95 protein-coding genes and 1 other annotated feature are annotated in these 110607 nt (G+C 56.9%); of the genes, 34 read left to right on the forward strand and 61 right to left on the reverse strand.

Annotated elements, in window-relative coordinates:
- The 6 genes from C6A40_RS18190 to C6A40_RS18215 all read right to left on the reverse strand — a co-directional run.
- Positions 1 to 13856: hemagglutinin repeat-containing protein (locus C6A40_RS18190; RefSeq protein ID WP_114191325.1), on the reverse strand; the 13856-nt coding region annotated here is incomplete at its 3' end.
- Positions 13857 to 13870: 14 nt separating this feature from the next.
- Positions 13871 to 15568, reverse strand: a complete 1698-nt coding sequence (locus C6A40_RS18195; RefSeq protein ID WP_239991057.1) for a ShlB/FhaC/HecB family hemolysin secretion/activation protein — start codon at positions 15566 to 15568, stop codon at positions 13871 to 13873.
- 182 nt (positions 15569 to 15750) lie between these two features.
- The gene (locus tag C6A40_RS18200) at positions 15751 to 16704 is read right to left on the reverse strand and encodes a GlxA family transcriptional regulator (RefSeq protein ID WP_045336480.1); all 954 of its coding nucleotides are present in this window, start codon (positions 16702 to 16704) and stop codon (positions 15751 to 15753) included.
- Positions 16705 to 16730: 26 nt separating this feature from the next.
- On the reverse strand, positions 16731 to 17510 hold the full coding sequence (locus tag C6A40_RS18205; RefSeq protein WP_045336479.1) for an MBL fold metallo-hydrolase: 780 nt from the start codon (positions 17508 to 17510) through the stop codon (positions 16731 to 16733).
- Positions 17511 to 17632: 122 nt separating this feature from the next.
- Entirely contained in the window at positions 17633 to 18433 is an 801-nt protein-coding gene (gene nlpA / locus C6A40_RS18210) for a lipoprotein NlpA (RefSeq protein WP_045336477.1), read from the reverse strand.
- A gap of 147 nt (positions 18434 to 18580) precedes the next feature.
- Positions 18581 to 19000, reverse strand: a complete 420-nt coding sequence (locus C6A40_RS18215) for a GNAT family N-acetyltransferase (RefSeq protein WP_008500129.1) — start codon at positions 18998 to 19000, stop codon at positions 18581 to 18583.
- A 141-nt stretch (positions 19001 to 19141) separates the two neighbouring features.
- Here C6A40_RS18215 and C6A40_RS18220 point away from each other — a divergent pair, with 141 nt between their 5' ends.
- Positions 19142 to 19438, forward strand: a complete 297-nt coding sequence (locus C6A40_RS18220) for a YicS family protein (protein ID WP_023326396.1) — start codon at positions 19142 to 19144, stop codon at positions 19436 to 19438.
- A 61-nt stretch (positions 19439 to 19499) separates the two neighbouring features.
- Here C6A40_RS18220 and C6A40_RS18225 read toward each other — a convergent pair whose 3' ends face one another.
- Positions 19500 to 20450 (reverse strand): LacI family DNA-binding transcriptional regulator, encoded by a 951-nt coding sequence (locus tag C6A40_RS18225; protein WP_023293714.1) that lies wholly within the window; start codon positions 20448 to 20450, stop codon positions 19500 to 19502.
- Positions 20451 to 20743: 293 nt separating this feature from the next.
- Here C6A40_RS18225 and C6A40_RS18230 point away from each other — a divergent pair, with 293 nt between their 5' ends.
- The 6 genes from C6A40_RS18230 (at position 20744) to C6A40_RS18255 (ending at position 26655) form a co-directional block, all read left to right on the forward strand.
- Positions 20744 to 21058, forward strand: a complete 315-nt coding sequence (locus tag C6A40_RS18230) for a PTS sugar transporter subunit IIB (RefSeq protein ID WP_008500132.1) — start codon at positions 20744 to 20746, stop codon at positions 21056 to 21058.
- Between the two features lie 11 nt (positions 21059 to 21069).
- A complete protein-coding gene (locus C6A40_RS18235; protein WP_045336474.1) occupies positions 21070 to 22395 on the forward strand; it encodes a PTS sugar transporter subunit IIC in 1326 nt (441 codons plus the stop codon).
- Positions 22396 to 22412: 17 nt separating this feature from the next.
- Entirely contained in the window at positions 22413 to 23789 is a 1377-nt protein-coding gene (locus C6A40_RS18240) for a glycoside hydrolase family 1 protein (RefSeq protein ID WP_045336472.1), read from the forward strand.
- A 5-nt stretch (positions 23790 to 23794) separates the two neighbouring features.
- Positions 23795 to 24097: a PTS lactose/cellobiose transporter subunit IIA gene (locus tag C6A40_RS18245; RefSeq protein ID WP_008500136.1), complete on the forward strand. Its 303-nt coding sequence runs from the start codon at positions 23795 to 23797 to the stop codon at positions 24095 to 24097.
- A gap of 138 nt (positions 24098 to 24235) precedes the next feature.
- A complete protein-coding gene (locus C6A40_RS18250) occupies positions 24236 to 25615 on the forward strand; it encodes a carbohydrate porin (protein WP_114191326.1) in 1380 nt (459 codons plus the stop codon).
- A 134-nt stretch (positions 25616 to 25749) separates the two neighbouring features.
- Positions 25750 to 26655 (forward strand): EamA family transporter, encoded by a 906-nt coding sequence (locus tag C6A40_RS18255; protein WP_021242698.1) that lies wholly within the window; start codon positions 25750 to 25752, stop codon positions 26653 to 26655.
- Positions 26656 to 26703: 48 nt separating this feature from the next.
- Here the strand turns inward: C6A40_RS18255 and nepI are convergent, their stop codons facing one another.
- The 12 genes from nepI to C6A40_RS18315 all read right to left on the reverse strand — a co-directional run bounded on the left by nepI (position 26704) and on the right by C6A40_RS18315 (position 37319).
- Entirely contained in the window at positions 26704 to 27894 is a 1191-nt protein-coding gene (nepI, locus tag C6A40_RS18260; RefSeq protein WP_025910692.1) for a purine ribonucleoside efflux pump NepI, read from the reverse strand.
- 101 nt (positions 27895 to 27995) lie between these two features.
- Positions 27996 to 28448 carry a DUF1198 domain-containing protein gene (locus C6A40_RS18265; protein ID WP_008500140.1) on the reverse strand — a complete coding sequence of 151 codons (453 nt, stop codon included), beginning with the start codon at positions 28446 to 28448 and terminating at the stop codon, positions 27996 to 27998.
- A gap of 175 nt (positions 28449 to 28623) precedes the next feature.
- Positions 28624 to 30015 carry a hexose-6-phosphate:phosphate antiporter gene (gene uhpT, locus C6A40_RS18270; RefSeq protein ID WP_045336468.1) on the reverse strand — a complete coding sequence of 464 codons (1392 nt, stop codon included), beginning with the start codon at positions 30013 to 30015 and terminating at the stop codon, positions 28624 to 28626.
- A gap of 132 nt (positions 30016 to 30147) precedes the next feature.
- Positions 30148 to 31467, reverse strand: coding sequence for an MFS transporter (gene uhpC / locus C6A40_RS18275; protein ID WP_045336466.1), 1320 nt, complete (start codon positions 31465 to 31467; stop codon positions 30148 to 30150).
- Positions 31460 to 32965, reverse strand: coding sequence for a signal transduction histidine-protein kinase/phosphatase UhpB (uhpB, locus tag C6A40_RS18280; RefSeq protein ID WP_045336465.1), 1506 nt, complete (start codon positions 32963 to 32965; stop codon positions 31460 to 31462). The genes uhpC and uhpB overlap by 8 nt, the downstream gene beginning before the upstream one ends.
- Positions 32962 to 33555, reverse strand: a complete 594-nt coding sequence (uhpA, locus tag C6A40_RS18285; RefSeq protein ID WP_021242693.1) for a transcriptional regulator UhpA — start codon at positions 33553 to 33555, stop codon at positions 32962 to 32964. Before uhpA ends, uhpB begins: the two co-directional genes overlap by 4 nt.
- A gap of 82 nt (positions 33556 to 33637) precedes the next feature.
- Positions 33638 to 33925 carry an acetolactate synthase small subunit gene (ilvN, locus tag C6A40_RS18290; RefSeq protein ID WP_008500144.1) on the reverse strand — a complete coding sequence of 96 codons (288 nt, stop codon included), beginning with the start codon at positions 33923 to 33925 and terminating at the stop codon, positions 33638 to 33640.
- Positions 33926 to 33928: 3 nt separating this feature from the next.
- Positions 33929 to 35617, reverse strand: coding sequence for an acetolactate synthase large subunit (gene ilvB, locus C6A40_RS18295; protein WP_045336464.1), 1689 nt, complete (start codon positions 35615 to 35617; stop codon positions 33929 to 33931).
- Positions 35618 to 35723: 106 nt separating this feature from the next.
- A complete protein-coding gene (gene ivbL, locus C6A40_RS18300; protein ID WP_071789119.1) occupies positions 35724 to 35822 on the reverse strand; it encodes an ilvB operon leader peptide IvbL in 99 nt (32 codons plus the stop codon).
- A gap of 107 nt (positions 35823 to 35929) precedes the next feature.
- On the reverse strand, positions 35930 to 36409 hold the full coding sequence (locus C6A40_RS18305; protein WP_023326385.1) for an Hcp family type VI secretion system effector: 480 nt from the start codon (positions 36407 to 36409) through the stop codon (positions 35930 to 35932).
- Between the two features lie 21 nt (positions 36410 to 36430).
- A complete protein-coding gene (locus C6A40_RS18310; RefSeq protein ID WP_045336462.1) occupies positions 36431 to 36613 on the reverse strand; it encodes a hypothetical protein in 183 nt (60 codons plus the stop codon).
- A 1-nt stretch (position 36614) separates the two neighbouring features.
- The gene (locus C6A40_RS18315) at positions 36615 to 37319 is read right to left on the reverse strand and encodes a hypothetical protein (RefSeq protein WP_045336460.1); all 705 of its coding nucleotides are present in this window, start codon (positions 37317 to 37319) and stop codon (positions 36615 to 36617) included.
- A 648-nt stretch (positions 37320 to 37967) separates the two neighbouring features.
- Here C6A40_RS18315 and tisB point away from each other — a divergent pair.
- The 4 genes from tisB (at position 37968) to emrD (ending at position 40824) form a co-directional block, all read left to right on the forward strand.
- Complete coding sequence (tisB, locus tag C6A40_RS18320; protein WP_008500146.1) at positions 37968 to 38057, forward strand: type I toxin-antitoxin system toxin TisB; 90 nt, start codon at positions 37968 to 37970, stop codon at positions 38055 to 38057.
- A gap of 64 nt (positions 38058 to 38121) precedes the next feature.
- Entirely contained in the window at positions 38122 to 38568 is a 447-nt protein-coding gene (locus tag C6A40_RS18325; RefSeq protein ID WP_032654331.1) for a GNAT family N-acetyltransferase, read from the forward strand.
- Between the two features lie 62 nt (positions 38569 to 38630).
- Positions 38631 to 39464, forward strand: a complete 834-nt coding sequence (locus C6A40_RS18330) for an EamA family transporter (protein ID WP_025910714.1) — start codon at positions 38631 to 38633, stop codon at positions 39462 to 39464.
- Between the two features lie 175 nt (positions 39465 to 39639).
- A complete protein-coding gene (gene emrD / locus C6A40_RS18335) occupies positions 39640 to 40824 on the forward strand; it encodes a multidrug efflux MFS transporter EmrD (protein ID WP_023293703.1) in 1185 nt (394 codons plus the stop codon).
- Here the strand turns inward: emrD and C6A40_RS18340 are convergent.
- Together C6A40_RS18340 and dsdC are read right to left on the reverse strand one after the other, a co-directional pair.
- Positions 40727 to 41815 carry a cellulase family glycosylhydrolase gene (locus C6A40_RS18340; RefSeq protein WP_045336457.1) on the reverse strand — a complete coding sequence of 363 codons (1089 nt, stop codon included), beginning with the start codon at positions 41813 to 41815 and terminating at the stop codon, positions 40727 to 40729. The genes emrD and C6A40_RS18340 overlap by 98 nt on opposite strands.
- Before the next feature lie 84 nt (positions 41816 to 41899).
- Entirely contained in the window at positions 41900 to 42826 is a 927-nt protein-coding gene (gene dsdC, locus C6A40_RS18345) for a DNA-binding transcriptional regulator DsdC (protein WP_045336455.1), read from the reverse strand.
- Between the two features lie 204 nt (positions 42827 to 43030).
- Here dsdC and dsdX point away from each other — a divergent pair, with 204 nt between their 5' ends.
- Both dsdX and dsdA read left to right on the forward strand, forming a co-directional pair.
- Positions 43031 to 44368: a D-serine transporter DsdX gene (gene dsdX / locus C6A40_RS18350; protein ID WP_008500153.1), complete on the forward strand. Its 1338-nt coding sequence runs from the start codon at positions 43031 to 43033 to the stop codon at positions 44366 to 44368.
- Between the two features lie 17 nt (positions 44369 to 44385).
- Positions 44386 to 45672, forward strand: coding sequence for a D-serine ammonia-lyase (gene dsdA / locus C6A40_RS18355; protein WP_045336453.1), 1287 nt, complete (start codon positions 44386 to 44388; stop codon positions 45670 to 45672).
- 83 nt (positions 45673 to 45755) lie between these two features.
- On the opposite strand, the gene C6A40_RS18360 is transcribed toward dsdA, so the two are convergent.
- From C6A40_RS18360 to C6A40_RS18375, 4 genes are all read right to left on the reverse strand, one after another.
- Entirely contained in the window at positions 45756 to 46103 is a 348-nt protein-coding gene (locus C6A40_RS18360; RefSeq protein ID WP_021242685.1) for a DUF202 domain-containing protein, read from the reverse strand.
- On the reverse strand, positions 46093 to 46440 hold the full coding sequence (locus tag C6A40_RS18365) for a YidH family protein (protein ID WP_024907384.1): 348 nt from the start codon (positions 46438 to 46440) through the stop codon (positions 46093 to 46095). The genes C6A40_RS18360 and C6A40_RS18365 overlap by 11 nt, the downstream gene beginning before the upstream one ends.
- 92 nt (positions 46441 to 46532) lie before the next feature.
- The gene (locus C6A40_RS18370; protein WP_114191327.1) at positions 46533 to 47855 is read right to left on the reverse strand and encodes a 6-phospho-alpha-glucosidase; all 1323 of its coding nucleotides are present in this window, start codon (positions 47853 to 47855) and stop codon (positions 46533 to 46535) included.
- The gene (locus tag C6A40_RS18375) at positions 47852 to 49474 is read right to left on the reverse strand and encodes an alpha-glucoside-specific PTS transporter subunit IIBC (RefSeq protein ID WP_045336449.1); all 1623 of its coding nucleotides are present in this window, start codon (positions 49472 to 49474) and stop codon (positions 47852 to 47854) included. Before C6A40_RS18375 ends, C6A40_RS18370 begins: the two co-directional genes overlap by 4 nt.
- A 221-nt stretch (positions 49475 to 49695) precedes the next feature.
- On the opposite strand from C6A40_RS18375, the gene C6A40_RS18380 reads away from it, so the two are divergent.
- On the forward strand, positions 49696 to 50442 hold the full coding sequence (locus C6A40_RS18380; RefSeq protein WP_032654308.1) for a GntR family transcriptional regulator: 747 nt from the start codon (positions 49696 to 49698) through the stop codon (positions 50440 to 50442).
- On the opposite strand, the gene C6A40_RS18385 is transcribed toward C6A40_RS18380, so the two are convergent.
- The 3 genes from C6A40_RS18385 to ibpA all read right to left on the reverse strand — a co-directional run bounded on the left by C6A40_RS18385 (position 50410) and on the right by ibpA (position 53219).
- A complete protein-coding gene (locus tag C6A40_RS18385; RefSeq protein WP_045336447.1) occupies positions 50410 to 52071 on the reverse strand; it encodes a putative transporter in 1662 nt (553 codons plus the stop codon). The genes C6A40_RS18380 and C6A40_RS18385 overlap by 33 nt on opposite strands.
- 172 nt (positions 52072 to 52243) lie before the next feature.
- Entirely contained in the window at positions 52244 to 52672 is a 429-nt protein-coding gene (gene ibpB, locus C6A40_RS18390) for a small heat shock chaperone IbpB (protein ID WP_008500161.1), read from the reverse strand.
- A gap of 136 nt (positions 52673 to 52808) precedes the next feature.
- Positions 52809 to 53219, reverse strand: coding sequence for a small heat shock chaperone IbpA (ibpA, locus tag C6A40_RS18395; RefSeq protein ID WP_008500162.1), 411 nt, complete (start codon positions 53217 to 53219; stop codon positions 52809 to 52811).
- Positions 53213 to 53284, reverse strand: a sequence feature (ROSE (Repression Of Heat Shock gene Expression) occurs in the 5'-region of heat shock genes and acts as an RNA thermometer to modulate expression.). Its footprint overlaps the gene before it by 7 nt.
- Before the next feature lie 249 nt (positions 53285 to 53533).
- Here ibpA and C6A40_RS18400 point away from each other — a divergent pair.
- Positions 53534 to 53866, forward strand: a complete 333-nt coding sequence (locus C6A40_RS18400) for a YceK/YidQ family lipoprotein (protein ID WP_021242679.1) — start codon at positions 53534 to 53536, stop codon at positions 53864 to 53866.
- On the opposite strand, the gene C6A40_RS18405 is transcribed toward C6A40_RS18400, so the two are convergent.
- The 3 genes from C6A40_RS18405 to C6A40_RS18415 form a co-directional block, all read right to left on the reverse strand.
- Entirely contained in the window at positions 53863 to 55092 is a 1230-nt protein-coding gene (locus C6A40_RS18405; RefSeq protein WP_045336445.1) for a DUF3748 domain-containing protein, read from the reverse strand. The two genes, C6A40_RS18400 and C6A40_RS18405, sit on opposite strands and share 4 nt — an antisense overlap.
- A gap of 50 nt (positions 55093 to 55142) precedes the next feature.
- Positions 55143 to 55955: a sugar-phosphatase gene (gene yidA / locus C6A40_RS18410; RefSeq protein WP_008500165.1), complete on the reverse strand. Its 813-nt coding sequence runs from the start codon at positions 55953 to 55955 to the stop codon at positions 55143 to 55145.
- 114 nt (positions 55956 to 56069) lie between these two features.
- The gene (locus C6A40_RS18415; RefSeq protein ID WP_023326373.1) at positions 56070 to 57095 is read right to left on the reverse strand and encodes a zinc-dependent alcohol dehydrogenase family protein; all 1026 of its coding nucleotides are present in this window, start codon (positions 57093 to 57095) and stop codon (positions 56070 to 56072) included.
- Positions 57096 to 57204: 109 nt separating this feature from the next.
- On the opposite strand from C6A40_RS18415, the gene C6A40_RS18420 reads away from it, so the two are divergent.
- Positions 57205 to 58140 carry a LysR family transcriptional regulator gene (locus C6A40_RS18420; RefSeq protein ID WP_032654294.1) on the forward strand — a complete coding sequence of 312 codons (936 nt, stop codon included), beginning with the start codon at positions 57205 to 57207 and terminating at the stop codon, positions 58138 to 58140.
- Positions 58141 to 58174: 34 nt separating this feature from the next.
- On the opposite strand, the gene gyrB is transcribed toward C6A40_RS18420, so the two are convergent.
- The 4 genes from gyrB to dnaA are packed head-to-tail and all read right to left on the reverse strand — an operon-like array spanning position 58175 to position 64187.
- Positions 58175 to 60586, reverse strand: coding sequence for a DNA topoisomerase (ATP-hydrolyzing) subunit B (gyrB, locus tag C6A40_RS18425; protein ID WP_008500168.1), 2412 nt, complete (start codon positions 60584 to 60586; stop codon positions 58175 to 58177).
- 28 nt (positions 60587 to 60614) lie between these two features.
- Positions 60615 to 61688: a DNA replication/repair protein RecF gene (gene recF, locus C6A40_RS18430; RefSeq protein WP_008500169.1), complete on the reverse strand. Its 1074-nt coding sequence runs from the start codon at positions 61686 to 61688 to the stop codon at positions 60615 to 60617.
- Complete coding sequence (gene dnaN, locus C6A40_RS18435; RefSeq protein WP_008500170.1) at positions 61688 to 62788, reverse strand: DNA polymerase III subunit beta; 1101 nt, start codon at positions 62786 to 62788, stop codon at positions 61688 to 61690. The genes recF and dnaN overlap by 1 nt, the downstream gene beginning before the upstream one ends.
- 4 nt (positions 62789 to 62792) lie before the next feature.
- Complete coding sequence (gene dnaA / locus C6A40_RS18440; protein ID WP_010426558.1) at positions 62793 to 64187, reverse strand: chromosomal replication initiator protein DnaA; 1395 nt, start codon at positions 64185 to 64187, stop codon at positions 62793 to 62795.
- 599 nt (positions 64188 to 64786) lie between these two features.
- On the opposite strand from dnaA, the gene rpmH reads away from it, so the two are divergent.
- The 9 genes from rpmH to C6A40_RS18490 all read left to right on the forward strand — a co-directional run bounded on the left by rpmH (position 64787) and on the right by C6A40_RS18490 (position 72306).
- Entirely contained in the window at positions 64787 to 64927 is a 141-nt protein-coding gene (rpmH, locus tag C6A40_RS18450; RefSeq protein ID WP_000831330.1) for a 50S ribosomal protein L34, read from the forward strand.
- Between the two features lie 16 nt (positions 64928 to 64943).
- Complete coding sequence (gene rnpA, locus C6A40_RS18455; protein WP_021242673.1) at positions 64944 to 65303, forward strand: ribonuclease P protein component; 360 nt, start codon at positions 64944 to 64946, stop codon at positions 65301 to 65303.
- Positions 65267 to 65524 (forward strand): membrane protein insertion efficiency factor YidD, encoded by a 258-nt coding sequence (gene yidD, locus C6A40_RS18460; RefSeq protein ID WP_001307474.1) that lies wholly within the window; start codon positions 65267 to 65269, stop codon positions 65522 to 65524. Before rnpA ends, yidD begins: the two co-directional genes overlap by 37 nt.
- Before the next feature lie 2 nt (positions 65525 to 65526).
- Positions 65527 to 67170 (forward strand): membrane protein insertase YidC, encoded by a 1644-nt coding sequence (yidC, locus tag C6A40_RS18465; protein ID WP_008500173.1) that lies wholly within the window; start codon positions 65527 to 65529, stop codon positions 67168 to 67170.
- A 72-nt stretch (positions 67171 to 67242) separates the two neighbouring features.
- Entirely contained in the window at positions 67243 to 68607 is a 1365-nt protein-coding gene (mnmE, locus tag C6A40_RS18470) for a tRNA uridine-5-carboxymethylaminomethyl(34) synthesis GTPase MnmE (protein ID WP_045336443.1), read from the forward strand.
- A gap of 111 nt (positions 68608 to 68718) precedes the next feature.
- Positions 68719 to 69894 (forward strand): MFS transporter, encoded by a 1176-nt coding sequence (locus tag C6A40_RS18475; protein WP_045336441.1) that lies wholly within the window; start codon positions 68719 to 68721, stop codon positions 69892 to 69894.
- Positions 69863 to 70834: an HTH-type transcriptional regulator YidZ gene (gene yidZ, locus C6A40_RS18480; RefSeq protein WP_008500176.1), complete on the forward strand. Its 972-nt coding sequence runs from the start codon at positions 69863 to 69865 to the stop codon at positions 70832 to 70834. The genes C6A40_RS18475 and yidZ overlap by 32 nt, the downstream gene beginning before the upstream one ends.
- A gap of 122 nt (positions 70835 to 70956) precedes the next feature.
- A complete protein-coding gene (locus C6A40_RS18485) occupies positions 70957 to 71703 on the forward strand; it encodes a 4'-phosphopantetheinyl transferase family protein (protein WP_023293689.1) in 747 nt (248 codons plus the stop codon).
- A 36-nt stretch (positions 71704 to 71739) separates the two neighbouring features.
- Positions 71740 to 72306, forward strand: a complete 567-nt coding sequence (locus tag C6A40_RS18490) for an NADPH-dependent FMN reductase (protein ID WP_014833835.1) — start codon at positions 71740 to 71742, stop codon at positions 72304 to 72306.
- A 91-nt stretch (positions 72307 to 72397) separates the two neighbouring features.
- Here the strand turns inward: C6A40_RS18490 and adeP are convergent, their stop codons facing one another.
- Positions 72398 to 73735, reverse strand: a complete 1338-nt coding sequence (gene adeP / locus C6A40_RS18495; RefSeq protein ID WP_021242668.1) for an adenine permease AdeP — start codon at positions 73733 to 73735, stop codon at positions 72398 to 72400.
- 165 nt (positions 73736 to 73900) lie between these two features.
- Between adeP and yieH the strand changes: the two genes are divergently transcribed.
- Complete coding sequence (yieH, locus tag C6A40_RS18500; RefSeq protein WP_008500180.1) at positions 73901 to 74566, forward strand: 6-phosphogluconate phosphatase; 666 nt, start codon at positions 73901 to 73903, stop codon at positions 74564 to 74566.
- Between the two features lie 31 nt (positions 74567 to 74597).
- Here yieH and C6A40_RS18505 read toward each other — a convergent pair whose 3' ends face one another.
- From C6A40_RS18505 to asnC, 21 genes are all read right to left on the reverse strand, one after another.
- Positions 74598 to 75746: an esterase gene (locus C6A40_RS18505; protein ID WP_114191328.1), complete on the reverse strand. Its 1149-nt coding sequence runs from the start codon at positions 75744 to 75746 to the stop codon at positions 74598 to 74600.
- A gap of 160 nt (positions 75747 to 75906) precedes the next feature.
- Positions 75907 to 76632, reverse strand: a complete 726-nt coding sequence (gene phoU, locus C6A40_RS18510; protein WP_008500182.1) for a phosphate signaling complex protein PhoU — start codon at positions 76630 to 76632, stop codon at positions 75907 to 75909.
- Between the two features lie 26 nt (positions 76633 to 76658).
- Positions 76659 to 77432: a phosphate ABC transporter ATP-binding protein PstB gene (gene pstB, locus C6A40_RS18515; RefSeq protein WP_008500183.1), complete on the reverse strand. Its 774-nt coding sequence runs from the start codon at positions 77430 to 77432 to the stop codon at positions 76659 to 76661.
- A 47-nt stretch (positions 77433 to 77479) separates the two neighbouring features.
- Positions 77480 to 78370 carry a phosphate ABC transporter permease PstA gene (gene pstA / locus C6A40_RS18520; protein ID WP_023345146.1) on the reverse strand — a complete coding sequence of 297 codons (891 nt, stop codon included), beginning with the start codon at positions 78368 to 78370 and terminating at the stop codon, positions 77480 to 77482.
- A complete protein-coding gene (gene pstC / locus C6A40_RS18525) occupies positions 78370 to 79329 on the reverse strand; it encodes a phosphate ABC transporter permease PstC (protein ID WP_008500185.1) in 960 nt (319 codons plus the stop codon). The genes pstA and pstC overlap by 1 nt, the downstream gene beginning before the upstream one ends.
- Positions 79330 to 79457: 128 nt before the next feature.
- On the reverse strand, positions 79458 to 80498 hold the full coding sequence (gene pstS, locus C6A40_RS18530; RefSeq protein ID WP_008500186.1) for a phosphate ABC transporter substrate-binding protein PstS: 1041 nt from the start codon (positions 80496 to 80498) through the stop codon (positions 79458 to 79460).
- Positions 80499 to 80819: 321 nt separating this feature from the next.
- A complete protein-coding gene (glmS, locus tag C6A40_RS18535; RefSeq protein WP_008500188.1) occupies positions 80820 to 82649 on the reverse strand; it encodes a glutamine--fructose-6-phosphate transaminase (isomerizing) in 1830 nt (609 codons plus the stop codon).
- 225 nt (positions 82650 to 82874) lie between these two features.
- A complete protein-coding gene (glmU, locus tag C6A40_RS18540) occupies positions 82875 to 84245 on the reverse strand; it encodes a bifunctional UDP-N-acetylglucosamine diphosphorylase/glucosamine-1-phosphate N-acetyltransferase GlmU (protein WP_045336438.1) in 1371 nt (456 codons plus the stop codon).
- A gap of 137 nt (positions 84246 to 84382) precedes the next feature.
- On the reverse strand, positions 84383 to 84802 hold the full coding sequence (locus tag C6A40_RS18545; protein ID WP_006177560.1) for a F0F1 ATP synthase subunit epsilon: 420 nt from the start codon (positions 84800 to 84802) through the stop codon (positions 84383 to 84385).
- Positions 84803 to 84822: 20 nt separating this feature from the next.
- A complete protein-coding gene (gene atpD / locus C6A40_RS18550) occupies positions 84823 to 86205 on the reverse strand; it encodes a F0F1 ATP synthase subunit beta (RefSeq protein ID WP_003862362.1) in 1383 nt (460 codons plus the stop codon).
- Positions 86206 to 86236: 31 nt separating this feature from the next.
- Positions 86237 to 87100: a F0F1 ATP synthase subunit gamma gene (gene atpG / locus C6A40_RS18555; protein WP_008500191.1), complete on the reverse strand. Its 864-nt coding sequence runs from the start codon at positions 87098 to 87100 to the stop codon at positions 86237 to 86239.
- 51 nt (positions 87101 to 87151) lie between these two features.
- Entirely contained in the window at positions 87152 to 88693 is a 1542-nt protein-coding gene (atpA, locus tag C6A40_RS18560; RefSeq protein WP_003862367.1) for a F0F1 ATP synthase subunit alpha, read from the reverse strand.
- 12 nt (positions 88694 to 88705) lie between these two features.
- Positions 88706 to 89239, reverse strand: a complete 534-nt coding sequence (gene atpH, locus C6A40_RS18565) for a F0F1 ATP synthase subunit delta (protein ID WP_008500192.1) — start codon at positions 89237 to 89239, stop codon at positions 88706 to 88708.
- Positions 89240 to 89253: 14 nt separating this feature from the next.
- Complete coding sequence (atpF, locus tag C6A40_RS18570; protein ID WP_003862370.1) at positions 89254 to 89724, reverse strand: F0F1 ATP synthase subunit B; 471 nt, start codon at positions 89722 to 89724, stop codon at positions 89254 to 89256.
- 48 nt (positions 89725 to 89772) lie between these two features.
- Positions 89773 to 90012 carry a F0F1 ATP synthase subunit C gene (gene atpE / locus C6A40_RS18575; RefSeq protein ID WP_000429386.1) on the reverse strand — a complete coding sequence of 80 codons (240 nt, stop codon included), beginning with the start codon at positions 90010 to 90012 and terminating at the stop codon, positions 89773 to 89775.
- A 49-nt stretch (positions 90013 to 90061) separates the two neighbouring features.
- The gene (gene atpB / locus C6A40_RS18580) at positions 90062 to 90877 is read right to left on the reverse strand and encodes a F0F1 ATP synthase subunit A (protein WP_008500193.1); all 816 of its coding nucleotides are present in this window, start codon (positions 90875 to 90877) and stop codon (positions 90062 to 90064) included.
- A gap of 8 nt (positions 90878 to 90885) precedes the next feature.
- Positions 90886 to 91266 (reverse strand): F0F1 ATP synthase subunit I, encoded by a 381-nt coding sequence (gene atpI, locus C6A40_RS18585; RefSeq protein ID WP_008500194.1) that lies wholly within the window; start codon positions 91264 to 91266, stop codon positions 90886 to 90888.
- A 616-nt stretch (positions 91267 to 91882) separates the two neighbouring features.
- Positions 91883 to 92506 carry a 16S rRNA (guanine(527)-N(7))-methyltransferase RsmG gene (gene rsmG, locus C6A40_RS18590; RefSeq protein WP_008500195.1) on the reverse strand — a complete coding sequence of 208 codons (624 nt, stop codon included), beginning with the start codon at positions 92504 to 92506 and terminating at the stop codon, positions 91883 to 91885.
- A gap of 107 nt (positions 92507 to 92613) precedes the next feature.
- Entirely contained in the window at positions 92614 to 94503 is a 1890-nt protein-coding gene (gene mnmG / locus C6A40_RS18595; RefSeq protein ID WP_008500196.1) for a tRNA uridine-5-carboxymethylaminomethyl(34) synthesis enzyme MnmG, read from the reverse strand.
- A gap of 374 nt (positions 94504 to 94877) precedes the next feature.
- The gene (gene mioC, locus C6A40_RS18605) at positions 94878 to 95327 is read right to left on the reverse strand and encodes an FMN-binding protein MioC (protein ID WP_008500197.1); all 450 of its coding nucleotides are present in this window, start codon (positions 95325 to 95327) and stop codon (positions 94878 to 94880) included.
- A 90-nt stretch (positions 95328 to 95417) separates the two neighbouring features.
- A complete protein-coding gene (asnC, locus tag C6A40_RS18610) occupies positions 95418 to 95876 on the reverse strand; it encodes a transcriptional regulator AsnC (protein ID WP_008500198.1) in 459 nt (152 codons plus the stop codon).
- A 151-nt stretch (positions 95877 to 96027) separates the two neighbouring features.
- On the opposite strand from asnC, the gene asnA reads away from it, so the two are divergent.
- Positions 96028 to 97020 (forward strand): aspartate--ammonia ligase, encoded by a 993-nt coding sequence (gene asnA, locus C6A40_RS18615; protein WP_045336436.1) that lies wholly within the window; start codon positions 96028 to 96030, stop codon positions 97018 to 97020.
- Here asnA and viaA read toward each other — a convergent pair whose 3' ends face one another.
- Together viaA and ravA are read right to left on the reverse strand one after the other, a co-directional pair.
- Positions 97021 to 98472, reverse strand: coding sequence for an ATPase RavA stimulator ViaA (gene viaA / locus C6A40_RS18620; RefSeq protein WP_008500200.1), 1452 nt, complete (start codon positions 98470 to 98472; stop codon positions 97021 to 97023). It abuts the gene before it with no gap.
- A complete protein-coding gene (gene ravA / locus C6A40_RS18625) occupies positions 98466 to 99962 on the reverse strand; it encodes an ATPase RavA (RefSeq protein WP_045336434.1) in 1497 nt (498 codons plus the stop codon). The genes viaA and ravA overlap by 7 nt, the downstream gene beginning before the upstream one ends.
- 222 nt (positions 99963 to 100184) lie before the next feature.
- Between ravA and kup the strand changes: the two genes are divergently transcribed.
- The 7 genes from kup (at position 100185) to rbsR (ending at position 108122) form a co-directional block, all read left to right on the forward strand.
- On the forward strand, positions 100185 to 102053 hold the full coding sequence (gene kup, locus C6A40_RS18630; protein WP_021242659.1) for a low affinity potassium transporter Kup: 1869 nt from the start codon (positions 100185 to 100187) through the stop codon (positions 102051 to 102053).
- Between the two features lie 216 nt (positions 102054 to 102269).
- Entirely contained in the window at positions 102270 to 102689 is a 420-nt protein-coding gene (gene rbsD, locus C6A40_RS18635; protein ID WP_023345137.1) for a D-ribose pyranase, read from the forward strand.
- 7 nt (positions 102690 to 102696) lie between these two features.
- Positions 102697 to 104202 carry a ribose ABC transporter ATP-binding protein RbsA gene (gene rbsA, locus C6A40_RS18640; RefSeq protein ID WP_021242658.1) on the forward strand — a complete coding sequence of 502 codons (1506 nt, stop codon included), beginning with the start codon at positions 102697 to 102699 and terminating at the stop codon, positions 104200 to 104202.
- Between the two features lie 4 nt (positions 104203 to 104206).
- Positions 104207 to 105172: a ribose ABC transporter permease gene (rbsC, locus tag C6A40_RS18645; RefSeq protein ID WP_021242657.1), complete on the forward strand. Its 966-nt coding sequence runs from the start codon at positions 104207 to 104209 to the stop codon at positions 105170 to 105172.
- 27 nt (positions 105173 to 105199) lie between these two features.
- Positions 105200 to 106090: a ribose ABC transporter substrate-binding protein RbsB gene (gene rbsB / locus C6A40_RS18650; protein ID WP_008503498.1), complete on the forward strand. Its 891-nt coding sequence runs from the start codon at positions 105200 to 105202 to the stop codon at positions 106088 to 106090.
- Positions 106091 to 106196: 106 nt separating this feature from the next.
- Entirely contained in the window at positions 106197 to 107126 is a 930-nt protein-coding gene (gene rbsK, locus C6A40_RS18655) for a ribokinase (protein WP_023293678.1), read from the forward strand.
- Positions 107127 to 107129: 3 nt separating this feature from the next.
- The gene (gene rbsR, locus C6A40_RS18660) at positions 107130 to 108122 is read left to right on the forward strand and encodes a ribose operon transcriptional repressor RbsR (protein WP_021242654.1); all 993 of its coding nucleotides are present in this window, start codon (positions 107130 to 107132) and stop codon (positions 108120 to 108122) included.
- On the opposite strand, the gene mdtD is transcribed toward rbsR, so the two are convergent.
- Complete coding sequence (gene mdtD / locus C6A40_RS18665) at positions 108088 to 109521, reverse strand: multidrug transporter subunit MdtD (protein WP_045336433.1); 1434 nt, start codon at positions 109519 to 109521, stop codon at positions 108088 to 108090. The genes rbsR and mdtD overlap by 35 nt on opposite strands.
- Positions 109518 to 110225: a FadR/GntR family transcriptional regulator gene (locus C6A40_RS18670; RefSeq protein ID WP_045336431.1), complete on the reverse strand. Its 708-nt coding sequence runs from the start codon at positions 110223 to 110225 to the stop codon at positions 109518 to 109520. Before C6A40_RS18670 ends, mdtD begins: the two co-directional genes overlap by 4 nt.
- Positions 110226 to 110607 lie beyond the last annotated feature (382 nt).

The raw sequence follows: 110607 nt of genomic DNA on the forward strand, positions 1-110607 counted from the left end.
TCACGGCTGAGCGTGCTGACGTCCTGCTTCTGGTTAGCCTGGTCGCGAACAATGATAGCACCGTCGGCTACCGCTGATTGCGTGGTCCCTTCAGCATGGCCGCCACCGCCCATTCCTGCCAGCATTGTGCTGGCCATGTTGCTAACCAGATTACCCGCAACCCCGGCGCCGCTGCTGAAGCCGACACCCTGATGTTCAACCTTATACTCCGCCTTATTGTTGATGTCCGTAAAGCCCAGCGTACCGGTCTCAAGGCGGTTTTTGTCTGCATCAGCACGGCTGGCAATCACCGCACCGTCCAGCTGCGTATGGTTGCCAACGTTAATATCAAAGCCGCCTTTGCCAGCGAAGATCCCGGTCTGCTCCTGGACCGAGTCGTAGTTGCTCTTCATCTTGTCGCGGCTGATGCTAAAGCTGCCGCTACCGCTGCCCGCTCCCCAGGTGTAGCTTGCACCCGCATTCATACTCTGCTGTTTGCTGTTGTATTTGTCGCTATCCTGCAGGCTGCTGAGGGTCAGGTCGCGCCCGACATCCGCCGTGACCTTATCGCCGTTGACCTGCGCGCCTTTAAGTACCGTATCGCGGCCGCTGGTCAGGTTGACGTTCTGTCCGGCATCCAGCGTCGTTTCGTTCCAGGAGGTTCCATTGCCTTTTTCGCTGCCTCTGGCGGCGTTTACGCTGGCAGAGACGGTGATGCCCGCGCCATTCGGACCGGCGGTAATACCGATCCCGATTGAGCCACCCTTGCTGGAGTTACTGCCCGTCAGTTTGTTGGTGTCGGCTGCACTCGTCAGGTTGATATCCTGAGCCGCATTGAGCGTCAGATCCTTGCCAGCCTTCAGCTGGCTGCCCGCCACGGTAATATCACCGCTGTTGGCAGCGTTGCCCTGACCTGTCGCCGTGATGGCGAGGTTACCCCCGGCATTCAGCGTGCTGCCGGTCGTTTTGTCCTGCTCCGAGTGTGAGGTGGATTTAGAGGACTGTCCGCCAATGGAGGCCATCACGCCGAACGCGCCATTGTTGGTGGGATCGCTGCCGTTAGCCGCTTCAGCGAGACGGTTGGCCTGCACGGCCTGAACACCCGACAGTGCCGCTTTGGTCGCCTGAAGTGCGGCGAGACGGCCATCGCTCTGGTCTTTCACCGCCATTGCCGTGCTGGCCGCAGTGTTCACCGCGTCACCCACTGCGCCGGAGAGGGCAATCGTCAGGCCACTGCTTTTCTGCTTGAAGGTTTGATCGCTGGTGAGCCTGTCGTGGCCCGGCTCGATCGTCACGCTGTCTCCGGTGAGCGCCATATTTTTGCCAGCCACCAGATCCGCGCCGCCGACATGCAGCTGATTACCGGCGGCAATATCAACGCTCCCCCCCGTCGAGCCCACCGTACTGAAGCTCTGGCTCTGGGTGGTGCCCTTCTCACGGAGATCCTGGGTACTTTTGCTGCTGCCGATGGTGAAACCAATCCCACCCGAGCCCATCAGGCCGGATTTTTTCTCTTCCTTAAAGCGCCAGGAGGTGTCGGTGTTAGTGGCTGCAACGATATCAACGTTGTTGCCCGCCTTAAGCTGCACGTCGCCATCGCCCGCCACGGCGGAGCCTGACACCCGCAGGTTATTACCCGCCACCACCTGCACGTTATCGCCGCTCAGCAATGAGCCGGATTCACGCGTCGCGCTGTTCTCCTCGATGGTGTGGGTGGTTTTCTTGCTCAGGAAACCTTTCCTGGTTTTGGTCTGCTCTTTGTAGTGGTAATCGCTGTCGGTAGCGGTGGCGAGATTTATGTCCCGCCCTGCGCCCACGCCAATATCCCCGTGTGCTGTGACCTGCGCCGCCTGGGTATTAACATCACGGTTCGCAATGATTGTGGTGCTGCTGCCGCTGGCGATCTCCGTTCCCTGCTGGCGCACGGACTGGTTGATCTCGACTTTTTTCTTCGCGCTATATTTATCGCTGGTTGTGGACTCTGCCGCCAGCAGATCGATATCCCGTCCGGCCTGCAGCCCCACGCGATCCTGTGCGGCAAGCGCCGCGGCGTTACTGTGCAGATCGCGGCCTGCGGCCAACGTCAGATCGTCGCCAGCGCTAATGACCGTACGCGTATTATCCGTCTTCAGGGAGTCCGTTTTCGCGGTCTGGCTGTGGCGGCTATTCTGCGCCACATCCAGCACCAGATCGTTACCCGCCCAAAGCGCAGCGCTGCCTCCGGCCGTCAGATTACTGCCCGTAACGTTCAGATCGTGACCTGCCTGCAGGCCAAGGTTGCCTCCGCTGGTGACCGTACTGCCCTGGTTGGTGACGGTCTCATTGAGATTGCGGCCATAACGGTCGCGCGTCACCAGTTGATTCCCTGTAACAGAGATATCATCCAGCGCTTTTAGCAACATATCGCCGCCAGCACTGAGGTTAGCGCCGATATTGTTAATATCTTTCCCGGCGCTCAGGGTCAGGCTGTCCGTCGCTTTGATGGAAGCAAGTGCGCCCAGGTCGGTTTGCGTCAGCGAGACGGCCTGGCTGTTCCATCCGTTCGTAGCGCCCGAGATATTCCACTGGTTGGTCAGCGTCTGGTTAATAATGCTACCCCCCACGCTTTCAAGGCTAACCGTCTGCCCGCTGATGGTGGAACCCACGTTATTGATATTGCCCAGGGCGCTAAGCTGCAGGCTTCCGCTGGAACCGATCAGGCCACCATTGATGTTGTTGATTGTGCTCTGGCTGCTGGCAGCCAGCAGGCTTTTACCCTGCAGCGTACTGCCGTCATTCGTGATGCTGCCGGCATTAAGGATCACCTGGTTCCCGGCGATAATGCTCCCTTTGTTAAACGCCACGTCCTTCGCCGACAGGTACAGCCTTGGCACGAGGACATTTTGCCCCTCAATCACCGTGTTTTCCCACCACAGGATACTGGAATCCAGCGAGGCAACCTGCTCTTCCGACAGGCTGACGCCGAGCTGTAACCCCAGCTTGTCACGGGCCTGAGCGGCGCGATCGATCAGATACTGCATCTGCTCAAGGTCGGAGCCCACGCCGTTAACGTAGCGGCTACCGGTCTCGTTCAGGATCTGATTGCTGACGTAGCGGGTGTCGAAGGCCGCATCGCCCAGGAAACGGTAATCATATTCCGGACGCAGATTCAGACGCGCCAGGAAATAATCCGACCCCAGGAACTGCGTGGTATCGGTATAGGTTGTTCGGGTTTCCTGCGGCGCCGAAGGCGGCGTTGTCCCGGCCAGCTTGTACAAATCATTAAACAGGCTGCTATCCAGCTGCCCTAAACCCGCCAGTTTCGGGTTGGTAACAATGAGATACGGGCTTTTCGGATCGCGGTTTGCCACAAAATAGCCGTTATTGTTGGCCGGTAGCGGATAGTCGCTCAGCTTAATCGGTGAACCATTGCTGGTCAGCGCTGGGGCAACCGACGAGATATCGGTAAGCGAAACAGGACGGTAGTTATAACCCGGTGGCGGAGGCGTTTTCCCGCCGCTGGAAAGCGAAATGATCTGAGCCGTTACCGCAGCGATTTCACCGATCTTATCGCGGGAAGCCAGCGCGGACGTTCCGCTTGTTCCCGACTGCTTCTGCCCCGCCAGTGCTACGGCATCGCTGGCAATAGTCGTATGCTTGCCACCCGTGCTGCCGAGAACCACCAGGGCTGCACCGGTCCCGGTCAAATCAACCGGCGTACCGTTCGCACCGTTCTGGGAGGTTAAGCCTGCAGCCTGCAGGTGAACGTCAGCCAGCTTGCCGCCAGCCTGGCCAAAATCGCCGATGCTCTGGGGACGATTATCAATCGATGCCAGACCATTATTACCGGCATTGCGGCTGGTGAGCGCTTCCGCATTGCCTATGCCACTCCCACCGCCGGGCAGGTTAATGGTCGCCTGCGGTGCGGCAACGCTTTGGCTGCTTGCCGCGCCGAGCCCGGTGGCCTTAGCGCCAGACGCAACGGTCGGGCCGCCAGACAGGTTCAGCCCGGGGGCACTGAGGCCAGGCTTATAGCCCGGGGCGTTCGCCGTGGTGGAGGTATTGCTGATATTGTTGCTGAAGCTGGCGACTACCGCGCCGCCGGCCTGGATAACGGCGCGATAAACGTCTCCGCTGGCCCCTTCAGTGGTCACACTGTCAAGAACATAGCTAATCGACTTCGATACCAGCTTGTCATAGCTTCGCGTGGTCTCATCAGGTCTGCGGGCATATTTATCGCCTACCCCATAGCGATAAACGTTATAAACCGTCGACGTGCCGTTTAGCCATGACTGGTTATTTAAGGTACTTCCTGAAAGCTGAATATTTCTGTTCGCCAGAATCGACGACGCCATATTTTCAACGTTATCAGACCGGGCGATGATGTCTCGGCCGGACGCAATGCGGGACTGCTGCCCCTTCGCGCTCACGGATACCGAAACGGTTTTAACGGCAACTTTTTGAACATCCGCGTCTTCATAAGGCGCATAGTTGCCAAGCATTTCGCTCCAGTCGTCACCGTGGCCGTGATAACTCTGTCCTTCCGTCACATAAATACCGTACTTGCCGGTACCGGAAGAGGAAATCCAGTCCACAGGAATATCCGCCGTTCCACCCTTAACCCAGGACGGTGCGATATTCGTTTCGCTCTGGGCTGCATTGAGCCCATCCCGCTCGTTTACTAAATGCCCGGTCAGGATTGAAATGTCGCCACGCTGGGTTTCAATACTGCCTGAAGTATTCACGACCTCCGCGCTAGCGTTACCTGCGCTGTCGCGCTGCATCCACAGGCTGTTGCCGGCCAGAATATCGCCGCGCGCGTTACGGATGCTGTTCGCCAGCAGGCTCATATTATTGCCCGCGTACAGCAGAGCGCTATTCAGCAGCGTGCTTCCGGCGCTGGCGATCAGATCGCCTGCAGTTCCGACAAACCCTGCGTTATTAATACCGTTCAGGCTGCTCAGGCGCAGCGTACCGCCCGCCTCGACGCTGCCTGTACCATTCAGGTTTAGCTGCCCTGCGCTAAGCTGGCTTTCGCCATAGCCCGCCCGCAGCTGGCCGTTATTATTCAGCGTACCCGCAGCGGAAAGCTGTATCCCCTTGCCCTGCATCAGGCCATTGGTCGTGATATCGCCCTGGCTGGTGACGGACAGCGTATTCCCCGCGGCCAGCGTAGTCAGCTGATTATAGGAAGCCTTGCTCGCGAGGGTGAGGTCCCCCAGCGCCACAACCTGCCCCTGAAGGCCGGTATTAGTGGCGTTAATCGCCAGGTTACCCTGGCTAAGCATCCGGGCAGCAGCAGCGTTATTGACCTGCGAGGCGGCAATCCCAAGATTCTGGGTGGCGTATACCGTACCGTTATTATCGAGCTGGCCCGGATTAACCGTCAGGTTCGCGCCCTGCAACATGCCGTTGTTTACAATATAATTACCACCGAGCGTTCCCTGCTGCTGTGCCAGCACCGTACCGCTGTTGTTCAGCGAACCGGCGTTGAGCCACAGCGCAAAGCCCTGCACCCAGCCGCTGTTGGTCAGCCCCGGCGTATTCAGCGTTAGCGTTGCACCACTGAGTAACTGCCCCTGATTACTGCCGCGATCGCGCAGGTCAAGCTGCGTATTACCGTTCCCCTGTAGCGTACCGTCATTATTCAGCGTCTGTGCGCCCAGCTGGAAAGCGCCCTGGCTCAGCATCACGGCATTGCGTCCGTTATCGACGTTACCGCGCAGCGTGGCGTTGAGCGCGGTATTCGCCTCCATGCGGCCCTGGTTATTCAGGCTACCGGCATTCAGCGCCAGGGTGCTCCCCTGGATATGACCGAGGTTGGTCAGGATATTGGCGCCCATGCTGAGCAGGCCGTTGCTTAACAGCTTCGCACCCGCCTGCTGGTCAAGATCGCCGCTGAGCGTGACGCCAAGGCCATCGGCACCGCTGATGCTGCCGCTGTTACTGAGCGAACCGCCCGACAGCGACATCTTCTTCGCCAGCATTTGCCCCTGATTCTTCAGCGTTGGCGCCCCGAGCGTGGCCGTCCCGTTCGCCACCATTGAGCCCGTATTGACCAGGGAGGAGGTCAGCGCGAGATCCGTATTTCCCGCGCTTTGCAGCGTGCCGTTGTTCTGTAACTGCCGGGCGTTAACCTTCAGGTACTGCGACTGCCACAGACCATCATTCGTGATGCTCTGCCCACCCGCCAGCAGCGTTCCCTGCGTTTTCATTGATGCACCGGCCCGGTTGGTCAGCCCCTGAAGAGGTTGAAGCGTCAGGGCGTTCAGACCAATCACGGAACCGGCGTTATCGACCGTACCACTATTTACCGTCAGGGTACTGCCCTGAAGGCTGCCCCCGTTTGACAGGCTGCCGCCGTCCAGTATCAGGTCACCGTCAACCAGCAGAGAACCCTGGTTATTCAGCGCCCCCGCAGCAACGCGCGTACTCCCCTGGCCAAGCAGGCGACCCGTGTTGGTCAACTGGTTATCAATCTGAGCGGTCAGTCCGTCGGTACCGAGTACGCTGCCGCTGTTGTTCCAGCCACTCGCGTTCACGCCGAGCCGTTGCCCCTGCATTATCCCGCCATTCGCGAGCTGACCGGCCTTAAGCGTCAGCTGTCCGCCGGAAAGCAGTTTCCCGCCGGTCAGGTTGTTCAGCGTCGGGGCGGTAATCGACAGCCCGCCGTCGCCCTGAAGCACGCCGCGGTTATTCAGGATATTGACCGCCAGCGTGGCATTACTCGCCGCCAGCTGACCTGCGTTATCCAGCCTTGCGGCCGTCAGGTTCAGCCCCTGCTGAGCGAGCAGCCGTCCACTTTGTTGGTTCGTCAGCTGGTTGCCGATATTCAGGCCCAGATCGCGCGCCTGCACGATGCCCTGGTTGTCGAGATTATCGAGATTAAGCGTGAGCCCCTGCTGCGAAAGCAGCAGCCCCTGGTTGGTCAGCTGCGGCAGGGAAAGCGTCAGCGCCCCGCCGGTGATAATTTGCCCGCCGGTCTTATTGTTAAGTACCAGAGTTGATGGCGTCAGGGAGTTCAGCGCCAGCGCGCTGTTACCCTGCAGCAAGCCGACGTTGGTCAGCAGATTGGTGATGATATTCACCGAATCTCCCGCTAACGTGCCCTGGTTGTTAAGGCTGGCGGCGCTCAGGGTCAGATCTTTTTGTGCCACCAGGCGTGCATTGCCGCGGTTCACGACGTCGCCGGTGAAGCTTAGCCCCACACGGCTCCCTTGTAGCGTTCCCTGGTTATCCAGGGTGGCTCCAGAAAGGACCAGCGCCTCTTTTACAGACATCAGCCCCAGGTTGACCATCTGCGGGATGGAGAGATTCAGCGAGCTGCCGCTAACAATTTGCCCGTTCGTCAGATTGTTGAGCCGCGGCGTGTGCAGCGCCAGCGCGCTGTCTCCCTGCAGGATGCCGTTGTTGTCGATCTGGCCGCTGGTAAGCTCGACACTCATTGCGGCAAGCACACCGTTATTCGTCAGGCTGGCGCTCTGGCTGCTAAGTTGACGGGTCGCCAGCAGCTTGCCCCCGCTCTGGTTATTCAGCTGTTGCGCGACGTTAAGATTTAACGCTCCGGCAGACAATGTGCCCAGGTTGCCAAAGCTGCCGGTCGTCAGCGTCATATCCTGACTCGCCTGAACGAGCCCGCCGTTGGTAAACTGCGGCAGATCGAGATTAAGCGAGCCGCCGGACAGAATTTGTCCACCGGTAAGGTTATCCAGGGCCCGGGTATCGAACGTCAACGCAGCGCTACCCTGCAATAAACCGCTGTTGCTGATGCTGTCCGATTGCAGGTTAAGCGTACCCGCCGCCAACTGCCCGCGGTTATCTACAGCGCCTGCGCGAATATCAAACCCGGCCTCGCTGAGTAACGTTCCGCTGTTTGTTAGCGTGCTGCTGACGTTCAGGCTCGCGCCTTGCTGGCCAAGCAGCGTCCCCTCGTTATTCCAGCTTCCGGCCTTAACGTTCAGCGTCCGGCCCTGTAGCGTACCGGCGTTATCGCCCTTATCCCCGGCAATCGTCAAATCGCCGCCGCTTAACAGCTGTCCGACGATCAGGTTATTAATCACTTTGGCAGCAGGCGTCTGCGCGGCGTCAACACTTCTCAGGCCCGAGGTCTGTGCCGCTTGACCCTGGATCGCCAGCCCACTGTTACCCTGCACCAAGCCGCTATTGTTCAGGATCCCTAGAGCCAGGTGCGCATTATCTGCCGCCAGCGTGCCGCTGTTGGTTAACGTATTGCCGTCAAAAGCCAGCGCCTGGGTGGCAAGCACTTTGCCCGTGTCCCGGTTGGTCAGCGCGTTTTTTACCGCGAGGGTCAGCGTGTCGGCCTGAATCACACCGCTGTTAGTCAGCATTGCGCTCGTGAGATTTAGCGCCTGTTTGGCCAGAAGCGTACCAACGTTGCTGAACGCGTCTGCAACGAGATTCAAAGCACCATTGCTTTGCAGCGTCCCGGTATTGTTCAGCTCTCCGGTGCTCACGCTAACCGTGTTTGCTGCCAGAATACCGCTATTATCGAGCTGACTGGCGTCAAGCTGCAGCTTGCCCTGGCTCAGCATTTGCCCGCTGATGGTCGCGGTATTATCCACATTCAGCGTCAGATCGCCTTTACCTGTCAGCGAACCCGCATTAGTGAAATCCACGCCGTGCAGGAGAGCGTTCTGCCCCTGCATCAGGCCATTGTTGTTCAGCTGCTGGCCGGTAATATCGAGCAGCCCACCGCTTAATATCTTGCCTGCTTGATCGTTATCGAGGCCGGTAACGGCAAGTTTAAGACCAATATCCCCCTGCAGCAGGCCGCTATTTTGCCCATGGCCGGACGTAATAATGACGTTGTTGCCGATAAGCTGTCCGTCGTTACGCCAGCTTCCGGCGTTAAGCGTCAGCAGGTCGTCTGCAAACAGATGCCCCTCAGGCTGATTGTTTACCTGACCGGACAAATTCAGTTGCACATTCAGTGCTTCCAGACCACCGCGGTTATCAAGAGAAGTCCCGTCCAGGCGCAGGTTTTTCCCCGTCGACATCAGCCCGTCATTGATCAGCGCAGGTACCGTCAGCGCTATATCATCGCCTGCTACCAGCGAACCGCTCTTTTGATTGGACAATGAGGCGGCGGAGAAGCTGAGCTTGCCGTCGGCCTGAATTAATCCGCTGTTATTTGCCTGCCCCACTGCGCTGTCGATGTTAACGGTTGCAGCAGCAATTACCCCGGTATTAGAAAGCGCCCCGCTTTTCAGGCTGAGGGAATTCTGGCTGATAAGGCGCCCATCGTTGTTGAAGGCCCCGGCGAACAGAATATTCAGCGCCTCGCGGCCCAGCATTTGTCCGCGGTTAACGCCGCCAGACTGTCCACCTGCGAGCGTCAGGCTTTTCCCCTGCACCCGGCCAGCGTTATCCAGACGGTCAACATTAAGTCCCACATCACCATCGCTCAGCAATTGGCCGCTGGCGATGTTGTTCAACTGGCTGCCCTGCAGGCCGAGGGACTGGTTTCCCTGAATCAGCCCGCTATTTGTTAAGCTGCTAACCGCAAGACGCGCGTTACTGCTGATAAGCTTCCCGGCGTTATCACCGCTGGCGGCGTCAATCGAGAGGATATCGTCTGCCAGCAGTACGCCACTGGTCTGGTTATTCAGCGTCTGTACCGACGTTAACGCCAGATTGCCCGCTTCAATATTGCCGCCATTCGTTAGCGTCAGCGCGTCGATAGCCAGCCCCTGACTGACCGAAATCAGCCCGGCGTTGACCAGCCGATCAACATGTAAACTACCTCCGCTGCCGCTCATTTCTGCGCCTGCAGTATTATTCAATTCCCCGGCGGTGAGCGACAGACCGTTGATAGCAAGCACCTGGCCGCTGTTATCCAGCCGCCCCGCACCGATCTGAACCGTGTCCCCCTGCAGACGTCCGGCGTTCCCTCCCTGCACGGTATTCAGGGTGAGCGCACCGCCGCTCAGGAGTTGACCACCTGAAAGGTTATCCAGCGTCTGGCTGCTGACGGAAAGCCCCTGATTTCCCTGCAATAACCCCGCATTTGACAGAGTATTGGCGATTATCGTGCCTGAGCGGCTAATCAGCTGCCCCCGGTTGGTGAACTCAGGTGTCGACAGGTGAAGCGAATCATCTGCCAGCAGCACACCTTTCGCCTGGTTATTCAGCTGCTGGCGCAGCGTCAGCTGTAAATCCTTCGCCTCGATGTTCCCAGCGTTGTCCAGCGTCGCGGCCTCGATAGCCAGCCCCTGGGTGACCGAAATCAAACCGGCGTTAATCAGGTCGGGAATGGCAAGTCTTAGCCCGCTGCCGCTGATAATGCTGCCCTGCTTCTGGTTATGGAGTGAGGAGGCGGTAAAACCAAACAGCTGGTCACCCTGTAGCAAACCGCTATTGGTCATCTGCCGGGTGTTGATGTTCAGCTCGGGCGCCGCGATCTGCCCCTGGTTATCCAACTGCTCGCTCGTAAGGCCCAGTTTGCCTTTGCTGAGCAAATTACCGCTATTGGTGAGGCTTTCGGTTCCGCTCAGGCTAAGCGCAGATAATCCCAGCATCTGGCCATTGTTATCCGCCTTTCTGGTATTCAGTCCAATAGTCTCGCCCTGCACCTTACCGGCGTTGCTGAACCCTAGGGTCTCATTGAACGTCAGCGTACCGCCGCTGACGACTTCGCCTTCGGAGGCATTGTTAAACTGCTCACCGTCAGCGACAAGTGCCGCGCTCCCCTGCAGCAAACCCTTATTGACGAGCGTCTTCGCGTTCAGCGTCGCGCTTTCCGACATCAGACGTCCGTCGTTACTGAGCTGCGGCGTCGCGAGCTTCAGGCTGCGCTGGGCCAGGAGGATCCCCTCAGCCAGGTTATTCAGCTTTTCGCGCAGCTTTAGCTGCAGATCCTGAGCTTCAATCCGCCCGTTGTTATCCAGCGTTAACGCATCAATGGCAGCGCCTTGCTGAGCGGAGATCGCGCCAGCATTAACCAGCTGCTGTACGGTAACGGCCAGGCCGCTGCCTGCCTGAACAGTGCCGGAAAGCCCGTTTGCCAGCGCGCCGACATTCAGATCCAGCGCCCCGCCGCTTTGCAACCAGCCGTCGTTAGTCAGGCTGTTGCCGCTAATGCGCAGATTTTCTGCCGTGACGCCGCCGAAATTAGCAAACTTCCCGGCGTTCACGCGGCCAGTCTGCTGGCTGACAAGCCGCCCGTCGGCGAGGTTAGTAAACGTATCGCGGACATTGACCGACAGATCGTCCAGCCCCGAAGCCTGACCCCCGTTGCTCCACTCCCCGGCGTCAATCGTCAGCGTTTTGCCCTGAACGCTGCCCGCGTTATCAAACGCCGGGGTCGTAAGCGCCAGCGACGCTTCCGCCAGCAGTACGCCGCCTTGCTGATTACTTAATTTCTGACCCGCTTTCAGCGCCATCGACTGGGCTTCAAGATTGCCGCTGTTCGTCAGCATCAGGCTTTCAATGGTTAGCCCCTGCTTCACCGAAATCAGCCCGGCATTCACCAGTTGTGGGATATTCAGCGTCAGCCCGCTGCCGCTGATGATTTTTCCCCCGCTCTGGTTAGCCAGCCTTGTGGAAGCGAGCTGCAACGTTTGCCCGCCCTGCAGCAGGCCGCTATTGTCGAGGGTATTCGCGTTCAGGTTCAGAGCGGATGAGGCCACTCTCCCGGCGTTATTGAACACTGGAGCGGTCAGGTCGAGTGTATTTTCGGCGAGCACGCTTCCGGAGGCCGTGTTGGTAAAGGCGTTATTTAGCGTCAGCGCCAGCGCGCTGGCAGCCAGCTGGCCGTCGTTGGTGAAGGTATTTCCCGTCAGCGTGAGCCCGTTACGGGCCGTCATTTTGCCGCTCGCGTGGTTATCCGTATGCCCGGTAATGGCAAGCGTTAAGGCATCGCTATCCAGCGAACCACTGTTGGTCAACTGGCTGGTATTAAGCTGCAGCGTTTTCTGCGCCAGCAGCGCCCCTCCGGCCTGCTGAACAATGGTTTCGGCGCTCAACGCCATGGCATTATCCGCCTGCAGGGTGCCGCTGGTGTCAATCTGGTTAGCCTGCAGAGAAACGTTGCTGCCGCGGCTCGTACCGCGATGCGTTAAGCTGCCGGCAGCGAGCGTCAGGTTGCCTTTTGCAGCCTGGACACCGTCCAGCCCGGCGGCGTTATGCGCCTGCAACAGCATATCGCCCTGCGACTGAAGCTGTCCGCTCGCCAGCGTCGTAAGTCGGTCGCCGCTGAAGGACAGATCGCCCTGGGCCAGAACCTCCCCGGCGATCTGCGCATCACCCGCATTGAGCTGCAGGCTGCCCCCGCTGGTCAGCGTGCTCCCCTGAAGAGCGCTGAATTGACGGCTGGTGAGCGCGAGATTCTGTTTCCCACTGACCAGCCCGTTGTTTATGACGCTGTCAGACTGCAGCCCGAGCCTGCCGGTGGATAACAATTGCCCGTTTTGCCCGATATTCAGCGCGCCAGTACCGCTAACGCTCAGATCGCTATCGCTGCTGAGCATGCCGTCAATCCAGGCATCCCCCGTTGAGATCTCCAGCACGCCGCCGGCCAGCAGTTGACCAGTATGGTTAAGCGTGCCCAGATCGAGCCGGGTATTTTTCTGCGCCTGTACCGCACCGCTATTGGTAAAACCTCCCGCCTTCACGTTTAGATCGCCGTTCGCGGTCATTTTCCCGCTGTTAGCGAGCTGGCCTGCGGAAAGAGAGATACCGCTGCCTGCCACCATCTTACCCGCATGGTTTGCAGCCCCTGCGACGTTAGCCTGAATGGTGCCAGCCGCATTAACCTCACTGGTGGTATCTGCGGTAAGCGAACCAGAGTTCAGGCTGATGTTTTTACCCGCCGTTAACGTACCGTTAGCGACGCTCAGCTTTCCATTACCGGCAAGCGTAATATCCCCGTCGCTAAGCAGTTTGCCGTTCGTTACCGCCACGTCTGAACGGCTGTTGATCAGCATTGCTCCCGTACTTTTATGTTCGCCGCTGAGGACAACGCTATCCGCCTTCGCCGTCAGGCTACCGCTTGCAAGGCTGTTATTCACCATCAGCTTACCGTTGGTATCCAGCGTAATATCGCCCTGTCGGGCGTTAAGATCCCCGAGGTTAACCCCGACGCCTTTTTCGCTGGAAACAAGACGGATACGGTTGGCGTACATCCCGCCGAGCGCGCCGGTATCCACGGCTACCACAGGTGCGGCCCCCTCGCCGGTAATCGGCGTGACGCTGCCGTCGGCGGCAACCCGGTTGGCGCCCACGGTCGCGGTCAAATCTTTCGCATGAATCGCGGCGTTCACTTCCGTTGCGCGCGCAATAATCGACAGCGCGTCGCTCTTGCTGGCATCCAGCCCCTGGCCTTCAACCGTGATGGCGCCTTTCGTCACCTCCAGCGCCTGCAGGTTACCGCTGGCGTCGAACTGCGGTTTCCCCGTGGTCAGGGTGACGTTCGGGGTGTTGATAAATCCGCACCCGTTACAGGTAATGCCGTACGGGTTGGCCACCATGACGTTTGCTGCTTTACCGGCGACTTCCGTATAGCCCTGCAGCTGCGAGCGGCTGGCGCCCGTGACTTCGTTGATAATGCCTTTCGCTTCCCGCCCGGCCTGCAGGTTGGGGTTGTTCTGGATAAGCCCGCCCAGCTGGGTCTGGGTTAAACGGTCCGTGCCGTTGTTGAGGATAAGCCCCTCTTTGCCGACGTTATACTCACCGAACTGGTTATGCGAGATACCCGCCCCGTTGGGCGTGGCGATGTTGACGACCGGCACCCCGTTCCCCGCCCGATCGACCGTGGTCTGCCCGGTCGGCGTAAGCGCCGCCGCGACGGCAGGTGCCATCGGCTGCCAGACCATCAGGCCGCAGACAATCCAGCTGATCAGACGCTGCGAGAAACGAACGGGTGGGTGACGGGTATCCATAGTCGTAGAGTCTCTTAAAGCATGAAGGCAATGCGCCAGTTAACGCTCACATGATCCGGGCCGAGCCAGTCGGGGTAGTGCAGGGGCGTACCGACCGAAATCTGGCTGCTGTACCCGCGCCCTGCGCTGTTCAGCCCCACCGAAGCGCCCCACAACGTGCCGGAGGCAAAGCGGTCCTGACGGTCTTTTTCCAGCCAGCCGCCGTCAACGGCGACCGTTGCGCTCACCGCGCCAATCACCGGAAGGGTGAAGAGGGAATATCCCAGCTCGTTGCGCCAGTAGCCGCCGTTGTCCCCGGACAGGTACTGCTCTTTAAAACCGCGCACGGAGCTTTCGCCGCCGAGCGTCAGGCGCTCGGAGCCGTACAGCCGGTCGGGCGACCACTGGCCGTAGGCGCTGGTCAGCCACCAGGCGTTACGGGCGACTGGACGCTGGAAGCTGGCGTTCAGACTCCATTTACGGAATTCCGCGCGCGGCATATCCCCGGACTTATCTTCGTCGGTTTCGGCATTGAACCACGGCATGCCGTGGCTCCAGGTCGGGTTGAAGGTCGCCACGCCGCCCAGCATTTTTTGCGTGTGCGTAATGCCCAGAATCAGGCTGGAGAGGTTGCGCGTGCTGCTCTGAAGCGGCGCGTCGTTGAGCCAGTTGCGGCTGGATCGCTGAACCACGCCTGCCGCAATGCCGGTTTTCACCTCCCCGTTGCGGAAGACCACCCAGGACGCGTTAAGGCGGTGGGTTCTGGTATCGCCCGTGGAGAGCCAGTTGAATCCCTGGTTACTGATGGTGGTCCGGTAGTTACTCCAGGCGTAGCTGTAGTCCAGTAATCCGTAGCCAAACGGCACGCTGACGCCCGCCTGAAAATTCTGCGCATCGTACGCGCTGGCAAAATCGCTGCTGCGCCCGCCGCTGACAAACCATTTATCCGCCAGCCCCAGCATATTATTCGCGGTGAGCACGCCGCTCAGCTGATCTTCGCCGGTACTCTTCTGCCCGCTATTATCCAGGCTTACCGATGCACTTAAGGGAAATTCTGGCTTTGCCGTAAGATTAACAATGGAATATCCGGCCTGCGTTCCCGGAAGAATTTCAATCTGAACCGGCTCGGTACGCAAACGGTTAATTTGCTCCATGCCCTGTTCGATGTCGCGTAAATTAAGGATGCCGCCCACCCGTCCCGGAAACGCCATTTTCAGCATACGCGGCGTTTCGCCTTCCAGACGGATCGCTTCCAGTCTGCCTTCCAGCACAACAATATTCAGCTGACCGCCGGAGAGATCCTGCTCGGTAAGAAAAGCGCGGCTGGTGATATATCCCCGGCTGATATACCAGTCAGAAATATGGGCGAGAAGTTCCGTTATTTTCGCCATATCCAGACAGCGGCCCTGCCACGGCGCGACAAGGGTCTGCCGGTTTTTCGGGGAGATTAAGGTCGCACCTGAAAGGGTAATGGTATGAATAGTGAAACAGGGCCCGGAGCCGGTAACCGGCAGCGGTCTGGCGGGCGCGGGGCGAGGAATACTCCGCTCCAGCTCCTCACGCTGTTGCTGGTTCTGTAATAAAAGCTGCTGCTGTTGCTGTTGAATGGAATCGCGATCGGCTGGCGATAAAGGTGCAGCACTCACCCTCGCTGAAAAAAGCGAAAACAATAAGATAGCAACAGCATAATTTACTAATGAAATTATTCTAATTTTTATTTCGGCGCTATTCATCCATGCCACAAAAATGTCCGCAATGATTATTTTTGTAATATAAGAGTTTTCTTAAAGCGAGTATATCTAATTTGAATTAGGGCACCTAAAATTAATAGTTATTTCAGAAGAGTGAGAAGGATATTAAGAGAAAATAAGAAAGGATTTAACTCACCCTTAAATCTTGAGTTAGCCGTAATACACTAGGCATGAAGCCGAAACGTCTTTCGCCACTCCGCCGGACTCACCCCAAAACGCGCCTTAAACTGCTGTCGCCAGGTGACGGCGGAATTAAATCCCACCAGCTCAGCCACGCGTTCAATCGGCATATTTCCGGCTTCCAGCAGGATCTGGCTGCGCCGCAGGCGTTCGGCGGTCAACCAGTCGGCGACGCTCATCCCTGTAGCGTTAACAAAATGACGAGTCAGGGTGCGGCGGCTCATCGAGACCACCTCAGCCAGCGAGTCCAGACTATGTTGTTCGGTGATGTGCTGCTGCAGGTAGTCGATCAGGCAGTTAATGCGCCCGTCGCGGGTATCTTTAGGCACCGGCTGGGCGATGAACTGCGCCTGCCCGCCCTCGCGGTGGGGCGGAACAATCATCCGGCGGGCAATCTGGTTAGCAACCACGCTGCCAAAGCGCTGGCGAATGATATACAGGCAGCAGTCGAGGGCTGCGGCAGTCCCGGCGGAGGTGATGATATTGCCGTCATCCACGTAAAGGGCATTAATATCCAGCCGAACGTTCGGGAAGAGCGACTGAAACTGACGTTCGAACTCCCAGTGGGTGGCCGCACGTTTGCCGTCGAGGATCCCCGCCCAGGCCAGCACAAACGACCCCAGACACAGCCCGACGATTTCCGCGCCGCGGTCCCTCGCCTGTACCAGGCTGTCGAGCAGCGTCTGGGGCGGGCGTTCAAGAACGTGCTGCCAGTAGGGAACGACAACAATATCGGCCTGCCCAATGGCGGTAAAATCCTGCGTGGCGTTGAGGGCAAATCCGTCTTTTGAGGTGAGGAACCCTGGCGTTTCGGCGCAGATCGCCACGTTAAAGCGCTTTTCTCCGGAGACCGAGTCGCCAAACAGAATGCAGGGAACGGAGTAGTGGAACGGGCTGAACCCGTCTACCGCGACAATCGCGACGTTGATTAGCGACATCTGTCTCTCCTTTCCCTTTCAGACACTCAGAATATAACGGTTTCGCCATCCTGGGGAATGCTCACTGCGTCACTCACCTGGTTGGCTTCAACGTACTCCCGCAGCGCGCTGCGGGTTAACAGACAGTGGTTAATGGCTTCCATATGGATCGCCACAATTTTAGCCTGCGGCAGCAGGAAATGGACGTTGAGCACATCCTCCTGCCCCATAATAATGGGCCCAAAACCAATGACGTGGGCATAGCCGGCATTCAGCACCACCACGTCCGGCTGGTGCTTTTGCAGATCGGCCGCCACCTCGTCACGCCAGACGGTATCCCCGGCAATATAGAGCGTCTTCTCATCAGGATGACGCAGCACCACGCCACAGGCCTCGCCCAGCCGCTCCGCCAGTTCGGGCACGGCGTATGCGCGATCGGTACCGTGCTGACCGCCGTGGGTTTTCGCTATCCGGATATCACCAAAGGTGGTTGCGTCAGTCATGACCGTCAGGTTGCTAAACCCCTGGCTGCGCAGCAGCGCGGCATCACGGTCGTTTTGCACGTAGATCGGTTTATCTTTGGCGATCAGCTCCGCCGCGGCGCGATCCCAGTGATCGTCATGGGTATGGGTGACGATCACCGCATCGGCGTCCAGCAGCGCGTTGACGTCGACGGGGAGTTCGACCGTCGGGTTGCGGCGTTCGGCATGGGCCGTGCCAGGGAAGCCCGGATAAGCGCCCTGTGGGGCCAGCATCGGGTCGACTAAAAGACGTTTTCCGGCATAGGTAATCAGCTGGGTGGCGTTGCGAATGTGGGTGATGTTCATGGGCTATCCTCCGGTTGGTGTGATAAGGAGGATAGCCAGCCGTCGCGCGTCACGCTGTGGGTTAAAGAGCGATTACCGATGAAATCGGGCCAATTTACGTCACCGTGCTTTATGCGGGTTCCTTACCAGCCCGGCACCGCCCCGCCGTTAAAGATCGTCTCCGCCGCTTTCGCCACTTCAGGCGACTGATACGACCGGATAAATTCCTTCACGTTCTCGGCGTCTTTGTTGTCTTCGCGCGTCACCACGATGTTCACGTACGGCGAGTTTTTGTCTTCGATAAAGACGCTGTCATGCACCGGCGACAGCCCGGTTTGCTGGATATAGGTGGTGCTGATGATGGCGACATCCACTTTCGGGTCGTCCAGCACGCGCGGCAGCTGCGCCCCTTCGAGCTCCATGATTTTCAGCTGTTTAGGGTTGGCGGTAATATCCAGCGCCGTCGGCAGCAGCCCGGTATCTGGCTTCAGGGTGATGAGCTTCTCTTTTTGCAGCAGCAACAGCGCACGTCCCAGGTTGGTCGGGTCGTTTGGAATGGCAATGGTTGCGCCGTCCTTCAGGTCAGACACGGATTTGATTTTGCGGGAATAGCCAGCCATTGGGAAAACAAAGGTGTTCGCCACGGCCACCAACTTGTAGCCATGCGCCTTGTTATCCTCTGCAAGGAACGGGCGATGCTGGAAGACGTTGGCATCCAGTTCCCCCTGGTTGGTGGCATCGTTAGGCAACAGCGAGCCGCTGAAGCCCACCAGCTCCACGTCCAGGCCATATTTCTCTTTCGCCACCTTTTTGGCGACTTCCGCCACGTCCTGCTCGGCGCCGTTGATGACGCCGACTTTAATGTGTTTGGCATCGCTGCCACTTTGATCGCACCCGGCCAGCAGCAGGCCAGCCAGTACCAGAGCACCCAATCGACGTTTCACAAGACAGTTCCTTTTGCTGAATGTTGTAGTGACTATATCGACAACGAGGCGGTGAAATAAAAACCGAAAAAGAATCAATAAGAAGGATAAGTTATATGCGGGTATGGCCGGGTGGCGCTGCGCTTACCCGGCCTGCGGATTCAGAGCTTAAAGGGCTTTCGCCAGGTAATGTCGCTGCATGCCCGGGTACGGATAATCCTGCAAAGACATCTGCAGCTGGTACCCCTGTTTTTCATAGAACGGACGCGCCTGGAAGCTGACGGTATCCACCAGCGCGTGCTTGCAGCCTTTGCGTCTGGCTTCATCTTCCGCCGTTTTGATGAGCTGGCTGCCCACGCCGGATCCGCGCACGGCATCGCTCACCCAGAGAAAGTCGATATTCAGCCAGTCGCCTTTACGCACCCCAATGAGCCCGCCGAGCATGGTGCCGATGTCGTCCCGCACGTAAACGCCAATATCCCCGCTGAATGTGGAGAGATCCAGAAACTGCGCATTGTAGGCTCTCAGGCCCGTGAGTAACTCTTCTTTTTCCTGCGCCGTAACCGCATGAGTAATGCTCAGGTGCATATTTTTTCTCCTTGTTATCTGTGCCGTTTCACTATCTCACACACGCAACGTGGAGAAAATTCATACTTTCGGCTGGCGTCGCTACACTGAATGTAACGATATATTTCATGGGAAGCCTGTGACGTCAAAAGGGGGTTGTTGATGAAAGCTGCACACCTTGTCTGCCTGCTGGTTTGTCTGCTGTTCGCCGCGTTTGTCCATGCTCAGGAAAAGGAGGATCCGGCGAAAGAGGCGCAGATTAAGCAACAGGTCCTGAAAGATATTAAGAAAACCTGTACGCCACAGAAAAAGCAGAGCGATAAGGCCTGGCAGGCGATGATTTTGTCGTCAGAGGCCAATCAGCTGCTGATCAAAAATGCCGTTACCGCCGTGAAGCGTGACAACCTGGACGCCTACTGGGCGGCGATTGGTCAGGTGGATTGTATGGAAGATTACTGAGGGCTTGAAACGTGCTTCTCGCCGGGTGGCGGCTGCGCCTTACCCGGCCTACACAACATGTTTAACGCTTACGCACGTCTGGAATGATCAAATCCCCGCGCAGCACATACGAGCCCAGCATCTGCGTTTTCTCCGTCAGCCAGCTCACGATACGCGCCGCCATCGCATCCATAGAATATTCAATCGCCGGGATCACCGGAATACCCGGCAGGTGCAGCGATCCGGCCAGGCTAAAGACCATAATGTCGTCCGGCACGGATTTATTAAACGCCTGCAGCTGCGGGATCACCCGCTGGGCTTCCTGCTCGTCCGCCACCAGCAGCGCGTTGAAGTTCAGCGTGCTGGCGTTATTCAGCAGCTCCTGTAGCGCAACGGACGACGAGGTCGCGTCCATGAACACAAGGTTGCGATTAAAGGGCAGGAAATTTTTCTCCAGCGCGTGCTTGTAGCCGAGCAGCACCTGGTCAGCAAAACCGCTGCCGTGCGGATGGATCAGGGCAATCTGGCGTCGCCCCTGGCTGGTCAGGTAGTTACAGGCGGTTTCGGCGGCAAAGGCGTGATCGAACTGGATGCTGTTGGAATTATCAGACTCCATGCAGTCCACCAGAATGACGTTGTCCATGTCGACGTCCAGCGGGAAACGCGCGCCAATCACCAGGATGTCATCGCAAAGCCCGCAGGAGAGTTCCTCAAGTGCGTGCATCACTTCCGCTTTGCTGTGCGCGAAACGCAGCAGCAGGTGTTTTTGATGCTGGCTGAGCTGTTTTTCCAGCGCGTAGAGATAACCGGTGGTCTGGTTAATGTTTTCCTGGGCGCAAATCACCCCGATACAGCCCGTCGACTGGCTCAGCAGCGACTGGGCAATCACATTAGGCCGGTAGTTAAGCTCATCCACTGCCTTCAGAACGGCCTGACGGCTGGCTTCCTTTACGCCACGCGACCCACTCAACACTCGCGATACCGTGGCTTTAGACACCCCGGCAAGACGTGATACATCATTGATTGTCGACATCTCTTTCCCCTGGCAGGCTTACCTCGCGCCTGCAAATTCCATGACCGCTTCGGCTCACATTATAGCCAGAGCGGAGTATATCCGTTTCCGTTTTCCATGGAAACCGATTTTCCGTTTCCACTCCAAATGATGTCAAAACAGCCAAATTATGTGACCTGCATCCGGTTAATTAGCCTCATAAGTATTGGATCTTGATGGTTGTCACAGTTCTGTCTTTTATGAATGGAAACCGGTTTCCGTATCATGTCCAATCATCCTCGCAATAACTTTTTACATTTAGAGGATGGTTGTCGATGTTCAAGATTATGCTGTGCTGCTCTGCCGGGATGTCCACCAGCCTGCTGGTCAGCAAAATGGTCGATGTCGCGAAAGAACGTGGTTTGCCGGTGAAGATTGATGCGTACGGTGTTTCCGAATTTGATACGCAGTTTCCGCAATACCAGGTGGTACTTCTCGGACCGCAAGTGAAATACATGTTACAGACACTCTCAGACAAGGCGGCGACGCATGGCATTCCGGTGCAGCCCATCGACATGATGGACTACGGCATGCAGCGTGGCGATAAAGTACTGGACTTTGCTCTGTCGCTCATCGAAGCGGCACACTAAAAGGTGTTCACATGAGTTCGTTATATCAATCCATGGTTGCGGTGATTGAGCAGTCAATTACCCCGCTGGCCGCGAAGCTCGGTCAGCAAAAGTACGTGATTGCCATCCGCGACGGCTTTACCGCCGCGCTGCCGTTTATGATCATCGGCTCGTTTATGCTGGTGTTCATCTTCCCGCCGTTCTCGGCGGATACCACCAATAGCTTCGCCCGCGGCTGGCTGGATTTCTCCCAGACCTACCGCGAACAGCTGATGCTGCCGTTTAACCTCAGCATGGGCGTGATGACCTTCTTCATCTCGGTAGGGATTGGGGCGAGCCTGGGGCGTCAGTTTAACCTCGACCCGGTGATGTCCGGCCTGCTGGCCTTTATGGCCTTCCTGCTGGTCGCCGCGCCGTATGCCGACGGCAAAATCTCAACCCAGTACCTCTCCGGCCAGGGCATCTTCACCGCCCTGATCGCCGCCATTTACTCAACCCGCGTGTACGCCTGGCTGAAGCAGAACAACGTCACCATCCGCCTGCCGAAGGAAGTGCCCACCGGCGTGGCGCGTTCGTTTGAGATCCTGATCCCGGTGATGGTGGTGATCGGCACGCTGCACCCGCTGAACCTGTTCATTGAAGCGCAGACCGGGATGATTATCCCGCAGGCGATCATGCACCTGCTGGAGCCGCTGGTGTCCGCGTCTGACTCCCTGCCCGCCATTCTGCTCTCCGTGCTGCTGTGCCAGATCTTCTGGTTCGCGGGTATCCACGGCTCGCTGATTGTTACCGGCATCATGAACCCGTTCTGGATGGCGAACCTCTCGGCAAACCAGGCGGCACTGGCCGCAGGCGCGGCGCTGCCGCACGTTTATCTGCAGGGTTTCTGGGATCACTACCTGCTGATTGGCGGCGTCGGTTCCACCCTGCCGCTGGCCTTCCTGCTGCTGCGCAGCCGCGCCACGCATCTGCGCACCATCGGCAAAATGGGCATTGTGCCGAGCTTCTTTAACATCAATGAGCCGATTCTGTTCGGCGCGCCGATCATCATGAACCCGATGCTGTTTATCCCGTTCGTGTTTGTTCCGCTGGTCAACGCCTGCCTGGCGTACGGCGCAACCAAACTCGGCTGGCTGGCACAGGTTGTGTCGTTGACCCCGTGGACCACCCCCGCGCCGATTGGTGCCTCGTGGGCGGCAAACTGGGCGCTCAGTCCGGTGATCATGTGCCTTGTCTGTATGGTGATGTCCGCGCTGATGTACCTGCCGTTCCTGCGCGCCTATGAGCGTACGCTGATTAAAAACGAAGAGCAGAAAGCCCAGGCAACCGTCAGTACCGCTGAAGCCGCAAGTAATTAAGTCAAAGAGGAAGGGTCATGAAATACGCATTTCCCGATAACTTCTGGTGGGGCAGCGCAAGCTCCGCTCTCCAGACGGAAGGGACACGAGAGGGTGAAACCACGTGGGACTACTGGTTTGCCCGCGAGCCGAACCGTTTTCACAACGGCGTGGGGCCGCAGCACACCTCCACGTTTTATCAGCACTGGAAAACGGACATTCAGCTGTTAAAACAGCTGAACCACAACAGCTTTCGTACCTCGATTAGCTGGGCGCGCCTGATCCCCGACGGTATCGGTGAAGTGAACCCGGACGCGGTCGATTTTTATAATCAGGTCATTGATGAGCTGAATGAACAGGGCATCACGCCGTTTATCACCCTGTTCCATTTCGACATGCCGATGGCGATGCAGGAGATAGGCGGCTGGGAAAACCGTGACGTGGTGGACGCGTACGCCCGCTATGCGCAGATTTGCTTCGAGCTGTTCGGCGACCGCGTGCTGCACTGGTTTACCTTCAACGAGCCGATCGTGCCGGTGGAAGGCGGTTATCTGTACGACTTCCACTACCCCAACGTAGTGGATTTCCGCCGGGCGGCCACCGTGGCGTATCACACGGTGCTGGCCCATGCGAAGGCGGTTCAGGCCTACCGCGCCGGGCACTACGCGGGGGAGATCGGCATCGTGCTGAACCTGACGCCGTCGTATCCGCGTTCGCAGAACCCGGCAGACGTGAAGGCGGCGCACGTTGCGGATCTGATGTTTAACCGCAGCTTCCTCGACCCGGTCCTGCGCGGCGAATACCCGGCCGATCTGGTGGCGCTGCTGAAATCTTACGACCAGCTGCCCGCCTGCAAGACGGAAGACGGCTTCCTGATTGCGGAAGGAAAAATCGACCTGCTCGGCATTAACTACTATCAGCCGCGTCGCGTGAAGTGTCGCGACAGCGCGGTGAACCCGCAGTCGCCGTTTATGCCGGAATGGTTCTTTGATAGCTACGAGATGCCGGGCCGCAAGATGAACCTCTACCGCGGCTGGGAAATCTACGCGCCGGGTATTTACGATATTCTGATTAACCTGCGCGACAATTACGGCAACCCCTGCTGCTTTATTTCTGAAAACGGCATGGGCGTCGAAAATGAGCAGCGCTTTATTGAAAATGGCCAGATTAACGATCAATACCGCATCGAGTTTATTTCCGAACATTTAGCCTGGCTGCATAAGGGTATTAGCGAAGGGTGCAATTGTCTTGGTTACCATATGTGGACGTTTATTGATAACTGGTCGTGGTGTAACGCGTATAAAAATCGCTACGGATTTATCCAGCTCGATTTAAAGACGCAGCAGCGCACCATTAAGAAAAGCGGGGAGTGGTTTGCCGCCACCGCCTTAAATAATAGCTTTGATAAAGAGTAATGATGATGATCGCACTAGAAGAAGCCGTAATGGAAATTATCGTCAATGCTGGCCAGTCCCGCAGCCTGTGCTTTGAGGCGCTGCACGCGGCGCGCCAGGGCAACATTGACGAAGCCAAAAGCCTGCTTCGCGAAGCCGACGGCTATGCGCGCCAGGCGCACAAGATGCAGACCAAACTGATCGAGCAGGATGCGGGCGAAGCCCGCCAGCCGATGACCTTAATCATGGTGCACGCGCAGGATCATTTAATGAATTCGCTATTAGCGCGTGAATTGTCTGAAGAAATTATTCATTTATATCAGAGATAGTCTATGGCGAAATAAATTAATGTAATACCTCTGTACCTAAAACTAGAAATCCACTTGTTCTGATGATAGCGACATATTCTGTCAGATCGGAGCGGGATGGTTATTGTCTGAATAAAATTAAACTATATTGAGATAACCATGAATACGATTAAAAAACTTCCATTAACCATGGCGGTTATCGCCGCGCTTTGCCCAATTTCCGTGCTCGCACAGGAATTCACGCAGGAGCAAATCGACGCCATTGTGGCGAAAGCGGTGGATAAAGCCCTGGCCGAACGTCAGGCCAAAATGGATGCCGCCGTCGCGAAAAAAGCGGACGTGGTGACCGAGCCGCAAAGCGCGGCGCAATCCCCGGACATGGCGATTCCGTTCGGCATTAAATTTACCGGCTACGCCCGCTACGGCGCGCACTTCCAGGCCGCCGATCAGAAATATGTGGCGGTGGATGGCTCCTACAACGGCGCGTCCGCGATCGGTCGTCTGGGTAACGAAGGCAACGGCGGCGAGTTCCAGCTCTCTAAAGCCTTCAAGGGAGAAAACGGCGCCATCTGGGACATCAACGTGATGATCGACCACTGGGGCGACGAAGTTAACCTGAAAAAAGCCTACGCGGGGGTGACCAATATTATGGCCTCCAACCCGAACGCCTACTTCTGGGCCGGTCGCGACTTCCACCAGCGTCCGCAGCAGGGCATCAACGATTACTTCTGGATGAACCACGACGGCCAGGGCGCCGGGGTGAAGAACTTCGATATCGGCGGCGTGCAGTTTGACGTCGCTGCCGTGGCGGCAGTGGAATCCTGTAGCCCGGAAGTGATGGAAGACGAAGCGAACCCGTCACGCATCACCTGTACCGGCGGGTCCGGCACGGGCGACAAAGGTAACTACGCGGCCACCTCTAAAATCCACGGCATGAAGCTCGGTCCGCTGGATCTGGAGCTGTACGCCAACTACGGCTTTGATTCAAAAGCGGTGGAGAGCGACGAGCGTCTGAACGCCTGGCAGGGCGGCGTGGTGCTGAGCCACACCAACGACAGCGGCGTGAACAAGGTGATCGCCCGCTACTCCGATAACTCGGACAACAGCGTGTTCAATAAAACCGAAGACCTGACCACGGTCTACGCCAGCTTCGAAGGGCTGTACAAATTCACCCAGGCCACGCAGGTGGAGTACATCCTCGCCTTCCACGACTACGACAACAGCCGTGATAAGACCGACAACCGTAAGAACTACAGCGCCATCGTGCGTCCGATGCACTGGTGGAACGACGTTCACTCCACCTGGCTGGAAGCGGGCTGGCAGCACGTGGATTACGACAACGGCGGCGACAACAAAGGCTGGAAGCTGACCCTGTCGCAGAACATGTCTATCGCCATGGGGCCGGAGTTCCGTCCGATGCTGCGCTTCTACGTGACCGGCGGCAAGGTGGATAACGCACGCACCGCGCGCGTGAACAACACCAAAGACGAGACGCTCGACGACTTCAACGTCGGCGCGATGTGGGAGGCGTGGTTCTAATAAAGCGTCGTTTGTTTCGCCCGGCGGCGCTGCGCTTGCACGGGCCTACAAGGTTTTGTAGGCCGGGTAAGCGTAGCGCCACCCGGCAAGATCCCATGTTATGCTACAAAAAAACCAACATAACAGGGGAGAAAATGGGTTCCACACGTAAAGGGATGCTGAACGTCCTGATCGCCGCCGTTTTATGGGGCAGTTCCGGCGTTTGCGCGCAGTACATCATGGAGAAAAGCCACATTTCTTCGCCTTACCTGACCATGGTTCGCCTGCTGTTTACCGGCGTGATCCTGCTGACGCTCTCCTTCGTTCACGGCGACAAGATTTTCTCGGTCATCAAACATCGCAAAGACGCCCTCAGCCTGCTGTTTTTCTCGCTGGTCGGCGCGCTCACCGTGCAGCTCACCTTCCTGCTGACGATTGAAAAATCCAATGCGGCAACGGCCACCGTGCTCCAGTTTCTGTCGCCAACGATTATCGTGGCGTGGTTCGCGCTGGCGCGGAAAAAGCGCCCCGGCGTGTTTGTTTTGTCCGCGATTGTGACCTCGCTTGTCGGGACGTTCCTGCTGGTCACCCACGGCGACCCAACCTCGCTCTCCATCTCGCCTGCCGCCCTGTTCTTCGGCATCGCCTCGGCGTTTGCCGCCGCGTTTTACACCACCTATCCGTCAACGCTGATTGCCCGCTACGGCACATTGCCGATTGTCGGCTGGAGTATGTTGATTGCCGGATTATTGCTGACGCCGTTCTACGCCGGACGCGGCACCACCTTCGTGATCGACGGCGGCCTGCTGCTGGCGTTTTTCTACCTGGTGGTGATTGGCACCGCGCTGACGTTCAGCCTGTATCTGAAAGGCGCACAGATGATCGGCGGGCCGAAGGCGAGCATCCTGAGCTGCGCCGAGCCGCTGAGCAGCGCGCTGCTGTCGGTGGTGTTGCTGGGCGTGGCGTTCACCCTGCCGGACTGGCTGGGGACGCTGCTGATCGTGTCGTCGGTGGTGCTGATTTCGATGGATTCGCGTAGAAGGGTTAAGGCATCGGCGTAGCCTGATGCCCTCACCCCAACCCTCTCCCACGGGAGAGGGAGAAAAACACTACTTCGCTTTAACCTTCCCTGCCACCAGCAGCGCCGTCAGCAGCATCAGCGTACCGGAAATCACCAGCGGTGACGTCAGCCCCAGATGGTCGAGCGCCACGCCGCCAATGGCCGCGCCGCAGGTGTTCGCCAGCTGGATCACCGCCACCTGAATCGACCCGGCTTTTTCCGCCTGATCGGCAAGCGAGCGGGTGATCCACGTCGACCAGCCCACCGGCACCAGCGCAAAGGCAAAGCCCCAGATAATCGCAATGGCAGACGCGACCCACTTATCGCTGCCCCACAGCACCAGCACCGTGGCGCTCGCCGCCAGCACCAGCGGCGCACCCGCCAGCGCCACCTTCAGGGAGCGTTTCAGGAACTGGGACGACAGCGAGGTACCGACAAAGCTGGCGATACCGAAGCTCAGCAGCACCAGCGTCAGGCCGTCCACGTCAAAGCCCGCCATGGTCATAAACACCGGGCGGATATAGGTAAAGAAGGCAAACTGCCCGGCAAAGGCCATGAAGATGGCGGTCATCCCCGCCAGCACGCCGGGGCGCTTGAGCAGCGCGAACATGTTCTGCTTATGGTGCGCCGCTTCGCCCGGCAGGGACGGCAGCGCTTTCCACACCCAAATGATACAGAGCAGGCCCATCACCGCCGCGGCGTTGAAGACGTTACGCCAGCCGATAATCCCGCCGAGGAAGCTGCCAAGCGGCGCGGCAATCACCAGCGCGATAGAGACCGCACCGAAGATAACGGAAAGCGCTTTTGGCACCGTCCGCGCGGGCACCAGGCGCATGGTGAGCGAGGCCGACATCGCCCAGAAGCCGCCGAGCCCCAGCCCCAGGCAGGCGCGCCCCAGCAGCAGCAGGGTGAAGCTTTCCGCGAAGGAGACCAGCAGGCAGGAGAGCGTCAGCAGCACGCTGAACAGAATGACCACCTTGCGGCGGTCGATGGTGCCAATCACCTGGGTGATAAACAGGCTGGCAAACATCGCCACAAAGGCGGTGACGGTAACGGACTGCCCCGCCACGCCTTCGGAAATGCCCAGATCCTGCGCCATCGGCGTCAGCAGGCTCACCGGCAGAAACTCAACGGTAATCAGGCAGGCGACGCAGAACGCCACGGAGAAAACCGCCGACCAGTTGGGGCGAGTAACCTCTTTGGTCTGCGGTCGGGTCGTGGGCTGGATATGTTCTGTCATGGCGTCACCTGAAGATAAAAACGTGCGGAAAAGTCGCGCAGTTTATCATCAAAAGTGTGACGAATTTAACGTTTAGACAACTTTTGTGGTTTTAGAGGGGATCAGTGCAGGTAAAACACGCCCTCTTCCGGCAGGAAGAGCTGGTTATAGCGTAGCTGGAAGGCGTTCAGCTCCTGCGGATCGGGCTCCATCTCGCGCATAAAGCCGAGCGCCAGACGAATTTGCGCATCGGTGATCGGCGCGGCCAGGCGGGCTTTACGCAGCAGGCGGTGCCACGTGTGCAGGTTCTCTTCACTGCCGTCGACAATGCAGACCTGCCAGATCAGCAGCACCTGCGCGGCGTTTTGCAGATGCGCCTCGTCCGGCCGTTCAAGGTAGCGGATAAACTCATTGCCCGGCGTTTTACCGAACTGATCGATCATCGACTCAACCGGCATCGGGGTGATGCCAAGACGCTCGCTTAAACGTTTGATGGCGCGGCGGGAATCTGAGGTCAGGACGCGAAATCCCACCACAAAGACCACGGCAAGCGTTGCCAGCATTATCCAGACCATGCGTTCTCCTTTGACTAGCCGCTCATCATAGCGGGAAACGCACGGCGTCAACAGCGGGCATAACCAGAATAGTGCTCTGAAAAGACGTTGCGGAATGGGGGATCAGGTATTAACGCCGTTGGCGCAAATAAAAAAGCCCGGCATCACACACCGGGCAAAGAAGTTACCTGCACACTCAGGCTGTTTTTAATTTCTGCGCGCGATTTTCACGGCGAATTTTACGTTCTTCCAGCACCGCGACCATCGCCATCAGGACGATACAGCCGATCGCTGCCGCATCCAGCGCTGCGAAGGTGCCCGCCCAGCCGGTGAGGCCGAAAATTGGCGTGCCGTCGGCGATCATCCCCAGACCCAGCTTGGCAAAGCTGTCGCCGATCAGATAGGCGAAGGTGCCTTTAATCCCATCGGCAGCGCCGATCGCTTTTTTCGGTACGAAGCCCACTGCCGCCACGCCGATCAGCAGCTGCGGACCAAACACCAGGAAGCCGAGCGCGAACAGGGATGCGAGGTAAACGTACTGGTTGCTGGCGTGCTGGTAGATGCCGAGGGTGGCGATAATCAACGCCAGCGCGATGCAGGCCACCAGTGCGCGACGGCCGTTGGCGAGGTCGGAGAGCCAGCCCCACAGCAGCGTGCCGACCAGCGCGCCCACTTCGAACAGGGTGAAGCCCTGAATTGCTACCTCTTTAGAAAGCTTCAGCTCCTGGAAGGCGTACACGGTGGACCACTGGTCAATGCCGATACGCACCACGTACAGGAAAATATTCGAGAAGCAGAGCAGCCAGATCACTTTGTTTTTCAGCACGTACTCAACAAAGATCTGCCATTTGGACATCTCGTTTTCTTCGGTCTCTTTGTCCTCTTCGCTGATCTCCTCGCCGAACAGCTCTTCCGCTTTGCCGAGGCCGTACGATTCCGGGGAGTCGCTGCCGAAACGCAGGCCGATAAAGCCGACGATCAGGGCGATAATCGACGGGAAAATAAACATCCCGATGACGTGGCCGTCGAACAGGTAGTTTGCGCCGAACAGCGCTACGCCAGCCGCGCCCGCCCCGCCAAGGTTGTGGGAGATGTTCCACATGCCGAGGTAGGAACCACGCTTGCGGCGCGGGGTCCATTTGGTAATGGTGGAGTAGCTGCACGACCCGCCGGTGCTCTGGAAGAAACCGCTCAGGGCGTAGAAGGCGATCATCAGGAACAGGCTAACGGAACCCGCGCCCATGCTGGCGCTGAAGCCGAGCATACAGATGGCGGAGAGGATCAGCATAAACGGCAGGAACTGCTTGGTGTTTTTGCCGTCTGCATAGTACGAGACAACGGTTTTCCCCACGCCGTACGTAATGGAGAAGCCCAGGCCAATCATCCCCAGCTGCGTCATGCTCAGCCCGTAGGTCGAGATCATGTCGTTCTGCGCGATGTTAAAGTTTTTGCGGATCAGGTACATGGTCAGGTAGCCGATGAAGACCACCAGATAGGACTGCATGAACGGTTTGAACCACATCTTGCGCCGCACGTCGAGCGGCAGATCCAGAGTCGGCTTGCGCACCTGGTTTAAGAAGGCCAGCATGGTTGGTTTACTCCTGAGCTGATTTTTGCAGCATTGTAAAAATCAGCCGGGAGAGATGCCTGAGACAGCGTCCAGGTAAAACCGGGAAAATTTCCTAGTTTTGCGCCACTCGGGGTGAAAAGGTGAGGCGCATCACATCACGCTGGCTTCACGCGGGGCCTGCGCATGTAAAAACGGCAGCAGCAGCAGGGCGGAAATTCCCGCCGCGATGGCGATCACCGCGAAGAAGCCACTCCAGTGCCAGATGTCGATGACCCGCGCCAGCGGCCAGCCGGAGAGCGATGCGCCAAGATAGGCAAACAGCCCGACAAAGCCCGTCGCCGCGCCTGCCGCCTCCTTGTGCGAGCACTCCGCCGCCGCCATGCCGATCAGCATCTGCGGGCCAAACACGAAGAAGCCGGTGGTGAAGAAGCACGCCGCCTGCATGACGTAGCTGGCGAACGGCATCAGCCACAGCGAGCCGACGGAGAGCAAGATCCCGGCGGCAAAGATCAGGTTCATCGGGCCGCGGTTGCCGTTGAACAGCTTATCCGAGCCCCAGCCCGCCACCAGCGCGCCGATAAACCCGCCCAGCTCGAACATCGTGACCGCCGAGTTGGCGGTCACGAGGTCCACGCCGAGCGTCTCGGACATGTACAGATTGCCCCAGTCGTTGATGGCCGCGCGCACCACGTAGACCAGCACGTAGCAGAGCGACAGCAGCCAGATGTACGGATTTTTCAGCACATATTTGGTGAGGATCTCCCTGCGGGTCAGCCCCGCGCCCTCCTGCTGCTGGGCAATCTCCATCTCGTCGTGCCGCCAGTCGCCCACCGCAGGCAGGCCCACGGTCTGCGGCCTGTCACGCAGGCGCCAGCAGAGGAACAGCCCGGCGACAATCGCCAGGCCACCGGCAATCATCATCCCCGCGCGCCAGCCGTAGTGCAGCGCCGCGGCCCCCACCACCATCGGGATCAGCGCCCCGCCGACGTTGTGCGCGGTGTTCCAGACGGCCCACCAGCCGCCGCGTTCGTTGCGTGAGTACCAGGCGGTGAGCAGACGCGCGCAGACCGGCGCGCCCCAGCCCTGGAAGAAGGCGTTCAGCGCCCACAGCAGGGCAAAGGCCCACAGCGAGGTGGAGAAGCCAAACAGAATATTCACCACGCCGGTGGCGATCAGCCCAACGCCCATGAAATAACGGGCATTTGAGCGATCGCTGACGATGCCGGAGAAGAACTTCGACAGGCCGTAGGTGATATAAAACAGCGTCGCCAGCAGGCCGATATCGGTGCGGGTCATCACCCCGCTGGCGAGGATTTCCGGCGCGGCGGCGTTGAAGCTTTTGCGGGTGAAGTAGAACAGCGCGTAGCCGAGCCAGATAGTGATCAGGATATGACGACGCCAGTAGCGGTAGCGGGCGTCGATTTCCGCTTTGTTGCTTAACGGGGCGGCGCTGGCTGGGGTTTTAAACATGATGCGTCCTTAACGGCAGGCTGACGCTGACGCGCGTCCCGTGGGTGCAGGAGAGGCTCAGCGTGCCGCCAAGCGCCTTCACCCGCTCGCGCATGCCCGCCAGGCCAAAGCCCTGCTGGCCGGAGCCCGGCGGCAGGCCGCAGCCGTCGTCTTCAATCACCAGCATCAGGCGCTCGTCCTGCTGCCAGCCCTGGATCGTGACCGCGCTGGCACTGGCGTGTTTGACGATATTGTTCAGCCCTTCCTGACAGACGCGGAACAGGGTTACGCGCTGGCCTTCGCTCAGCGCAGGTTCGCTAATGCGCCAGTCGAGATGGCTGACAATGCCGCGGCTTTCCAGCTCCATCTCGCGCATCAGGGAACGCACCGCCTGCTCAAGCGACAGGTCGTCAAGCTGGCGCGGCCGCAGCCGCCCTAACAGGCGACGAACGGAATCATAGACGCCCAGCGAAAGCTGTTCAATATGCGCCCCGCCCTGCTTCACGCCTGCGTTTTCTGCCGCCAGGCGCTGAACAATGCCCGCCTGGGTGCGGATGGCGGTAATGGTCTGCCCGATGTCATCGTGCAGCTCGCGGGCCACCTCCTGCCGCACGCTCTCTTCCGTCTCCAGCAGGCGTTCAGCCAGACGCCGGTTGCGCGCCAGCTCGGTTTGCAGGGACTGGTTCAGCTCGCGCAGGCGCTGAATGCCCGCCCCCAGCAGCAGCCCGGTCAGGCTCTGGGCCAGCAGCGAGAGCAGCAGATCCACCGGATGGTCGTGCCAGGTCTGGCTGGCGATCAGCGCGATGGCGTTCATCAGGGTGGCGATCAGCGCCCCCTGCCAGCCGTAGTGCCAGGCCAGGGCGATAATCGGCAGCGCCAGGCAAAACGGCGTGAAGCGTGAAAGCTCGGCGGGAAGACCGAGCTGAAGCCAGAGGCTCACCACGAACAGCAGCAGATACCAGATGAGATGCCGGGCGCGCCAGTTCACCGGTTGGGAAACCAGCCCCGGACCAAGCGGTTGCCAGACGGTGCTGGAGAGATAGTGCCAGAAAACCAGACAGGTCGGCGCCAGCGTCAGGCCGCCGGTGAGGGTGAGCAGCAGCGCGTTGAGCATCTCCTTGTCGCCAACCCACGGCAGGGACTGCAGCAGCGCGGCGGCAATCAGCGCCGCCCCCTGGCGCAGCAGCGTGCGCCAGTCGCGCTGGTGACGATAGCGGGAAATGAGCGCAACCGGGAGAAGCGTGAGCAGACTTCCGGTCATCAATAAGGGCAGATGCGCGAGGGCCACTTCCTGCGCCAGCCAGACCAGCAGCAGCCACTCTGCGCCCAGCAACACGGGCCAGTAGCCGCGCGGGCACTGGAGCATTAACCCCAGACGCAGGCCGAAGGGAAACAGCAGCACCGCCAGCTCAGGACGTTCCACCAGATGCAGGCTGATGCTCCACAGGCAGAACCACGCGGCGGAGAAGATGAAAAAGCTGGCAACGACGGCGATCAGCCGCGAAAAGACGGGACTCATTGCCAGCTGTCAAACATGCGGCGCGCCAGCTCGACGTCGTTGCTGACGTTGAGTTTTTCCATCAGGTTGGCGCGATGGACGTGCACGGTCTTCGGCGACAGATCCAGCTCGGCGGCAATCTCTTTTACCGACATCCCCTGCGCGAGCTTCTCAGCCACCTGACGCTCGCGCCGGGTGAGCGGATCCTGTCGTCCGGCCGCCAGCTTGATGGCGATTTCCGGCGTCAGGTAGCAGCCGCCGGTGGAGACGGTGCGCACGGCGGCGATCAGCTCGTCCGGGCTACAGCGTTTGGAGAGGAACCCCCGCGCGCCCGCGTTGAGCGCCTGCTCGACCAGCGCCGGGCTGTCGTGGACCGAGAGCATAATGGTCGCCATCCCTTTCGGCAGCTGGCTTAACAGCTCCAGCCCGGAGAGATCCGGCATCGAAATGTCGCAGATACAGACCTGCACCCCGCGCCCCGGCAGGCCCGCCAGCGCCTCGCGGCCGGAGCCAAACTCGGCCACGACCTGGAAATCCGGTTCGAGGTTGAGAAGCTGGGCAAAGCCAGAGCGGACGATAAGGTGGTCGTCGATAAGGGCGATGGTGGTCATGTGTGTTCCTGCGATCTGAAAAAGCCGGATGGCGCTGCGCTTATCCGGCCTACAAGAGCGAAAGACGCTTACCTTAAGCGATCTATTCGAAGAACACCGCAATTTTGTTAAACATGGTGGGATCGGACTGGTTGCGCGCCACGTTGGTGACGTCCTCCAGCTTGTCGATCTGCGCCATCATCTGCTCCAGACGCTGGTCATCGTTGACCAGTAGCCAGATGCGGCTGTGCTCGCTGCCCTGAATCGGCAGACAGAGAATGCCTTCCACGTTAAACGCCCGGCGGGCAAACAGCCCGCAGACGTGGGTCATGACGCCAGGGTGGTTGCGGACGGTGAGTTCCAGAATGACGTTATCATGTTGTTTCTGCATGGCTTATTCTCCCACCATCTCAGTATTTGCCGCACCCGGCGGCACCATCGGATACACTTTTTGTTCAGGGTCGATACGCACGTGGATCAGCGCCGGGCCCGGACGCGAGATCGCCGCCTGCAGCGCCGCGTGGGCATCCTCTTCCGCGTTCAGATCGCAGGTGTGCAGGCCAAAGCCGGCGGCAATCTGCATAAAGTTAATCATCCCCGGATAGGTCGCCGCAAACACGCCCTGCTTGTAGAACAGGCTCTGCTGCTGGTGCACCAGCCCCAGCGCCTCGTTGTTCATCAGGATGATTTTCACGTCTAACTGGTTTTCGGCCGCGGTCGCCATCTCCTGAATGTTCATCATCAGGCTGCCGTCGCCGGAGAAGCAGATGACCTTGCGGTCCGGATTCGCCAGCGCTGCACCTACTGCTGCAGGCAGACCAAAGCCCATGGTGCCGAGGCCGCCTGAGGTCAGCCACTGGCGCGGACGGTTCAGCGGGTAGGCCTGGGCGGTCCACATCTGGTGCTGGCCCACGTCGGTGGTGATAATCGCGCTGTCGTCGACGCAGGCGGCCACGGCGTTGATCAGGCCATAGTGGCTCAGCGGATCGCCTTCAGTTGGGATCGCGCCCGGGAACTCGCGCTGCAGGTCGGCCACCAGCTGGCGCCAGTCGGCGCGATCGGTCGCCTCGGTTTGCGGGATCAGCTGCGCCAGCACTTCGGCTACGTCCCCCTGAATCGCCACGTGCGGTTGCTTGATTTTACCCAGCTCGGCGCGGTCAATATCCACGTGAATGATTTTCGCGTTCGGGCAGAACTCCTCGGTTTTGCCAATCGCCCGGTCATCAAAACGCGCGCCCATCACAATCAGCAAATCCGCCTCTTGCAGGATGTAGTTGGTGCTGCGCGCGCCGTGCATGCCCAGCATCCCCAGGGACAGCGGGTGCGCTTTTGGCAGCATACCCAGCGCCATCAGGGTCATGGTGGTCGGCAGGTTGGCTTTTTCCGCAAACTGGCAGATTTCATCCGCAGCGTTAATCGCCCCGCCGCCCAGATAGAGCACCGGGCGTTTGGCGGCGTTAATCATGGCGGCGGCGTCGCGCACGCTCTCAGCGCTGAACTCCGGCGCGGGGGCACGCTCGCCCGGCTCCGGCAACACGTCGATCTCGATCTCTGCGGTCTGGACATCCTTAGGAATGTCTATCCACACCGGGCCCGGGCGGCCGGACTGCGCAATGCGGAACGCATCGCTGATAACCTGAGGAAGCTCGGCGATGTCGCGAACTAAATAGTTATGTTTGGTGATGGGGATAGAGATGCCGTAGGTATCCACTTCCTGGAACGCATCGGTACCGATCATCGAGGACGGCACCTGGCCGGTAATGCAGATCAGCGGAATGGAGTCGAGGCGCGCGTCGGCGATGGCGGTGACCAGGTTGGTTGCGCCCGGGCCGCTGCAGGCCATGCAGACCGCCGGTTTACCCTGCGTGCGCGCCATGCCCTGAGCGATGAACCCCGCCCCCTGCTCGTGGCGCGCCAGCACGTGGCGGATCTGCGTGCTTTGGCTTAACGCATCGTACAGCGGCAGCACTGTGCCGCCGGGGATGCCCGCAACCGTGGTGATGCCCTGTCGCTCCAGCAGATGAACGATCAGCTGCGCGCCGGTAAAACGCGTCTTGGTGGATGTTGTGCCCGAACTTGCCATGCTCCAGTCCTTTTCTTCTGAGCCGACTTTCCGGGGAGGGTCCTAAACGAAAAACCCCGCCCGGTTTGCGCCGGCGGGGTTTTGGATTCGTGTGTTGATCCAGTCCCTACGGCGCATTGCCGACGACCACCACCACACGCACGACGACCACTGCGGCTGGTTGCGCAGTTTTTAGTAGGGTCGAAGTGAAGAGGGATGAAGTCATTGGGGACCTGTGTTTGGAATCATTGATGGAATTTATACAAACACAGGTTTTCGGGCGTGACAATGGAAATATTTTCATCTGCGCAAAAATGCGTCAGGGATCACGTTTCAGTACGTTGCCCGCTCATTCCAGGCGTCACTATAGATGACATTGCCGTCGCAATGCTTCCAGGTGATTTTCTCATAGCGTATGAGAACCGTTTCAAGGTGTGTTCCCGTGTTTGCGCCGGGATACAGGTCAGGTGTGATTGAGGTTATTTTCACATTCTCCAGGAGGATATTAAAATATTCCTGTTCTAAACCCGCCTCATTAATCTGATACATCTTAATGATGGCTGACTGGAGTGTTCTTCCCGTACTCAGCGCGCGAAAAAGAAGCGGGGTTACACGATCAAATTCTTTCTGGAACATGATGGGCATGTGTATGCGCGTGCCCGTCAATTTCCCGGTATTCCCGTCGACTGGGATGTTGACATTATGAGTGAACGATTTAAGTTCAATTGAACCTTCACGCCCTGTCACAAGGCAGGGGCCAATCATGGGGGAACCATTTTCATCTGTAAGAAATAAATAAGCCGGATTTGACATAAAGAATCCCTTTTTTAAAACTCAATCGTACTTATCAAAGCGACCGAAAATTATTGGATGAACAATGATAAAAACACCGATAGCAATAAATGTGAGTAATACCCAGTAGTCAGGCACCAACCACAGAAACAAAGAGGCGCATACAAAAACATAAACGGGAAATAAAATATCAGCAAAGAGAATTGATAGCAGACTCTTAAACATGCTACTTGTTCCTTAAGTCGTCATAAATCGCTTCAAAATCCCTGTAGAATCCCATTTGAACTTTCTTAATCAGTTCAGACAGGAATGGTTCAATAAAGTAATAGAGCATCTCCAGTTGTGCGGCATAGAGGGTGGCGTAATACTTTGGGTCCAACGTTTTCAGGCGACGAGCAGCAAGCGCGCACTTCTGGTCCGTGCCAATGAGTTGAAATGCCATGACAACGTTCGGTACACGACGTGCAAGCCGTTCGACGACGATTTCTGAGAGCAGGCCAGATTTGGAGAGATATATTGCCAACCCCCATGCTATTGCTAAACGCGCTGCTTTGCTTGTCGGGATATTTTTAACAAGTCCGGTTACCTGTGAACCCGTCTTGCGGGCGCGATTTTGTTCATTTCCATTTTCAGAGTCATTTAGAACACTTTTAAAATAAAGATAGAGCATCTGTGCTATTACATCGCGATAACGGTAAAGAGACACAATTGAGAGGTACATCCTCTTTTCTTCTGAGAGAAGTTCATCACATACATCGTGATAGCTGGGGATTAAGCATGATGAGTACCAGCTTACACGCTCCATTCCTGAATAGATATCAGAGCCGATTCCCTTTAATGCTTTCCATGTTCCGGCAACGCCTTGCTGTCCATAAAGAGCCAACTGTCTGTCGCTCTGGAACTTCATCTTTAAATAATCAGCGGCCTGCATAATTTATCCATATCGTTTTTGTGGTTATAGCAATGTACATTGCAAGGCTGCGCAATTCAAACCAATAGAGTAATTTAAATATATATTCATGTAATAAATAAATGCTTTCACCGTTATTTATTACGGCAATAAATAATTCAATTTAAATTTTATGATGGGTATCAATACAACTCATTTATATTATTTTCGTATTTGGTGATGTTATCGTGCAAAATTTATCAGGTTCTTCTCCTTAAAAAGGGATAGCCCAGAAAACAAAAAACCCCGCCGGAGCGAGGTTTTAATCAGGGTTTTGCGGTTGGTCGCCGCAGAACACACTGTGTTACGTCAACGCAAAAAGTATACGCGATCGAAGACGAACGCGCAATTCCGGCACGGATTTTGACGTTTTTGAGTATGGATCGCCTTCCAGATTTTGTCCACAAAATACTGTTCATACGTACAGTATTTATCTATACTGAGGGTGTTCGCAGTGAGCGAGGGGGCCGCAGTTCTACCGGCGCAACGAAGTCCTGGCTGAAACGGGTGGTGCCGTCAGTGCCTTAACCCCTGAAGTGAGCACACTGTGTTACGTCAATCCAGGTGCTGGCAACAGGCGGCGGAAAGGTACGCCAGCATCGTGCTCCTTTTAACCAAAAGGAGACGCGTATGAGCGTAGTGGATATGGTGATACTTATCCTCAAACTCATTGTTGCTGTACTGCAACTGCTTGATGCTGTCCTGAAATTCGTTCGGTAATTCAGGTTCAAGTCGCACCTGAGAGGGGCGGGCAACCGCCCCTCTTTAATAACGAGGGAATGCTATGTCGCGTCTGTTAATTGAGCCTGTCACGCCAGAAGAGCCGGGGTACATCGCCCTGAAGGCTGAAAGTATCGCATCGAATTTCAACATGCTGCGCAGGCTGGAAGAGAGCTGGCAGCGGGGTGAGAACCGCTTTAACGCGCCGGGTGAAAAGCTGCTGGGGGCGTTTCTCAACGGCAAGCTGGTTGGCGTGTGCGGTCTGAATCGCGATCCGTTCAGCCAGCAGCCGCGCGCCGGGCGTATTCGCCATCTCTACGTCAGCGAGAAGTGCCGCGGGCTGGGGATTGGCAAGCAGCTTTTAACCGTCGTGATGGCCGATGCCAGCATCTGGTTCGATTTCCTCAATACCCATGCGCCGGACGCTGCCTACGGGTTTTATCGCCAGGCAGGGTTTACGCTGGTCTCGGACGAACCGCGGGTGACGCACCGCCTTTTTTGTGCGGTGTAACCGGCTGGCAGCTTCAGGACGTGAATGTTACAGTTGAGTGACAATTCATCACCCGATACGCCATGACCCTCACCGTATTCTGCATTTTACTCTTCGCCGCGCTGCTGCATGCCAGCTGGAACGCCATCGTCAAAGCCGGAACGGACAAGCTTTATTCTGCAATCAGCGTCAGCGGCTCCGCCACGCTGATTGCCCTGGTGCTGCTCCCCTTCTCTCCACAGCCCTCTGCCGCAAGCTGGCCGTTTTTGATCGTCTCCTGCGCCTTACAGGTGGTCTACACCGTGCTGGTCGCGAAGACCTATCAGGTCTCCGATATGAGCCAGACCTACCCGCTGATGCGCGGCACCGCCCCGCTGCTGGTGGCGCTGATCAGCGTGCTGGTGCTCGGCGATCGTCTCTCCTGGCTCGCCTGGTCCGGCATCGGGGTAATTTGCCTGTCGATTCTGGCGATGGCAATGAACGGGCGCATGCAGTCACGCAAGGGGATCTGGCTGGCGCTGCTGAACGCCTGCTTTATTGCGGGATATACGCTGGTGGACGGCACCGGCGTGCGGCTGTCGGAGACCGCGCTGGGCTATACGCTGTGGACCTTCTTTATGAACGGCTTCTGCCTGCTCGGCTGGGCGATGGTCGCGCGTCGGCGCGAGGCGTCCGGCTACCTGCGTCTGCACTGGAAAAAGGGGCTGCTTGGCGGGGTGGGGACCATGGGCTCTTACGGTCTGGCGCTGTGGGCGATGACGCAGGCGCCGCTGGCGGTGGTTGCGGCGCTGCGTGAAACCTCCATACTCTTTGGCGCGCTGATCGCATTTCTGCTTTTAAAAGAGAAGGTTGCGGGCCTGCGCATCGCGGCGGCGCTGGGTATCGCCGGCGGCGCCATTCTGCTGCGCCTGGCGTAAAGCACTGGCAACATTAGTTGCCGTTATTGTTTACAAATCCTGCCTTTACCGGTTTTTTCATTCACCGCGACAATGCTTAAATTGTCATCTCTCTGTGGTAGATTCCTCGCGCATTTATGGGAATGCGCAGTCACTTATTCTTCATTTTTCTCTTTTGGCAAAAGTATTCAGCGACATGAAAAAGCAACGGAACGTTAACTTATTGTTGATGCTGGTGTTACTGGTGGCCGTCGGTCAGATGGCGCAAACCATCTACATTCCGGCGATTGCCGACATGGCAAAGGAATTGAACGTCCGCGAGGGCGCGGTACAGAGCGTAATGGCGGCCTACCTGCTGACCTATGGCGTTTCGCAGCTCTTCTACGGCCCGCTCTCCGACCGCGTCGGGCGTCGCCCGGTGATCCTGGTGGGCATGAGCATTTTCATGGTGGCGACGGTAATTGCCATTACCACCCACAGCCTGACCGTACTGATTGCCGCCAGCGCCCTGCAGGGCGTGGGGACCGGCGTTGGCGGGGTGATGGCGCGAACCTTACCGCGCGATATGTATCAGGGCACCCAGCTCCGTCATGCCAATAGTCTGTTGAATATGGGGATTCTGGTCAGCCCGCTGCTGGCCCCGCTGATCGGCGGCCTGCTGGACACGATGTGGTCCTGGCGCGCCTGCTACGCCTTCCTGCTGGTGCTGTGCATCATTGTCACCTTCAGCATGGCGCGCTGGATGCCGGAAACGCGTCCGCAGGACGCGCCGCGCACGAAGCTGATCGCCAGCTATAAAACGCTGTTCGGCAACGGCGCGTTCACCTGCTACCTGCTGATGCTCATCGGCGGCCTGGCGGGCATCGCGGTGTTCGAAGCCTGCTCCGGCGTGCTGCTGGGCGCGGGGCTGGGCCTGAGCAGCATGGTGGTGAGCATTCTGTTTATTCTGCCGATCCCGGCGGCGTTCTTCGGCGCGTGGTTTGCCGGACGACCAAACAAGCGCTTCTCCACCCTGATGTGGCAGTCGGTGATCAGCTGTCTGCTGGCGGGTCTGATGATGTGGATCCCGGGGCTGTTTGGCGTGATGACCGTCTGGACGCTGCTCATCCCGGCGGCGCTGTTCTTCTTCGGCGCGGGGATGCTGTTCCCGCTCGCCACCAGCGGCGCGATGGAGCCGTTCCCGTTCCTCGCAGGTACGGCGGGCGCGCTGGTGGGCGGTTTGCAGAACATCGGTTCCGGCGCGCTGGCCTGGCTCTCGGCGATGATGCCGCAGACCGGGCAGGCTAGTTTGGGCCTGCTGATGACGCTGATGGGGCTGCTGATTTTACTGTGCTGGCTGCCGCTGGCGTCGCGTGTCCCGCATCACGAGCAGCCGGTTTAACCGCATGATGGCCCGGCTTCTCGCCGGGCTTTTCACAGACGGGCGCAATCATCGCCTGCAGTAACGGCTCTGGCGCTGGCCGCCAGGCCCCCTCTTCCCCGTCGTAAAACTGGAAGTCCGCGTTAAGCGCATACGGAATTTTCGCCTTTTGCAGCTCGCAGGCCATATAGGTGGCAAAGGCCATTTGCGAGGCGGTTGGCGTTAAGCGACTTGACTCCCCCACGCCCCAGCCCCCGACCCAGCTAACGTGCCCGGTTTTTTGCTGCCAGTGCAGCGCGGCATTGATGCGGTTACGGATAGCCGCTTTCTCCGCCGCCGTGCCGGACGTCCACGGGTATTTACCGCCATTTTTCAGCGGCCCCCACGGGAAAATATGCCACTCCGCCAGCAGATAGGTTTGGCTGTGCGCGGGCAGCTTCAGGCTGGGTAACTCCTCCGGCGCGGCACGCAGGCGTGGCGCAATGAAGATCATGCGCTGCGGGTCGATGTCGTGGATCGCTTTAACGGTTTTTTCATACACGCGGTTTAGCGACGCCAGATTGTGGTTGAGCTTGTCGGCCGGCTCATAAATGAGATCAAAACCCAGCAACGGGTAGCTTTGACCGAAATAGTGCGCCACGGCAATCCACCAGTTGACCGTCTCTTTCTCGTTATCGGCTTTCGGGTCGTTTTTATATTCATCAGCCTGATACGCGACTATCGGGATCACGCCATACTGCTCACAGGCTTCTACCAGCTTGCGCAGGTGGATCAGCCGAGCTTCCGTCGGCTCGTCGGCCACGCGGATGCGCACGTGGGTAATGCCTTTAGCCCGAAAATCGCGGACCACCAGCGGGTCGAATTCGCGTATGCCGCGCTCGGTGCGCGCCCAGTCCACATCCATACCGACGCCAAGCTGCTGCGCATAACGGGCAGCCGTCAGCGGCGGCTCAGCGGCAATGGCCCAGCCGGAAGAGATCAGTAACGCGGTCGCTATAAGAGGCTTTAACACGGTTTACCCTGGATAAATCGAAAGCATTACCTGTATTTAGCACGCTTTTTCACATTTGGTGTAGCGCGAAAGCGTAATAATTCTTCAACCTGCCAGTTCTCTCAGCCAGCCGATAAAGGCGTCTATTTTCGGCCACTGTCGGCCCGAAAGCGTCGAAACATAGTAGTGCTGATGGCATTTCAGGGTCTTGTCACCAAACGGGGCGATCAGTTCGCCCCGTTCAAGCCGTTTTTGCACCAGCCGCTTTCTGCCCATCGCGACGCCGACGTGGTTGATGGCCGCAATAATCGCTAAGTCCGAACGATCGAAACCAATACCCGACGATGGCGGCATATTTACCCCAAAATGCTGCGCCCAGCTCAGCCACTCATCCGTACCGGAATCATTGCTCCAGGCCTGACGGTCGTGCAGCAGCGTGCAGTGGCTAAGGTTATCGGGGTTTTTCAGCAGCTCATGCTCGCGGGCACACTGCGGCGAGCAGACGGGCAAAATCTCTTCGTCCATCAGGAAGTGATGAGACAGATGGTTGGGCGGCGTATCGTCGAAATAGAGCGCCAGATCGACGCCCGTTCGCTGCATATTGACGTAATCATTGCCGGTCAGGACGGTGAGCGATATTGACGGATAGCGGCGGGTAAAGTCACCCAGCATGGGTACCAGCCAGCACTGAGCGATCGACGGCCGGGAGTAGACCGTCAGCGTGCCGGACAGCGCCTGGTTTTTGATGTCCAGGATCTCCTGATTCAGGGTGTCGAGGGACGATTTTAGCGTCCAGTAAACGCGCTTTCCCTCCTGCGTCAGCTCGACTTTACGGTGCGAACGGACAAACAGCTGAATACCCAGCTCTTCTTCCAGCAGGTTGATGCGGTGGCTCACCGCGCTGGGGCTGAGCGACAGCTCCTCCGCCGCCAGCGCGAAGGATTCATGCCGGGCCGCCACTTCAAAGGTGTACATTTTCGACAGCTGCCAGCCGTTTAATAGTCGGTTTCTGGCTTCATTTGCATCGGTCATCACAATTCTCACGCGTGTTTTCTGCGCCCAGCATACCGTTCATGGGTGAATTTATGTGAACCTAATGCGGATTAAGTGCGTTTTTTAGAGCGCAGTCACTCAGTTGATTCAATCTGGCTCACCTGAACGCCAATTTATATCGTTTGTCAGCCCACGCCGCTTTTTCGTCCAATACCCCCAGATGACATAAGGGTGAGGTGAGATATGGGATCTCAGGTCTGGGTTGTGGCAACGCTGCTGGTCAGCATTGTGTTGATTGTTTTAACCATCGTTAAGCTGAAGTTTCACCCGTTCCTCGCGCTGCTGCTGGCGAGCTTTTTCGTCGGCGCAATGATGGGAATGAGCCCGCTGGATATGGTAAACGCCATTGAGAGCGGGATTGGCGGCACGCTGGGCTTCCTGGCGGCCGTGATTGGTCTGGGCACCATTCTCGGCAAGATGATGGAGGTTTCCGGCGCGGCAGAGCGCATCGGGATCGCCCTGCAGCGCTGCCGCTGGCTGTCAGCAGACGTGATTATGGTGCTGGTGGGCCTGATCTGCGGGATCACGCTGTTCGTGGAAGTGGGCGTGGTCCTGCTGATACCGCTGGCGTTTTCCATCGCCAAAAAGACCCACACGTCGCTGCTCAAGCTGGCCATTCCGCTTTGTACCGCGCTGATGGCGGTGCACTGCGTGGTGCCGCCGCATCCGGCCGCGCTGTTTGTGACCAATAAATTAGGGGCGGACGTTGGGACGGTAATCGTCTACGGCCTGCTGGTCGGCCTGATGGCCTCTCTGGTCGGCGGCCCGCTGTTCCTGAAGCTGCTCGGCAATCGTCTGCCGTTTAAACCGGTTCCGGCGGAATTTTCAGACCTGAAGGTGCGGGAGGAGCATACCCTGCCGTCGCTGGGCGCCACGCTGTTTACGGTGCTGCTGCCGATTGCCCTGATGCTGGTGAAGACCATCGCCGAACTGAATATGGCAAAAGACGGCACGCTGTATACGCTGCTGGAGTTTATCGGCAACCCCATCACCGCCATGTTTATCGCCGTGTTTGTCGCCTACTACCTGCTGGGCATCCGCCAGCATATGGGCATGGGCGCGATGCTGACGCACACCGAGCACGGCTTTGGCTCTATCGCCAACATTTTGCTGATTATCGGCGCGGGCGGCGCGTTCAACGCCATCCTGAAAACCAGCGGACTGGCGGACTCGCTGGCGCAAATTCTCTCGAACCTGCACATGCACCCTATCCTGCTCGCCTGGCTGGTGGCGCTGGTGCTGCATGCCGCCGTAGGCTCCGCCACGGTCGCGATGATGGGCGCCACGGCCATCGTCGCGCCGATGCTGCCGCTCTACCCGAACGTCAGCCCGGAGATCATCACCATTGCCATCGGTTCCGGCGCCATTGGCTGCACAATCGTGACCGATTCCCTCTTCTGGCTGGTGAAGCAATACTGCGGCGCGACCCTGAATGAGACCTTCAAATACTATACGACGGCGACGTTTATCGCCTCGGTGCTTGCACTTGGCGGCACATTCCTGCTTTCTTTCATTATCTGAGCGCGAAGAGACGTATTATGGAAAACGCAACTATCACCACTTTAACCGCACAGTTTCCTCTGGTTGAGGATCTGATTGCCCTGAAAGAAACCACCTGGCTTAACCCGAACACCACCACGCTTGAAGAAGGGCTGCCCTATGTCAGGCTGACCAAAGCCGACGTGGACGATGCGCATGCGCGCCTCAACCGCTTCGCGCCGTATCTGGCGAAAGCCTTCCCGGAAACGGCCGCAACGGGCGGGATTATTGAATCCGAACTGGTCGCCATCCCGGCAATGCGGGCGCGGCTGGAGAAAGAATCTGGCAAAGCCATTCCCGGCACGCTGCTGCTGAAAAAAGACAGCCATCTGCCGATCTCCGGCTCGATTAAAGCGCGCGGCGGTATCTATGAGGTGCTGACCCACGCGGAAAAACTGGCGCTGGACGCCGGGTTGCTGAGCGTTGAAGACGACTACAGCATCCTGCTGGAGCCGCGCTTTAAGGACTTCTTCAGCCAGTACAGCATTGCGGTAGGCTCAACCGGCAACCTGGGGATGTCTATCGGCATCATGAGCGCCCGCATCGGCTTTAAGGTGACGGTACATATGTCCGCCGACGCCCGCGAGTGGAAAAAAGCCAAACTGCGCAGCCACGGCGTCATCGTCGTGGAATATGAGCAGGATTATGGCGTGGCGGTGGAGCAGGGACGCAAAGCGGCGGAAAGCGATCCGAACTGCTTCTTCATTGACGATGAAAACTCCCGCACCCTGTTCCTGGGCTACGCGGTGGCGGGCGAGCGCCTGAAGGCACAGTTTGCCGCTCAGGGCCGCGTGGTGGATGCCGATCATCCGCTGTACGTCTACCTGCCGTGCGGCGTCGGCGGCGGCCCCGGCGGCGTGGCGTTTGGCCTGAAGCTGGCCTTTGGCGATTACGTTCACTGCTTCTTCGCAGAGCCCACGCACTCCCCGTGCATGCTGCTGGGCGTTTACACCGGCCTGCACGATGAAATCGCGGTGCAGGATCTGGGCATTGATAACGTGACGGCGGCGGACGGGCTGGCGGTAGGACGCGCCTCCGGCTTCGTGGGCCGCGCGATGGAGCGCCTGCTCGACGGGTTCTATACGCTTTCCGATCAGAGCATGTACGACATGCTCGGCTGGCTGGCGCAGGAGGAAGGCATTCGGCTGGAACCGTCCGCGCTGGCGGGCATGGCCGGGCCGCTGCGCGTGCCTTCAGATGCCAGCGTTACCCACCTGGTGTGGGCGACCGGCGGCGGCATGGTGCCGGAAGACGAGATGGCGAAGTATCTGGCTAAAGGGCAGTAATTCTGCCGGGTGGCGGCTACGCCTTACCCGGCCTACGGTTCGCGGCAGTTGTAGGCCCGGTAAGGCGTAGCCGCCACCGGGCTTTAAAAGCTCACAATTTGCTGAATGTGAGTCACTGCGAAGAGTAAAGACAGCGACAGCACGGCCAGGGCGATGAGGAACTTATCCCGCACCGCCTTCGGCTGCACAAAGTCGTCCTGCGCTACGTCCATCAGGTTACGGCTGCGGGTATAGCGCCATAAAACGATTGCCACCAGCGCCAGCACAACAAGCGAGATCCAGAACGGCACCCCGGTGCGGTGCCAGTTGTGCTTAATCGCCAGGGCGATCAGCGCGCCATACCCCAGCAGCGTGCGCAGCCAGGCGAGTGACGTCCGCTCCGGCTGCAGGCCGGGGTCCGCTTCGCGTCGCGCTTTGCGGCTATCCGCCATAGAACACCAGCACCATCACCACGCCCGCCACCGCCAGCAAAATCGCGCTGATGATGAGTAACCCACGCGTATAGGGCAGATCCTGCTTCAGACGCATCGCCTTCTCATTGCGCAGCCAGCGCAGGTAGCCGTAAATCGCCAGCACGCCCGCGAACAGGCACAGCAGCAGCGCCAGCACCTCGCGAATCAGCGGGGTGGCGAAATCAGGCGCGAGCTGGTCGAGCCCCACCCCGGCGGCAAGAAACCCCAGCGCGGTGCGGATCCACGCTAAAAACGTGCGTTCATTAGCCAGCGAGAAGCGGTAGTCCGGCGCTTCGCCGAGGCGGGAAATTTTCATGAAGGTTCCTTGTCGAGCTACGGGCAGGCTTCAGCATAGCGTAAATCAACAAGGACAAGGAGACCGGCATCGGGCGATGCCGGTCAGGACGATCAGTGCAGCGCTGGCCAGTAATCCTTGTTGGCCTCGATCAGGTCATCCAGAATCGCTTTCGCGACGGACGCGCTCGGCACGGTTTTCGACAGGGTAATCGCCTGCCAGAGTTTCTGATACGAGCGCTGCTCCCAGGCATCCACCACCAGTTTTTCCACCGCCACCTGCTGGCTCATCAGCCCTTTCTGGAAGTGCGGAATATCGCCCACCGTGAGCGGCTCCGGTCCGTTATGGCCAACCAGGCAAGGAATTTCCACCATCGCATCGGCATCAAAGTTATGGATGGCCCCGTTGTTGGGCACAATCAGCAGCATCCGCTCCTGGGTGTTAAAGGCAATGGCGGTTGCAAGATCGACGATGTACGACGCATGTTCGTCGATTTCCAGCTCGCCGGTGGAGGATTTGCCCGCCTCAATAATCGCCCGGCAGGAACTGAACACGTGCTTCTCACGGTGATCCATGACCTCATTGGCGCGGGTGCGTTCCGGGTTGGAATGCGCGACCACGTAGTCCGGGAACAAATAATACTTCAGGTAGGTGTTCGGCATGGTGTCGGGATCCAGCGCCTGCACGTCTTTTGCTTTGGCGAACGTATCGTTCCAGCTCGCTTCGGTATGGGCATCGTCAGAAGGGGGAACATAGCCGTTTTTCGCCACGTATTCGCGCAGCTTCGGCATCAGATCGTTGCCTTTCAGGTCTTCAATCGACGTCCACCAGCCGAAATGGTTCAGGCCATAGTAGCGCACGCGCATCTCTTTACGGTCTTTCAGGCCGACAATCTGCGCCATGCGCCCTTCAATGCCGATTGGCATGTCGCAGATGTTGAGGATTTTGGCGTTCGGACGCAGGCGGCGCGTGGCTTCCGCAACAATCGCCGCCGGGTTGGAGTAGTTCAGCATCCACGCGTTCGGAGAGTACTGCTCCATGTAATCCACCAGCTCCAGCACGCCGCCGATAGAGCGCATGCCGTAGGCGATCCCGCCCGGGCCGCAGGTTTCCTGGCCCAGCACGCCGTGGCGCAGCGGGATTTTTTCATCCTTTTCTCGCATCGGGTATTTGCCCACGCGGATATGCGCCATCACGAAATCGACATCGCTAAACGCCGCTTTCGGATCGGTGGTGTAGCTGAATTCAATCTCCGGGGCCTGCTCCTTAAGGATGATTTTGCACGCTTCGGCGATGGTTTCCTGACGCGCGCCGTCGTTGTCATAGAACTTCAGGGCGCGCAGCGGGAAACGGTCACGGTTGGCTAACAGCATCAGGACGATACCAGGCGTGAAGGTGCTGCCGCCGCCTGCAATGACAACTGAGAATTTTTTCATGATATAGCCTCTGTCAGGGTGGTTTGTTCATTCGTTAAGGGGGTTTTCATCAGCGATTCCAGCTGGTCGCGCACCTGAGGAACGTGCAGACCGACAATCACCTGAATGCCGTTGCCGCGTCGCACCACGCCGTGGGCGCCGAGGGCTTTGAAGACGTCATCGCTTTGCGTTTTCGCCATATCGACCAGGGCGATGCGCAGGCGGGTGGCGCAGTTGTTGATGCTTTCGATGTTGGCCGCGCCGCCCAGCGCCTGCAGGAATCCGGCGGCCTGCCCGACCTGCTGGCTGGCCGCGGCCGGGGCGGTGGTTTGCCCGCGCGCCGCCTTATAGTCGGCCTTGCTGTAGAGCTTGATTTCGCTCTCTTCCCGGCCCGGGGTTTTCAGGTTCAGACGCGCAATCAGCGTTTTGAAGACCACGAAGTAAACTCCGGTAAAGCAGACGCCAATGCCGATCTGAGTGAATACCGTCGAGGCGTGGTTGTGGAACATCGGGATCCAGTTTTGCGGCAGGAACTGGTCCAGCAGGCCGCCGCCCATGTTCCCGACCACGCCGAAGGTGTACATCACCGTTGCCATGGTGGCCGCCAGCACGGCGTGAACGGCAAACAATAGCGGCGAGATAAACAGGAAGGTGAATTCGAGCGGTTCGGTAATGCCCACCAGCACCGCGGTAAGCGTGGCCGGGACCAGCAGCCCCGCGACCTTGACGCGGTTTTCCGGCGACGCGGTGTACCAGATCGCCAGCGCAATCCCGACCGAGCCGAACACTTTGGAGTTGCCGTGCAGCGCGAACCCGCCTTCCGGGAAAAGAGTTTTCAGCGGCAGGGTGCTCTGGCTGAATTCCTGCAGGTGCTGCGCCCAGTAGACCTGAATTCCCCCTTCCACCGCCGCCGGGCCAAAAATGAACGGACCGTAGACGAAGTGGTGCAATCCGGTTGGGATCAGAATGCGTTCCAGGAAGGTATAGACCCATACGCCCAGCGCACCGGCAGAACGCAGGAACGCCTGCAGGGACTCAATGCCCATCTGCACTTTCGGCCAGCCCAGCAGCGTCAGCCAGGCGCAGGGGATCATGACGAAGAACGCGAGGATCACGACAAACGAGCTGCCCTGGAAAATCCCCAGAAACACCGGCAGCGGCTTGTCAAAATAGCGGTTGTGGATGGCGGTGACGATGCCTGAAATCACGATAGCGCCGATGATGCTGGTATCGAGCGTTTTGATCCCGGCAATCATCGCCAGCCCGCTTCCCGCTGTCGGTTCGGCGGAGAAGTCGACGCCGAAGAAGTCGCCCCAGGTCATCCCCATCGCGTTGATGAAGTAGTTCCAGGTCAGGAAGCTAATCAGCACCGCCAGACAGGCGCGGCCCTGGGCCTGCTTCGCCAGGCCAATCGGCAGGCCGACGGCAAAAATCAGCGGCATATTGCGGAACACCGCCCAGCCGCCCTCTTCAATGATGTGAACAATCTGCGCGAAAAGATGATCGGGGGCCGTTAAGGCTTCGCCGACAAACAGCGGGTTGCGAAGCATGATGGCGATTCCCACCACGATCCCGGCGAAAGGAAACAGCAACACCGGGGTAAACATGGCACCGCCAAAACGTTGTATTTGACTGAGCATTTTTAAATCCTCATGAAACAACCTGTAGGGGTAGAGGCCTTTATGGTTTTTTGCTGGCCTGAGGTGAGCATAAGAACTTACTGATGCGTGAACATGGCGTGCCGCTGCGATTCGTGATCGCATTCATGGTTTTATTTTGACCAATCAGGTCTACTTTTTACGGTAAATATGGACATGTCAGGACGCCATCCACGCCCTGATAAGGGCAAAGAGGTCTACTGGTGATCTACAAATCCATTGCTGACAGATTGCGGCTGCGGCTGAATTCATCGGACTACAACATCGGCAGTCCGCTGCCGGGCGAGAAAGCGCTGGCGCAGGAGTTTGGCGTGGCGCGAATGACCATCCGCAAGGCGCTGGATCTGCTGGTGAGCTGGGGGCTGGTTGAACGGCGGCACGGCAGCGGCACGTTTGTGGCGCGCAAAGACGTTCACCACGAAACCACCAACCTGACCGGGCTGGTTGAAGTGTTGCGTCAGCAGGGAAAAGAGGTGCAGAGCAAGGTGCTGCAGTTTGAAGTGATGCCCGCCCCGCCCGCCATCGCCAGCCAGCTGCGAATTCAGGTGGATGAGCGGATCTACTTTTCCCGGCGGGTGCGCTACGTGGACGGAAAACCGCTGATGCTGGAGGACAGCTTTATGCCGGTGAAGCTGTTTCGCAATCTGTCGCTGGCGCATCTTGAAGGGTCAAAGTTTGATTACATCGAGAAGGAGTGCGGGATCACCATCAGCGGCAACTACGAGAGCCTGACGCCGGTGCTGGCCGATAAGCAGCTGGCGGGTTATATGAATCTGCCGGAACAGACGCCGCTGTTGCGTATCACCTCCCTTTCCTACAGCGACAGCGGCGAGTTCCTCAACTATTCCGTGATGTTCCGAAATACCAGTGATTACCAGGTGGACTACCATCTGCGGCGCATCCACCCGGAAGATTTACTAGCTCATCCCCCAGAACAGCACCGCCAGTAGCTGCGGGGTAATGATGCGCAGGAACATCACCAGCGGGTAGACGGTGGCATAGGAGAGCGCGGCCGCGCCGCTGGTGGTGTGCAGGTTATTGGCAAAGGCCAGCGCGGGCGGATCGGTCATGGAACCCGCCAGCATGCCGCACAGCGTCAGGTAGTTCATTTTGGCGAACATCCGCGCCAGTATGCCCACCGTCAGCAGCGGGATCGCCGTGATAAAGATGCCGTAGCCGACCCAGCTCATCCCTTCACCCTTGACCAGGGTGTCGACGAAATCCCCGCCGGACTTCAGCCCGACCACCGCCAGGAACAGCACGATGCCCAGCTCGCGCAGCGCCAGGTTGGCGCTCGGCGGCATAAACCAGTAGAGCTTACCGATGCAGCCGATACGCCCGAGGATCAGCGCCATAATCAGCGGCCCGCCCGCCAGGCCCAGCTTGAGCGCCACCGGGAAGCCCGGCACGTACAGCGGGATGGAGCCCAGCAGCACGCCAAGCCCAATACCGATAAACACCGGTAGCATCTGCACCTGCTGCAGTTTCTGCTGGGCGTTACCCACCATATCCGCGACGGCGTCGATGGAAGACGGGCGCCCAACCAGGTTGAGGATATCCCCGAACTGCAGGCTGGCCTCCGGGCTGGCGACCAGCTCGACACCCGCACGGTTAAGGCGGGAGATCACGACGTCATAACGCTCTTTTACCTGCAGATCGCGTATTTTTTTGCCAAGGACGTGCTCGTTGGTTACCACAACGCGTTCCACCCGCATATCGGTGCCGCGCGTGGAGAGCGAGGTATCCACTTCCTGACCAATCACCAGACGGGCGTTTTTCAAATCGCCGGGCTGGCCCACCAGGTGCAGCAGATCGCCTTGCTGAATGATGGTGCCGGGCGCGGGCACCATCAGCATATCGTCGCGCTTAAGGCGGGAGCAGATAATATTGGCGCTGTTCAGAATCGGCACGTCCTGAATCGCCATATTGTTCAGGTTGGGGTTATCAACCCGAATGTTGATGGTTTTGATCGGCATATGGCCGTTGGTAAGCGTGGTTTCGTGGTCCTTCGCCTCTTTATCGACGTTAATGCGAAACAGGACGCGGACCAGCCACATGGAGAGCAGAATGCCGCAAATACCAAACGGATAGGCCATGGCGTAGCTCATCCCCATCTGGTCGACAATGCCGGGTTCGATGCCCAAATCGCGCAGGATTTGCTGCCCCGCGCCGAGCGCAGGCGTGTTGGTGACCGCCCCGGAGAAAATGCCCAGCACCACGGGCAGCGGGATAGCAAAGATTTTATGCAGAATGGCGGTGACCAGCCCGCCCATCACCACAATGCCAAGGGCAAACAGGTTGAGCCGTAAGCCGGAGACCCGAAGTGAGGCGAAAAAACCCGGCCCCACCTGAATCCCGATGGTATAGACGAACAGGATCAGGCCGAACTCCTGGGTAAAGTGGAGCATTTCGGCGCTCAGCACCAGCCCGAGCTGGTCGGCAAAGTGGCCGACTAAAATGCCGCCGAACAGCACCCCGCCTATCCCAAACCCGACGCCGCGGATTTTGATATTCCCTATCCACAGGCCAACAACAGCGACCAGGGCCAACACGCTGACGGTTAACGCGATATCACTCATGATCCACTTCCTTGGCATAACCTTAGTTATGCTAAGGATTCTCTCAGAGCCGTGGGCAGTTGTATGGGCGATGGCGCACAAAAAAGCCCTGCCGGGGCAGGGCCTTGTGCGGTCTGTGAGCGGTGTCGGGTGGCGGCTGCGCCTTACCCGACCTACAGGTTCGGCGGGCTTGTTAACTGTTTAACGCCGGCCGGTCGCTAATGGCGATACGCTGCGGCGCGATGGCTTCCGGCACGTTACGGGTCAGGTCAATATGCAGCAGCCCGTTGGTAAACGTTGCGCCGGAGACGTCCATATGGTCTGCCAGGGTAAAGCTCAGGCTAAACGGCTGATTAACCAGCCCCTGATGAAGCCATTTGGTCTCGGTCTCTTGTTTCTCCGGCGTACCTTTCACGGTCAGACGCGTGCCTTCGAGCTGAATATCCAGATCCTCCTGACGGAAGCCGGCCAGCGCCAGGGTGATGCGATAGTGGTTATCGTCGCTTTTTTCGATGTTGTACGGCGGAAACGTCTGTTGCTCAGCGGTGTTTTGCAGGGCATTAGCCAGTTTGTCAAAACCAATCCACTGACGAAGTAAGGGGGATAAATCGTAGTTACGCATACTAAATCTCCTTCTGAGAAGCGAGTTCGGCACAGTTTAATGTTGTGCGCAGTTGTTCCTGCAAATCCTGATGGATTCGCATATGCTCCCGTTACGGCAAGCAGGTCTGGGTGGGCCGCTCGCGCGACCCGCATAATTAGTTAATTTCGATACGACGCGGTTTTTTCTCTTCCGGAATCACACGTTCCAGTTCGATAAACAGCAGGCCGTTGACCAGGTTCGCGCCTTTCACGTGAATGTTCTCAGCTAACTGGAACTTGCGTTCAAAGTTGCGCTCAGCGATGCCCTGGTAAAGGTAGGTACGTTCTTTCTGCTCGGCCGTATGGGAACCTTTCACCACCAGCAGGTTGTCCTGCGCGGTGATCTCCAGTTCGTTTTCTGCAAAACCGGCGACGGCAATGGCGATGCGGTAGTGGTTTTCGTCAACCAGCTCAACATTGTATGGAGGGTAGCCGTTGCTCTGGCTTTGGTTATTTTCTAAATGGTTAAACAGGCGGTCAAAACCAATTGCAGAACGGTACAGCGGAGAAAGATCGAAGTTACGCATAAATAAAACTCCTGAAATCAGCGAGAAAAGTAAGCCTTCCACCATGGACAGGCCTTTACGCCCCCCGAACACCCATCAGGCGAGTTCGTTATCGGGTCGTATTCTTAAAATGGGTCTGCAACCGGGCTTTTCAAGCATGACAACTGCACTTTTTTTTGCACTTTCCTGCATCTCGCATAGACTGGGACAACAGCACAAAGGGTTAAATTGCGATGGCTGCCACAGTGCGGGGTTATCGGGCTATCCATTTTGGATAAGGCTCGCTATAACCCTGAGTTGCAGGTCTATGCAGTGCCATTAACGATGACTGAGTGATGATGAAAAATGTTCTGATAAAGCTGACGACGTTCAGCGGGGTAGTTTTACTTTGCGGGTGTTCGAGCGTGATGTCTCACACCGGCGGTAAAGAAGGAACATATCCGGGGACGCGCGCCAGCGCGGCGATGATCTCCGATGACGATACAAACTGGGGCACCAAATCCCTGGTTATCCTGGATATGCCGTTTACGGCTGTGGCGGACACGCTTCTGCTGCCGTGGGATTTATTCCGTAAGGACGACTCCGTGCGCTCACGGGTAGAGAAAAGCGAGCAGGAAAATCTGGCGACAAACGCCGTCATTCCGCCCGCAGAGATGCCGCCGCGCTAGTTCTGCGCGGTTTCCGCTAACCAGAGCTGACGGAAACCGTCCGTCTCTTCCATCCACGCAATAAAGCGCCCGTCCGGGGAAAATACGACGGCATCCGCAGACGGCGGATTGCCGTGATCGGACGTCAAAAACGTCACCTGTCCGGTCTGCGCGTCACAGCAGGCGATCCGGTTTTCGAGCACAAACCCCAGCCGGTCACCCGCCGGATGCCAGTTAAACGCAGACTGAATATCGCTCCCGTTACGCGTCAGCTGGCGCGGCTCGCCGCCATCAGGTGAGATCAGCCACAGCTGCACAATGCCGTTATCGTCGCGCATCAGAAACGCGATCTGTGTCCCCTCCGGGTTGCTGCGAACCCAGTGACGCGGCACGTTCACCAGGCCCGAATAGGCCCTTTGATGCGTAAAGGTCAAACGACGCTGCTTCACCCCAGCAGGCGGGGCCGGCAGGGTCTCTGCGGTGCCCTGAAGCGGCGCATCGCCCGCCCTTTTCCAGCTCTGTTCATCTTCTGGCAGGTTAACAATAAACAGTTCAGGCACTTTCTCGCCCGTTGCAGACAGGGTATCGCCGATAAACGCCAGTCTGTCGTTGCCCACCCAGCCCTCTTCGTAGGCGCGGTTAATCTCGTCGCTGCCCGGCTGCGGGTTGGGCGTCGTGCGGCTGACCAGCACGCTCCAGTAAGTCCCCGGGTATTCACGAGGATGGTTTCCCGGCGGATTCACCGGGCCATAAGGCGCCGCCACGCCGACGTTGCGTAAATCAAGCTTCGCATCGCGCACGTGCAGCACGTGGTCGTTATAGGTAAAGCTGACAAGCTGGCCGTTCGGGCTGAAGACATGGACGTGGCTGCCGCCGCGCAGCGCGCCCGGGGTGAACGGTGAAGTGATATCCATTGCGTCCAGGTTGCTCACCTGCCCGTGATGCGCAATCACCCCCTGACGATGATGAAAATCGTAGTGCCACTCCGCATCCGGGTTTTTCGGGCCGTGGATAAAGACGTATTTCTCCTGCGCGGGATGAACGGTCACCACGCCAACGTGCGCACCGTCAGTGGCGCGATAAATCACCTCGACTTCGCCCGTAACAACATTAACCCGCTCGATGGTTTCACCGGTGAACGATGCACCTGACGGGCGCACGTCATAGACCAGCCACTGGCTGTCCGGCGTCCAGGTATTGATGTTAGTAAGCTGGTGGTTGCGGGAAGCGAAGGTGATTTGTTTCATGAGGATACCCTGATGCGCAGTTATCGCATCAGGGTATCGCAAGCGGGTGTTTAGTTCAGCACAAACTTCTCAATGGCGTAAGCCACGCCGTCTTCGAGGTTGGATTTGGTGACAAAATTAGCCACTTCTTTCACCGACGGAATAGCGTTATCCATCGCTACGCCCATGCCCGCGAATTCAATCATCGCGATGTCGTTTTCCTGATCGCCCAGCGCCATGATTTCGTCCGGCTTGATGCCCAGCGCGTCGGCCAGCGATTTCACGCCGGTGCCTTTATTGACGCGTTTATCGAGGATTTCAAGGAAGTACGGCGCACTTTTCAGCACGGTGTATTTCTCTTTCACTTCGGCCGGAATGCGCGCAATCGCTTTATCCAGGATCTCCGGCTCGTCGATCATCATCACTTTCAGGAACTGGGTGGCCGGATCCATCTTCTCGGCTTCACAGAACACCAGCGGAATGGTCGCCACGTAGGATTCATGTACCGTGTAGTAGCTGATATCACGGTTGGCGGTGTAAAGCGTATTGCGATCGAGAGCGTGGAAGTGGGAACCCACCTCACGGGACAGTTTTTCCAGGAACCGGTAGTCATCGTAGCTTAGCGCGGTTTGCGCAACCGTACTGCCATCCGCGGCTTTCTGCACCAGCGCGCCGTTATAGGTGATGCAGTAGTCGCCGGGCTGATTCATGTGCAGCTCTTTCAGGTAGCTGTGCACGCCCGCATACGGACGCCCCGTGGTGAGGACCACATTCACGCCCTTTGCGCGTGCCGCGGCGATCGCGTTCTTAACGGCTGGAGAGATAGTGTGGTCTGGCAGCAACAGCGTGCCGTCCATATCGATTGCAATAAGTTTGATAGCCATGAGTTCCCCGGGATAAATGAGTGCTGCCTCATGCTAACGCGATTAAGCACACAAAAATAGAGCTACCTTGCGCAACAAAAGCCCCCTTTTACGCCTATCCCGAGGAACAAAGACCTACTCGCGGGTGAGAACGATTTTACCAAACGCACCGCGATCCAGATGCTCAAGTGCCTGTTCAAGCTCGTTAAAACGGTAGCGATGCTCAATCACGGGTTTCAACCCGGTGACATCCACGGCGCGGACGAAATCCTCCAGCGCCCGGCGGTGCCCCACGCCGATCCCCTGAATGACGGGAGATTTCAGCAACAGTTCGCCAGCAGAGAGCGAAATGTCAGACCCGGCCAGCACGCCAATGACCGAGATACGTCCATGAACGGCAACGGCGCGCAGGGAGTGCTTCAGGTTCTCGCCCCCCACGGTTTCAATAATATGGTCGATGCCGCGATCCTGCGTCAGCGCCAGCGCCTCTTCAGCCCAGTCGCCTTTCAGGCGGTTGATGCCCTGGCTGGCCCCCAGCTTTTTGGCCAGCGCCAGCTTTTCATCGCTCCCGGACGTAACAATGACCTCTGCGCCGTGCGCTTTTGCGATTTGCAGGGCGAAAATCGCCACGCCGCCCGTTCCCTGTACCAGCACCGATTGCCCGGCGCGCAGCTGACCGCGTTCCACCAGTGCGAACCAGGCGGTAAGCCCCGCGCAGGGTAAGGTGCTGGCCTCTGCGTCATCCAGGGTTTCCGGCGATGCCGCCAGCGCGTCTTCCTTCACAATCACGTACTCGGCCAGCATTCCCTGGAAATAGCCGCCGGACGTTTTATAGGGCAAATTGCGCGCGTCCGCCTGCGGCTTACCGTCGATCCACTCCGGAAAGAAGGTTGAGATGACGCGGGCACCGGGCTGGAAACGCGTGACGCCTTCACCAACGCTGTCGACGACGCCCGCCATGTCAGACGCCGGGGTAAACGGGAAGGAAAGCGGAATCGGCATCGTGCCTTCAATCACCATTTTGTCGCGATAGTTGAGCGCAACGGCATTCACCCTTACGCGCACTTCACCCGGACCTGGCTGGGGAATGGGCTCCTGAATAAGCGTGAGGCTCTCGCGCCCGAGGGCGCTCATCGTCCAGCGTTGCATTGTCTCGGTCATTTTTTTCTCCGGCCATCAAGTAAGCTTTAGTACTGACAGTCTACCGTTGACGCATGGTCGCCAGTGGCGATAAGTTTTCTCTATATTGACGCCAAAAAAGATACAATTCATGACCGACACGCTGAAGGATATCCCTGTTTTTGTGGCTGCCGTAGAGGCGGGAAGCTTTGCACAGGCCGCCATTCGTCTGCATTTGTCACGCTCGGCGGTAGGAAAAAGCATCGCTCGTCTCGAGGAGCGACTGGGGGTACGGCTGTTTCAGCGCACCACCCGCAGCCAGAGCCTGACCGATAACGGCGCCCTTTTTTATGAACGGTGCCTGCGTGCGCTGGAGGAAATTCGGGGCGCAGAGTCGCTGCTTGAAACGGGGAAACAGCAGGTCAGCGGCCGCCTGCGCGTTGCCATGCCGGTACTGTTTGGCCGCCAGTGCGTCGCGCCGCTGTTGATTGAACTGGCGCAGGAACATCCCGGGCTTGAGCTTGAAATGTCGTTCAGCGACCGCGTGGTGGATCTGGTAGAGGAAGGGTTTGATATGGCGGTGCGTAACGGCACGCTGCAGGACAGCAGCATGCTGGTCGCCAGAAAGCTGGGGGAACACCGCATGGTGCTGTGCGCTGCGCCGGATTATCTGCAGAACAAAGGCCAGCCGCAAAGCGTGGCTGACTTACCCCATCATACGGCCATTAACTATCTGCGCGCAGGCAGAGTGTTACCCTGGCAACTGATGGATAACGAAGGGACCTCGCACACCTTTACTCCCCGTTCATCGCTCAATATGGACGATTTGCAGGCCATCTGCGACGCGGCGCTGGCCGGACACGGGATTGCCTGGCTCCCCTGCTGGATGGCCATTAAAGAAATTCATCAGGGAAAGCTCGTCCCGCTCCTGAAACAGGCGCCCGATGTCCATTTTGACGTTCATGCCGTCTGGCAGCAAACGCCGCACCTGCCGCTGAGAGTGAGGATTGCCGTCGATACGCTCGCCAGTCGCTTACCGTCAGTGCTGTCGCAGGATATGCCCGCGCCCATAAAAAAGCCGCGCTAAACGCGCGGCCAGTTATCGTGTGGTATCACGTCGATTAAATATCGATATTTGCCGCTTTCAGGGCGTTCTCTTCGATGAAGGCACGACGTGGTTCAACCGCATCGCCCATCAGGGTCGTGAACAGCTGGTCTGCAGCAATCGCGTCCTTAACGGTCACGCGCAGCATGCGACGGCTTTCCGGATCCATGGTGGTTTCCCACAGCTGCTCCGGGTTCATTTCGCCCAGACCTTTATAGCGCTGGATCGCGAGGCCGCGACGGGACTCTTTCACCAGCCAGTCCAGCGCCTGCTCGAAGCTGGCTACCGGCTGACGACGTTCGCCACGTTCGATGAACGCATCGTCTTCGATCAGGCCGCGCAGCTTCTCGCCGAGCGTGCAGATACGACGGTATTCCGGACCGGTGACAAACTCGTGCTCCAGCGGGTAGTCGGTGTCGACGCCGTGGGTACGCACGCGAACGATCGGCTCGAACTGCCCGTCAGCGTTCTGCTGAACATCGCATTTCCACTGGCTGCCATGCTGCTCTTTTTCGTTCAGATCGGTCACCAGAGCGTTCACCCAGCGGGTGACGGTCTGCTCGCTGCTCAGATCGGCTTCGGTCAGGGTTGGCTGATAAACCAGCTCCTTCAGCAGCGTTTTCGGATAACGACGTTCCATACGCGTAATCATTTTCTGCGTGGCGTTGAACTCGGACACCAGACGCTCCAGCGGCTCACCGGCCAGTGCAGGGGCGTGCGAGTTCGCGTGCAGGGTCGCGCCATCAAGCGCGATTGCGATTTGGTACTGATCCATCGCTTCGTCATCTTTGATGTACTGTTCCTGCTTGCCTTTCTTCACTTTGTACAGCGGCGGCTGGGCAATGTAGACGTGACCACGCTCAACGATTTCAGGCATCTGACGATAGAAGAAGGTCAACAGCAGCGTACGAATGTGCGAGCCGTCGACGTCCGCATCGGTCATGATGATGATGCTGTGGTAGCGCAGTTTGTCCGGGTTGTACTCGTCACGGCCGATGCCGCAGCCCAGCGCGGTGATGAGCGTCGCCACTTCCTGAGAAGAGAGCATCTTGTCGAAACGGGCTTTCTCAACGTTGAGGATTTTACCCTTCAGCGGCAGAATCGCCTGGTTCTTACGGTTACGTCCCTGCTTCGCAGAACCGCCCGCGGAGTCCCCTTCCACGAGGTACAGTTCGGACAGCGCCGGGTCGCGTTCCTGGCAGTCAGCCAGCTTGCCCGGCAGGCCGGCTAAGTCCAGCGCGCCTTTACGACGGGTCATTTCACGGGCTTTACGCGCCGCTTCACGGGCACGCGCCGCATCAATAATTTTGCCCACCACGATTTTCGCGTCGGACGGGTTTTCCAGCAGGTACTCGCTCAGCAGTTCGTTCATCTGCTGCTCAACCGCCGATTTCACCTCAGAAGAGACCAGCTTGTCTTTGGTCTGTGAGGAGAACTTCGGATCCGGCACCTTCACGGAAACCACGGCAATCAGGCCTTCACGGGCATCGTCACCGGTGGCGCTGACTTTCGCTTTCTTGCTGTAGCCTTCTTTGTCCATGTAGGCGTTCAGGGTACGGGTCATCGCCGCACGGAAGCCAGCAAGGTGAGTACCACCGTCACGCTGTGGAATGTTGTTGGTAAAGCAGTAGATGTTTTCCTGGAAACCGTCGTTCCACTGCAGCGCCACTTCCACGCCGATACCGTCTTTTTCGGTGGAAAAGTAGAAGATATTCGGGTGAATAGGCGTTTTGTTCTTGTTCAGATACTCAACAAACGCCTTGATACCGCCTTCGTAATGGAAGTGGTCTTCTTTGTTGTCACGCTTGTCGCGCAGGCGAATCGAGACGCCGGAGTTCAGGAACGACAGTTCACGCAGGCGTTTCGCCAGGATGTCGTACTCGAACTCGGTGACGTTGGTGAAGGTTTCGAGGCTCGGCCAGAAACGCACCATGGTACCGGTTTTGTCGGTTTCGCCGGTAACGGCCAGCGGTGCCTGCGGCACGCCGTGCGTGTAAAGCTGACGGTGAATTTTGCCTTCGCGCTGGATAACCAGCTCCAGCTTCTGCGACAGGGCGTTTACTACCGAAACACCTACGCCGTGCAGGCCGCCGGAAACTTTATAGGAGTTATCGTCGAACTTACCGCCTGCGTGCAGGACGGTCATGATCACTTCCGCCGCGGAGACGCCCTCTTCCGGGTGAATACCGGTTGGGATGCCACGGCCGTCATCGGTGACGGAGACGGAGTTATCCGCATGGATGGTGACCACGATGTCTTTACAGTGACCCGCGAGCGCTTCGTCGATAGCGTTATCTACCACCTCGAATACCATGTGGTGCAGACCGGTGCCGTCATCCGTGTCGCCGATATACATACCCGGGCGCTTACGCACCGCATCCAGCCCTTTCAGGACTTTGATACTGGAGGAGTCATAAGAATTCGACATCAACGTTTCTCGCTCATTTCAACTTGGGTTAATCCGTTATTTTACCCTTTTCCACGGTAAACATCTTCGAATTTTCGTCCGACATGTCCATAACGTGTTCAGCGCTAATGGCGCTGACGAAAACCTGCGACTGCGTGGCTTTTAAGCGGCTGGCAAGCAGCCCGCGCCGCGCGTCGTCAAGTTCCGAGGCAAAATCATCTATCAGGTACAGGCAGCGTCGCCCGCTCTCGCGGGTAAGGAACTCCCCCTGCGCCAGGCGCAACGCACACATCAGGAGCTTGAGCTGCCCGCGCGACAGCGTGTCTTCCACCGGCGCACCGTCGGCACGAATGCGGAAATCCGCCTTGTGCGGGCCGTGCGCGGTGTAGGTCAACATGCGGTCGCGCTCGAAGCTTCTCTCTAACACCTCGGCATAGTCCGTCTCTTTCTCCCAGCCGCGCTGGAAGGAGAAGGTGAGAGAGAACTCGGGTAAAAACTGTTTGCAGGTGTCGGCCATGTCTTCGGCAATACCTGCGCTGTATTCGGCACGCCAGTTGCTGATTTGTTCCGCAAGAGGGATTAACTCCATGTCCCACGGACGCAGCTGGGCGTAGCGCGTCACCTGGCGCAACGCGGCGTTACGCTGCTTGAGCAGACGCTTCAGGTTGCTCCAGGCGTTAAAGAATCCGGCTTCGTTGTGAAAGCATCCCCAGTCGAGGAACGCTCTTCTGTATTTGGGGCCGCCGTTGAGTAAAGTAAACCCCTCGGGCGTGATCAGCTGCATCGGCATCAGCAGCGCCAGCTCGGCCACCTTGTGGCCGTCGGTACCGTCGATGCGCACCTTGCTGTCGCCCTGCTTGTCTTTGGTCAGGCCGATGGCGGTCTCCCGCTCCTCGCCCTGCAAACGCCCGTGCAGAACAAAAGATTCCTGCTCGTGGCGAATCACGCGACCAATCTGCAAACTGCGAAACGCCCGGCCGTGGCCGAGCGTATAGATGGCTTCCAGCACGCTGGTTTTGCCGCTACCGTTCGCGCCAACCAGGAAATTAAAGCCAGGGGATAAAGCGAGATCCGCGCTTTCGATGTTGCGAAAGTCGCGGATCAACAGACGGGTGAGCGACATTACAGTCTCATTGGCATGACAACATAGGCAGCCGACTGTGATGCGGCATCTTCAATCTGTACGCTCGAAACGGAGTCGGTCAGCAGGATGCGCACGTTCTCACATTTCAGCGCGTTCAGCACATCCAGCACGTAGCTAACGTTGAAGCCGATTTCCATCTCAGCCCCGGCGTAGGTGACGTCCAGAATCTCTTCTGCCTCTTCCTGCTCCGGGTTGTTGGCGGTGATTTTGATCTGGTTTTCACTCACGTACAGGCGCACGCCGCGGAATTTCTCGTTGGAGAGGATCGCGGCACGGGCAAAGGCCTGCTTGAGGCTGTCGCAACCGGCTTCCAGCGTTTTGTCCGGGTTCTTCGGCAATACGCGGCGATAATCCGGAAAACGACCGTCAACCAGCTTCGATGTGAAGACAAAATCGCCCACGTGAGCGCGGATGTTATTGCTGCCGATCTGCACGCGCAGCGGCGTGTCGCCGCCGTCGAGCATACGCATCAGCTCAATCACCCCTTTACGCGGCACGATCACCGAATGGTTTGGCAGCGAGTCGCCAATCGGCATGGAACAGACCGCCAGACGGTGGCCGTCGGTCGCCACGGTACGCAGCTCTTCACCTTCGGTTTCGAACAGCATGCCGTTTAAGTAGTAACGAACGTCCTGATGCGCCATGGAGAACTGGGTGGCTTCAATCAGACGCTTCATCGTCGCCTGCGGCAGGGTGAATTCCACTTCGCTCTGCCAGTCGTCCAGGTTCGGGAAGTCCGCTGCAGGCAGCGTGGAGAGCGAGAAACGGCTGCGGCCAGAGCGCACCAGCATACGGTCGCCTTCCAGCTGCACGGCGATTTCAGCACCTTCCGGCAGCCCGCGGCAGATATCAAAGAATTTACGTGCCGGAACCGTGGTCGCGCCCGCGTCGTGCGGCTGCGTCAGCGTAACGCGCGCGATCATTTCCATTTCCAGATCTGTACCGGTCAGCGACAGCGTACCGTCCGCGACCTGAAGCAGCAGGTTTCCGAGAATAGGCAGCGTTGGGCGGCCGCCTAATGGGCCACTCACCTGTTGCAGCGGTTTTAATAAATGTTCACGTTCAACGGTAAATTTCATAGCGTCACGATGATAATGTTCTGATTAGATTGGAAAAATCTTCTTTTATGTCGTGGCTTTCTTCGCGTAACTGCTCAATCTTGCGACAGGCGTGCAGCACGGTCGTATGGTCACGGCCACCAAACGCATCGCCGATTTCCGGCAGACTGTGGTTGGTTAACTCCTTTGCCAGCGCCATCGCCATCTGACGCGGGCGCGCCACCGAGCGGGAACGACGTTTAGACAGTAAATCTGCCACTTTGATCTTGTAGTACTCAGCCACCGTCTTTTGAATATTGTCGATAGTGACCAGTTTTTCCTGCAATGCCAGCAAATCACGCAGCGCTTCACGCACAAAATCGATGGTGATCGCACGACCGGTAAAGTTGGCATTGGCGATAACGCGGTTCAGTGCCCCTTCGAGCTCACGCACGTTGGAGCGCAGACGCTTGGCAATGAAGAACGCCACTTCACCCGGCAGGCGAATGTCGTTTTCATCGGCTTTCTTCATCAGGATCGCGACGCGGGTTTCCAGCTCCGGTGGCTCGATCGCCACGGTCAGGCCCCAGCCGAAGCGGGATTTCAGACGATCTTCAACGCCGTTGATCTCTTTTGGATAACGATCCGAGGTCAAAATGATCTGCTGATTGCCTTCCAGCAGGGCATTGAAGGTGTGGAAAAATTCTTCCTGCGATCGTTCTTTATTGGCAAAGAACTGAATGTCATCGATCAGCAGCGCGTCAACGGAACGGTAGTAGCGTTTAAACTCTTCGATCGCATTGTTTTGCAGGGCTTTTACCATGTCCTGAACGAAGCGTTCGGAGTGCATATACACCACTTTGGCATTGGGCTTGCGCGCCATAATGCCGTTGCCCACCGCGTGCAGCAGGTGCGTTTTACCGAGACCCGTGCCGCCATACAGGAACAGCGGGTTGTAGGCCCCACCGGGGTTATCAGCAACCTGGCGAGCCGCCGCGCGCGCCAGCTGGTTCGACTTACCTTCAACGAAGTTATCGAACGTGTGTTTGACGTTTACGTTAGAGCGGTAGGTTGGCTCAGCCGGTGCAGGAACATTATCCCAACCCTGACGAGCAGGAGCGACGCGAGGGGCCGGCGCGGGTGCGGCCTGAGCAGGCGCAGCCACGTTCACGGTTTCACGTACGGTTTGGGTGACCGGCTTTGTGCCCACTTCAAAGCGCAGCTGTGGGGCATCTGACCCGCAGAAATCGTTCAGCAGTCCATTGATGTTATTAAGGTACTTGTCCCTTACCCAATCGAGCACAAAACGGTTTGGCGCGTACAAAGCCAGCGTGTTATCGCTCAGTTCCGCCTGCAACGGGCGGATCCACATACTGAATTCTGTGGCTGGTAACTCATCCTGCAATCGGGCAAGACACTGCTGCCAAAGCGAAAGTGACACGGCGGACTCCACTCGAACAATAAAAGAAAACTATTGAATATTCATGATTGTTGGCGCACATCGGCATGACCCTGTGTAAAGGGGGACGTGCGAATTGCTATCTGCAATTTATCCTGACCAGGATCCTGGGATCCCGATCGGGACCGCGGATCATAGCCTAAACTGAGCCAGAGATCTTCTGTTTCTCACAGATTCTTCCCGATTTATCCACAGGAAGATCAGAAACCGGTTAAGTGTAAACGATCCTGGCGCGAGTGCCCCACGATTTAGCCCGCATATTGGAAAAATTAATGAGCACAGCCAATTTATTGCTTAAATGATCTAACGAAGATCCGGGACGATCCTTGCGCTTTATCGGTGAGCCCGTATAATCCTCGACCCGGCGCGTGATGGTCATCTTCCTGCGTCGTCCGTTGCTCATTTTCCACGCGAAAACGTGCGGAAATACGCGGGAAATAAGGAAAGAGAATTGACTCCGGAGTGTACAATTATTACAATCCGGCCTCTTTAATCACCCACGCTGAGGCGTTAGTCGTTCGAAACTCGTTCGGGTATACGCAAAAGTCAGTGAATTTATTCAAGTTTAGGTAGAAATCGCCATGAAACGCACTTTTCAACCGTCTGTACTGAAGCGCAACCGTTCTCACGGCTTCCGTGCTCGTATGGCTACTAAAAATGGTCGTCAGGTTCTGGCACGTCGTCGTGCTAAAGGCCGCGCTCGTCTGACCGTTTCCAAGTAATAAAGCTAACCCCTGAGTGGTTAAGCTAGCATTTCCCAGGGAGTTACGTTTGTTAACTCCCGCTCATTTCACTTTCGTCTTCCAGCAGCCACAACGGGCTGGCACGCCGCAAATCACCATCCTCGGCCGCCAAAATTCGCTGGGGCATCCCCGCATCGGTCTCACAGTCGCCAAGAAAAATGTTAAGCGTGCGCATGAACGCAATCGGATTAAACGTCTGACGCGTGAAAGCTTCCGTTTACGTCAGCACGAACTGCCTTCAATGGATTTCGTGGTGGTGGCGAAGAAAGGGGTTGCCGACCTCGATAACCGTGCTCTCTCGGAAGCGTTGGAAAAATTATGGCGCCGCCACTGTCGCCTGGCTCCCGGGTCCTGATAGCCCTCATTCGGGTCTATCAACGCCTGATTAGTCCGCTACTCGGGCCGCACTGCCGTTTCACACCAACATGCTCAAGCTACGGAATTGAGGCATTGCGCAGGTTTGGAGTGATAAAAGGCAGTTGGTTGACGGTGAAACGCGTATTAAAATGCCACCCTTTACACCCCGGTGGAGACGACCCCGTCCCCCCAGGACCCTTTGATACCAGAGAACACTAACGATGGATTCGCAACGCAATCTTCTTATCATCGCTTTGTTGTTCGTGTCTTTCATGATCTGGCAGGCATGGGAGCAGGATAAAAATCCTCAACCCCAGCAGCAGACCACGCAGACTACGACCACCGCAGCGGGTAGCGCCGCCGACCAGGGCGTACCGGCCAGTGGCCAGGGGAAACAGATTACGGTTAAGACCGATGTGCTTGAGCTGACAATCAACACCCGTGGTGGTGATGTTGAGCAGGCGCTGCTGTTGACCTACCCGAAAGAGCTGAAGTCTAACGAACCGTTCCAGTTACTGGAAACCACGCCTGAGTTTATCTACCAGGCGCAGAGCGGCCTGACCGGTCGTGATGGCCCGGATAACCCGGCTAACGGTGCGCGTCCACTGTATAACGTCGAGAACGACACCTTTGTACTGGCTGATGGCCAGAACGAACTCGTTATCCCGATGACCTATACCGACGCCGCAGGCAACACCTTCACCAAAACCTTCACCCTGAAGCGCGGTGAGTATGCGGTGAACGTGGGCTACAGCGTACAGAACGCCAGTGCGAAACCGCTGGAGCTGTCGACCTTTGGCCAGCTGAAGCAGTCCATCAATCTGCCGTCTCACCGTGACACCGGAAGCAGCAACTTTGCGCTGCACACCTTCCGTGGCGCGGCGTACTCCACGCCTGACGCGAAGTACGAGAAATACAAATTCGACACCATTGCCGATAACGAAAACCTGAACGTCAGCGCTAAAGGCGGTTGGGTGGCGATGCTGCAGCAGTATTTCGCGACGGCGTGGGTGCCAAATAACGACGGTACCAACAACTTCTATACCGCGAACCTGGGTAACGGCCTTGCAGCCATCGGCTACAAATCTCAGCCGGTTCTGGTACAGCCGGGTCAAACCGGTAAGCTCGCCAGCACCCTGTGGGTTGGCCCGGAAATTCAGGACAAAATGGCCGCTGTTGCGCCGCACCTGGATCTGACCGTGGATTACGGTTGGTTGTGGTTCATCTCTCAGCCGCTGTTTAAGCTGCTGAAGTTCATCCACAGCTTCCTGGGTAACTGGGGCTTCTCCATCATCGTTATCACCTTCATCGTTCGTGGCATCATGTACCCGCTGACTAAAGCGCAGTACACCTCCATGGCGAAGATGCGCATGCTGCAGCCGAAGATTCAGGCAATGCGTGAGCGTCTGGGCGATGACAAACAGCGTCAGAGCCAGGAGATGATGGCCCTGTATAAAGCAGAGAAAGTGAACCCACTGGGTGGTTGCTTCCCGCTGCTGATTCAGATGCCAATCTTCCTTGCGCTGTACTACATGCTGATGGGTTCCGTTGAGCTGCGCCACGCGCCGTTCGCGCTGTGGATCCATGACCTGTCCGCACAGGACCCGTACTACATCCTGCCGATCCTGATGGGCGTGACGATGTTCTTCATCCAGAAGATGTCGCCGACCACCGTGACCGACCCGATGCAGCAGAAGATCATGACCTTTATGCCGGTCATCTTCACCGTGTTCTTCCTGTGGTTCCCGTCAGGTCTGGTGCTGTACTATATCGTCAGCAACCTGGTGACCATCATCCAACAGCAGCTGATTTACCGTGGTCTGGAAAAACGTGGCCTGCATAGCCGCGAAAAGAAAAAGTCCTGATCCGATAAGTTAACGCTAAAATAAGGGCGGTCGATTGACCGCCTTTTTTATTTGTATTGAACGAGAGCAACCATGAGCCATAACGACACTATCGTCGCCCAGGCAACCCCACCGGGACGCGGTGGTGTAGGCATTCTGCGTATCTCCGGCCTGAAGGCACGCGAGGTGGCCGAAGCGGTGCTGGGTAAACTGCCAAAGCCGCGCTACGCTGATTACCTGCCGTTTAAAGATGTCGACGGCACCCCGCTGGACCAGGGCATTGCGCTGTGGTTCCCCGGCCCGAACTCCTTTACCGGTGAAGACGTGTTGGAGCTGCAGGGCCACGGCGGCCCGGTTATCCTCGACCTGCTGTTAAAACGGATCCTGACCCTGCCGGGCCTGCGCATTGCGAAGCCGGGCGAGTTCTCCGAACGTGCCTTCCTCAACGACAAGCTCGACCTGGCGCAGGCGGAGGCCATTGCAGACCTGATCGACGCCAGTTCTGAACAGGCGGCCCGCTCTGCTCTGAACTCGCTGCAGGGGGCATTTTCCGCGCGTGTGAATCACCTCGTGGAAGCACTTACTCACCTTAGGATCTACGTGGAAGCGGCTATCGACTTCCCGGACGAGGAGATCGACTTCCTCTCTGACGGCAAAATCGAAGCCCAGCTCAACCAGGTAATGGCCGATCTCGACGCCGTTCGTGCCGAAGCGCGCCAGGGCAGCCTGCTGCGCGAAGGGATGAAGGTGGTGATTGCCGGACGCCCGAACGCCGGTAAATCGAGCCTGCTGAACGCCCTGGCGGGCCGTGAAGCAGCAATCGTAACCGACATTGCCGGTACCACTCGCGACGTGCTGCGCGAGCACATCCACATCGACGGCATGCCTCTGCACATCATCGATACCGCCGGTCTGCGCGATGCCAGCGACGAGGTTGAGCGCATCGGTATCGAACGCGCCTGGCAGGAGATCGAGCAGGCCGACCGCGTGCTGTTTATGGTGGACGGCACCACCACCGACGCCGTTGACCCGGCAGAGATCTGGCCGGACTTTATTGCCCGTCTGCCGGCCAAACTGCCGATCACCGTGGTGCGTAACAAAGCGGACGTGACCGGCGAAACGCTCGGTATCAGCGATGTGAATGGTCACTCACTAATTCGCCTGTCGGCGCGGACCGGTGAAGGCGTGGACGACCTGCGTAACCATCTCAAGCAGAGCATGGGCTTTGATACCAGCATGGAAGGCGGCTTCCTGGCGCGTCGCCGTCACCTGCAGGCGCTGGAAGAGGCGGCACGCCATCTTGACCAGGGCAAAGCGCAGCTGATTGGCGCGTGGGCAGGTGAACTGCTGGCGGAAGAGCTGCGTCTGGCGCAGCAGAATCTGAGCGAGATCACCGGGGAGTTTACGTCGGACGATCTGCTGGGACGGATCTTCTCGAGCTTCTGTATTGGCAAGTAATGCCCGCTAATCCATGGTGATTTCCTCCTGGGAAATCACCATTGTCCAAATGGCAACTCGCCTAATCCCTTTTCACCCCCTATCCTGCATGCCTGCATCTATGGGGGGTTTATGGCGCGTTTTCTGTTTTGTAGTTTCGCATTAGTTCTGCTTTATCCGTCCGGTATTGATATGTATCTGGTGGGATTACCGCATATCGCCCGCGATCTGGGCGCCAGCGAAGCGCAGCTGCACATCGCGTTTTCGGCCTACCTCGCGGGGATGGCGTCGTCGATGGTGTTTGCGGGGAAGATCGCGGATAAGGCAGGCCGTCAGCCTGTCGCTATCTCCGGTGCCATCGTTTTTGCCCTGGCGTCCCTTCTCTGCTCACAGGCGCAAAACAGCACCGTGTTTCTGACCGGGCGCTTTATCCAGGGCATCGGGGCGGGCGGCTGCTACGTGGTGGCGTTTGCCATTTTGCGCGACACCTTAAGCGCCCAGCGTCGCGCCAAAGTGCTGTCGATGCTAAACGGCATTACCTGCATCATCCCGGTGCTGGCCCCGGTCGTGGGCTATCTGATCATGCTGAAATTCCCGTGGCAGAGCCTGTTCTGGACCATGGCGGCGATGGGCGCGCTGGTGTTTGTCCTGTCGATTGCCGTGCTGAAAGAGACCCACCCGGGCTCGCAGAATACCGGCCATACCGCAACCCTTCACCCGGCAGAGAAGCTTCTCAACCGCTTTTTCCTCAGCCGTCTGACCGTGACCACGTTAAGCGTGGCGGTGATCCTGACCTATGTAAACGTTTCCCCGGTGTTGCTGATGGAGACCATGGGCTTCGATCGCGGTGAGTATTCCACGGTGATGGCATTAACCGCGATGGTCAGTATGGCCGTTTCGTTTTCGACGCCGTTTGCGCTGAATATCTTCCGCCAGCGCACGCTGATGGTGACCTCACAGGTTTTATTCCTTGCCGCAGGCGCGATCCTGGCGACCACCAGCTCACATGCGGTGATGCTGGTGGGCATTACGCTCATTTGCGCCGGGTTCTCGGTTGGCTTTGGCGTGGCGATGAGCCAGGCGCTTGGTCCCTTCTCGCTGCGGGCAGGCGTGGCGAGTTCGGTGCTGGGGATCGCGCAGGTCTGCGGCTCGTCGCTGTGGATTTGGCTGGCAGCCGTAGTTGGCCTGAACGCGCTGAATATGCTGATCGGGGTTCTGATTGGCTGTAGCATAGTCTGCATTACCTTACTTATGGTCATCCAGCCCGCGGCGCACTATGAAGAAGCCCATCAGCAGTCTCGATCTTAACCTGTTGCTGTGCCTGCAGCTTTTGCTGCAGGAGCGCAGCGTTACCAAAGCGGCGAAGCGGATGAACGTGACGCCGTCGGCGGTGAGTAAATCACTGGCCAAGCTGCGTGACTGGTTTGACGACCCGCTGTTTGTCAAAACGCCGCTAGGGCTGCTGCCGACGCCGCTGACGGTGAGCCTGGAGCAGGATCTGGCTGACTGGATGCAAATCGGCAACCAGATCCTCGATAAATTCCATCATGATTCTCCGGGCGGGCTGACGTTCGTGCTGGCCGCGGAAACGCCGCTGATGCTGATCCGCTTCAATACCCTGCTGGAGCAGGTGAACCAGCGCTATCCGCAGGCGACGGTGAAAATGCGCCAGTGGGATTACGACTCGCTGGACGCGATTACGCGTGGCGAGGTGGATTTGGGCTTCACCGGGCGTGAAACGCATCCGCGATCCCGCGAGCTGCTTAAGCTGATGCCGTGGTTTATCGACTACGAAATCCTGTTCAGCGACCGCCCCTGCGTCTATCTGCGCGAGGATCATCCGGCGCTTCAGCAAGAATGGAATCTGGAGACCTTCCTGCGCTATCCCCACATCAGCATCTTCTGGGAACGCAGCGATACCTGGGCGCTTGATGAGGTGTTAAAGGAGATGGGACGCGATCGCACTATCGCCATGAGCCTGCCGGGCTTCGAACAGGCGATGTTTATGGCGGCGCAGCCCGGCCATCACTATATCGCCACCGCCCCGCACTACTGTCATCACTACAATGAACTCCACCAGCGTAAGCTGATCGCGCTTCCGATCCCCATTGATGAGGAGCAGGCGGATAAATTGACCGTGCCCTTCACGCTGATCTGGCATAAACGGAACAGCCATAATCCCAAAATTCTCTGGCTGCGGGAGACCATCAAGGCGCTGTACGGTGCGAGCGATCCAATTTTTGCCTAAGAAAATGTAAAGTTCGGTCCTAAGGCTTCTCTTACTTCCATTTACTGATTAAAACAGGAGGCAAGTTAAGCGATAATCATGTAACCGTTTAACCGATTACGACCATTATCAAGGAGCGAAAAATGGCTACGCACTTTGCAAGAGGGATACTTACAGAAGGACGTCTCGTATCGGCAAGAATTTCTTCAGCCTGTCACCGTGAAGCACTCACTCTTCCGGAGCATCGCAGGTCGCGGTTTTTAGCGTCCCGAGCGCTTCTCGCAGAACTGATGTTTATGCTGTACGGCACCAGCGAGCTGCCGGACATCATTACCCAGCCAGAAGGCCGCCCGGTCTTTGCCGACCCGGATCTCCCTCGTTTTTCCATTGCCTACACGGGCAATATCATTGGGGTCGCGCTGACCACCGAAGGGGACTGTGGGCTCGATATGGAGCTTCAGCGCGCGACGCGCAGCTTCCACGGTGGTAACGCGCATGAAGACTATCCGCTCTCCAGCAATGAGAAGCTGTGGGTACGCAACCAGAACGATCCTGTTGAAGCCAGAGCCCAGCTCATTACCCTGCGCCAGAGCATTCGCAAGCTCTGCGGATGCGCCTCAGACGACGCCAGCCTGCTGCAGCTGTTGCCTGGCTCCGGACGTCTGCGCGCCACCCAGGCCACGCTGGTAGAAGCGCTCTGCGACGCGGAGGATGTGCTTATCTGGTCCATCGCGGTGACCCCCGCCATCGAACGCATGAAAATCTGGGAATTTGACAGTCAACAGGGATGGCGTAGCCTTCCTGATGTGCCCGAGCGCGCCAACGAGCCCGCCGCACGTCTGATGCGATTAACCAGTTTACCGGCAGAAAAAGCATTCACCCTTAGCTGATCCAATCAGGGTCATCATGATGAAACAGGAGTAATCATGTCTGATACGTTGAAAGTTGTTACGTTACTGGGAAGCCTACGCAAAGGTTCATTTAACGGGATGGTAGCCCGCACGCTGCCACAGCTGGCACCTGCAGGTATGGAAATTAGCGCCCTGCCGTCTATTGGCGATATTCCGCTTTATGATGCTGACGTACAGCAGGAAGAAGGGTTCCCGCAGAGCGTTGAAGCGCTGGCCGAACAGATCCGCCAGGCTGACGGCGTGGTCATCGTCACGCCAGAGTACAACTACTCTGTACCCGGTGGTCTGAAGAATGCCATCGACTGGCTGTCCCGTTTACCTGAGCAGCCGCTGTCAGGCAAACCGGTGCTGATCCAGACCAGCTCCATGGGCGCGATTGGCGGCGCGCGCTGCCAGTATCACCTGCGTCAGATCCTGGTCTTCCTCGATGCGATGGTGATGAACAAGCCGGAATTTATGGGCGGAGTGATTCAGAACAAGGTCGACCCGCAAACGGGTGAGGTGGTGGATCAGAGCACGCGCGACCATCTGTCTGGCCAGCTGACGGCGTTCGGGGATTATATTAAGCGGGTTAAAGCCTGATAAAAAAGCCCGGTGGCGCTAGCGCTTACCGGGCCTACACTCGTCAGTAGGTCAGGTAAGCGAAGCGCCACCTGACACCACAAACCGCACCTTAGTGCGCGTCAATAAACACAATCTTCAGCACAAACAGCAGCGCCACAACGATGACGCACGGGCTGAGGTCGCGGAAGCGGCCGGTACCGATCTTCATTACGCAGTAAGAGATAAAGCCCAGCGCGATACCTTCGGTAATCGAGAAGCTGAACGGCATCATCACGGCGGTAATAAACGCCGGCACCGCTTCGGTTAAATCATCCCACTTCACGCGAGACAGGCTGGAGGTCATCAGCACACCCACATAGATCAGCGCGCCGGCCGCAGCGTACGGAGGCACCATGCCCGCCAGCGGCGAGAGGAAGATCACCAGCAGGAACAGAATACCCACGACAACCGCCGTCAGGCCGGTACGGCCGCCCACAGAAACCCCGGAAGAGGATTCAATGTAAGCGGTCACAGACGAGGTCCCGATAAATGAGCCGGTCACAGAGGAGATACTGTCCACAAACAGCGCCTGCTTCATGCGCGGGAATTTGCCTTTCTCATCTGCCAGACCCGCTTTGTCGGTCACGCCGATCAGCGTACCGGAGGAGTCGAACAGGTTCACCAGCATGAAGGAGAAAATCACGCCCGCCAGGCCCAGGTTCAGGGAACCCGCCAGATCAACATGACCAACAACGGTAGAGACGCTCGGTGGCGCGGAAACGATGCCGTTATAGTGAACGTCGCCCAGCATCCAGCCCAGCAGCGTGGTCACCACGATGGAGACCAGCACCGCCGCATGAATATTGCGGGAAGCCAGGATGGCGATGATAAAGAAGCCCAGCACGCCCAGCAGCACGTTATGCGAGGTCAAGTGACCGATGCTCACCAGCGTATCCGGGTTCGCCACGATCACGCCGGCGTTTTTCAGCCCCATCATCCCGATAAACAGACCGATACCGCTGGTGATGCCCACGCGCAGGCTCACGGGAATGTTCGCAATCATCCAGTAACGCACGCGGAAAATGGTCAGCAGCAGCAGGCCAACCGCGCCCCAGAAGATGGCGCCCATACCCACCTGCCACGGCAGCCCCATCGCCTGAACCACCACGAAGGCAAAGAACGCATTCAGACCCATCGCCGGGGCCAGCGCGACCGGCAGGTTAGCGAACACACCCATCAGAATGCTGCCGAGGGCCGCGATCAGACAGGTAGTCACGAAGACGGCGCTGGTATCCATGCCAGCAACGCCCAGAATTTGAGGGTTAACAAAAACGATATAGACCATCGTCAGGAAGGTGGTGAAACCGGCGATCACTTCGGTGCGTGCCGTCGTGCCGTGCTCGCGCAGTTTAAACACGCGCTCAAGCAGACCCTGACCAGATGTCTGGGTAGTGTGTTGTTGACTCATCATCAATTTCCGAACAAGGAGGGAAAATTCGTCGCTATCCTATACCAAAATGCGACAATAGTGGCGGTTACGTGATACTTTTTTCATTGAATTTGCTTATACGGCAACGATTGCGTTCCGGTGAACTGCCGTACGTAAACGTTAAACTGGTTAAAAGGGAAAGGCATGTCCGGAATTGAAGCGGTATTTTTCGACTGCGACGGTACGCTGGTCGACAGTGAGGTCATTTGTTCCCGCGCGTATGTCGCCATGTTCCAGGAATTTGGCATTACGCTGGAACTCGACGAGGTGTTTAAGCGCTTTAAGGGCGTGAAGCTCTACGAGATCATCGACATCATTAACGAAGAACACGGCGTCGTTCTGGATAAAGCGGCTCTGGAACCGGTGTATCGCGCCGAGGTTGCGCGCCTGTTCGATTCGGAGCTGGAGGTGATTCCGGGCGCAAACGCGCTGCTGGATGCCATGACGGTGCCGATCTGCGTGGTCTCCAACGGGCCTGTCAGCAAAATGCAGCACTCGCTCGGCAAGCTTGAGATGCTGCACCACTTCCCGGAAAAACTGTTCAGCGGCTACGATATCCAGCGCTGGAAGCCGGACCCGGCACTGATGTTCCATGCGGCAAAGGCGATGAACGTTAACGTAGAGCACTGCATTCTGGTGGATGACTCGTCTGCGGGCGCGCAGTCGGGGATTGATGCGGGGATGGAGGTGTTTTACTTCTGCGCCGACCCGCACAACAAGCCGATCGTTCATCCAAAAGTCACGACCTTCACCGATCTGGCGCAGCTACCCGCGCTGTGGAAGGCCCGCGGTTGGAATATTACGCGCTAAGCAGACCCTCCCGGCAGGGAGGGCGACAGGTTTATCTGAAGAGCTTTTGAACAAACTCAGCATAGGCCGGACGCCAGACGTCCATTTCGTGGTTCAGACCGGGGTACATTTTATAGTCGAATTTGATGCCCTGCTTTTCCAGCTCCGCTTTCAGACCGGCGATATCTTTGCCGGTCACCGAATCGCGCTCTCCCACAACGACGGTGAAGTTATGCAGCTGCCGGTTAATGGCCTCAGGCTGCTTAAAGCGTGCGGCCACGCCTTCGTCAGGCACGGTTGTCGTGGTAACGCCGCTGAACGTTCCCAGCCAGCCGAAGCTCTCCAGATGATTCATCCCGGAGACCAGCGCCTGATAACCGCCCTGTGACAATCCCGCCAGTGCCCGGCCTGCCGCATCTTTACGCACGTTGAAGCGTGTATCCACCAGCGGAATAATCTCGCTCATCAGTTCACGGTCTGCGGCTTTCGCATTGAGCGGATAGAAAGACTTCCGTCGTTCTGCCGGTGGGAAGTTCTCGGGGATGGCCTCAGTGCTCTCCGTCTCGGTGTCGGGTACCACCACCAGCATCGGTTTGATTTTCCCTTCGGCCATCAGGTTATCCATGATTTGCGGCAGACGGCCCTGATCGATGGCAGAGAGCCCGGTATCCCCAAAACCATGGTAGAAGTAGAGCACCGGTAAGGGTTCCCCTGTGCCGTTGTAGCCAGGGGGAGTCCATACATAGACGCGGCGCTCTGACTTGAGTGACGGCGAGTGCCAGGTCAAGGTCGTCAGATCGCCATGCGGTACAGGACGATCGTCGAGAATACTGCCCGGAACCAGAATCAGGTTGGTGTTCACCTGCCGCTGGGGTTTTTGATAGCGGCTTCCCGTGTCAACTGAACGGAAACCATCGATGTCGAAATAATATTCGTAGAGATTCGGGGCCATCGGCTCGCTTTTCCATGACCAGACGCCATTTTTCTCTTTCGTCATATCATGGGAAACCTGGCTTTCAGGCATTGACCCCGTCACCACGGAGACTCGCGTTGCGCCGGGTGCAAACAGGCGAAACGTAATGCTTTTATCCGCATTAACCTGGGTCACATAGTGGCTGACCGGGGTAGTCTGGTCAGGTGTGACCGGCAACGGTGCGGCAATCACGTCTGTTCCAGTACCGATCCCGATGCTGATGGCCATCGCCAGGCACGCTAATGAATTTTTCATATACCATCCTTTGCTGTTTTTTCGTCTCACGTTAGCGCGTTTCGAACGTCAGGCAACGGATGAAGGGGAAAATTGTGATTACACTAGAAATAACAACGCCGGTGAGTACCGGCGTTGTTATCAGATGACAGGATTACTCTTTCGGGTCTTTACCCGCCAGCAGCTTGTCCAGCTCGTCGCCGCCCACGTGACGGAAGTCCTGACCCTTCACGAAGTAGAAAATGTATTCGCAAATATTCTGGCAGCGGTCACCGATACGCTCGATAGAACGCGCGCAGAACAGGGCCGTCAGCACGCTCGGGATCGTGCGGGAATCTTCCATCATGTAGGTCATCAGCTGGCGCACGATGCCTTCATACTCCTGATCGACCTTCTTGTCTTCACGGTAGATACGCACCGCTTCGTCCAGATCCATCCGCGCAAAGGCATCCAGCACGTCGTGCAGCATCTGCACGGTGTGGCGTCCCAGCGATTCGAGGCTCACCAGCAGCGGCTGATGCTGCTGAGAGAACTTCTCCAGCGCGGTGCGGCAGATTTTATCGGCGACGTCACCAATACGTTCCAGCTCGGCGATGGTTTTGATGATCGCCATCACCAGACGCAGGTCGCTCGCCGTCGGCTGACGTTTCGCGATAATGCGCACGCAGGCTTCGTCGATAGCCACTTCCATCATGTTGACGTTTTTATCGCCTTCAATGACGCGCTTCGCCAGCTCGCTGTCCTGGTTGTGCATCGCCGTAATCGCATCAGAAAGCTGCTGCTCGACCATGCCGCCCATGGTCATCACCTGGGTGCGAATGCTTTCCAGCTCTGCGTTGAACTGGCCGGAAATGTGTTTATTAAGATTGAGGTTGTCCATGGTTTCTCCACATGCACTAAGGCAAATCAACCGTAGCGGCCAGTAATATAATCTTCGGTTTGTTTCTTCGCGGGCTTAGTGAACAGATCGTCCGTGTTACTGAACTCAATCAATTCACCCAGGTACATAAACGCCGTGTGATCGGAGCAACGCGCAGCCTGCTGCATGTTGTGGGTCACGATAACCACGGTGTAATCCTGCTTCAGCTCGGTGATCAGTTCTTCAATACGACCGGTTGAAATCGGGTCCAGCGCTGAACACGGCTCATCCAGCAGCAACACTTCCGGGCGAATCGCAATACCGCGCGCAATGCACAGACGCTGCTGCTGACCACCGGAGAGAGAGTACCCGCTCTGGTGCAACTTATCTTTGGTTTCGTTCCATAATGCGGCCTTGGTCAAAGCCCACTGCACGCGCTCGTCCATATCGGCACGGGAGAGCTTTTCAAACAGGCGAACGCCAAAGGCGATGTTGTCATAAATGGACATCGGGAACGGCGTGGGTTTCTGGAACACCATCCCCACTTTCGCGCGCAGCAGGGCGATATCCTGAGCCTGGGTCAGAATGTTTTCACCGTCGAGGATGATTTCCCCTTCAGCACGCTGCTCCGGATAGAGCGAATACATTTTGTTAAAGGTACGCAGCAGCGTGGATTTCCCACAGCCGGACGGACCGATAAATGCCGTGACCTGGTTCTTCGCGATATCCAGGTTGATGTTCTTCAGGGCATGGAATTTGCCGTAGTAGAAGTTCAAATCACGAACCTGAATCTTACCCGGGGCAGTATCAACCATACTCATTGACTCATTTCCTCATTCGGCGCCGCGAGCTGCCGCGCCGTAAAAAATTAACCGTGTTTCTTCTTCGCGAAAATGACGCGCGCCAGAATGTTCAGCAACAGTACGCAAAGGGTAATGATCAGCACCCCGGCCCAGGCCAGCTGCTGCCATTCCGCGAAGGGGCTCATCGCAAATTTAAAGATCGTCACCGGCAGGTTGGCGATCGGCTGCATCATGTCCGTGCTCCAGAACTGGTTGGAGAGGGACGTAAACAGCAGCGGCGCCGTTTCACCCGCAATACGCGCCACCGCCAGCAGGATACCGGTCATGATCCCGGAGACCGACGCCTTCAGCGTAATCGCAGAGATCATCTTCCATTTTGGCGTACCCAGCGCGTAAGCCGCTTCACGCAGGCTGTCCGGCACCAGTTTTAGCATGTTCTCGGTGGTTCGAATCACAATCGGCACCTGCAGCAGCGCCAGCGCAATCACACCCGCCCAGCCGGAGAAGTGTTCCATCTGCGCCACCACGACGGTGTAAACGAACAGACCCACGACGATAGACGGGGCTGACAGCAAAATGTCGTTAATGAAACGAATCACTTCCGCCAGCAAGGATTTACGACCGTATTCTGCCAGGTAGATGCCCGCCATGATGCCCAGCGGCGTGCCGAAGACCGTGGCCCAGAGGATCAGCAATCCGCTGCCCGCCAGGGCATTCGCCAGGCCACCACCCGCCGTGTTCGGCGGCGGCGTCATTTCGGTGAACAGCGAGAATGACATTCCGTCAATCCCGCGAACGACCGTTGAGAAGAGGATCCAGACAAGCCAGAACAGACCGAATGCCATCGTCGCCATAGAGAGCGTCAGGGCAATGCGGTTTTTCATGCGGCGTCTGGCCTGCATTTTGCGGCGGGATTCCGCCAGTTCAGCAGTAGCTTGCATTTCGAGAGTGGCCATTAGCGTGCTCCCTCATTTTTAGCGAGACGCATAATCATCAGCTTGGAAATCGCCAGAACAATGAAGGTAATAACGAACAGAATCAGACCCAGCTCCATCAGCGCCGCAACGTGCAGGCCGGATTCCGCTTCCGCAAATTCGTTTGCCAGTGCAGAGGTAATACTGTTACCCGGCATATAAAGCGACGCGCTGTCGAGCTGATAGGTGTTACCGATGATGAAGGTGACCGCCATGGTTTCACCCAGTGCACGACCCAGGCCCAGCATCACGCCCCCGATCACCCCATTTTTGGTGAACGGAAGAACAATGCGCCAGATCACTTCCCAGGTGGTGCAGCCGATGCCGTAGGCCGACTCTTTCATCATCACCGGCGTTTGTTCGAACACATCGCGCATCACCGCCGCAATGTACGGAATAATCATGATGGCGAGGATCACACCCGCCGCCAGAATGCCGATACCGAAAGCCGGGCCAGAGAACAGGGCCCCCACAAACGGAATGGCAGAGAGGACGTTACCCACCGGTTCCTGGAAGTACGTGGCGAACAGCGGCGCAAAGATAAACAGACCCCACATGCCGTAGACGATACTTGGGATGGCCGCCAGCAGTTCGATGGCGATACCCAATGGGCGACGCAGCCAGCCCGGTGCCAGCTCCGTCAGGAACAGGGCGATACCGAAACTTACCGGAACCGCAATCAGCAGGGCGATGAACGAGGTCACCAGCGTGCCGTAAATCGGCACCAGTGCACCGTAGATATCGTTCGGCGCATCCCACTCTTTACTCCACAGGAAGGAGAAACCGAATTTCTGGATGCTCGGCCAGGAGGAGAAAATCAGAGACACGATAATGCCGCCCAGCAGCAATAGCACAATCAGCGCAGCCAGTTTGACCAGCGCGCTGAAAATCATGTCACCTTTTTTACCCGGAGGGTTAAATGCAGGCTTGGTTGCAGCCATAAATTACTCTTCTGTTTGAGACGTTTTTACGAATATGCCCGGTGGCGCTGACGCTTACCGGGCCTACAGAGTAAACCGTAGGGCGGGTAAGCGCAGCGCCACCCGCCATCTTCGTTAAATATATCCTGTTAGTACAGCGCTTTACCGCTGCTGTCTTTCACGTTGGTTTTCCATGCAGCGCGAATCTGCTCAACCACGTTGTCTGGCAGGGTGGCGTAATCCAGAGCGTTAGCCTGTTTGCCGCCGTTTTTGTATGCCCAGTCGAAGAACTTCAGCACTTCAGCGCCCTGTTCAGGTTTCTTCTGCTCTTTGTGCACCAGGATGAAGGTGGTAGAGGTGATTGGCCACGCCCCTTCGCCCTTCTGGTTAGTCAGATCCTGCGCGAAGGATTTGCTCCAGTCAGCGCCTTTGGCGGCGTTAGCAAAGTTCTCTTCGGTCGGGCTAACCGGTTTGCCGTCGGCAGACACCAGTTTGGTGTAGGACAGGTTGTTCTGCTTCGCGTACGCATACTCTACGTAGCCGATGGAGCCAGGCAGACGCTGTACGAACGCGGCGATACCGTCGTTACCTTTACCGCCCAGACCGGTAGGCCAGTTAACGGTAGAGCCGGAGCCGACTTTAGATTTCCACTCTTCGTTCACTTTCGCCAGGTAGCTGGTGAACACGAAAGAGGTACCAGAACCATCCGCGCGGCGAACCACGGCGATGTTCTGGGAAGGCAGCTTCAGGCCTGGGTTGAGTTTGGCGATCGCTTCGTCATCCCATTTTTTGATTTTGCCCAGGTAGATGTCACCCAGGGTTTTGCCGTCCAGCACCAACTCACCGGACTTCACGCCCGGCAGGTTGATCGCCAGAACCACGCCACCGATCACGGTAGGGAACTGGAACAGGCCTTCCTGAGCCAGTTTGTCATCAGACAGCGGAGCATCTGATGCGCCGAAATCAACCGTGTTCGCGGTAATTTGTTTTACGCCACCGGAGGAGCCGATACCCTGATAGTTAACCTTGTTACCGGTTTCTTTCTGGTAGGTATCCGCCCATTTGGCATACACCGGCGCAGGGAAGGTTGCACCAGCGCCAGTCAGGCTTGCTTCTGCAAATACAGAGAACGCGCTCAGAGATAAGGTCGCGGCGACAACAGTTGCGACAGTGGTACGCATAACTTTCATAATGTCTCCTGCAAGATTTTCGTAAATCGTTGTTTAGTGGCTACGATGAGCAAAATAGGACAAACAGGTGACAGATAAATGTACGAATTATGACAGTTTTATGACAATGAAAATTTAACTTAAAATTAAACAAAATAAAGCTTAATTTTCATCAAGTTAGCCACTTTTATGACAGGTTGTTTTCAGAAATATTTTCTTTATGTGACACTGAAAAAAGTAGCTGAAGATGACAAATTGTCATTATTAAAAATGAGAAAGGATTGATGAAAAACAAACCAGGCAGGATAAAAAAGCTCCACCCGAAGGTGGAGCCTGAAGGGTTTATTCTACAGTGACCGATTTCGCCAGGTTACGCGGCTGGTCGACGTCGGTGCCTTTGATCAGCGCCACGTGATAGGCCAGCAGCTGCAGCGGAACGGTGTAGAAGATCGGCGCAATCACCTCTTCCACATGCGGCATCTCGATGATGTGCATGTTGTCGCTGCTGGCGAAACCGGCATCTTTATCAGCAAAGACGTACAACACGCCGCCACGGGCGCGGACTTCTTCGATGTTGGACTTCAGTTTTTCCAGCAGTTCGTTGTTCGGTGCCACGACGATAACCGGCATATCCGCGTCAATCAGCGCCAACGGACCGTGTTTCAGCTCGCCTGCCGCATAGGCTTCAGCGTGAATGTAAGAGATCTCTTTCAGCTTCAGCGCGCCTTCCAGCGCAATCGGATACTGATCGCCACGGCCCAGGAACAGGGCGTGATGTTTGTCAGAGAAATCTTCCGCCAGAGCTTCAATGCGTTTGTCCTGAGACAGCATCTGCTCAATACGGCTCGGCAGCGCCTGCAGACCGTGAACGATGTCATGCTCAACAGAGGCATCTTCACCTTTCAGACGCGCCAGTTTCGCCACCAGCATCAGCAGAACCGTCAGCTGAGTGGTAAACGCCTTGGTGGAGGCCACGCCGATTTCGGTACCCGCTTTGGTCATCAGCGCCAGATCGGATTCACGCACCAGCGATGAGCCCGGGACGTTACAGATGGCCAGAGAACCCAGATAACCCAGCTCTTTAGAGAGACGCAGCGCCGCCAGGGTATCTGCCGTTTCACCTGACTGGGAAAGGGTGATCATCAGGCTGTTACGACGTACGGCAGATTTGCGATAGCGGAACTCAGAGGCAATTTCCACGTCGCACGGCACGCCCGCCAGAGATTCAAACCAGTAGCGAGAGACCATACCGGAGTTGTAGGAGGTACCGCAGGCTACGATCTGAATATGCTCAACCTTGCTGAGCAGTTCGTTCGCGTTTGCGCCCAGCTCGCTCAGATCCACTTCACCATGGCTGATGCGCCCGGTCAGGGTGTTTTTGATGGCGTTTGGCTGCTCGTAAATCTCTTTCTGCATGTAGTGACGGTAAGCGCCTTTGTCGCCCGCGTCGTACTGCAGATTCGATTCGATCTCCTGACGTTTCACCTGCTCGCCTTTGGTATCGAACACGGTTACGCTGCGGCGAGTCACTTCGGCGATATCCCCCTCTTCAAGGAAGATAAAGCGACGCGTTACCGGCAGCAGTGCCAGCTGATCGGAAGCGATAAAGTTTTCACCCATGCCCAGGCCGATAACCATCGGGCTACCGGAACGCGCGGCCAGCAGCGTGGACGGGTCGCGGGAATCCATGATCACCGTACCGTACGCACCGCGTAGCTGAGGAATAGCACGCAGCACCGCATCACGCAGCGTACCGCCCTGCTCAAGTTCCCAGTGCACCAGGTGAGCAATCACTTCGGTGTCGGTTTCAGAGACGAAGGTGTAGCCGCGCGCTTTCAGTGCTTCACGCAGCGGTTCGTGGTTTTCGATAATGCCATTGTGCACGACCACGATGTGTTCAGACACATGCGGGTGCGCGTTGCCTTCAGACGGTTCGCCGTGCGTCGCCCAGCGGGTGTGCGCAATACCGGTTCCCCCGTGCAGCGGATGTTCTTCCGCGGCCTGGGCCAGCATCTGCACTTTACCGAGACGGCGCAGACGGGTCATATGACCTTCTGCATCGACGACAGCCAGACCGGCAGAGTCGTAACCACGGTATTCCAGACGACGTAAACCTTCGAGAAGGATTTCAGCAATATCACGCTGCGCAACTGCGCCAACAATTCCACACATAATTTTAGATTCCGAATTTAGGCATAATGCCTGCGTTGTCGCTGACCTGTATTTGCCCTTTCCGGGCGCCCCGAGCCTTGTAGAGAGTGGGGTTATTTTTATGGGTACTGCTTGTGGGGGGAGATATATGTTTATCTCCTCACCCGGGTTTGCCTGATGACGGCTACGCCTTATCAGGCCTACTCAATCGTAGGGCGGGTAAGCGTAGCGCCACCCGCCTTGTTGTTACTTCTTCTTCACAGGACGTTTCCAGCCCTGCTTGTGCACCTGCGGCACACGGCTTAATACCAGTTCGTTATCGGCGATATCGCGCGTAACGGTTGTCCCGGCGGCAATCGTTACGCCGTTACCCACGGTAACAGGTGCCACCAGCTGGGTGTCGGAACCGACAAACACATCATCACCGATGATGGTTTTAAACTTATTGGCGCCGTCATAGTTACAGGTGATTGTGCCTGCGCCAATGTTGACGTTGTCACCAATTTCCGCGTCGCCCAGATAGGTTAAATGACCGGCTTTTGAGCCTTTACCCAGACGCGCTTTTTTCATCTCAACGAAGTTGCCCACGTGAGCGCCTTCCAGCAGCTCAGCGCCCGGGCGCAAACGCGCAAACGGGCCGATGGTACAGGCCACATCCAGACGGGCATCTTCCACCACGCTGTACGGGCTGATTTCACAGTCGTCACCAATGACGCTGTTTTTGATCACGCAGCCAGCGCCAATTTTGACGCGATTGCCCAGCGTGACGTGACCTTCGAGGATAACGTTAGTATCAATTTCAACGTCGCGCCCGTGCGCTAACGTTCCACGCAGATCGAAACGCGCCGGATCGCGCAGCATCACGCCAGCCAGAAGGAGTTTCTCGGCCTGTTCGGACTGATAAACGCGCTCAAGACGGGAGAGTTGAAGGCGGTTGTTCACCCCTTCGGTTTCGCTGATGCGCGCCGGATGGACCGCCGCAATCTCGCGCCCTTCCTGGTATGCCATCGCAATGATGTCGGTGATGTAGTATTCACCCTGCGCGTTATTGTTATTGAGCTTCGACAGCCAGCGCTTCATATCCGCACCATTGGCAATCAGGATACCGGTGTTGATCTCCTGAATCTGACGCTGCGCCTCGCTGGCATCTTTATGCTCAACAATACCCGTAACGTTGCCGTTTTCACGGGTGATACGGCCATAACCGGTTGGATCGTCCAGCACAACAGTTAATAAACCGATGCCGCCCTGCGGTTTGGCTTCACGCAGGCGAGTCAGCGTTTCAACGGAGATCAGCGGGACATCGCCGTAGAGCATCAAAATGTCTTCGTCATCCGCAAAGAAGGGCGCTGCCTGCTGCATAGCATGGCCTGTACCCAACTGTTCAGCCTGAAGCACCCAGTTGAGCTTGTCGTCGCTCAGCGTCTTTTTCAGCAGATCGCCGCCGTGGCCGTAGACCAGGTGGACCTGACTGGCACCCAATTCATTCGCTGCATCAATGACGTGCTGCACCATTGGCTTTCCTGCAAGCGTGTGAAGTACTTTAGGCAGGTCGGAATACATGCGGGTCCCTTTGCCTGCGGCAAGGATCACCACGCTCATCGCACTGTTTGACATACGCATCCTGACGGTAGTTTGAGTGAGAAGTAAAAACGTTTGATGCTTAAAATTCTACATCTTTTTCAACATGAATTAAGGACGAAAAAAAAGCCAGCCTGGTATCCAGACTGGCTTTTGTGCTTTTCAAGCCGGTGTTACATCGCTTTTTTGGTCAACTCGATAACGCGCAGTTTCGCGATCGCTTTGGCCAGCTCCGCAGACGCCTGAGCGTAATCCACGTCACCATGAGAGCTGCTAATGTGCTCTTCAGCCTTACGCTTCGACTCCAGGGCTCGCGCTTCGTCGAGATCCTGGCCACGAATAGCGGTATCGGCCAGAACGGTCACACTACCAGGCTGCACTTCAAGAATGCCGCCGGACAGATAGATAAACTCTTCGTGACCGAACTGTTTAACGATGCGGATCATACCAGGCTTAATGGCGGTGAGCAGCGGTGCGTGACCCGGGAAAATACCCAGCTCACCTTCACTACCCGTTACCTGGATTTTCTCGACCAGACCAGAGAACATTTGTTGCTCTGCGCTGACGACGTCCAGGTGGTAAGTCATTGCCATATCACCCTCCGATTAAGGCGTTAAAGTTTTTTGGCTTTTTCCACAGCTTCTTCGATGGAACCAACCATGTAGAACGCCTGCTCTGGCAGGTGATCGTATTCGCCTTCCATGATGCCTTTAAAGCCACGGATGGTGTCTTTCAGGGAAACGTATTTACCCGGAGAACCGGTGAATACTTCCGCAACGAAGAACGGCTGGGACAGGAAGCGCTGGATCTTACGCGCACGTGCTACCACCAGTTTGTCTTCTTCAGACAGTTCATCCATACCCAGGATGGCGATGATGTCTTTCAGTTCCTGGTAACGCTGCAGCAGGGACTGTACGCCACGCGCGGTGTCGTAGTGTTCCTGACCAACAACCAGTGGATCCAGCTGACGGCTGGTGGAGTCCAGCGGGTCAACGGCTGGGTAGATACCCAGAGACGCGATCTGACGGCTCAGTACCACGGTTGCATCTAAGTGCGCAAAGGTGGTGGCTGGAGATGGGTCAGTCAAGTCATCCGCAGGTACGTATACCGCCTGAACGGAGGTGATAGAACCGGTTTTGGTAGAGGTGATACGTTCCTGAAGAACACCCATCTCTTCCGCCAGCGTTGGCTGATAACCTACCGCTGAAGGCATACGACCCAGCAGTGCAGATACTTCAGTACCGGCCAGGGTGTAACGATAGATGTTATCAACGAACAGCAGAACGTCACGGCCTTCGTCACGGAACTTCTCAGCCATCGTCAGGCCGGTCAGCGCAACGCGCAGACGGTTTCCAGGTGGCTCGTTCATCTGGCCGTAAACCAGGGATACTTTGTCCAGAACGTTGGAGTCGGTCATTTCGTGGTAGAAGTCGTTACCCTCACGAGTACGTTCACCTACGCCCGCAAATACGGAGTAACCGGAGTGCTCGATCGCGATGTTACGGATCAGCTCCATCATGTTTACGGTTTTACCTACACCCGCACCACCGAACAGACCCACTTTACCGCCCTTCGCAAACGGACACATCAGGTCGATAACTTTGATACCGGTTTCCAGCAGTTCCTGAGAGCTGGACAGCTCTTCGTAGGAAGGTGCCGCGCGGTGGATAGCCCAACGCTCTTCTTCACCGATGTCGCCTTTCATGTCGATTGGCTGACCCAATACGTTCATGATACGACCCAGTGTTGCTTTACCTACCGGGACTTCGATCGGGTGCTCAAGGTCTTTTACTTCCAGACCACGACGCAGACCGTCGGAAGAACCCATCGCGATGGTACGCACGATACCGCCGCCGAGCTGCTGCTGAACTTCCAGCACCAGGCTCTCGTTACCATTCTGTACCTCAAGCGCGTCGTACACGCGTGGTACGGCGTCCTGAGGGAACTCGACGTCCACCACGGCGCCGATTACCTGGACAATCTTTCCAGTAGCCATCTTGAATCCTCTACGTAATTCGTAAACCTGGTTAAACCGCGGCGGCCCCCGAGACGATCTCGGTGAGTTCCTGAGTAATGCTGGCCTGACGAGCTTTGTTGTAAACCAACTGCAGCTCTTTAATCAGGCTGCCGCCATTATCGGTCGCGGCTTTCATCGCCACCATTCGTGCGGCCTGCTCGCTGGCCAGGTTTTCTACAACGCCCTGATAAACCTGAGATTCAACGTAACGACGCAGCAGGGTATCCAGCAGCGGTTTCGGATCGGGTTCATACAGGTAATCCCAGGCTTTTTGCTTCAGCTCGTCATCTTCTGATGCCGGTAACGGCAGCATCTGAGTGAGCGTTGGAACCTGAGACATGGTGTTAATGAATTTGTTGCTGACAACGTACAGTCTGTCCAGACGGCCTTCATCATAGGCCTGCAACATCACTTTAACCGGGCCGATCAGTTCGGACAGGGACGGGTTATCACCCATACCGGTCACCTGAGCGACAATGTTGCCACCAACGGAGTTAAAGAAAGAGACGCCTTTAGAGCCGATCATTGCGATATCGCACTGAACGCCTTTTTCAGACCATGCTTTCATATCCGCCAGCAGTTTTTTGAACAGGTTAATGTTCAAGCCGCCACACAGACCACGGTCGGTCGACACCACCAGGTAGCCCACGCGCTTAACGTCGCGTTCTTCCAGGTAAGGGTGCTTATATTCCAGATTACCGTTTGCAAGGTGACCAATCACTTTGCGCATGGTTTCTGCATAAGGACGGCTGGCCGCCATGCGATCCTGCGATTTACGCATTTTGGAAGCGGCGACCATCTCCATCGCTTTAGTGATCTTTTGCGTGTTCTGGACGCTTGCGATCTTACTACGTATCTCTTTTGCGCCGGCCATGAGCTTCTCCTCAATGCCAGGCGGCTTGTCCTGAGACAAGCCGCCGGACGATTACCAGGATTGGGTTGCTTTGAAGGAATCGAGGATAGCTTTCAGCTTGCCTTCGATTTCGTCGTTATAGCCACCGGTCTGGTTGATCTCTTGCATCAGCGGAGCGTGATCACGGTCGACGTAAGCCAGCAGAGCGGCTTCGAAGCTACCGATTTTCGCCAGTTCCACATCTTCGAGGTAACCGCGTTCAGCCGCGAACAGTACCAGGCCCTGCTGAGCAACAGACATTGGTGCGTACTGTTTCTGCTTCAGCAGCTCGGTCACTTTCTGACCGTGGCTCAGCTGTTTACGGGTTGCTTCGTCCAGATCGGATGCGAACTGAGAGAACGCAGCCAGTTCGCGATACTGTGCCAGCGCGGTACGGATACCACCGGACAGTTTCTTGATGATCTTGGTCTGAGCAGCACCACCCACACGGGATACGGAGATACCCGGGTTAACCGCCGGACGAATACCGGAGTTAAACAGGTTGGTTTCCAGGAAGATCTGACCATCGGTAATGGAGATTACGTTGGTCGGAACGAACGCAGAAACGTCACCCGCCTGGGTTTCAATGATCGGCAGCGCGGTCAGAGAGCCCGTTTTACCCTTCACTTCACCTTTGGTGAAGTTCTCGACGTATTCCGCGTTAACGCGGGAAGCACGCTCCAGCAGACGAGAGTGGAGGTAGAATACGTCGCCAGGGAACGCTTCACGTCCAGGTGGACGACGGAGCAGCAGGGAAACCTGACGATAAGCAACAGCCTGCTTAGACAGGTCATCGTATACGATCAGCGCATCTTCACCGCGGTCACGGAAGTATTCGCCCATTGCGCAACCGGCGTATGGTGCCAGGTATTGCAGTGCAGCAGATTCAGAAGCAGTCGCCACAACAACAATGGTGTTAGACAGCGCGCCGTGCTCTTCCAGTTTACGAACCACGTTGGAAATGGTGGACGCTTTCTGGCCGATGGCCACGTACACACATTTGATGCCGGAGTCACGCTGGTTGATGATGGCGTCGATTGCCATCGCAGTTTTACCGGTCTGACGGTCACCGATGATCAGTTCACGCTGACCACGACCGATTGGGATCATGGCGTCAACGGACTTATAACCTGTCTGAACAGGCTGATCTACGGACTGACGGTCGATAACGCCCGGTGCGATAACTTCGATTGGGGAGAAGCCATCGTGCTCAACCGGACCTTTACCGTCGATTGGCGCACCCAGGGTGTTAACAACGCGACCCAGCAGGCCACGGCCAACCGGCACTTCCAGAATACGGCCAGTACACTTAACCTTCATGCCTTCGGCGAGGTCAGCGTATGGACCCATCACAACTGCACCAACGGAGTCGCGCTCCAGGTTCAGTGCGATAGCGTAACGGTTACCCGGCAGGGAAATCATCTCACCCTGCATACAATCGGCCAGGCCGTGGATGCGGATAACACCGTCACTTACAGAAACAATAGTACCTTCGTTGTGAGCTTCACTCACAACATTGAACTGAGCAATGCGCTGCTTGATCAGTTCGCTGATTTCGGTGGAATTCAGTTGCATGCTCCAGTCCCCTTAAGACTGCAAGACGTCTGCAAGGCGCTCAAGACGGCCGCGTACGCTGCCATCAATGACCATATCACCCGAGCGGATGATTACGCCTGCCATTACAGACTTATCGATTTTGCAATTCAGCTTAACTTTGCGTGACAGACGTTTTTCCATCGCGGCGGTAATTTTCGCAAGCTGTTCGTCACTCAGTTCAGTCGCAGAAGTCACTTCGACTTCAGCGGTAGCTTCACTAAGGGCACGTAAGTGCTCAAACTGCTCGAGAACATCCGGGAGCACACGGAGACGACCATTTTCTGCCATCACCTTAATCAGGTTCTGGCCGTTGGCATCCAATTGCTCTCCGCACACGGCGATAAACGACGCGGCGAGGGTTTCAGGTGCTAACGCACCGGAAAGCAACTCGGCCATTTGTTCGTTTTTCGTCACCTCAGCGGCAAACGCCAGCATATTCTGCCAGCGATCGACATTTTGGTGTTCGATAGCAAAGTCAAAAGCTGCTTTGGCGTAGGGGCGAGCTACCGTAACAAATTCAGACATCAGCCCCTCCCTCCTTACAGTTCAGCGACAAGTTTGTCCACGATGTCGCTGTTAGCAGCTTCATCCACGGAACGTTCGATGATCTTCTCGGCGCCAGCAACAGCCAGAATCGCAACCTGCTTACGCAGTTCTTCACGAGCACGTTTACGCTCAGCTTCAATTTCAGCCTGAGCCTGTGTCACGATCTTAGTACGTTCCTGTTCTGCTTCAGCTTTCGCTTCGTCCAGGATCTGCGAACGGCGTTTGTTAGCCTGTTCGATGATAACCTGAGCTTCCGCTTTCGCTTTTTTCAGCTGGTCTGTCGCGTTGGCCTGTGCAAGGTCCAAATCTTTCTTAGCGCGTTCTGCAGAAGCCAGACCGTCAGCAATTTCTTTCTGACGTTTTTCGATGGCTGCCATTAAAGGCGGCCATACATACTTCATGCAGAACCAGACAAAGAGAATAAACGCGATGGCCTGGCCGAGGATTGTTGCGTTCATGTTCACAGCACAATACCTCTTTAATATCTGTGGCTTAGGGTTTTAAAACTACTACTACGCGACAGCAAACATCACGTACAGACCCAGACCTACAGCGATCATTGGGATAGCATCCACCAGACCCATAACGATAAAGAACTGAGTACGCAGCAGAGGAATCAGATCAGGTTGACGCGCAGCGCCTTCCAGGAATTTGCCCCCGAGGATGCCGATACCGATCGCAGCACCGATAGCCGCCAGACCCATCATCACAGCGGCAGCCATGTACAGCAGATCCATATTCAGGTTTTCCATGACAGTCTCCAGTTTGTTTCAATTAAAACGTAGTAGTGTTGGTAAAAAATCAGTGCTCTTCAGACGCCATCGACAGATAGACGATCGTCAGAACCATGAAGATAAAGGCTTGCAGCGTAATGATCAGGATGTGGAAAATGGCCCACGGCACATTCAGAACCCACTGTGACCACCACGGCAGAAGACCCGCGATCAGAATGAAAATCAGCTCACCCGCATACATGTTGCCGAACAGTCGCAGACCCAGTGAAACAGGTTTGGACAGCAGGCTAACGCCTTCCAGGATCAGGTTGACCGGAATAAACGCCCAGTGGTTGAACGGCTGCAAGGTAAGCTCTTTCACAAAGCCGCTTACGCCTTTCATTTTGATGCTGTAGAAAAGAATCAGGATAAACACGCCCAGCGCCATCGACAGGGTGATGTTCACGTCCGCAGACGGAACCACGCGCAGTGCTGGCAGGCCGAAGATGTGCTCGCCAATAAACGGCAGCAGATCGATTGGCAGCAGGTCCATCAGGTTCATCAGGAAGACCCAAACGAACACGGTCAGCGCCAGCGGAGCAATCAGCTTGCTCTTGCCATGGTACATGTCTTTGACGCTGCCATGGACGAAGCCGATGATCATTTCGATGAAGGTCTGGAATTTCCCTGGTACACCGCTGGTCGCTCGTTTAGCAACACCGCGGAACATGGCCAGGAACAGAAGACCCAAAACCACCGAGAAGAACATGGAGTCGATGTTGATCGTCCAGAAGGTGGCCGGGGGGTTATGTGGATCCACCAGCGAGAATGTACGCAGGTCCAGCTGAAGGTTATTCAGATGGTGACCTATGTAATCCTGCGGCGTCATATTTTCTGAAGCCATGATGCCTTTTACCCTTTGTTATTGATTACAGCTGGAGCCAGAACTTGTACCACCAGCACCAAAACCCACGTTGCTATCAGCGGCATGAAGACCACTTTCAAAACCGCCAGCGCCATCACCAGTAGAGCAAAGGTCAGCAACACCTTACACACTTCGCCGAGGGCGAAGGACCAGGCCACGCGGCCTTTGGCAGGTGTATGCGCCTGATGACGCCAGGCAAAAATCATAAACAACACGTTTGGCAGCACAACCGCCAAACCCCCGCACACGGCGGAGATGCCCCAGAAGGGGTCTTTGAGGCTAAACAGCAGTCCACTTGCTATCACAGCCAGAAACTGAATGAACAGAAGCTTACGAGCAACGTTTCTACTCAAGAGCGACACAGACATCACGTTTTTACTCCTGCTCCCTTCGAGGTATGCCGCGTGTCGTATAAAACGTCCTTTAAGGCTCAGAGTCAAGCATCAAAAAGCGGTCAAATTATACGGTGCGCACCCGTGATTTCAAACATTAAGTAGCGAAAAGGTGAATAAATGTTTAAATATTTTTCCCCACCGCTATTTTTTAACTTTCGCTGAAAGCGTCAACCTTCGACCAAAACTGCAAACAGCGCGAAAACGTTGTCGATAAAGCGTGCACGAGATCACAAAACACACATTTGCGATAAGGTTGTATTTATCAAAGGCGCAAATCGCAGAAATTTATCTTTATGAAATTAAACGCAAAATGTCGCAACTATTTTCAAAACAGCCCAGTACACAATAAAAACCTTTTATTGACATTCTTAATAAATAATTAACATTGCGTTCTGGTTACTGCCTTCCACTTTTAGCAGACTTATATTTTCAAAGATGACTATCTTCTCGGTGAATAACGATTGCTTCGTTAACCGGAAGAAAAACCTTAGTGAAGCAGAGGTTAAAAGCTCCTCGGTAAATCCCCGGTAGTTGTGCTGTTTTTTAACATGATAAGAACAGCACGAATTCCACATTTTTTATTAATTTTTTAAAAATTGTTTGGCTTAATTATCACCAGGTGTCGTTCGCCTTCGAGCTGAGGAATCTGTAATTTCTCAATAGACTCGACAGCAAAACCGTCCGGAAGCTGTTCAATCTCATCGCCTGGCAACTGCCCTTTCAGTGCATAAAAGCGGCCATTCTCTGCAGGTAAGTGCTTGCACCAGCTCACCATATCGTTGAGCGACGCAAATGCGCGGCTGATAACCCCGTCAAACGGCGGCTCTGCCGGGAACTCCTCTACCCTGCTCTGCACGGGCGTGATGTTTTCAAGCTTCAGCTCATGCTGTACCTGGCGTAAAAAGCGCACGCGTTTGCCAAGGCTGTCCAGCAGCGTGAAATGGCTCTCAGGGCGAACAATCGACAGCGGAATACCCGGCAGACCAGGGCCCGTCCCCACGTCGATAAAGCGTTCACCTTTCAGCCAGGGAGCAACCACGATGCTGTCGAGAATGTGGCGAACGAGCATCTCGTTGGGGTCGCGAACAGACGTCAGGTTGTACGCTTTGTTCCATTTGTTCAGCATATCGACATAGGCCACCAGCTGATTTTTCTGGTGATCGGTGAGCGAAATACCTGCCTGATCCAGCAGACGAGAGAGTTTGTTGAGCACGGTGAATACCTGTTGAGAGTTTTTTTGCCCGGTGGCGCTGCCGCTTACCGGGCCTACGAATAAGTAGGGCGGGTCAGCGAAGCGCCACCCGCCAAAAGCAATGTCAATTACGCGCTACGGCGCAACATGCCCTGCTTTTTCAGCCACACCAGCAGGATCGAAATCGCCGCCGGGGTCACGCCCGAGATGCGGGATGCCTGACCGATCGACACCGGTTTGTGGTCGTTCAGCTTGGCGATCACTTCGTTGGAAAGGCCCGTCACCTGGCGGTAGTCCAGCATTTCCGGCAGCAGCGTGTTTTCGTTACGCTGCTGTTTTTCGATCTCATCCTGCTGACGGGCGATGTAACCTTCGTACTTCACCTGGATCTCGACCTGCTCTGCCGCTTCAGCGTCTTCCAGGCCCGGCGCGAACGCGGTCAGTTTGACCAGGTTCTCGTAGGTGACTTCTGGACGGCGCAGCAGATCTTCACCGCTGGCTTCGCGCGACAGCGGCGCGGTTAAGTGAGCGTTCACTTCAGCAGCGGTTTCCGCCTGCGGATTCACCCATGTGGTTTTCAGACGCTGACGTTCCTGCTCAATGCGCTCCAGCTTCTCGTTGAAGCGCGCCCAGCGCTCGTCATCGACCAGACCCAGCTCGCGGCCCATTTCGGTCAGACGCAGGTCGGCGTTATCTTCACGCAGCATCAGGCGATATTCCGCGCGAGAGGTAAACATACGGTACGGTTCTTTGGTACCCAGCGTGCAGAGATCGTCAACCAGCACGCCCAGATAAGCCTGAGAACGCGCCGGAGCCCAGCCCTCTTTCTCAGCAGAGAAGCGCGCGGCGTTCAGACCGGCAAGCAGGCCCTGTGCAGCCGCTTCTTCGTAGCCGGTGGTGCCGTTAATCTGACCCGCGAAGAACAGACCGTGGATGAATTTGCTCTCCAGGGTCGGCTTCAGGTCACGCGGATCGAAGAAATCGTACTCAATAGCGTAGCCAGGGCGAACGATTTTTGCGTTCTCCATACCCTGCATTGAGCGAACAATTTGCATCTGTACGTCGAACGGCAGGCTGGTGGAGATGCCGTTCGGGTAAATTTCGTTTGAGGTCAACCCTTCCGGCTCCAGGAAGATCTGGTGCTGGTTGCGATCGGCAAAGCGCATCACTTTGTCTTCGATCGACGGGCAGTAGCGTGGACCGATCCCTTCGATCACGCCGGCGTACATCGGGCTGCGATCGAGGTTATTGCGGATCACATCATGGGTTTTCTCGTTGGTGTGCGTGATGTAGCACGGCACCTGCTGCGGATGCTGTGCCGCATTGCCCATAAACGAGAAGACCGGCATTGGGTTATCACCGTGCTGTTGCGCCAGCACGCTGAAATCAATGGTGCGCGCATCAATACGCGGCGGCGTGCCGGTTTTCAGGCGGCTGACGCGCAGCGGCAGCTCGCGCAGACGGCGAGACAATGGGATAGACGGCGGATCGCCAGCACGGCCGCCGCTGTAGTTATCCAGACCAATATGAATTTTACCGTCAAGGAAGGTACCCACGGTCAACACCACGGCTTTAGCGCGGAATTTGAGGCCCATCTGGGTCACGGCGCCCACGACGCGATCGTTCTCAACGATAAGATCTTCAACCGCCTGCTGGAAGATCATCAGGTTCGGCTGGTTCTCCAGCGCGGTACGTACCGCCTGGCGATAAAGTACGCGGTCTGCCTGAGCACGGGTCGCACGCACAGCGGGGCCTTTACTGGCGTTTAGTATCCTAAACTGAATGCCTGCGTGATCGATCGCTTTCGCCATCAGGCCGCCAAGTGCATCCACTTCTTTTACCAGGTGTCCTTTCCCAATGCCGCCAATCGCCGGATTACAGGACATTTGTCCCAGCGTGTCGATATTGTGTGTCAAAAGCAGGGTCTGCTGACCCATTCGCGCTGCGGCCATTGCGGCCTCAGTGCCTGCGTGACCCCCGCCAATGATGATGACGTCAAAAGGATCCTGATAAAACATGGTGGTCTGCCTCGCGTAAAGCGGTAAGAAAATGGATTGAAGCCCGGGCCGTGGATTCTACTCAACTTTAGTCTTTCGAGAAAGCATTGGGATCCTGGGCTATTAAAAAGAAGATCTTTTTATTTAGAGATCTGTTCTATTGTGATCTCTTATTAGGATCGCGAACCCGTGTGGATAAGTCCGATCTCATAAAGAAGATCATGCAGTTAGAAAGGATCGTTTGCTGTGAATGATCGGTGATCCTAGACCGTATAAGCTGGGATCAGATCGCGACTTTATACACAGGCCAAAAACGGCGCTACGGTTGTTCTTTGGATAACTACGGGTTAATACGAGCTTTTAACCAGAGTTATCCACATCTGTTCGCGCGATCTTTAATCGTTTTTGAGTAAATTTTTCCATTCCGCGAGCCAGATCTCGGCTGGATCCTCCGGAATGTCATGATCGAGGATGTTGATCTTGAGCGTTTCACCCAGCTGTTTTGCTCCGCAGGAGGTCACAGCGGCTTCGACTTTCTCTATTGCCCCGCAAAAGGTGTCATATTCACGACTGCCGATCCCCACTGCGCCAAAACGGACGTTTGACAGGTCGGGCTGCTGTTCCAGCAGTTCGTCATATAAAGGTTGCAGGTTATCCGGCAGATCGCCCGCGCCGTGCGTGGAGGTGATCAGCAGCCAGACCCCGTCAGTCGGGAGATCTTCCAGCAACGGGCCGTGCAGGGTTTCCGTGGAAAAGCCCGCCTCTTCCAGCTTTTCAGCCAGATGTTCCGCTACGTATTCCGCACCGCCAAGGGTGCTGCCGCTGATAAGGGTAATGTCCGCCATTGATCGCTCGCCCAGATAAAGAGACGGCCATTGTACGCTGTGAACGAGCTGGGATCTACCTGTGGAAAATGTGGGAATGGATTTGCCCGATCACGGGCGGATGGTACGCATGATCGGGTTTTGCAGGGAGATCAGGGTCTCGGTGGACTGAATTTCATCGATTGTTTGGATCTTGTTGATAAGTACCTGCTGGAGCGCGTCGATGGATCGGCACATGACCTTAATAAAGATGCTGTAGTGTCCGGTGGTGTAGTACGCCTCGGTGACTTCATCCAGCGCGTTCAGTTTCGCCAGGGCGGAAGGGTAGTCTTTGGCGCTTTTAAGAATGATGCCGATGAAGCAGCAGACGTCGTAACCCAGCTGCTTCGGGCTGACGTCAATGCGCGCGCCGGTAATGATCCCCGCCTGCTTCATCTTCTCTACGCGAACGTGAATGGTTCCCGGGCTGACGCCAAACTGTTTCGCCAGTTCGGCGTAGGCGGTACGGGCATTGGCCATTAACGCCTCCAGAATGCCGCGGTCGAGATTGTCGATCTGATAATTTTCCATAGCTTTTTCTTATGAAGATTAATGAATCACTCTATTCTAGCGCCTTATTTTATCGAATCAAAAGTGAAGGCGGCTTTTTGTTGATGGGTTATTGAATAAGGTGCCATTTCTGTTGCTTAATCAATATCAACAGGACGCAGGAGTATAAATAATGAAAACCGCTTACATCGCAAAACAACGCCAGATCAGTTTCGTAAAATCCCATTTTTCCCGCCAGCTTGAAGAGAAGCTTGGGCTGATTGAAGTCCAGGCCCCGATCCTCAGCCGCGTGGGTGACGGGACGCAGGATAACCTCTCTGGATGCGAAAAAGCGGTACAGGTAAAAGTGAAAACGCTGCCAGACGCCCAGTTCGAAGTGGTTCATTCACTGGCGAAGTGGAAGCGTCAGACCCTGGGACAACATGACTTCAGCGCGGGCGAAGGGCTCTACACGCACATGAAAGCCCTTCGCCCCGATGAAGACCGCCTGTCTCCCATTCATTCCGTTTACGTTGACCAGTGGGACTGGGAGCGCGTGATGAGCGATGGTGAGCGCCACGTTGGCACGCTGAAGTCTACCGTTGAGGCGATCTACGCCGGGATCAAAGCGACCGAAGCGGCCGTAAGCAAAGCGTTTGGTCTGGCACCGTTCCTGCCGGAAACGATCCACTTTGTACACAGCCAGGAATTGCTGACCCGTTTCCCGGATCTGGATGCCAAAGGCCGCGAGCGGGCGATCGCCAAAGAGCTCGGGGCGGTGTTCCTGATTGGGATCGGCGGCAAACTGTCTGATGGCAAACGCCACGACGTTCGTGCGCCGGATTATGATGACTGGAGCACCACCGGTGAGGGCGAATTTGCCGGGCTGAACGGCGATATTCTGGTGTGGAACCCGGTGCTGGAAGACGCATTCGAGCTTTCTTCTATGGGGATCCGCGTGGATGCTGAGGCGCTGAAGCGCCAGCTGGCGGTGACCGGCGATGAAGATCGTCTCAAACTGGAGTGGCACCAGGCGCTGCTGCGTGGGGAAATGCCGCAGACGATTGGCGGCGGTATCGGCCAGTCCCGTCTGACCATGCTGCTGCTTCAGCTGCCCCATATTGGTCAGGTGCAGTGTGGCGTCTGGCCGCAGCAGGTACGTGAAAGCGTCGGTTCTCTTCTGTAATTAACGCTGCCAGCGTCTGAGCAGGCGGCTACGCAACCCGGTATCAAAGCGCCAGATATGATCGAAGATGCGCATGATGCCGGGTTTTCCATGGGCGGACATCGCCACCGCATGAAAACGGTGCTGATGCACACGCTGTAATTCCTTCACTTTATTGACCACGTCATCCGGCAGCCGCTGGGCAATAAAGTCGGATATCACTACCGCGTCAGCGTCATACCAGTCGCCGCCCTGCATCCGCTCTACGATGCTGCGAAAACAGCTGGCCAGATCGGTTCCGCCGCGAAAGCGCTGGCTCAGGAAGCGGATTGCCTGCTCGATCCCCTGCTGGTTCGTCAGCTCATAGCCCACGACTTCGCTGGAGAACAGCATAATGAAGCAGCGACGGCGATCGGCGAGCGCCACGCGCATCAGCGCCAGACAGAACGCCTTTGCACACTGCTCGTTAAACCCGCCCATGGAGCCGGACGTATCCACGCAGACAATAAATGGCCCGCGCGGCTGTTCGTCAAAATCCTGATGAATGACCGGCCGCTGGCTGACTTTCTCGCGCCAGGCTTCACCGTGCAGCCGGTAGGTGAGGAGCTGTTTTTCCACCAGCCGACGGTAAAACTCGTACTCCAGCTCGGTCATCCCCAGCGTGCTCAGCTCCGTGGGCAGCAGACGCAGAATATCATCGCTCTGCTGGAGCCCGTCGACCTGCTCCGGAACGGTGGCCGGCTCACGCACCAGGGTGCGGAAGGTTTCCATCGGGGCGTCCTTCTTTGGAACCGACTTTGCCTCCCTTGAACGTCCCAGCTGTTCTGCAAGCTTCATCAGCTCGGGCTGCTGCGCCAGAAAATCACCGTACTTGACGATCAGCTGATAGTCCCCTCGCCGAAGCTGGCCGGCGCTCATATCCCAGAGACGCCCTGCGGCGTTCTCATTTTCCACCAGCACCTGCTCAAGCTGGCCGCTTAAGGTCATGCGTTCCTGAACTTCACTGAGCAGCTGTTCGCGCTCTTCATCCAGCAGCTGCTGGTTTAGCGTCGTGGCCTGCACCACCAGGCTGAGACGCCAGCGCTGTAAGAAGAGGGTGTGCAGTGCGGGAGTGAACGTGGCGTTATCCGTGACCAGCCCACGGGCCTGGCTGGCAAACGGGGAGTGGACCTTGTCGAGCAACGTCAGGGTTTGCGGAAGCTGGACGATAAACTGCGACGTGGAAAGTCGCTGGCACTGCTGATAGCAGGCCACTTCTTCCGTTAACTCAGGGGGGACTTCGGTCTCTTTAAACCGTTGACGCAGGTTATCCCGCCAGCGCGGAAGATCGTCGGTCATCGCCTTTTTGAGCTTCGGAAATTTTTCAAAGAAGGCCGCTAGCTGCGGTGAAGCCAGAAGGGTGATCACCACTTCTTCGATCAACCCTTCCTCGCTGACGGCCAGCATGACGTTAAGCGTATCCAGGGTTAGCATTGACGCGCCTGTTTGATCTGCGCGCTGACGTCCTGCAGGCTGGCTTCGATGCGGCCTAACCAGTCGCTATGGATAAAGAGGCATTTTTGCTGCTCGCTAAAGCGGGTGTGCTGCTGGTGCCATTCGGTGTCCAGCGCGTCCAGCTGCTGCTTAATCTCTTCAGGGACGCTCTCAGAGGCGGTTCCCGGAAGCGCAAGACGCGAGCCCTGCAGGCTGACGTCGCGGATCACCAGGTGCTGGCTGCTGTCTACTTCCATATTCAGCGGCTGCGCAAAACCGATGCCGTTGAGCTTTCCGCGGATCTCTCCGCCCTTATCCAGCCACTGCGCCAGCGCCTCGCGCTCAATCGTCACGTGCACCACCTGCATGTCATGCAGCTTGAGCGGCTGCTGGAGCAGCAGGGTCAGCGTCGTGCTGGTGAGTTCGGCGGGTAATTCATAGTGCGGTTTGCGGGCGAACATCCCCCCCAGGCGATTCACTTTCAGCGCGGTTTTATCACTTTGCTGCTGCTGAAGCTGGATGCGCCGCTGGGCAATCGCCCCCAGCTGATTGAGCATCGCCTGCTGTCCCCAGGCGTGTCCGGTCATCAAAACGTCGAGCTGCTGCTGCATCAGATTCATGCCTTCCGCGTCGTGCCAGAGGCAGTCTTTCAGCAGGATCAGATCGATGGGCGCAACGGCATCGCGACCGCTGAACAGGGCGCTGGCCTGCAGCAGGCGGATCGCTTTTTTCCAGCGGCGATCGGAGACATAGGGGGCAGAGGGCAGTAAATCAAGCTGCTGGCGCAGCATGAAGATCAGCTCGAAGACGGAATCAGGCAGCTTAATTTTACCGATCTCTTCCTGCCACTGGTAATACTCCTCGTCTGATACCTGCAATGACGCTGCTACCGGGTTCTCGTTCTCATCCTGCTGGCTGACCAGCATGGAACGGAAATTGGACTTATCCTGCACTTTGTCCAGCCACAGGCGGATCAGCATACGGTCATACAGCGCTTCCAGGCTGCTGTCGGCTTCAGGCAGTTCGTTTGAGGCGGCCACCAGCAGGCGCATCGGGATTTTCTCTTCACTGGCGCCGTTGCGGAACCGACGTTCGTTTATCGCCGTGAGCAGGGTGTTCAGAATGGCCGGGCCGGCTTTCCAGATCTCATCAAGGAAGACAATTTCTGCCTCAGGCAGATACCCCGCTGTCAGGCGCTCGTAGCGTCCTTCATCTTTCAGCGCCTGAATGGAAAGGGGGCCAAACACTTCTTCCGGGGTGGAAAAGCGGGTCATCAGGTATTCAAACGCGCGGGCGTTCTGAAAAGCAAACTTAAGCCTGCGGGCAATTAGGCTTTTGGCGATGCCCGGCGGCCCAAGCAGAAACACGCTTTCACCGCTCAATGCTGCCAGTAAACAGAGGCGAATGGCGTGGCTACGCTCGAAAAGGCCTTTCTCCAGCGCGCTGCTGAGGCGGGAAATTCTTTCTGCTAATAAATGTGAGTGAGCCATAATAGTTTTGCATCCTTTCGCCGTCGTGGCGGCCAATTGAAGCGAGTATAGACGTTTCAGTCAGGGCTGGTAATAGGCTGAAGTGCGGCGCAATTTTCTTTGCGCTACATTAATGCGGTTGCATTTAGGGGTACGATTTTGCAATGAATCGTGCATACTGTGCGCTTTTTGTGGGCCAAGGGACCAGGAACACATTTGTTATTTAAACGAAAAGACTAGTCTATGAGCACTGATAATAAGCAATCATTACCCGCAATTACGCTTGCGGCGATCGGGGTTGTCTACGGTGATATTGGCACCAGCCCGCTTTATACGCTTCGTGAATGTTTGTCCGGCCAGTTTGGCTTTGGTGTTGAGCGCGATGCCGTGTTTGGCTTCCTGTCCCTCATCTTCTGGCTGCTGATTCTGGTCGTTTCCGTTAAGTATCTCTCCTTCGTTATGCGCGCTGATAACGCGGGCGAAGGCGGTATCCTGACCCTGATGTCCCTTGCAGGGCGCAACACCTCCGCCAGAATGACCTCCGTGCTGGTGATTATCGGCCTGATTGGCGGCAGCTTCTTCTATGGAGAGGTGGTTATCACGCCCGCGATTTCGGTCCTCTCGGCGATAGAGGGGCTGGAGATCATCGCGCCACAGCTTGATACGTGGGTGGTCCCGCTGGCGATAATCGTGTTGACGCTGCTGTTTGTGATCCAGAAGCACGGTACCGGGCTGGTGGGAAAACTGTTTGCGCCGATTATGCTGGCCTGGTTCCTGATCCTGGCGGCGCTCGGTTTACGCAGCATTATCGCGAACCCGGAAGTGCTGCATGCGCTGAACCCATACTGGGCCGTGCATTTCTTCCTCGAATACAAAGTAGTTTCCTTCGTGGCGCTGGGGGCGGTCGTGCTCTCCATCACCGGTGTGGAAGCGCTGTATGCGGATATGGGTCACTTCGGAAAGCTGCCTATCCGCGTGGCCTGGTTTTTGGTTGTGCTGCCGTCGCTGGTGCTCAACTACTTCGGCCAGGGCGCGCTGTTGCTCAAAAACCCGGAGGCGATTAAGAACCCGTTCTTCCTGCTGGCGCCTGACTGGGCGCTGGTGCCGATGCTGATCCTGGCGACGCTGGCGACCGTCATTGCCTCTCAGGCGGTGATTTCCGGCGTGTTTTCTCTGACGCGCCAGGCCGTGCGTCTGGGGTATCTCTCACCGATGCGCATCATTCATACCTCAGAGATGGAGTCGGGCCAGATCTACATCCCGTTCGTTAACTGGCTGCTCTACTTCGCTGTTGTGATTGTGATTGTCAGCTTCGAGCACTCCAGCAACCTGGCGGCGGCGTACGGTATTGCGGTAACCGGCACTATGGTGCTGACATCGCTTCTCTCCACCACGGTGGCGTACCGTAACTGGCACTGGAATAAATTCCTCGTGGCGATGATTCTGGTGGGCTTCCTGTGTATTGACGTGCCGCTGTTCTCTGCGAACCTCGACAAGATTGTCTCCGGCGGCTGGCTGCCGCTGACGCTGGGGCTGGTGATGTTCATCGTCATGACCACCTGGAAAAGCGAGCGCTTCCGCCTGCTGCGCCGTATGCATGAGCACGGGAATTCTCTGGAGGCGATGATCGCTTCGCTGGAGAAATCCCCGCCGGTCCGCGTGCCCGGCACCGCGGTGTACATGTCTCGCGCCCTGAACGTGATCCCGTTCGCGCTGATGCATAACCTCAAGCACAACAAAGTGCTGCACGAGCGCGTGATTCTGCTGACGCTGCGCACCGAAGATGCGCCATATGTTCACAACGTACGCCGCGTGCAGATTGAGCAGCTCTCCCCGACCTTCTGGCGCGTGGTGGCGAGCTACGGCTGGCGTGAAACGCCAAACGTGGAAGAGGTGTTCCACCGCTGCGGTCTGGAAGGCTTAAGCTGCCGCATGATGGAGACGTCGTTCTTTATGTCGCACGAGTCGCTGATCATCGGTAAGCGCCCGTGGTACCTGCGCCTGCGCGGCAAGCTGTACCTGATCCTGCAGCGTAACGCCCTGCGCGCGCCTGACCAGTTTGAGATCCCGCCTAACCGCGTGATAGAGCTGGGTACGCAGGTCGAGATTTAAGTCCTTTCGAAAATGCCGGGTGGCGCTGCGCTTACCCGGCCTACCAAACCCGTAGGCCCGCGCAAGCGAAGCGCCGCCGGGCAATATCTCCCATCAATATTTCACTTAGCGAAACGTTTCGACGTCGATCACAAATCTGTTACGTCATGGTGGTTTTCTGAACATTCCTGAGGCTACACTCTTTTTAGCGAAACGTTTCGCTAGTGGAGCAAGAAAATGAAGAAAGGCACTGTACTCAACTCAGAAATCTCGTCGGTTATTTCCCGTCTTGGGCATACCGATACGCTGGTGGTTTGCGATGCAGGCTTACCGGTTCCGCGCAGCACAACCCGTATCGATATGGCGTTAACGCAGGGCGTACCTTCGTTTATGCAGGTACTGGACGTGGTGACCGCGGAGATGCAGGTTGAGACGGCCATTCTCGCGGCGGAAATCAAACAACATAATCCGCAGCTCCACGAAACGTTGCTCAGCCATCTTGAGCAGCTGCAACAACACCAGGGAAACACCATCGAAATTCGTTACACAACGCACGAACAATTCAAACAACAAACCGCAGACAGTCAGGCGGTGATTCGCAGCGGGGAGTGTTCCCCGTATGCGAATATCATTCTCTGTGCTGGCGTCACCTTCTGAGGCCATCATGGACGCATTACTGCAACTCAAAGGGATCGATAAGTCGTTCCCAGGCGTAAAAGCCCTCTCCGGCGCGGCGCTGAACGTCTACCCCGGGCGCGTAATGGCGCTGGTGGGCGAAAACGGCGCCGGCAAATCCACCATGATGAAGGTGCTGACCGGTATCTATCAACGCGATGCCGGTTCACTCCTCTGGCTGGGTAAAGAAACCACCTTCACTGGCCCGAAATCTTCTCAGGAAGCGGGTATCGGCATTATTCACCAGGAGCTGAACCTGATCCCGCAGCTCACCATTGCGGAGAACATCTTCCTCGGCCGTGAGTTCGTGAACCGCTTCGGCAAGATCGACTGGAAAACCATGTATGCCGAAGCCGACAAGCTGCTGGCGAAACTGAACCTGCGCTTTAAGAGCGACCGTCTGGTCGGCGATCTCTCCATCGGCGATCAGCAGATGGTGGAAATCGCGAAGGTGCTGAGCTTTGAGTCGAAGGTCATCATTATGGATGAACCGACAGACGCCTTGACCGATACCGAAACCGAATCCCTGTTCCGCGTTATTCGCGAGCTGAAATCGCAGGGGCGCGGGATTGTCTATATCTCTCACCGTATGAAAGAGATCTTTGAAATCTGCGATGACGTCACCGTTTTCCGCGACGGGCAGTTTATTGCCGAGCGCGAAGTGGCCACGCTGACGGAAGATACGCTCATCGAAATGATGGTGGGACGCAAGCTTGAAGATCAGTATCCGCATCTGGATAAAGCGCCGGGTGAGATCCGCCTGAAGGTGGATAACCTCTGCGGCCCGGGTGTGAACGACGTGACCTTTACCCTGCGCCAGGGCGAGATCCTGGGCGTGGCGGGCCTTATGGGCGCGGGACGTACCGAGCTGATGAAAGTGTTGTACGGCGCGCTGCCGCGCACCAGCGGTTATGTCACCCTCGACGGTCATGAAGTGGTCACCCGCTCCCCGCAGGATGGTCTGGCGAACGGCATCGTCTATATCTCCGAAGACCGCAAACGCGACGGCTTAGTGCTGGGCATGTCGGTAAAAGAGAACATGTCCCTGACCGCGCTGCGCTATTTCAGCCACAGCGGCGGCAGCCTGAAGCATAAAGACGAGCAGCAGGCGGTCAGCGATTTTATCCGTCTCTTTAATGTTAAAACGCCGTCGATGGAGCAGGCGATTGGCCTGTTGTCCGGCGGGAATCAGCAGAAAGTGGCAATTGCGCGCGGGCTGATGACGCGCCCGAAAGTGTTGATCCTCGACGAGCCAACCCGCGGCGTAGACGTGGGGGCGAAGAAAGAGATCTATCAGCTGATTAACCAGTTTAAGGCCGACGGTCTGAGCATCATTCTGGTCTCTTCCGAGATGCCAGAAGTATTGGGCATGAGCGATCGCATTATCGTCATGCATGAAGGGCATCTCGGCGGTGAATTCACTCGCGAGCAGGCCACCCAGGAAGTTCTGATGGCTGCCGCTGTGGGCAAGCTTAATCGCGTGAATCAGGAGTAAGAAGATGACTACCCAGGCTGTTTCTGGTCGCCGCTATTTCACAAAGGCGTGGCTGATGGAACAAAAATCGCTCATTGCCCTGCTGGTGCTGATCGCGATTGTGTCGACCATGAGCCCGAATTTCTTCACCGTAAATAACCTGTTCAACATTCTGCAGCAGACGTCGGTGAACGCCATTATGGCGGTCGGCATGACGCTGGTGATTTTGACCTCAGGGATCGATCTGTCCGTCGGTTCCCTGCTGGCCCTCACCGGTGCGATCGCCGCTTCGCTGGTCGGGATTGAAGTCAACGCGCTGGTGGCCGTGGCCGCAGCTCTGGCGGCAGGCGCGGCGATTGGCGCCGTCACCGGCGTGATTGTGGCAAAAGGCCGCGTTCAGGCGTTCATCGCGACGCTGGTGATGATGCTGCTGCTGCGCGGGGTGACCATGGTTTATACCAACGGCAGCCCGGTCAATACCGGCTTCACCGATAACGCCGATCTGTTTGGCTGGTTCGGTATCGGTCGCCCGCTGGGTGTCCCGACGCCGGTCTGGATCATGGCTATCGTCTTCCTGGCGGCGTGGTACATGCTGCACCATACCCGTCTGGGCCGTTATATCTATGCGCTGGGCGGTAACGAAGCGGCAACGCGCCTGTCCGGTATCAGCGTTAATAAAGTCAAAGTTATCGTGTATTCCCTGTGTGGTCTGCTGGCGTCACTGGCGGGCATCATCGAAGTGGCGCGCCTCTCTTCCGCGCAGCCGACGGCGGGTACGGGGTATGAGCTGGATGCTATTGCAGCAGTGGTTCTGGGCGGTACGAGTCTGGCGGGCGGTAAAGGTCGCATTGTTGGGACATTGATCGGCGCACTGATTCTCGGTTTCCTGAATAATGGTTTGAATTTGTTAGGTGTTTCCTCCTATTACCAGATGATCGTTAAGGCAGTGGTGATTTTGCTGGCGGTACTGGTAGACAACAAAAAACAGTAACTGACGACACTACAGGACATCTTAGATATGAACATGAAAAAACTGGCTACCCTGGTTTCTGCTGTCGCGCTGAGCGCAACCGTAAGTGCTAACGCCATGGCGAAAGATACCATCGCGCTGGTTGTCTCTACCCTGAACAACCCGTTCTTCGTCTCCCTGAAGGATGGAGCGCAGAAAGAAGCCGATAAACTGGGCTACAACCTGGTGGTACTGGATTCACAGAACAACCCGGCGAAAGAGCTGGCTAACGTTCAGGACTTAACCGTTCGTGGCACCAAAATTCTGCTGATCAACCCAACCGATTCTGATGCCGTAGGCAACGCCGTGAAAATGGCAAACCAGGCGAAGATCCCGGTGATCACTCTGGACCGTCAGGCAACGAAAGGCGACGTGGTGAGCCATATCGCATCTGACAACGTGCTGGGCGGCAAAATCGCGGGTGACTACATCGCGAAGAAAGCCGGCGAAGGCGCTAAAGTCATCGAACTGCAGGGGATTGCCGGTACGTCTGCCGCCCGCGAGCGTGGCGAAGGTTTCCAGCAGGCGGTTGCAGCGCACAAATTCAACGTACTGGCTAGCCAGCCGGCAGACTTCGACCGTACTAAAGGTCTGAACGTCATGCAGAACCTGCTGACCGCACATCCTGACGTGCAGGCGGTATTCGCGCAGAACGACGAAATGGCGCTGGGTGCGCTGCGCGCTCTGCAGACTGCAGGTAAATCTGATGTGATGGTTGTCGGATTTGACGGCACGCCGGATGGTGAAAAAGCAGTAAACGATGGCAAACTGGCTGCGACCATCGCTCAGCTGCCTGAGCAGATTGGCGCGACTGGCGTTGAAACTGCCGACAAAGTGCTGAAGGGCGAAAAAGTTCAGGCTAAATACCCTGTTGACCTGAAACTGGTTATCAAGCAGTAAAAGGCGAATCAGGCCGTCACTGGCGGCCTGAGGGACACCAATAAAGAAAAGTGTGGCATACGCCACCGGGTAACACCGGTGGCGCTCTCAGATGGACAACCCAACCATGAAAACCGCAGGCAACCTCGTCGTCCTTGGCAGTATCAATGCCGATCACATTCTTAACCTTGAATCGTTCCCTGCACCGGGCGAAACCGTCACGGGCAACCAGTATCAGGTCGCATTCGGCGGTAAAGGTGCAAACCAGGCCGTCGCTGCCGGTCGCAGCGGGGCGAATATTGCGTTTATCGCCTGCACGGGTGATGACGATACCGGCGAGCGCGTACGCAAGCAGCTGGCGAGCGACAACATCGATATCGCACCGGTCAGCGTTGTTGCAGGGGAATCTACCGGCGTGGCGTTGATTTTCGTCAACGCAGAAGGTGAGAATGTCATCGGTATTCATGCTGGCGCTAACGCAGCGCTGACGACGGAGCGCGTGGAAGCGCAACGTGCAATCATTGGCGGCGCCGAGGCCCTGCTGATGCAGCTGGAGTCGCCGGTTGAAAGCGTGCTGGCCGCGGCCAAAATTGCGCATGAAAATCATACCACTGTCGTACTTAACCCGGCCCCAGCCCGAGTATTATCAGACGAGCTGCTGGCGCTGGTGGATATCATCACGCCGAACGAAACCGAAGCCGAAAAGCTGACGGGCATTCGCGTAGAAAACGATGACGATGCCGCGAGAGCCGCGCGTGCGCTGCACGACAAAGGCATCGGAACCGTGATCATCACCCTGGGCAGCCGTGGGGTATGGGCAAGCGTAAACGGTGAAGGCCGTCGCGTGCCGGGCTTTAAGGTGAAGGCGATTGATACCATCGCAGCGGGAGACACCTTCAATGGTGCGCTGGTGACCGCGCTGCTGGAAGGCAAGAAAATGGATGATGCGATCCGCTTCGCGCATGCCGCTGCCGCGATTGCGGTGACGCGCAAGGGCGCTCAGCCTTCCGTTCCGTGGCGTAAAGAGATCGATGAATTCTTAAGTCAGCAGGGGTAACGCTTGGCCACAATGAAAGATGTCGCCCGCCTGGCGGGCGTTTCTACCTCGACGGTTTCTCACGTCATTAATAACGATCGCTTCGTCAGCGAGGCGATTCGGGAAAAAGTCGAAGCGGCAGTAAAAGATCTCAACTATGCGCCGTCTGCACTGGCGCGCAGCCTTAAGCTCAACCAGACGCGTACGATCGGTATGCTGATCACCGCCAGTACCAACCCCTTTTATTCTGAGCTGGTTCGCGGCGTGGAGCGCAGCTGCTTCGAGCGTGGCTACAGCCTGGTGCTGTGCAATACCGAAGGGGACGAGCAGCGCATGAACCGTAACCTGGAAACGCTGATGCAAAAACGCGTCGACGGGCTACTGCTGCTGTGTACCGAAACGCACCAGCCGTCGAAAGAGATTATCCAGCGCTATCCCTCCATTCCCACGGTGATGATGGACTGGGCGCCGTTCGACGGCACCAGCGACCTCATTCAGGATAATTCTCTGCTGGGGGGGGATATGGCCACCCAGTATCTGATCGATAAAGGCTATACCCGCATTGCCTGTATTACCGGTCCGCTGGACAAAACCCCGGCGCGTTTGCGTCTGGAAGGATATCTCGCCGCGATGGCGCGGGCGGGACTTTCCGTGCCGGAAGGGTATCGTATTACCGGTGATTTTGAGTTTCACGGTGGTTTTGAAGCGATGCAGACGCTGCTGGCGCAACCGCAGCGTCCGCAGGCGGTGTTTATCGGCAACGACGCCATGGCGTTTGGCGCCTATCAGGCGTTATATCAGGCCGGTTTGCGCGTTCCCCATGATATGGCGGTAATCGGCTACGATGATATCGAGCTGGCCAGCTATATGACGCCGCCGCTGACCACTATTCATCAGCCGAAGGATGAACTGGGCGAACTGGCCATTGATGTGTTGATCCACCGAATGGCTCAGCCCACGCTGCAGCAGCAGCGCCTGCAGCTTACTCCTGTTCTGATGGAACGTGGTTCGGTTTAGCTTTCTCTTTGTGACGCTCTTTAATCAGGTTTCGGCCGTCTTTCGGTTTTAACAGCATAAAGACCAGCGCTGAAACGACGGTGAGTGCGCCCATGGTGATAAAGGTATAGTGGAACTGCTCGACGGTGTTCGCGCTGTCGAAACCTTCATAAAACCGCAGTACCGCCGCACTCACGGCAACCCCTAAACTGATCGACAGCTGCTGTGTGACTGCCAGCACGCTGTTGCCGCTACTGGCGTTCTCGTCGGTCAGATCCGCAAGGGTGATGGTGTTCATCGATGTGAACTGCGTCGACATAGCCATGCCCAGCACAAACAGCGGCAGGATCAGCATCCAGACGGGAAGCGAGGCGGACTGCAGCGAGAACTGCGCAATCATCAGACCGATAAAGACCGTCACGCCAACCAGCGTCTTGCGATAGCCAAACCACCGTAGCACCTGCGTCACGGTCGATTTTGCCAGAATCGAGCCCATCGCCGTGGGCGCCATCATGCAGCCGGCAATCAGTGCCGGATAGCCGAAACCAACCTGCAGCATCAGCGGCATCAGGAACGGTACGCAGCCCGTCCCCAGACGCGAGGCAATGTTTCCCGCGATCCCGACGGAAAACGTTCGGGTGTTGAAGAGCCCAAGAGAGATTAACGGCGTCGGATGGCGGCGCGCGTGACGTATATAAAGAAGGAAAAGCAGAATCCCGGCGAGGATAACGGAGAGCGCCATCCATGTTGCCACGATCTTCTCGCCAAACAGCTCCATCCCGCTGGAGAAGAGCACCAGACTCAGGCCAAACAGGAAGAAGCCGCCCATATCGAAGCTGCGTCTTGGCGTGGTGAAGTTCGGCATATATTTGCGGGCATACAGCAGCCCCGCAACGCCAATCGGAATATTAATCAGGAAGATCCAGTGCCAGCTTGCCCAGGTGACAAACACGCCACCGAGTACCGGGCCAAGTATCGGGCCGACCAGTCCCGGCATGGTGACGAAGTTGAGCACGGGAAGCAGTTCGCTTCGAGGGTAGGCTCGTAATAAGGCAAGGCGCGCCACGGGCATCATCATCGCGCCGCCAATGCCCTGTAATACGCGGAAGATAACCAGCTCCGTTAAGGACGAGGAGAGCGCGCAGGCCAGCGAACCGAGCGTAAATAGCGTTACGGCCAGCATGAAAACTCTGCGGGTGCCGAAGCGGTCGGCCAGCCAGCCGCTAACGGGGATCAGCATCGCGACCGTCAGGGTATAGCTGATGATGGCGGACTGCATCGCCAGCGGGGAACGGTTGAGGCTTTGCGCAATAGCGGGAAGCGCGGTGTTGAGGATGGTGGCATCCAGTGCCTGCATAAAAAATGCCATGGCTGCAATCCACGGCAATCCGGCCATGCTGCGCGCTTTTTTCTTTGTCATTTATTTACCTGCTGGTGGGGTGGCGCTGCCAGCAATGCCTGGCACGCACTCAGGGCTCGCTGCCCGTCGCTTTCCTGAATGGCATCCACTATCGCCTGGTGCCATTCCAGTTTTACCACGTCGTCTTGTGTAATAGAGGTAAAGTAAGTGTGGTACACCGAATGGAATAACGAGGCAAAAGAGGTGAGGAACGGATTGGCGCTCATCATATAGATATGTTCATGCCAGGCCATATCGACCTCAACCCAGCGTTCGCGGTTGAAGTGTTTTTTCAGTAACACCATTTCTTCCATCAACGCATTAAGCTGCGCTTTCTGCTCCGCTGTTCCAAGCGTGGCAGCAAGCAGACATGCCTGAGGCTCAAGGCTACTGCGCATTACCAGAAAGTGATCGATCACCTGATGAAAGTTGTCTTCCGTCATCCACCAGGATAGCAGCTCCTGATCGAGAAAATTCCAGTTACTCTGTGGCATCACGCGTGTGCCAATACGAGGACGCGGAAGCACCATTCCTTTCGCCGTCAGGGTTTTCACCGCTTCGCGCACGGCGGTACGGCTCACCCCAAACTGCTCACCCAGCTCCATTTCACCCGGCAGGATGCTTCCCGGGGCATATTTACCCGCTAAAATCCGCTGAGCCAGCTTTTCGGCCAGCACATAAGACAGGTTTTTTTGGGCGGCCAGCTGTTGCGCGCTTAATGGCATCGCTTTTATTCCTTAAAGATTCATGCTGATAATTATGCCACCGTGAATGTGATTGTGGTTGCAGATACATCAAATAGAACAATTTGTAGCTTGATTTCACCTCTATTGGTGAAAAAAAACGCGGATGGAAACTTTTTTTAAATTTCCTCTTGTCACATCAGAATAACTCCCTATAATGCGCCTCCACTGACACGGAACAACGGCACACACGCCGCCGGGTCAGCAGAGAATAGCGAAAATAAACGCTTGACTCTGAAGCGGGAAAGCGTAATATGCACACCCCGCGCCGCAGCGAAAACGAAGCGGCACTGCTCTTTAACAATTTATCAGACAATCTGTGTGGGCACTCAAAGTGACATGGATTCTTAATGTCTTCGGACAA

Source organism: Enterobacter sp. GER_MD16_1505_Eko_090, from assembly GCF_003331015.1.
Lineage (GTDB): Bacteria > Pseudomonadota > Gammaproteobacteria > Enterobacterales > Enterobacteriaceae > Enterobacter > Enterobacter roggenkampii.

Bases quoted from the DNA above. Each gene is read 5' to 3' on its own strand.
- atpE (WP_000429386.1), bottom strand. From the start codon at position 90,012: ATGGAAAACCTGAATATGGATCTGCTGTACATGGCTGCCGCTGTGATG.
- C6A40_RS18405 (WP_045336445.1), bottom strand. From the start codon at position 55,092: ATGAAACAAATCACCTTCGCTTCCCGCAACCACCAGCTTACTAACATC.
- C6A40_RS18415 (WP_023326373.1), bottom strand. From the start codon at position 57,095: ATGACCGAGACAATGCAACGCTGGACGATGAGCGCCCTCGGGCGCGAG.
- ravA (WP_045336434.1), bottom strand. From the start codon at position 99,962: ATGGCTCACTCACATTTATTAGCAGAAAGAATTTCCCGCCTCAGCAGC.
- kup (WP_021242659.1), top strand. From the start codon at position 100,185: ATGAGCACTGATAATAAGCAATCATTACCCGCAATTACGCTTGCGGCG.
- pstS (WP_008500186.1), bottom strand. From the start codon at position 80,498: ATGAAAGTTATGCGTACCACTGTCGCAACTGTTGTCGCCGCGACCTTA.
- emrD (WP_023293703.1), top strand. From the start codon at position 39,640: ATGAAAAAGCAACGGAACGTTAACTTATTGTTGATGCTGGTGTTACTG.
- C6A40_RS18245 (WP_008500136.1), top strand. From the start codon at position 23,795: ATGATCGCACTAGAAGAAGCCGTAATGGAAATTATCGTCAATGCTGGC.
- C6A40_RS18235 (WP_045336474.1), top strand. From the start codon at position 21,070: ATGAGTTCGTTATATCAATCCATGGTTGCGGTGATTGAGCAGTCAATT.
- glmU (WP_045336438.1), bottom strand. From the start codon at position 84,245: ATGTCAAACAGTGCGATGAGCGTGGTGATCCTTGCCGCAGGCAAAGGG.
- C6A40_RS18370 (WP_114191327.1), bottom strand. From the start codon at position 47,855: ATGAAAAAATTCTCAGTTGTCATTGCAGGCGGCGGCAGCACCTTCACG.
- rpmH (WP_000831330.1), top strand. From the start codon at position 64,787: ATGAAACGCACTTTTCAACCGTCTGTACTGAAGCGCAACCGTTCTCAC.
- uhpT (WP_045336468.1), bottom strand. From the start codon at position 30,015: ATGCTGGCCTTCTTAAACCAGGTGCGCAAGCCGACTCTGGATCTGCCG.
- C6A40_RS18365 (WP_024907384.1), bottom strand. From the start codon at position 46,440: ATGAAAATTTCCCGCCTCGGCGAAGCGCCGGACTACCGCTTCTCGCTG.
- rbsK (WP_023293678.1), top strand. From the start codon at position 106,197: ATGAAAACCGCAGGCAACCTCGTCGTCCTTGGCAGTATCAATGCCGAT.
- ibpB (WP_008500161.1), bottom strand. From the start codon at position 52,672: ATGCGTAACTACGATTTATCCCCCTTACTTCGTCAGTGGATTGGTTTT.
- glmS (WP_008500188.1), bottom strand. From the start codon at position 82,649: ATGTGTGGAATTGTTGGCGCAGTTGCGCAGCGTGATATTGCTGAAATC.
- phoU (WP_008500182.1), bottom strand. From the start codon at position 76,632: ATGGACAACCTCAATCTTAATAAACACATTTCCGGCCAGTTCAACGCA.
- C6A40_RS18240 (WP_045336472.1), top strand. From the start codon at position 22,413: ATGAAATACGCATTTCCCGATAACTTCTGGTGGGGCAGCGCAAGCTCC.
- rbsD (WP_023345137.1), top strand. From the start codon at position 102,270: ATGAAGAAAGGCACTGTACTCAACTCAGAAATCTCGTCGGTTATTTCC.
- mnmG (WP_008500196.1), bottom strand. From the start codon at position 94,503: ATGTTTTATCAGGATCCTTTTGACGTCATCATCATTGGCGGGGGTCAC.
- C6A40_RS18250 (WP_114191326.1), top strand. From the start codon at position 24,236: ATGAATACGATTAAAAAACTTCCATTAACCATGGCGGTTATCGCCGCG.
- recF (WP_008500169.1), bottom strand. From the start codon at position 61,688: ATGTCGCTCACCCGTCTGTTGATCCGCGACTTTCGCAACATCGAAAGC.
- adeP (WP_021242668.1), bottom strand. From the start codon at position 73,735: ATGAGTCAACAACACACTACCCAGACATCTGGTCAGGGTCTGCTTGAG.
- nepI (WP_025910692.1), bottom strand. From the start codon at position 27,894: ATGACAGAACATATCCAGCCCACGACCCGACCGCAGACCAAAGAGGTT.
- C6A40_RS18330 (WP_025910714.1), top strand. From the start codon at position 38,631: ATGACCCTCACCGTATTCTGCATTTTACTCTTCGCCGCGCTGCTGCAT.
- dnaN (WP_008500170.1), bottom strand. From the start codon at position 62,788: ATGAAATTTACCGTTGAACGTGAACATTTATTAAAACCGCTGCAACAG.
- C6A40_RS18360 (WP_021242685.1), bottom strand. From the start codon at position 46,103: ATGGCGGATAGCCGCAAAGCGCGACGCGAAGCGGACCCCGGCCTGCAG.
- yidD (WP_001307474.1), top strand. From the start codon at position 65,267: ATGGCGCCGCCACTGTCGCCTGGCTCCCGGGTCCTGATAGCCCTCATT.
- atpH (WP_008500192.1), bottom strand. From the start codon at position 89,239: ATGTCTGAATTTGTTACGGTAGCTCGCCCCTACGCCAAAGCAGCTTTT.
- C6A40_RS18205 (WP_045336479.1), bottom strand. From the start codon at position 17,510: ATGAACATCACCCACATTCGCAACGCCACCCAGCTGATTACCTATGCC.
- atpI (WP_008500194.1), bottom strand. From the start codon at position 91,266: ATGTCTGTGTCGCTCTTGAGTAGAAACGTTGCTCGTAAGCTTCTGTTC.
- uhpB (WP_045336465.1), bottom strand. From the start codon at position 32,965: ATGAGTCCCGTCTTTTCGCGGCTGATCGCCGTCGTTGCCAGCTTTTTC.
- viaA (WP_008500200.1), bottom strand. From the start codon at position 98,472: ATGCTAACCCTGGATACGCTTAACGTCATGCTGGCCGTCAGCGAGGAA.
- ilvN (WP_008500144.1), bottom strand. From the start codon at position 33,925: ATGCAGAAACAACATGATAACGTCATTCTGGAACTCACCGTCCGCAAC.
- rbsA (WP_021242658.1), top strand. From the start codon at position 102,697: ATGGACGCATTACTGCAACTCAAAGGGATCGATAAGTCGTTCCCAGGC.
- asnA (WP_045336436.1), top strand. From the start codon at position 96,028: ATGAAAACCGCTTACATCGCAAAACAACGCCAGATCAGTTTCGTAAAA.
- C6A40_RS18220 (WP_023326396.1), top strand. From the start codon at position 19,142: ATGAAAGCTGCACACCTTGTCTGCCTGCTGGTTTGTCTGCTGTTCGCC.
- C6A40_RS18375 (WP_045336449.1), bottom strand. From the start codon at position 49,474: ATGCTCAGTCAAATACAACGTTTTGGCGGTGCCATGTTTACCCCGGTG.
- mioC (WP_008500197.1), bottom strand. From the start codon at position 95,327: ATGGCGGACATTACCCTTATCAGCGGCAGCACCCTTGGCGGTGCGGAA.
- yieH (WP_008500180.1), top strand. From the start codon at position 73,901: ATGTCCGGAATTGAAGCGGTATTTTTCGACTGCGACGGTACGCTGGTC.
- C6A40_RS18490 (WP_014833835.1), top strand. From the start codon at position 71,740: ATGTCTGATACGTTGAAAGTTGTTACGTTACTGGGAAGCCTACGCAAA.
- atpD (WP_003862362.1), bottom strand. From the start codon at position 86,205: ATGGCTACTGGAAAGATTGTCCAGGTAATCGGCGCCGTGGTGGACGTC.
- C6A40_RS18400 (WP_021242679.1), top strand. From the start codon at position 53,534: ATGATGAAAAATGTTCTGATAAAGCTGACGACGTTCAGCGGGGTAGTT.
- C6A40_RS18315 (WP_045336460.1), bottom strand. From the start codon at position 37,319: ATGCAGGCCGCTGATTATTTAAAGATGAAGTTCCAGAGCGACAGACAG.
- dsdC (WP_045336455.1), bottom strand. From the start codon at position 42,826: ATGACCGATGCAAATGAAGCCAGAAACCGACTATTAAACGGCTGGCAG.
- mdtD (WP_045336433.1), bottom strand. From the start codon at position 109,521: ATGACAAAGAAAAAAGCGCGCAGCATGGCCGGATTGCCGTGGATTGCA.
- yidA (WP_008500165.1), bottom strand. From the start codon at position 55,955: ATGGCTATCAAACTTATTGCAATCGATATGGACGGCACGCTGTTGCTG.
- atpB (WP_008500193.1), bottom strand. From the start codon at position 90,877: ATGGCTTCAGAAAATATGACGCCGCAGGATTACATAGGTCACCATCTG.
- asnC (WP_008500198.1), bottom strand. From the start codon at position 95,876: ATGGAAAATTATCAGATCGACAATCTCGACCGCGGCATTCTGGAGGCG.
- C6A40_RS18195 (WP_239991057.1), bottom strand. From the start codon at position 15,568: ATGAATAGCGCCGAAATAAAAATTAGAATAATTTCATTAGTAAATTAT.
- C6A40_RS18545 (WP_006177560.1), bottom strand. From the start codon at position 84,802: ATGGCAATGACTTACCACCTGGACGTCGTCAGCGCAGAGCAACAAATG.
- C6A40_RS18265 (WP_008500140.1), bottom strand. From the start codon at position 28,448: ATGGTCTGGATAATGCTGGCAACGCTTGCCGTGGTCTTTGTGGTGGGA.
- gyrB (WP_008500168.1), bottom strand. From the start codon at position 60,586: ATGTCGAATTCTTATGACTCCTCCAGTATCAAAGTCCTGAAAGGGCTG.
- C6A40_RS18420 (WP_032654294.1), top strand. From the start codon at position 57,205: ATGACCGACACGCTGAAGGATATCCCTGTTTTTGTGGCTGCCGTAGAG.
- uhpC (WP_045336466.1), bottom strand. From the start codon at position 31,467: ATGTTTAAAACCCCAGCCAGCGCCGCCCCGTTAAGCAACAAAGCGGAA.
- pstC (WP_008500185.1), bottom strand. From the start codon at position 79,329: ATGGCTGCAACCAAGCCTGCATTTAACCCTCCGGGTAAAAAAGGTGAC.
- ivbL (WP_071789119.1), bottom strand. From the start codon at position 35,822: ATGACTTCATCCCTCTTCACTTCGACCCTACTAAAAACTGCGCAACCA.
- C6A40_RS18225 (WP_023293714.1), bottom strand. From the start codon at position 20,450: ATGTCGACAATCAATGATGTATCACGTCTTGCCGGGGTGTCTAAAGCC.
- ibpA (WP_008500162.1), bottom strand. From the start codon at position 53,219: ATGCGTAACTTCGATCTTTCTCCGCTGTACCGTTCTGCAATTGGTTTT.
- C6A40_RS18305 (WP_023326385.1), bottom strand. From the start codon at position 36,409: ATGTCAAATCCGGCTTATTTATTTCTTACAGATGAAAATGGTTCCCCC.
- C6A40_RS18325 (WP_032654331.1), top strand. From the start codon at position 38,122: ATGTCGCGTCTGTTAATTGAGCCTGTCACGCCAGAAGAGCCGGGGTAC.
- C6A40_RS18670 (WP_045336431.1), bottom strand. From the start codon at position 110,225: ATGCCATTAAGCGCGCAACAGCTGGCCGCCCAAAAAAACCTGTCTTAT.
- C6A40_RS18200 (WP_045336480.1), bottom strand. From the start codon at position 16,704: ATGTCGCTAATCAACGTCGCGATTGTCGCGGTAGACGGGTTCAGCCCG.
- yidZ (WP_008500176.1), top strand. From the start codon at position 69,863: ATGAAGAAGCCCATCAGCAGTCTCGATCTTAACCTGTTGCTGTGCCTG.
- C6A40_RS18215 (WP_008500129.1), bottom strand. From the start codon at position 19,000: ATGCACCTGAGCATTACTCATGCGGTTACGGCGCAGGAAAAAGAAGAG.
- mnmE (WP_045336443.1), top strand. From the start codon at position 67,243: ATGAGCCATAACGACACTATCGTCGCCCAGGCAACCCCACCGGGACGC.
- C6A40_RS18230 (WP_008500132.1), top strand. From the start codon at position 20,744: ATGTTCAAGATTATGCTGTGCTGCTCTGCCGGGATGTCCACCAGCCTG.
- C6A40_RS18505 (WP_114191328.1), bottom strand. From the start codon at position 75,746: ATGGCCATCAGCATCGGGATCGGTACTGGAACAGACGTGATTGCCGCA.
- yidC (WP_008500173.1), top strand. From the start codon at position 65,527: ATGGATTCGCAACGCAATCTTCTTATCATCGCTTTGTTGTTCGTGTCT.
- C6A40_RS18485 (WP_023293689.1), top strand. From the start codon at position 70,957: ATGGCTACGCACTTTGCAAGAGGGATACTTACAGAAGGACGTCTCGTA.
- atpG (WP_008500191.1), bottom strand. From the start codon at position 87,100: ATGGCCGGCGCAAAAGAGATACGTAGTAAGATCGCAAGCGTCCAGAAC.
- C6A40_RS18475 (WP_045336441.1), top strand. From the start codon at position 68,719: ATGGCGCGTTTTCTGTTTTGTAGTTTCGCATTAGTTCTGCTTTATCCG.
- dsdA (WP_045336453.1), top strand. From the start codon at position 44,386: ATGGAAAACGCAACTATCACCACTTTAACCGCACAGTTTCCTCTGGTT.
- atpA (WP_003862367.1), bottom strand. From the start codon at position 88,693: ATGCAACTGAATTCCACCGAAATCAGCGAACTGATCAAGCAGCGCATT.
- dsdX (WP_008500153.1), top strand. From the start codon at position 43,031: ATGGGATCTCAGGTCTGGGTTGTGGCAACGCTGCTGGTCAGCATTGTG.
- tisB (WP_008500146.1), top strand. From the start codon at position 37,968: ATGAGCGTAGTGGATATGGTGATACTTATCCTCAAACTCATTGTTGCT.
- ilvB (WP_045336464.1), bottom strand. From the start codon at position 35,617: ATGGCAAGTTCGGGCACAACATCCACCAAGACGCGTTTTACCGGCGCG.
- C6A40_RS18310 (WP_045336462.1), bottom strand. From the start codon at position 36,613: ATGTTTAAGAGTCTGCTATCAATTCTCTTTGCTGATATTTTATTTCCC.
- C6A40_RS18385 (WP_045336447.1), bottom strand. From the start codon at position 52,071: ATGAGTGATATCGCGTTAACCGTCAGCGTGTTGGCCCTGGTCGCTGTT.
- uhpA (WP_021242693.1), bottom strand. From the start codon at position 33,555: ATGACCACCATCGCCCTTATCGACGACCACCTTATCGTCCGCTCTGGC.
- rbsC (WP_021242657.1), top strand. From the start codon at position 104,207: ATGACTACCCAGGCTGTTTCTGGTCGCCGCTATTTCACAAAGGCGTGG.
- C6A40_RS18255 (WP_021242698.1), top strand. From the start codon at position 25,750: ATGGGTTCCACACGTAAAGGGATGCTGAACGTCCTGATCGCCGCCGTT.
- rbsB (WP_008503498.1), top strand. From the start codon at position 105,200: ATGAACATGAAAAAACTGGCTACCCTGGTTTCTGCTGTCGCGCTGAGC.
- pstB (WP_008500183.1), bottom strand. From the start codon at position 77,432: ATGAGTATGGTTGATACTGCCCCGGGTAAGATTCAGGTTCGTGATTTG.
- pstA (WP_023345146.1), bottom strand. From the start codon at position 78,370: ATGGCCACTCTCGAAATGCAAGCTACTGCTGAACTGGCGGAATCCCGC.